This is a genomic window from Pseudomonas sp. C 49-2 (genome assembly GCF_003970195.1).
Classification (GTDB): Bacteria; Pseudomonadota; Gammaproteobacteria; order Pseudomonadales; family Pseudomonadaceae; genus Aquipseudomonas; species Aquipseudomonas canadensis.
Genome location: NZ_RXYG01000004.1, coordinates 288,358 through 401,348, shown reverse-complemented (window position 1 = coordinate 401,348; position 112,991 = coordinate 288,358). Strand labels below are relative to the sequence as shown.

109 protein-coding genes and 1 pseudogene (2 of these 110 only partly in view) are annotated in these 112,991 nt (G+C 59.0%); 53 read left to right on the top strand and 57 right to left on the bottom strand.

The genetic code is table 11. The features are described 5' to 3' along the window. Positions 1-946, top strand: partial view of an MFS transporter gene (locus tag EJ576_RS10730; protein WP_126570321.1) — the 3' portion only. The gene continues 362 nt to the left of window position 1, outside the view; 946 of the gene's 1,308 nt are visible here — the last part of the coding sequence; the start codon falls outside the window, past its left edge; it ends in the stop codon at positions 944-946. Here EJ576_RS10730 and EJ576_RS10725 read toward each other — a convergent pair whose 3' ends face one another. From EJ576_RS10725 to EJ576_RS10700, 6 genes are all read right to left on the bottom strand, one after another. Further along, entirely contained in the window at positions 947-1,558 is a 612-nt protein-coding gene (locus EJ576_RS10725; protein WP_028616241.1) for a LysE family transporter, read from the bottom strand. A 74-nt stretch (positions 1,559-1,632) separates the two neighbouring features. Continuing rightward, the gene (locus tag EJ576_RS10720) at positions 1,633-2,424 is read right to left on the bottom strand and encodes an AraC family transcriptional regulator (protein WP_126570320.1); all 792 of its coding nucleotides are present in this window, start codon (positions 2,422-2,424) and stop codon (positions 1,633-1,635) included. Between the two features lie 50 nt (positions 2,425-2,474). Then, positions 2,475-3,161 (bottom strand): arsenical resistance protein ArsH, encoded by a 687-nt coding sequence (arsH, locus tag EJ576_RS10715; protein WP_123477565.1) that lies wholly within the window; start codon positions 3,159-3,161, stop codon positions 2,475-2,477. 11 nt (positions 3,162-3,172) lie between these two features. Continuing rightward, positions 3,173-3,643 (bottom strand): arsenate reductase ArsC, encoded by a 471-nt coding sequence (locus EJ576_RS10710; protein WP_126570319.1) that lies wholly within the window; start codon positions 3,641-3,643, stop codon positions 3,173-3,175. A gap of 14 nt (positions 3,644-3,657) precedes the next feature. Then, positions 3,658-4,941: an arsenic transporter gene (locus tag EJ576_RS10705; RefSeq protein ID WP_126570318.1), complete on the bottom strand. Its 1,284-nt coding sequence runs from the start codon at positions 4,939-4,941 to the stop codon at positions 3,658-3,660. 19 nt (positions 4,942-4,960) lie between these two features. After that, positions 4,961-5,317 (bottom strand): metalloregulator ArsR/SmtB family transcription factor, encoded by a 357-nt coding sequence (locus tag EJ576_RS10700; protein ID WP_033902961.1) that lies wholly within the window; start codon positions 5,315-5,317, stop codon positions 4,961-4,963. Between the two features lie 177 nt (positions 5,318-5,494). On the opposite strand from EJ576_RS10700, the gene EJ576_RS10695 reads away from it, so the two are divergent. The 4 genes from EJ576_RS10695 (at position 5,495) to EJ576_RS10680 (ending at position 7,311) form a co-directional block, all read left to right on the top strand. Continuing rightward, positions 5,495-5,710, top strand: a complete 216-nt coding sequence (locus EJ576_RS10695) for a hypothetical protein (RefSeq protein ID WP_005788169.1) — start codon at positions 5,495-5,497, stop codon at positions 5,708-5,710. 71 nt (positions 5,711-5,781) lie between these two features. After that, complete coding sequence (locus EJ576_RS10690; protein ID WP_028616235.1) at positions 5,782-6,477, top strand: AzlC family ABC transporter permease; 696 nt, start codon at positions 5,782-5,784, stop codon at positions 6,475-6,477. Further along, positions 6,474-6,785 (top strand): AzlD domain-containing protein, encoded by a 312-nt coding sequence (locus tag EJ576_RS10685; RefSeq protein WP_028616234.1) that lies wholly within the window; start codon positions 6,474-6,476, stop codon positions 6,783-6,785. Before EJ576_RS10690 ends, EJ576_RS10685 begins: the two co-directional genes overlap by 4 nt. 172 nt (positions 6,786-6,957) lie before the next feature. Continuing rightward, positions 6,958-7,311, top strand: coding sequence for a hypothetical protein (locus EJ576_RS10680; protein WP_028616233.1), 354 nt, complete (start codon positions 6,958-6,960; stop codon positions 7,309-7,311). A gap of 146 nt (positions 7,312-7,457) precedes the next feature. On the opposite strand, the gene EJ576_RS10675 is transcribed toward EJ576_RS10680, so the two are convergent. From EJ576_RS10675 to EJ576_RS10640, 8 genes are all read right to left on the bottom strand, one after another. Beyond that, entirely contained in the window at positions 7,458-8,162 is a 705-nt protein-coding gene (locus EJ576_RS10675; protein ID WP_126570317.1) for a YoaK family protein, read from the bottom strand. A 69-nt stretch (positions 8,163-8,231) separates the two neighbouring features. After that, positions 8,232-9,854 carry an ATP-binding cassette domain-containing protein gene (locus EJ576_RS10670; RefSeq protein WP_126570316.1) on the bottom strand — a complete coding sequence of 541 codons (1,623 nt, stop codon included), beginning with the start codon at positions 9,852-9,854 and terminating at the stop codon, positions 8,232-8,234. A gap of 124 nt (positions 9,855-9,978) precedes the next feature. Then, entirely contained in the window at positions 9,979-11,016 is a 1,038-nt protein-coding gene (locus EJ576_RS10665; RefSeq protein ID WP_126570315.1) for a DNA topoisomerase IB, read from the bottom strand. A 78-nt stretch (positions 11,017-11,094) separates the two neighbouring features. After that, positions 11,095-12,174: a molybdenum ABC transporter ATP-binding protein gene (modC, locus tag EJ576_RS10660; protein ID WP_126570314.1), complete on the bottom strand. Its 1,080-nt coding sequence runs from the start codon at positions 12,172-12,174 to the stop codon at positions 11,095-11,097. Positions 12,175-12,179: 5 nt separating this feature from the next. Then, positions 12,180-12,860: a molybdate ABC transporter permease subunit gene (gene modB, locus EJ576_RS10655; protein WP_123477556.1), complete on the bottom strand. Its 681-nt coding sequence runs from the start codon at positions 12,858-12,860 to the stop codon at positions 12,180-12,182. Continuing rightward, positions 12,861-13,619 (bottom strand): molybdate ABC transporter substrate-binding protein, encoded by a 759-nt coding sequence (modA, locus tag EJ576_RS10650; RefSeq protein ID WP_126570313.1) that lies wholly within the window; start codon positions 13,617-13,619, stop codon positions 12,861-12,863. A gap of 113 nt (positions 13,620-13,732) precedes the next feature. After that, entirely contained in the window at positions 13,733-14,794 is a 1,062-nt protein-coding gene (locus tag EJ576_RS10645) for a nitronate monooxygenase family protein (protein WP_126570312.1), read from the bottom strand. Positions 14,795-14,903: 109 nt separating this feature from the next. After that, positions 14,904-15,782, bottom strand: a complete 879-nt coding sequence (locus tag EJ576_RS10640; RefSeq protein WP_178083536.1) for an alpha/beta fold hydrolase — start codon at positions 15,780-15,782, stop codon at positions 14,904-14,906. A gap of 173 nt (positions 15,783-15,955) precedes the next feature. On the opposite strand from EJ576_RS10640, the gene EJ576_RS10635 reads away from it, so the two are divergent. After that, positions 15,956-16,534: an ABATE domain-containing protein gene (locus EJ576_RS10635; protein WP_126570311.1), complete on the top strand. Its 579-nt coding sequence runs from the start codon at positions 15,956-15,958 to the stop codon at positions 16,532-16,534. On the opposite strand, the gene ada is transcribed toward EJ576_RS10635, so the two are convergent. From ada to EJ576_RS10620, 4 genes are all read right to left on the bottom strand, one after another. Continuing rightward, a complete protein-coding gene (gene ada / locus EJ576_RS10630) occupies positions 16,531-17,577 on the bottom strand; it encodes a bifunctional DNA-binding transcriptional regulator/O6-methylguanine-DNA methyltransferase Ada (protein ID WP_122727136.1) in 1,047 nt (348 codons plus the stop codon). The two genes, EJ576_RS10635 and ada, sit on opposite strands and share 4 nt — an antisense overlap. 75 nt (positions 17,578-17,652) lie before the next feature. Continuing rightward, a complete protein-coding gene (gene alkB / locus EJ576_RS10625) occupies positions 17,653-18,318 on the bottom strand; it encodes a DNA oxidative demethylase AlkB (RefSeq protein ID WP_122727133.1) in 666 nt (221 codons plus the stop codon). A gap of 4 nt (positions 18,319-18,322) precedes the next feature. Then, positions 18,323-18,490, bottom strand: a complete 168-nt coding sequence (locus EJ576_RS29770; RefSeq protein WP_016974793.1) for a hypothetical protein — start codon at positions 18,488-18,490, stop codon at positions 18,323-18,325. Positions 18,491-18,515: 25 nt separating this feature from the next. Further along, entirely contained in the window at positions 18,516-18,818 is a 303-nt protein-coding gene (locus EJ576_RS10620; RefSeq protein ID WP_003191319.1) for a DUF1883 domain-containing protein, read from the bottom strand. A 214-nt stretch (positions 18,819-19,032) separates the two neighbouring features. On the opposite strand from EJ576_RS10620, the gene EJ576_RS10615 reads away from it, so the two are divergent. The 4 genes from EJ576_RS10615 to EJ576_RS10600 all read left to right on the top strand — a co-directional run bounded on the left by EJ576_RS10615 (position 19,033) and on the right by EJ576_RS10600 (position 21,428). Next, a complete protein-coding gene (locus EJ576_RS10615; RefSeq protein WP_028616222.1) occupies positions 19,033-19,386 on the top strand; it encodes a hypothetical protein in 354 nt (117 codons plus the stop codon). 176 nt (positions 19,387-19,562) lie between these two features. Next, on the top strand, positions 19,563-20,210 hold the full coding sequence (locus EJ576_RS10610) for a c-type cytochrome (RefSeq protein WP_126570310.1): 648 nt from the start codon (positions 19,563-19,565) through the stop codon (positions 20,208-20,210). 62 nt (positions 20,211-20,272) lie between these two features. Then, positions 20,273-21,121, top strand: coding sequence for a c-type cytochrome (locus EJ576_RS10605; protein ID WP_371923939.1), 849 nt, complete (start codon positions 20,273-20,275; stop codon positions 21,119-21,121). A gap of 76 nt (positions 21,122-21,197) precedes the next feature. Further along, positions 21,198-21,428 carry a hypothetical protein gene (locus tag EJ576_RS10600; protein WP_068933096.1) on the top strand — a complete coding sequence of 77 codons (231 nt, stop codon included), beginning with the start codon at positions 21,198-21,200 and terminating at the stop codon, positions 21,426-21,428. A gap of 9 nt (positions 21,429-21,437) precedes the next feature. Here EJ576_RS10600 and EJ576_RS10595 read toward each other — a convergent pair whose 3' ends face one another. Both EJ576_RS10595 and EJ576_RS10590 read right to left on the bottom strand, forming a co-directional pair. Then, complete coding sequence (locus EJ576_RS10595) at positions 21,438-21,719, bottom strand: hypothetical protein (protein WP_016974790.1); 282 nt, start codon at positions 21,717-21,719, stop codon at positions 21,438-21,440. A gap of 142 nt (positions 21,720-21,861) precedes the next feature. Further along, positions 21,862-22,047: a hypothetical protein gene (locus EJ576_RS10590; protein ID WP_028616218.1), complete on the bottom strand. Its 186-nt coding sequence runs from the start codon at positions 22,045-22,047 to the stop codon at positions 21,862-21,864. 310 nt (positions 22,048-22,357) lie between these two features. On the opposite strand from EJ576_RS10590, the gene galU reads away from it, so the two are divergent. Together galU and gorA are read left to right on the top strand one after the other, a co-directional pair. Continuing rightward, positions 22,358-23,197, top strand: a complete 840-nt coding sequence (gene galU / locus EJ576_RS10585) for a UTP--glucose-1-phosphate uridylyltransferase GalU (protein WP_003173830.1) — start codon at positions 22,358-22,360, stop codon at positions 23,195-23,197. Between the two features lie 105 nt (positions 23,198-23,302). Beyond that, positions 23,303-24,661, top strand: coding sequence for a glutathione-disulfide reductase (gene gorA, locus EJ576_RS10580; protein ID WP_038850939.1), 1,359 nt, complete (start codon positions 23,303-23,305; stop codon positions 24,659-24,661). On the opposite strand, the gene EJ576_RS10575 is transcribed toward gorA, so the two are convergent. Next, positions 24,662-25,669, bottom strand: a complete 1,008-nt coding sequence (locus EJ576_RS10575) for a DNA-binding protein (protein ID WP_126570309.1) — start codon at positions 25,667-25,669, stop codon at positions 24,662-24,664. 170 nt (positions 25,670-25,839) lie between these two features. On the opposite strand from EJ576_RS10575, the gene EJ576_RS10570 reads away from it, so the two are divergent. The 3 genes from EJ576_RS10570 (at position 25,840) to ahpF (ending at position 29,167) form a co-directional block, all read left to right on the top strand. Next, a complete protein-coding gene (locus tag EJ576_RS10570) occupies positions 25,840-26,766 on the top strand; it encodes a site-specific integrase (protein WP_122727121.1) in 927 nt (308 codons plus the stop codon). Between the two features lie 144 nt (positions 26,767-26,910). After that, the gene (gene ahpC / locus EJ576_RS10565; protein WP_003173835.1) at positions 26,911-27,474 is read left to right on the top strand and encodes an alkyl hydroperoxide reductase subunit C; all 564 of its coding nucleotides are present in this window, start codon (positions 26,911-26,913) and stop codon (positions 27,472-27,474) included. A 127-nt stretch (positions 27,475-27,601) separates the two neighbouring features. After that, positions 27,602-29,167 carry an alkyl hydroperoxide reductase subunit F gene (ahpF, locus tag EJ576_RS10560; RefSeq protein ID WP_028616213.1) on the top strand — a complete coding sequence of 522 codons (1,566 nt, stop codon included), beginning with the start codon at positions 27,602-27,604 and terminating at the stop codon, positions 29,165-29,167. Positions 29,168-29,217: 50 nt separating this feature from the next. On the opposite strand, the gene gloA is transcribed toward ahpF, so the two are convergent. Then, complete coding sequence (gloA, locus tag EJ576_RS10555; RefSeq protein ID WP_016974784.1) at positions 29,218-29,739, bottom strand: lactoylglutathione lyase; 522 nt, start codon at positions 29,737-29,739, stop codon at positions 29,218-29,220. 196 nt (positions 29,740-29,935) lie between these two features. Here gloA and EJ576_RS10550 point away from each other — a divergent pair, with 196 nt between their 5' ends. Beyond that, positions 29,936-30,472 carry a DUF4946 domain-containing protein gene (locus EJ576_RS10550; RefSeq protein ID WP_123477843.1) on the top strand — a complete coding sequence of 179 codons (537 nt, stop codon included), beginning with the start codon at positions 29,936-29,938 and terminating at the stop codon, positions 30,470-30,472. Between the two features lie 112 nt (positions 30,473-30,584). On the opposite strand, the gene EJ576_RS10545 is transcribed toward EJ576_RS10550, so the two are convergent. From EJ576_RS10545 to EJ576_RS10535, 3 genes are all read right to left on the bottom strand, one after another. Beyond that, on the bottom strand, positions 30,585-30,950 hold the full coding sequence (locus EJ576_RS10545) for a histone-like nucleoid-structuring protein, MvaT/MvaU family (protein WP_028616210.1): 366 nt from the start codon (positions 30,948-30,950) through the stop codon (positions 30,585-30,587). Positions 30,951-31,148: 198 nt separating this feature from the next. Then, positions 31,149-32,690: an EAL domain-containing protein gene (locus EJ576_RS10540; protein ID WP_126570308.1), complete on the bottom strand. Its 1,542-nt coding sequence runs from the start codon at positions 32,688-32,690 to the stop codon at positions 31,149-31,151. A gap of 99 nt (positions 32,691-32,789) precedes the next feature. Further along, a complete protein-coding gene (locus EJ576_RS10535; protein ID WP_126570307.1) occupies positions 32,790-33,659 on the bottom strand; it encodes a LysR family transcriptional regulator in 870 nt (289 codons plus the stop codon). Positions 33,660-33,736: 77 nt separating this feature from the next. Here EJ576_RS10535 and EJ576_RS10530 point away from each other — a divergent pair, with 77 nt between their 5' ends. Together EJ576_RS10530 and hppD are read left to right on the top strand one after the other, a co-directional pair. After that, complete coding sequence (locus tag EJ576_RS10530; RefSeq protein WP_126570306.1) at positions 33,737-34,660, top strand: DMT family transporter; 924 nt, start codon at positions 33,737-33,739, stop codon at positions 34,658-34,660. A gap of 245 nt (positions 34,661-34,905) precedes the next feature. Then, positions 34,906-35,982: a 4-hydroxyphenylpyruvate dioxygenase gene (gene hppD / locus EJ576_RS10525; protein ID WP_126570305.1), complete on the top strand. Its 1,077-nt coding sequence runs from the start codon at positions 34,906-34,908 to the stop codon at positions 35,980-35,982. A 55-nt stretch (positions 35,983-36,037) separates the two neighbouring features. Here the strand turns inward: hppD and rarD are convergent, their stop codons facing one another. The 3 genes from rarD to EJ576_RS10510 all read right to left on the bottom strand — a co-directional run bounded on the left by rarD (position 36,038) and on the right by EJ576_RS10510 (position 39,062). Beyond that, the gene (gene rarD, locus EJ576_RS10520) at positions 36,038-36,919 is read right to left on the bottom strand and encodes an EamA family transporter RarD (protein ID WP_122684984.1); all 882 of its coding nucleotides are present in this window, start codon (positions 36,917-36,919) and stop codon (positions 36,038-36,040) included. A 150-nt stretch (positions 36,920-37,069) separates the two neighbouring features. Then, positions 37,070-38,080, bottom strand: a complete 1,011-nt coding sequence (locus EJ576_RS10515) for an aldo/keto reductase (protein WP_122727112.1) — start codon at positions 38,078-38,080, stop codon at positions 37,070-37,072. A gap of 79 nt (positions 38,081-38,159) precedes the next feature. Then, the gene (locus tag EJ576_RS10510) at positions 38,160-39,062 is read right to left on the bottom strand and encodes a LysR family transcriptional regulator (RefSeq protein WP_122727110.1); all 903 of its coding nucleotides are present in this window, start codon (positions 39,060-39,062) and stop codon (positions 38,160-38,162) included. A 100-nt stretch (positions 39,063-39,162) separates the two neighbouring features. Between EJ576_RS10510 and EJ576_RS10505 the strand changes: the two genes are divergently transcribed. After that, a complete protein-coding gene (locus EJ576_RS10505; protein ID WP_126570304.1) occupies positions 39,163-39,867 on the top strand; it encodes an SDR family oxidoreductase in 705 nt (234 codons plus the stop codon). Positions 39,868-39,880: 13 nt separating this feature from the next. On the opposite strand, the gene EJ576_RS10500 is transcribed toward EJ576_RS10505, so the two are convergent. Further along, a complete protein-coding gene (locus tag EJ576_RS10500) occupies positions 39,881-41,191 on the bottom strand; it encodes an MFS transporter (protein WP_016974773.1) in 1,311 nt (436 codons plus the stop codon). A gap of 161 nt (positions 41,192-41,352) precedes the next feature. Here EJ576_RS10500 and EJ576_RS10495 point away from each other — a divergent pair, with 161 nt between their 5' ends. The 4 genes from EJ576_RS10495 (at position 41,353) to EJ576_RS10480 (ending at position 45,382) form a co-directional block, all read left to right on the top strand. Then, a complete protein-coding gene (locus EJ576_RS10495) occupies positions 41,353-42,459 on the top strand; it encodes a sugar diacid recognition domain-containing protein (RefSeq protein ID WP_126570303.1) in 1,107 nt (368 codons plus the stop codon). Positions 42,460-42,550: 91 nt separating this feature from the next. Beyond that, positions 42,551-43,690: a glycerate kinase gene (locus tag EJ576_RS10490; RefSeq protein WP_126570302.1), complete on the top strand. Its 1,140-nt coding sequence runs from the start codon at positions 42,551-42,553 to the stop codon at positions 43,688-43,690. A 53-nt stretch (positions 43,691-43,743) separates the two neighbouring features. Next, entirely contained in the window at positions 43,744-44,808 is a 1,065-nt protein-coding gene (locus tag EJ576_RS10485) for a DUF1176 domain-containing protein (protein WP_068933115.1), read from the top strand. A 61-nt stretch (positions 44,809-44,869) separates the two neighbouring features. After that, complete coding sequence (locus EJ576_RS10480) at positions 44,870-45,382, top strand: GNAT family N-acetyltransferase (RefSeq protein WP_038851527.1); 513 nt, start codon at positions 44,870-44,872, stop codon at positions 45,380-45,382. On the opposite strand, the gene EJ576_RS10475 is transcribed toward EJ576_RS10480, so the two are convergent. The 3 genes from EJ576_RS10475 to ccoN all read right to left on the bottom strand — a co-directional run bounded on the left by EJ576_RS10475 (position 45,379) and on the right by ccoN (position 47,797). Further along, complete coding sequence (locus EJ576_RS10475) at positions 45,379-46,068, bottom strand: aspartate/glutamate racemase family protein (RefSeq protein ID WP_126570301.1); 690 nt, start codon at positions 46,066-46,068, stop codon at positions 45,379-45,381. The genes EJ576_RS10480 and EJ576_RS10475 overlap by 4 nt on opposite strands. Before the next feature lie 90 nt (positions 46,069-46,158). Beyond that, complete coding sequence (locus EJ576_RS10470) at positions 46,159-46,386, bottom strand: cbb3-type cytochrome c oxidase subunit 3 (protein ID WP_178083535.1); 228 nt, start codon at positions 46,384-46,386, stop codon at positions 46,159-46,161. Further along, positions 46,370-47,797 (bottom strand): cytochrome-c oxidase, cbb3-type subunit I, encoded by a 1,428-nt coding sequence (gene ccoN, locus EJ576_RS10465; RefSeq protein ID WP_028616195.1) that lies wholly within the window; start codon positions 47,795-47,797, stop codon positions 46,370-46,372. Before ccoN ends, EJ576_RS10470 begins: the two co-directional genes overlap by 17 nt. Positions 47,798-47,963: 166 nt before the next feature. On the opposite strand from ccoN, the gene EJ576_RS10460 reads away from it, so the two are divergent. Both EJ576_RS10460 and EJ576_RS10455 read left to right on the top strand, forming a co-directional pair. Further along, on the top strand, positions 47,964-48,458 hold the full coding sequence (locus tag EJ576_RS10460) for a hypothetical protein (protein WP_028616194.1): 495 nt from the start codon (positions 47,964-47,966) through the stop codon (positions 48,456-48,458). Between the two features lie 89 nt (positions 48,459-48,547). Then, entirely contained in the window at positions 48,548-49,219 is a 672-nt protein-coding gene (locus EJ576_RS10455; RefSeq protein ID WP_028616193.1) for a DUF3313 domain-containing protein, read from the top strand. Positions 49,220-49,268: 49 nt separating this feature from the next. Here EJ576_RS10455 and EJ576_RS10450 read toward each other — a convergent pair whose 3' ends face one another. From EJ576_RS10450 to EJ576_RS10440, 3 genes are all read right to left on the bottom strand, one after another. Continuing rightward, the gene (locus tag EJ576_RS10450; protein ID WP_126570300.1) at positions 49,269-50,669 is read right to left on the bottom strand and encodes a DUF1254 domain-containing protein; all 1,401 of its coding nucleotides are present in this window, start codon (positions 50,667-50,669) and stop codon (positions 49,269-49,271) included. Positions 50,670-50,832: 163 nt separating this feature from the next. Further along, on the bottom strand, positions 50,833-51,186 hold the full coding sequence (locus tag EJ576_RS10445; RefSeq protein WP_122727095.1) for a response regulator: 354 nt from the start codon (positions 51,184-51,186) through the stop codon (positions 50,833-50,835). Positions 51,187-51,333: 147 nt separating this feature from the next. After that, positions 51,334-54,912, bottom strand: a complete 3,579-nt coding sequence (locus EJ576_RS10440; RefSeq protein ID WP_256656595.1) for a hypothetical protein — start codon at positions 54,910-54,912, stop codon at positions 51,334-51,336. A 262-nt stretch (positions 54,913-55,174) separates the two neighbouring features. Here EJ576_RS10440 and EJ576_RS10435 point away from each other — a divergent pair, with 262 nt between their 5' ends. From EJ576_RS10435 to EJ576_RS10415, 5 genes are all read left to right on the top strand, one after another. After that, positions 55,175-58,672: a response regulator gene (locus EJ576_RS10435; protein WP_122727093.1), complete on the top strand. Its 3,498-nt coding sequence runs from the start codon at positions 55,175-55,177 to the stop codon at positions 58,670-58,672. Continuing rightward, positions 58,673-59,503: a protein-glutamate O-methyltransferase CheR gene (locus EJ576_RS10430; protein ID WP_012724198.1), complete on the top strand. Its 831-nt coding sequence runs from the start codon at positions 58,673-58,675 to the stop codon at positions 59,501-59,503. Further along, complete coding sequence (locus EJ576_RS10425) at positions 59,500-60,105, top strand: chemotaxis protein CheB (protein ID WP_126570299.1); 606 nt, start codon at positions 59,500-59,502, stop codon at positions 60,103-60,105. The genes EJ576_RS10430 and EJ576_RS10425 overlap by 4 nt, the downstream gene beginning before the upstream one ends. After that, positions 60,099-61,292, top strand: coding sequence for a hybrid sensor histidine kinase/response regulator (locus EJ576_RS10420; RefSeq protein WP_123477511.1), 1,194 nt, complete (start codon positions 60,099-60,101; stop codon positions 61,290-61,292). Before EJ576_RS10425 ends, EJ576_RS10420 begins: the two co-directional genes overlap by 7 nt. A 78-nt stretch (positions 61,293-61,370) precedes the next feature. Then, positions 61,371-61,748, top strand: a complete 378-nt coding sequence (locus tag EJ576_RS10415) for a response regulator (protein WP_003217591.1) — start codon at positions 61,371-61,373, stop codon at positions 61,746-61,748. A gap of 43 nt (positions 61,749-61,791) precedes the next feature. Here EJ576_RS10415 and EJ576_RS10410 read toward each other — a convergent pair whose 3' ends face one another. From EJ576_RS10410 to EJ576_RS10390, 5 genes are all read right to left on the bottom strand, one after another. Beyond that, on the bottom strand, positions 61,792-65,595 hold the full coding sequence (locus tag EJ576_RS10410; RefSeq protein WP_126570298.1) for a hypothetical protein: 3,804 nt from the start codon (positions 65,593-65,595) through the stop codon (positions 61,792-61,794). Between the two features lie 147 nt (positions 65,596-65,742). Then, positions 65,743-67,413 carry an ATP-binding protein gene (locus tag EJ576_RS10405; protein WP_126570297.1) on the bottom strand — a complete coding sequence of 557 codons (1,671 nt, stop codon included), beginning with the start codon at positions 67,411-67,413 and terminating at the stop codon, positions 65,743-65,745. Then, positions 67,413-68,912 (bottom strand): ATPase domain-containing protein, encoded by a 1,500-nt coding sequence (locus tag EJ576_RS10400; RefSeq protein WP_122727084.1) that lies wholly within the window; start codon positions 68,910-68,912, stop codon positions 67,413-67,415. The genes EJ576_RS10405 and EJ576_RS10400 overlap by 1 nt, the downstream gene beginning before the upstream one ends. Before the next feature lie 144 nt (positions 68,913-69,056). Then, complete coding sequence (locus EJ576_RS10395) at positions 69,057-70,115, bottom strand: tetratricopeptide repeat protein (protein ID WP_028616183.1); 1,059 nt, start codon at positions 70,113-70,115, stop codon at positions 69,057-69,059. 70 nt (positions 70,116-70,185) lie between these two features. After that, positions 70,186-71,079: a bestrophin family protein gene (locus tag EJ576_RS10390; RefSeq protein WP_028616182.1), complete on the bottom strand. Its 894-nt coding sequence runs from the start codon at positions 71,077-71,079 to the stop codon at positions 70,186-70,188. Between the two features lie 201 nt (positions 71,080-71,280). Between EJ576_RS10390 and EJ576_RS10385 the strand changes: the two genes are divergently transcribed. From EJ576_RS10385 to EJ576_RS10370, 4 genes are read left to right on the top strand one after another with little or no spacing between them, the layout of a single operon-like run. Then, positions 71,281-72,048, top strand: a complete 768-nt coding sequence (locus tag EJ576_RS10385) for an SDR family NAD(P)-dependent oxidoreductase (protein WP_122727082.1) — start codon at positions 71,281-71,283, stop codon at positions 72,046-72,048. Positions 72,049-72,060: 12 nt separating this feature from the next. Then, positions 72,061-73,245: an acetyl-CoA C-acyltransferase gene (locus EJ576_RS10380; RefSeq protein WP_122727080.1), complete on the top strand. Its 1,185-nt coding sequence runs from the start codon at positions 72,061-72,063 to the stop codon at positions 73,243-73,245. Between the two features lie 9 nt (positions 73,246-73,254). Beyond that, entirely contained in the window at positions 73,255-74,382 is a 1,128-nt protein-coding gene (locus tag EJ576_RS10375; RefSeq protein WP_122685042.1) for an acyl-CoA dehydrogenase, read from the top strand. A gap of 11 nt (positions 74,383-74,393) precedes the next feature. Next, on the top strand, positions 74,394-75,167 hold the full coding sequence (locus EJ576_RS10370; RefSeq protein ID WP_122727078.1) for an enoyl-CoA hydratase: 774 nt from the start codon (positions 74,394-74,396) through the stop codon (positions 75,165-75,167). Between the two features lie 270 nt (positions 75,168-75,437). Here EJ576_RS10370 and EJ576_RS10365 read toward each other — a convergent pair whose 3' ends face one another. From EJ576_RS10365 to arnC, 11 genes are all read right to left on the bottom strand, one after another. Next, positions 75,438-76,589 carry an acyl-CoA dehydrogenase family protein gene (locus tag EJ576_RS10365; RefSeq protein ID WP_126570296.1) on the bottom strand — a complete coding sequence of 384 codons (1,152 nt, stop codon included), beginning with the start codon at positions 76,587-76,589 and terminating at the stop codon, positions 75,438-75,440. 3 nt (positions 76,590-76,592) lie between these two features. Beyond that, a complete protein-coding gene (locus EJ576_RS10360) occupies positions 76,593-77,696 on the bottom strand; it encodes an enoyl-CoA hydratase/isomerase family protein (protein ID WP_126570295.1) in 1,104 nt (367 codons plus the stop codon). 141 nt (positions 77,697-77,837) lie between these two features. Continuing rightward, the gene (locus EJ576_RS10355; protein ID WP_126570294.1) at positions 77,838-78,548 is read right to left on the bottom strand and encodes an HPP family protein; all 711 of its coding nucleotides are present in this window, start codon (positions 78,546-78,548) and stop codon (positions 77,838-77,840) included. Positions 78,549-78,740: 192 nt separating this feature from the next. Continuing rightward, positions 78,741-80,363, bottom strand: coding sequence for a glycosyltransferase family 39 protein (locus tag EJ576_RS10350; RefSeq protein WP_126570293.1), 1,623 nt, complete (start codon positions 80,361-80,363; stop codon positions 78,741-78,743). A gap of 3 nt (positions 80,364-80,366) precedes the next feature. Further along, a complete protein-coding gene (locus EJ576_RS10345) occupies positions 80,367-81,746 on the bottom strand; it encodes a UDP-glucose/GDP-mannose dehydrogenase family protein (RefSeq protein ID WP_028616173.1) in 1,380 nt (459 codons plus the stop codon). After that, positions 81,743-82,144, bottom strand: coding sequence for a 4-amino-4-deoxy-L-arabinose-phosphoundecaprenol flippase subunit ArnF (gene arnF, locus EJ576_RS10340; RefSeq protein ID WP_068933137.1), 402 nt, complete (start codon positions 82,142-82,144; stop codon positions 81,743-81,745). Before arnF ends, EJ576_RS10345 begins: the two co-directional genes overlap by 4 nt. Continuing rightward, on the bottom strand, positions 82,141-82,488 hold the full coding sequence (gene arnE, locus EJ576_RS10335) for a 4-amino-4-deoxy-L-arabinose-phosphoundecaprenol flippase subunit ArnE (RefSeq protein ID WP_028616171.1): 348 nt from the start codon (positions 82,486-82,488) through the stop codon (positions 82,141-82,143). The genes arnF and arnE overlap by 4 nt, the downstream gene beginning before the upstream one ends. Beyond that, a complete protein-coding gene (gene arnT / locus EJ576_RS10330; RefSeq protein ID WP_126570292.1) occupies positions 82,485-84,140 on the bottom strand; it encodes a lipid IV(A) 4-amino-4-deoxy-L-arabinosyltransferase in 1,656 nt (551 codons plus the stop codon). Before arnT ends, arnE begins: the two co-directional genes overlap by 4 nt. Further along, entirely contained in the window at positions 84,137-85,021 is an 885-nt protein-coding gene (gene arnD, locus EJ576_RS10325; RefSeq protein ID WP_126570291.1) for a 4-deoxy-4-formamido-L-arabinose-phosphoundecaprenol deformylase, read from the bottom strand. The genes arnT and arnD overlap by 4 nt, the downstream gene beginning before the upstream one ends. Further along, complete coding sequence (arnA, locus tag EJ576_RS10320) at positions 85,021-87,012, bottom strand: bifunctional UDP-4-amino-4-deoxy-L-arabinose formyltransferase/UDP-glucuronic acid oxidase ArnA (RefSeq protein ID WP_126570290.1); 1,992 nt, start codon at positions 87,010-87,012, stop codon at positions 85,021-85,023. Before arnA ends, arnD begins: the two co-directional genes overlap by 1 nt. Then, complete coding sequence (arnC, locus tag EJ576_RS10315; protein ID WP_028616167.1) at positions 87,009-88,043, bottom strand: undecaprenyl-phosphate 4-deoxy-4-formamido-L-arabinose transferase; 1,035 nt, start codon at positions 88,041-88,043, stop codon at positions 87,009-87,011. The genes arnA and arnC overlap by 4 nt, the downstream gene beginning before the upstream one ends. A 412-nt stretch (positions 88,044-88,455) precedes the next feature. Between arnC and EJ576_RS10310 the strand changes: the two genes are divergently transcribed. Both EJ576_RS10310 and xerC read left to right on the top strand, forming a co-directional pair. After that, positions 88,456-89,268, top strand: a complete 813-nt coding sequence (locus tag EJ576_RS10310) for a M949_RS01915 family surface polysaccharide biosynthesis protein (RefSeq protein WP_126570289.1) — start codon at positions 88,456-88,458, stop codon at positions 89,266-89,268. Positions 89,269-89,376: 108 nt separating this feature from the next. Then, the gene (gene xerC / locus EJ576_RS10305) at positions 89,377-90,291 is read left to right on the top strand and encodes a tyrosine recombinase XerC (RefSeq protein WP_126570288.1); all 915 of its coding nucleotides are present in this window, start codon (positions 89,377-89,379) and stop codon (positions 90,289-90,291) included. A gap of 8 nt (positions 90,292-90,299) precedes the next feature. Here xerC and EJ576_RS10300 read toward each other — a convergent pair whose 3' ends face one another. Beyond that, positions 90,300-91,157 (bottom strand): SDR family oxidoreductase, encoded by an 858-nt coding sequence (locus EJ576_RS10300; RefSeq protein WP_123477497.1) that lies wholly within the window; start codon positions 91,155-91,157, stop codon positions 90,300-90,302. Positions 91,158-91,341: 184 nt separating this feature from the next. Here EJ576_RS10300 and EJ576_RS10295 point away from each other — a divergent pair, with 184 nt between their 5' ends. The 8 genes from EJ576_RS10295 (at position 91,342) to EJ576_RS10260 (ending at position 98,482) form a co-directional block, all read left to right on the top strand. Beyond that, entirely contained in the window at positions 91,342-92,097 is a 756-nt protein-coding gene (locus EJ576_RS10295) for a GntR family transcriptional regulator (RefSeq protein ID WP_123477496.1), read from the top strand. Further along, a complete protein-coding gene (locus EJ576_RS10290; protein ID WP_126570287.1) occupies positions 92,094-93,824 on the top strand; it encodes a fumarate reductase/succinate dehydrogenase flavoprotein subunit in 1,731 nt (576 codons plus the stop codon). Before EJ576_RS10295 ends, EJ576_RS10290 begins: the two co-directional genes overlap by 4 nt. Positions 93,825-93,857: 33 nt before the next feature. Beyond that, positions 93,858-94,103 (top strand): ferredoxin family protein, encoded by a 246-nt coding sequence (locus EJ576_RS10285; protein ID WP_028616162.1) that lies wholly within the window; start codon positions 93,858-93,860, stop codon positions 94,101-94,103. Positions 94,104-94,221: 118 nt separating this feature from the next. After that, positions 94,222-95,628, top strand: coding sequence for an ABC transporter substrate-binding protein (locus EJ576_RS10280; RefSeq protein ID WP_028616161.1), 1,407 nt, complete (start codon positions 94,222-94,224; stop codon positions 95,626-95,628). 1 nt (position 95,629) lies between these two features. Next, positions 95,630-96,406, top strand: a complete 777-nt coding sequence (locus EJ576_RS10275; protein ID WP_122727052.1) for an ABC transporter permease — start codon at positions 95,630-95,632, stop codon at positions 96,404-96,406. Next, positions 96,406-97,236, top strand: coding sequence for an ABC transporter ATP-binding protein (locus tag EJ576_RS10270; protein ID WP_032864143.1), 831 nt, complete (start codon positions 96,406-96,408; stop codon positions 97,234-97,236). The genes EJ576_RS10275 and EJ576_RS10270 overlap by 1 nt, the downstream gene beginning before the upstream one ends. Next, positions 97,233-98,177 (top strand): HEAT repeat domain-containing protein, encoded by a 945-nt coding sequence (locus EJ576_RS10265; protein WP_126570286.1) that lies wholly within the window; start codon positions 97,233-97,235, stop codon positions 98,175-98,177. The genes EJ576_RS10270 and EJ576_RS10265 overlap by 4 nt, the downstream gene beginning before the upstream one ends. Further along, positions 98,174-98,482, top strand: a complete 309-nt coding sequence (locus tag EJ576_RS10260; RefSeq protein ID WP_126570285.1) for a DUF971 domain-containing protein — start codon at positions 98,174-98,176, stop codon at positions 98,480-98,482. Before EJ576_RS10265 ends, EJ576_RS10260 begins: the two co-directional genes overlap by 4 nt. Here the strand turns inward: EJ576_RS10260 and EJ576_RS10255 are convergent. Next, positions 98,452-99,660 (bottom strand): multidrug effflux MFS transporter, encoded by a 1,209-nt coding sequence (locus EJ576_RS10255; protein WP_122727048.1) that lies wholly within the window; start codon positions 99,658-99,660, stop codon positions 98,452-98,454. The two genes, EJ576_RS10260 and EJ576_RS10255, sit on opposite strands and share 31 nt — an antisense overlap. Before the next feature lie 161 nt (positions 99,661-99,821). Between EJ576_RS10255 and EJ576_RS30205 the strand changes: the two are divergent. Then, positions 99,822-100,577, top strand: a pseudogene (locus tag EJ576_RS30205) (MCP four helix bundle domain-containing protein); the annotation flags it as partial. Beyond that, on the top strand, positions 100,572-101,435 hold the full coding sequence (locus EJ576_RS30200) for a methyl-accepting chemotaxis protein (protein ID WP_370468611.1): 864 nt from the start codon (positions 100,572-100,574) through the stop codon (positions 101,433-101,435). The pseudogene EJ576_RS30205 and the gene EJ576_RS30200, both read left to right, overlap by 6 nt. Before the next feature lie 60 nt (positions 101,436-101,495). Here the strand turns inward: EJ576_RS30200 and EJ576_RS10245 are convergent, their stop codons facing one another. Continuing rightward, complete coding sequence (locus tag EJ576_RS10245) at positions 101,496-101,855, bottom strand: helix-turn-helix domain-containing protein (RefSeq protein WP_126570283.1); 360 nt, start codon at positions 101,853-101,855, stop codon at positions 101,496-101,498. Positions 101,856-101,959: 104 nt separating this feature from the next. Between EJ576_RS10245 and EJ576_RS10240 the strand changes: the two genes are divergently transcribed. From EJ576_RS10240 to EJ576_RS10220, 5 genes are all read left to right on the top strand, one after another. Beyond that, positions 101,960-102,709: an SDR family NAD(P)-dependent oxidoreductase gene (locus EJ576_RS10240; RefSeq protein WP_122727041.1), complete on the top strand. Its 750-nt coding sequence runs from the start codon at positions 101,960-101,962 to the stop codon at positions 102,707-102,709. A 220-nt stretch (positions 102,710-102,929) separates the two neighbouring features. Further along, entirely contained in the window at positions 102,930-104,183 is a 1,254-nt protein-coding gene (locus EJ576_RS10235) for a site-specific integrase (protein ID WP_122742404.1), read from the top strand. An 11-nt stretch (positions 104,184-104,194) separates the two neighbouring features. Further along, positions 104,195-105,715: a tyrosine-type recombinase/integrase gene (locus EJ576_RS10230; protein ID WP_126570282.1), complete on the top strand. Its 1,521-nt coding sequence runs from the start codon at positions 104,195-104,197 to the stop codon at positions 105,713-105,715. Next, positions 105,702-107,816: a hypothetical protein gene (locus EJ576_RS10225; protein ID WP_126570367.1), complete on the top strand. Its 2,115-nt coding sequence runs from the start codon at positions 105,702-105,704 to the stop codon at positions 107,814-107,816. The genes EJ576_RS10230 and EJ576_RS10225 overlap by 14 nt, the downstream gene beginning before the upstream one ends. 8 nt (positions 107,817-107,824) lie before the next feature. Beyond that, positions 107,825-108,220 (top strand): hypothetical protein, encoded by a 396-nt coding sequence (locus EJ576_RS10220; RefSeq protein ID WP_126570281.1) that lies wholly within the window; start codon positions 107,825-107,827, stop codon positions 108,218-108,220. Between the two features lie 110 nt (positions 108,221-108,330). Here the strand turns inward: EJ576_RS10220 and EJ576_RS10215 are convergent, their stop codons facing one another. Next, a complete protein-coding gene (locus EJ576_RS10215) occupies positions 108,331-108,774 on the bottom strand; it encodes a hypothetical protein (RefSeq protein ID WP_126570280.1) in 444 nt (147 codons plus the stop codon). 85 nt (positions 108,775-108,859) lie between these two features. Here EJ576_RS10215 and EJ576_RS10210 point away from each other — a divergent pair, with 85 nt between their 5' ends. Together EJ576_RS10210 and EJ576_RS10205 are read left to right on the top strand one after the other, a co-directional pair. After that, entirely contained in the window at positions 108,860-109,141 is a 282-nt protein-coding gene (locus tag EJ576_RS10210; RefSeq protein ID WP_045185218.1) for a helix-turn-helix domain-containing protein, read from the top strand. A 106-nt stretch (positions 109,142-109,247) separates the two neighbouring features. Further along, entirely contained in the window at positions 109,248-109,448 is a 201-nt protein-coding gene (locus tag EJ576_RS10205) for a hypothetical protein (RefSeq protein ID WP_126570279.1), read from the top strand. A gap of 168 nt (positions 109,449-109,616) precedes the next feature. Here EJ576_RS10205 and EJ576_RS10200 read toward each other — a convergent pair whose 3' ends face one another. Together EJ576_RS10200 and EJ576_RS10195 are read right to left on the bottom strand one after the other, a co-directional pair. Next, complete coding sequence (locus EJ576_RS10200) at positions 109,617-111,752, bottom strand: hypothetical protein (RefSeq protein ID WP_126570278.1); 2,136 nt, start codon at positions 111,750-111,752, stop codon at positions 109,617-109,619. Between the two features lie 419 nt (positions 111,753-112,171). After that, a protein-coding gene (locus tag EJ576_RS10195; protein ID WP_126570277.1) for a hypothetical protein crosses the window boundary here: on the bottom strand, positions 112,172-112,991 show its 3' portion. 629 nt of this gene lie beyond the right edge of the window; 820 of the gene's 1,449 nt are visible here — the last part of the coding sequence; its start codon lies beyond the right edge, outside the window; its stop codon occupies positions 112,172-112,174.

Genomic DNA, 112,991 nt, shown 5'->3' with positions numbered 1-112,991 from the left:
GACCATTCCCGAGATCCTCCCCGATGAAGCGCAGTACACCAAGGCCCTGTCCCTCGCGCGCCTGGCGTACGACATGGAAAGCGTGATCAGCCCGATACTCGCGGCGATGTTGCTGAGCATCATCAGTTTCCACAGCTTGTTTGCCGGGACGTCAGTGGGCTTTTTTATCTCGGCGCTGCTGGTGTCTTCGGTGCTGCTGCCGCAGGCCAGAGTGGCGGTGCGGCGGGGTATCTATGACCGCACCACCCGTGGTCTGCGGATTTTCCTGGCGACCCCGCGTCTGCGCGGTTTGCTCGCGCTCAACCTGGCGGTGGCGGCCGCGAGTGCGATGGTCATCGTCAACAGTGTGGTGCTGGTACAGTCGGGATTTGCCTTGCCGCAACGCTTCACGGCGTTTGCACTGGCGGCGTTCGGGGCCGGTTCGATGATGGCTGCATGGGCGTTGCCGAGGGTGCTGGCACGCCTCAGTGATCGCACCGCGATGATTTCAGGCGCCGGCTTGCTGATCATGGGGCTCAGCGTGGGTGTCTACCTGTCGGATTACCGACAAATGCTGCTGTTGTGGTGGATGCTGGGCCTGGGTTATTCCCTGGTGCAGACCCCTGGCGGGCGCCTGTTGCGTCGCTCCGCTCATGCCGAAGACCGGCCTGCGTTGTTTGCTGCGCAATTCGCGTTGTCGCATATCTGCTGGCTGCTGACTTACCCCTTGGCCGGCTGGCTCAGTGCCAACTTCGGAATGTCGCAGACATTTGCCAGCCTGGCGTTTGTTGCTACCTTGGCACTGATCGCCTGCGCCAGCCTCTGGCGGCCAGAACATGAGCAACCTGCGGTGGTGCATGAACACCCTGATCTGCCCGGGGGGCATCCGCACTTGGCACGCAATAAAGCGGGAATGCACGGGCATGCCTACGTCATCGATGACCTGCACCGCCGCTGGCCAGCTTGATCAAATGCCTTGCGCGGCCAATATCGCCAGATAGATCAGCACCAGCCCACAGGCGGCATAACTGATGCGCTGCCAGGTGGGCGAGGCATTCTGGCGCAACAAGTTGACCAGCCCCGCGAGCAGAAAGCACGACAGCACCGACGCCAGCATGAAGCCGGCAAAGAACATCAGCGTCTGCCCGTGGCTGGGCGTGGTGCCGACGATGCCTGACAGCGCGCTCCCCAACGCGCCCCAGTAAACAATGTTTTTCGGGTTGGCCAGGGAGATCGCCGCCCCGGTGGCCAGTGCGTTTTGCCGAGTGCTGGCGGGTGCATCGTCTGACTCAGGTAGCTTCCAGGCGTCGATCAGGCTGCGAATGCCGAGCCAAGCCAGGTACAACGCACACACCACCGTCAACGGCACGCGCACGGCGTCATGCTGGATCAGCAAAGCGATGCCGGTCAGGCCGATTATCGCCCACACTGCATCGCCCACCAGTGAACCGAACTGCACCAGCAAGGCCGGTGTGAAGCCGTGCAGCAAGCCACGGCGCAAAGTCTCTGCCAACACCGCGCCGGGTGAGAGGCAGAACACGAAACCGAATACCAGTGCGTAGAAAAAGATCGTCAGCATGCCCACATTCCTTCAAGAGATGGCAGGCAGTGTGAGGATGAGCCGAGGTGGTGTCTTGGACCAGATTGCGCTGTTCAGCGTTTAACCGCGCTTTGATAGAGACCCGGGGTGATGCCGTAAGCGGAGCGAAAGTGCCGATTGAGGTGGCTTTGATCGGCAAAGCCCAGGTGATGGGCGACGTCGGAAGCGGCCATGCCGTTGCGCAATAGGCCTTTGGCGCGGCGCGTACGCAACTGCATGGCCCACTCACGGGGCGTCAGCCCGGTTTCTTTCTGGAAGGCGCGCAGCAGGTGGAATTTGGAGAGACCCACCTCAGCGCCAAGGTGGTCCAGCGTCAGGGGTTGATGCAGTTGCTCGGCAAGCAGTTCCTGGGCGCGACTGATCAGAGGCTTGCCGGTGCCGGTGCTGCCTGGCAGACGCACACCGCTGATCTCCACGACTTCCCCCAACAGCAGCACCAACGCCTCTTCATTCAGTTCGCGAACCAGCATGTCGTTACTCAACGCGCACTTGATCGCCGTCGCCAGTCGCAGCGCAAGGTCGGGTTGGAAGCACAGTGATCGATCAAACTCCAGATGCGCCAGCCCAAGGTCCGTCGCCAATTGATCCGCGGTGGCGTACAGGCTCACAAAGTGCCAGGGCACACCGTCTGCCGCGCCGCCACCCTGAATCTGGCCGGGGTTGTACAAGGTGATGGAGCCGGGTCCGGCGTGGAACTCCCGACGGTCGAGCCAGACTTTTTCTTCGCCCAGCAGGTTCACGCCGATCACGCATTCATCATGACTATGGCGGGCAAAGGTCAGGCCGGTGCAGGCGGTGCTGCTGATTTCATAGCGGCCCAGCCAGGCGTGTCGCACGGCGCTCATTGATTCAACTCAGTCAGGAGACAGGCACGAGCATACGCTGGCAAGCGGGCTCAGATCGACCGTTGATTGACGCGGTGCGAGAGTTCGTCGGCGCTTTCCTTGCGCTCCGAATAGCGGTCCACCAGGTCCGGGCGCTCGCGCAGCAGCAGGGTGAACTTCACCAGTTCCTCCATTACATCGACCACGCGGTCGTACAGGGCGGAGGGCTTCATGCGGTCCTGATCGTCGAACTCCATGAACGCCTTGGGCACCGAGGATTGATTGGGGATGGTGAACATGCGCATCCAGCGCCCCAGCACGCGCAACTGGTTAACCGTATTGAAGGACTGCGAGCCGCCGGACACCTGCATCACCGCCAAAGTTTTACCTTGGGTCGGGCGCACGGCGCCAAGGGCCAGCGGCACCCAGTCGAGCTGCGCCTTGAACACCGCTGACATCGAACCGTGGCGCTCGGGTGAGCACCACACCTGGCCTTCGGACCACTGCATCAGTTCCAGCAGCTCTTGGACTTTGGGGTGGTCACGCGGCGCATCGTCGGGCAGTGGCAAACCGCTGGGGTTGAAGATGCGCGTTTGCGCGCCGAAGTGCTGCAACAGGCGTGCGGCTTCTTCTACCAGCAGCCGGCTGAAGGAGCGTTCGCGGGTCGAGCCGTAGAGCAGCAGGATGCGCGGTGGTTGGGCTGAGCCGTCCGATTTTGACGGGAACAGGGACAGGTCCAGGTTGGGCAGGGTGGTCATAGGGCCTCCGATTACAGCTCGGCAATTCGAGCGAGTTCTGCCTTGAGTTCAGTTGGGCTGAGCTCGGCAAACGGCAGGATGAAAAACGCCCGGCAGCGCGTGGCAATGGTCTTCAGCGTGGCGTCGAATGCCGCCTGCACGCGTGCATCGTCACCCTGCACATCCGAAGGGTCTTCCAACCCCCAGTGCGCCTTTACCGCTGGCCCGAAATACACCGGGCAAGCTTCGCCGGCCGCCTTGTCGCACACGGTAATCACCACGTCCGGCGGGCTGCCTTCGAACTCGTCGTTGCCTTTGCTGTACAGGCCTTCGGTGCTGATGCCGGCGGCCTGCAAGGTGCTCAGGCTGCGCGGCAGGACCAGGCCCTTGGGAAAGCTGCCGGAGCTGATCGCCTCGAAACCTTCTGGCGCCAAGTGGTTGAACATCGCTTCGGACAGGATGCTGCGGCAGCTGTTGGCGGTACACATGAACAGGACTTTCATGGAGCGATCTCCTTTTAGAAACTCAGTCGCAAGGCGAGGGCGGCGAGGGTGATCAACAGCACCGGCAAGGTCAGCACAATGCCGACCTTGAAGTAGTAGCCCCAGGTGATGGTGATGCCCTTGCGTGCCAGGATATGCAGCCACAGCAAGGTGGCGAGGCTGCCGATGGGGGTGATTTTCGGGCCCAGGTCACTGCCGATCACGTTGGCGTAGATCATCGCGTCCTTGACCACGCCCACGGCATGGCTGGACTCGATGGACAGCGCGCCGATCAACACCGTCGGCAGGTTGTTCATCGCCGAGGACAGCAACGCCGTCAGCACGCCCGTGCCCATGGCTGCGCCCCACACGCCGTAAGTGGCGAAGGTATCGAGCCAGGTTGCCAGGTAGGTGGTGAGGCCGGCGTTACGCAAGCCGTAGACCACCAGGTACATGCCGAGGGAAAAGATCACGATCTGCCACGGCGCTTCCTTCAGTACTTTGCGCGTGGAAATCTTGTGGCCCTTGGCGGCGATCACCAGCAGGAGCACGGCGCACACGGCGGAAATCGCGCTGATCGGAATGCCCAGCGGTTCCAGGGCAAAGCAGCCTACCAACAGGATGCCCAGCACCCACCAACCGGCACGGAAGGTGGCGCGGTCGTGGATGGCGCTGGCGGGGTCCTCGAGGTCCGCGGGGTCGTAGGTCCGCGGGATGTCGCGGCGGAAGAACCACAGCAGCACCGCCAGCGTCGCCGCGACGCTGACAAAGTTCACCGGCACCATCACGGCGGCGTATTCGTTGAAGCCGATCTTGAAGTAGTCGGCGGAGACGATATTCACCAGGTTCGACACCACCAGCGGCAGGCTCGCCGTATCAGCGATAAAGCCCGCACCCATGACGAACGCCAAGGTGGCCGCTGGAGAAAAGCGCAGCGCCAGCAGCATCGACATCACGATCGGCGTCAGGATCAGTGCCGCGCCATCGTTGGCGAACAGCGCCGAGACCAAGGCGCCGAGCAACACCATATAGGCAAACAAACGTCGGCCGCGTCCACGTCCCCAGCGTGCGACATGCAGCGCAGTCCAGGCAAAGAAGCCGGCTTCGTCCAGTAACAGGCTGATGATGATCAGCGCGACAAAGGTCCCCGTGGCATTCCAGATGATGTGCCACACCACGGGAATGTCAGTCAGGCTGATCACGCCGCAGGCGAGGGCCAGGATCGCGCCCATCGTGGCGCTCCAGCCGACGCCCAAACCTTTGGGCTGCCAGATGACCAGGACGATGGTGAAGATGAAAATGGCAATTGCGACAAGCATGAATAAAGGCTCCGATGGCTCAGCAGCAGGTGCTGGCCCGTTGTGGTCTGTCGCCCATTGCATCCAGACGCTGCGCGTCGCTGTGCAACCATGGCTGGTTGGCTTGCAGGGTGGTGTGCAGCACCTGCGTCACCCACTCGGGCAGCGCAGGATTGATGCGGTAGTAGATCCATTGACCCTGACGACGGTCCTGCAGCAACCCGCAACTGCGCAGTTGCGCCAGGTGCCGGGAGATTTTCGGCTGGCTGTCATCCAAGGCATGGATCAGTTCGCACACGCAAAGTTCGCCTTCACGTAGGATCAGTAATGTCAGGCGTGCGCGGGTGGCATCGGCCAGGCATTTGAAGAGGGTGGGCGGGGAGAGGGAGTCCGACATGGCCAAGGTCTTTGTATATATGGTTATCCGAATATACGTATTTCCATATGTATCAGTCAAACCCTGTTTCAATTGATATGGATCAAATGCCGTGAAATCCACCACAAGTGTTTGAAATTAAAATGAAACACGAATGTCCTAAAGTGCCTGCCCATTGCTGATGAAGGAAGACTCCGCGTGACCCGTGCTACTCGTAACCTGCGCAAGACCCTGGATTCCGTCGCGGAAAATAACGAAACCGCTGCGTTCGACCTGATGCGCGCCGTCGAAAAACTCGGCGATGAAGTGCTGCGCCAGCGCCTGCTCAATACCATTCACCGGCTCAATCAGGATGCCTATGAGTTGCGCGAAGCGCGTGATTCGGTGGAGCAGGTGTCGGTCCGGCTCGCCTGAGCAAGATCGTTCAAGACAAGCCCATTGTTGTGCTGGCATGCTTGTCGACTGTCTGTCGATGAGCCGTTTCCATGCCTACCGCCTTACCGCATTACGCCTTCGCTCGCGGCGCCATTGCCGTTATTCCCTTGTCCCTGGCCTGCGCGCCTTGGGGACTGCTGGCCGGTTCCATGGCCATCGATGCGCAATTCAGTCCGTTGGAAGCCCAGGGATTGTCCGCCATCGTGTTTGCCGGTGCGGCGCAACTGGTCGCCATCGGCATGGTCAAGAGTGGCGCCAGCCTAATTTCCATCGTACTGACCACCTTGCTGCTGACCTCCCAGCATTTGCTCTACGGCATGCACCTGCGTCCGATTTTGTCGCCGCTCAAGACCCGCTGGCGCATGAGCCTGGGCTTTCTGCTCACCGATGAATTTTTCGCACTGGTCAGCCACTACGACCGTGAGACCTTTAACCGCTGGTATGCGCTGGGTGTGGGGCTGACGTTCTATATCGCCTGGAACCTGTTCACTCTGGCCGGCATCGTGCTCGGCAAGAGCATCCCCGGTCTTGACCAACTGGGCCTGGAGTTTTCCATCGCCGCCACCTTTATCGCGCTGATCACGCCGGTGGTGCGTGACGTCCCCACTGTGGTCTGCGTGGCGGTGTCACTGGTGTTTTCGGTGTGGCTGAGTTTCCTGCATTGGGAATCGGCGGTGGTGGTGTCCGGCGTGCTGGGCATGAGCGCGGGTTATGCCTGCAAGCGACTGGGAGTAGGGCAGCAATGATCTACATCATGATCGTGGCGATGGGCCTGGTGGTCTTTTTCAACCGTTACCTGTTTATCGAGCCGCGCCTGCCGGTGCGCCTCAACCGGGGGGCGCGGGAATTTCTCGGGTTTGCAGTGCCGGGCATGCTCACGGCGATTTGCGGGCCGATCATTTTCCTGGCGGATCATCATCTGAACCTGAGCCCGGCCAACCCTTACCTGTTGGCGGGTATCAGCGCGGTGGGGCTGATGTACTGGACGCGCAATGTGCTGGTCACCGTGTTGCTGAGCATGGCGTTGTTCTACCTGTTCCGCTGGTTGCTCTAAAACCCAGGCGAAAAAAAGCCCGCGGGAGGGCGGGCCGAAGGGAGACTTCTAAAAATGAGCGTGGCCAATATAGGCCGCGCCTTCTCCCTTTACAGTGAAACAAAGTTTATGCAGCCGTCAGTCCGGCACGCGGCAATGGTACAGTCGCGTTTTTTTCCGACGGAGCAATGGCATGCACAAGGTGGTAATTGGCGCACTGGTACTGGCGGCCCTGGCCGGTTGCGCGGGTTCGAAGATGAAAGAAGCGCGCGCAGGCACGCCCTACAAGACCCTGGCGTCGGACAAGGCCACCCTGGTCGTTGCCGAATGCGTGCAGTTTGGCTGGCAGGACGAAAGCGTGTTCGGCGTTGATGCCGGCGGCTTCAAGGAACCGATCGAGGCGGGCGGTTACACCGTGTACACCACCGCTGGCGATTACTTTGTTGATGTGCAGAGCGCGGGTGCCGGTTCTTCCATCAAGTACTACGCCGCAGAAGACAACATGCCCGCCAAGCGTCGTTTGGCCGCACTCGCGACCTGCCTGTAATCCATTGCCTTAGACGATTTAGGAAATGCCTGGCACGACAGCCGCCGGGCATTAGCTTATGATTCACCCGCTCGCCCGACATGATGGCTCTTTACCAGTACACGGACGTCGAGGCCTAAACGTCGGGCGAGCATCCCTTCCTTTCTTCAGCGCGGCATGTAGCCCAAGTGCCAGCGACGGGGAATCTTCAGTGACACCACCCCCAGCAACCCCGCCAACACGCCGCTGACCATCAGCGCCTTCAAGCCCATCTGCTGCTCCAACAGTGCGCCAATCACCGCCCCCACGAACATGCCTGCCCACGGAATCAACTGCACGCGCCAGCCACTGCGCCGCTCTCCGAGCAACCAGCGCCCGAGCCCACGACCAAAACGCGAAAGCGCGCCGGTGACATAAGTCAGCCCCACCGGCAAACCGTTGACCTCTTCCACAGCGGCATTAAGCATGCCCATCGCGATGATCGCCGCCAGCAGCGCGGGCAACGTATCCGCGAAAGGCAGCCATGCCGCGCCGCACAACAACGCCGCAATACACAGCAGCAACGGCAAGGCGTGGCGACGGCTCATTCGACTGACCACCACCCCCAAGGCGTTGCCGACCACAAATGTCGCGACCAGCAACAACAGCCGTCCGGTCAGCCCAAGATCCCCTGCGCTGATCGCCACCGCCAGGCGCGTGGTGTTGCCGCTCATGAACGAAACGAAATCGCCGCTCGCCATGAAGCCGATGGCGTCGGTCATGCCCGCCAGTACCGACAGACTGGCCACTAGCATCAGCCCGACCCGGCCACGCCAGCGTTGCCGGTGGGCGAGTGCAGCATTGGCGTAAGGCTTGCGGGGCGAAGGCAGCATAGGACCGGGTTCCTCGGTGAGATTATCCGGCCACTACCGTAGGACGCTTTCAGCGCGCGTGCAATGACCTCAGACAGCTTCCAACGACCAACCTGTGTGGTGCCAATCCAGGAAATGGGTGGGCTTGATCGATTGAATGAACGCCGCGTCATGGGAGACCACCAGCATTGCCCCGTTGAAACCTTGCAGCGCCTGCTCGAAAGCCATCACCGACTCCAGGTCCAAGTGGTTGGTCGGTTCGTCCAGTAACAGCAGTTGCGCCGGCACTTCGCGCCACAACGCAATTGCCACCGCGGCCTTCAAGCGTTCGCCACCGCTGAGTTGCCCGGTGGGTTGGGTGACGCGCAAGGCATCCAGTTGCAGCAAGGCCAGGCGTGTACGCAATTCGGCTTCGGCCAGGGGGGTGTCGAGCAGGTTGAGTTGTTCGACGATGGAGCGCTGATCGTCCAGCAGCGCAAGGTGCTGATCAATGTAGGCGCAGGGCAGATGCACCTTGCATTCACCCGCGACGACCTGCCATTTACCGGCCAGTACCTTCAGCAACGTGGACTTGCCGCAGCCGTTCGGCCCACGTACGGCAACGCGCACTGGACCTGCGAGATGCACATTCAGACAGGTCGACGGCAGCCACGGCAACTGTGCGTCTACCAACGACAACACCTGCCTCCCGTTGGGCACCGCTGATGCGGGCAATGCCAACAGCGTCGGCGTTTCATCTTCGACCCGTTCATAAGCCTGGCGCACCTGGGTATCCAGCTCGTGTTTATGTTGCCAATGCGCGCTGCGCACGGTGCTGACGATTTCCGTGGCGGCGCCTTTCCAGCGCGCCTTGGTGAAACGGTCGACGTTGGCGGTTTCCGCATGCTTGCGTGAGCGCGCGGCGTTGCGTTGCAGGCTGTCGTGGTCCTTTTGCAGGCGCCGCCGTTCGCGGCTGCGCTCCAGGCGTGCATGGTCCAGCGCGGCGATGGCGGCCTGTTGTTCGGCATCACGCAGCAGGCGATAGGCATCGTAGTTGCCGCCATAGACGTTTACGCCCAGGGGCGACAGTTCAATGATGCGCGCCATGACGTTGAGCAATCGCCGATCATGGCTGACCACCACCAGGCCACCACGCCAAGCGCTGAGCACACGAAGCAGCCAGGCGCGGCCTTCGCTGTCGAGGTGGTTGGTGGGTTCATCGAGCACCAGCAGCGGCGGCGCGGCCAGCAGCGCGCCGATGATAGCGACCCTGGCCAACTGGCCGCCGCTGAGTTGGTCGGCCGGGGTATCAGAAGCCAGCTGCGACAGCCCCGCGCCGTCCAAGGCACTGCGCAAGCGTTCGGCCAGGTCCCAGCGGTCGTCGATCAATTCCAGGTCTTCGACCTGTGCGGCGCCTCGGGTCATGCGTTCAAGGGCGGCCAATATCTCTGCGGTGCCGGTGAGATCGGCGACCGTTTCCCCTGGCGCAACCGCGATGCTCTGCGCAACGTAGATCACTCGGCCTGGGCCATTCAGCGAGCCAGAGGAGGGCGCCAGCAACCCAGCGATCAAGCGGGCGAGAATGCTTTTACCTCGACCATTGCGCCCCACAATGCCGGTAGGTGTGTGATCGATGGACAGGGTCAAGTCATCCAGCAGGGTTTCGCCATTGGCGAACTGGAAGCTCAGGTGTTGCAGGGAAACAAGGACGGGCAGCCGGTTGACGTCAGTCATCAGCACCTCCAAAAAAATGTCGGACAGGCCAACAAGCGCGCCAGGCGGCTCGTTGCAGATACATTTTGGAAGGCTTAGTGGTTCACGTCGGCGGTCGTCCTGCGGATCAGAAGGGAGGCAAAGCCTAACCCGTCTTGGCTTGTTTCGGCAAGTCCGCCGCCAATTGCTCAAGAAACATCGCCAAGGCCACTTCTTCGGCCTTGAGCCCTTTGCGCAGGCGCGGCTTGGGCAACTTGGAGAGTTCGCCGAGGCTGAAATGCTCCAGCACGGCAGGGTGGATGTAACACTTGCGGCACACCGCCGGGGTATTACCCAGCTGCTTGGCGACATCCTTGACCATCGACACAACATGCCTTTTGGCATCGGATTCGGGCTGCCACTCCAGTTCCCGCAATACGGCCAACGCCATGGCGGTACCGGCCCAGGTGCGGTAATCCTTGGCGGTGAAGTCGGCGCCGGTGAGTTTGTGCAGGTAATCATTCACGTCTTGGGAGCTGACGGTGTGCCGCTCGCCATCCTCATCCAGGTACTGGAACAGGTTCTGGCCCGGCAATTCCAGGCAGCGTTTGACCACTGTCGCCAGTCGCCGGTCCTTAACGCTGATTTGGTGCTCGACGCCGCTCTTGCCGCGAAACTGGAACTTGATTTCGCTGCCTTTTACATCCACATGACGGGTGCGCAGGGTGGTCAGCCCATAGGACTTGTTGTCGCGGGCATACTGGGTATTACCGACGCGGATCAGCGTAGCGTCCAGCAGCGTCACCACGGTGGCCAGCACCTTTTCGCGGGTAAATCCGGGCTCGGCTATTTGCGCTTCGAGCTGTTTGCGCAATTTCGGCAGTGCACTGCCGAATTCCTGCAGCCGCGAATACTTGTCCGTGTCCCGCACTTCGCGCCAACGCGCGTGATAGCGATACTGTTTGCGCCCGCGTGCATCGCGGCCGGTAGCTTGCAGATGGCCGCGCGGGTCGGCGCAGATCCACACATCGGTGTAGGCCGGCGGGACGGCAAGGGCGTTGAGGCGCTTGATCTCGTCGGCATCCGTGATGCGTTCGCCCTTGGGGTCGAAATACTGGAACTTGCCGCGCAGCGTCTTGCGGCGGATGCCGGGCTGGGTGTCGTCAACGTAATGCAGGTCGCGGGGCAGCGCAGAGTCGGACATGGGGCGGGTTCCTTGGCAACAAATCAGGCCGGTATGTCTGATGGACCGCAGCGGTGTGCGGTCGTGCCAAAAGGTTGCTTACGCCAACACCGCGACGGCCTTGATCTGTGCCCAGAGTCTCTGGCCGGGCTGCAGTTGCAGTTGGTCGCGGGAGAAACGCGTGATGCGCGCCAGCAACGGCGTGCCACCCGCGTCCAGGCGCACCAGCACATGCGCGCTGTTGTCTGCCGAAATCTCTTGCGTGACCGTAACCGGCAGGCGGTTGAGGATGCTGCTGTGTTCCTCCGCTTGCAGGCTGAGGCTCACATCCCGCGCCTGCACCTTGATACGCAACGCTTTGCCCACCGCCAACGGCGCATGGGCTACACGCATGTGCAAGGCGCTGGCGGGCAGTTGCAGGGTGAGCAACTGATAGTGATCGTCATAGGCACTGACCGCGCCGTTGATCACCACGCCGGCATCGTCGCCCAGCGCCAGGGGCAGGTCGAGCCGCGCCAGGGTTTCGCCGATGGGGCCGCTGGCCAGGGCCTTGCCGTCGCTGAGCAAGACGATGTGATCGGCCAGGCGCGCCACTTCATCCTGGGCATGGCTGACATACAGCACCGGGATATCCAGTTCATCGTGCAGGCGTTCGAGGTACGGCAGGATCTCGCTTTTGCGCTGGCTATCGAGGGCGGCCAGGGGTTCGTCCATCAACAACAGACTGGGGCTGGTGAGCAAGGCGCGGGCGATGCCGATGCGCTGGCGCTCACCGCCGGAAAGGTGCTGGGGATGGCGGTCGAGCAGGTGGCCGATGCCCAGCAACTCGGTGGCATGGGCCATATCCACACGGCGCTGCTGACGGGGAATGCGCTTGAGGCCGAACTCCAGGTTGGCCCGCACCGACAGATGAGGGAACAGGCTGGCCTCCTGAAACACGTAGCCCAGGCCGCGTTTATGGGGCGGTACGAACAATCCGTTGCGGCTGTCTTGCCAGACTTCATCATTGATCTGGACAAAGCCGTCTTCGGCGCGCTCCAGCCCGGCGATACAGCGCAGGCAGGTGGTCTTGCCGGAACCGGAATGCCCGTACAGCGCCGTCACACCGCGACCGGGCAAGTGCAGGTCGACCTCCAGGGCAAAACCCGAATACTTGAGTTGCAGACGTACATCAATCATCGACATCAACTCCAGCCCAGCTTGGTTTTACGGCTGGAATACAGCGCCAGCAACACCAGGAACGCGAATACCACCATGGAGCCGGCCAGCCAATGGGCCTGGGCATATTCCATGGCTTCCACATGGTCGTAGATCTGCACGGACACCACCCGGGTCTTGTCCGGGATATTGCCGCCGATCATCAGCACCACGCCGAACTCACCCACGGTGTGCGCAAAACCCAGGATGGAGGCGGTGATAAACCCTGGCCGCGCCAGGGGCAAAATGACGGTGAAGAACGTGTCCCAAGGATTGGCACGCAAGGTTGCGGCCACTTCCAGCGGGCGTGTGCCGATGGCGGAGAAGGCGTTTTGCAACGGCTGCACCACAAACGGCATCGAATAGATCACCGAGCCAATGACCAACCCGGCGAAGCTGAAGGTGAGGGTGCCCAGGCCCAGCCATTGGGTGAACTGGCCGAAGTAGCCATTGGGCCCCATGGTCAACAGCAGGTAAAAACCGATCACCGTCGGTGGCAACACCAATGGCAGAGCGACGATGGCGCCAATGGGGCCGCGCCACCAGGATCGGGTGCGCGACAACCACAGGGCTATCGGAGTGCCGATGATCAACAGGATCACGGTAGTCAGTGACGCCAGTTTGATGGTCAACCAGATGGCGGAAAAATCGGCACTCGATAACGGCATTTACTTGGCCAGCTCGTAACCATAGGACTTGATGACAGCAGCGGCCTTAGGCCCCTTGAGGTAGTCGACCAGCGCCTTGGCAGCGGCGTTGTCCTTGCCCTTGTTGAGGATCACCGCGTCTTGTTTGATCGGGTCATGCATGGCGGCGGGAACGATCCACGCCGAACCGCTGGTGACTTTGCCGTCTTTATAGATCTGCGACAAGGCCACGAAGCCCAGCTCAGCGTTGCCGGTGGACACGAACTGGTAGGCCTGGGTGATGTTCTGGCCTTCGACGATCTTGTCTTTGACCTTCTCGGTCAAACCTTCCTTGGCCAGCACTTGGGTGGCGGCGAGGCCGTAAGGCGCGGCTTTCGGGTTGGCGATCGACAGGTGCTTGAACGCGTTTTTCTTCAGCACCTCGCCTTTGGCGTCGACATAACCTTCCTTGGCCGACCACAGCGCCAGGGTGCCGACGGCGTAGGTGAAGCGCGAGCCTTTGACGGTGTCGCCTTCGGTTTCAAGTTTTTGCGGCGTGGTGTCGTCGGCGCTCAGGAAGACTTCGAACGGCGCACCATTCTTGATCTGGGTGTAGAACTGGCCGGTGGCACCGTAGGCTGCGACCAGTTTGTGGCCGGTGTCTTTTTCGAAGTCGGCGGCAATCGCCTGGATCGGTGCGGTGAAGTTGGCGGCGACGGCCACCTGGACTTCATCGGCATGGGCCGAACCGAAGGCGAGGGCAGCGACCAGGATGGCCAGGCGTGCGGCGTGAATCTTCATGAAGCAGCTCCTTTGAGGGTGTACGGCTTGTTATAGGTAGAAGGCTTAACCGCTATGTATGGGAATATATAGCGGTTGGCCATTGCCGGTACAGTGCAAAGTTGCCACAGGTTCTACGGGTTGAGTTTGGCCAAGGCCTGCTCCGCCAGTTCGCGCGTCAGGTCATAGGTGGTGGTGTCTTTGCCCAGGCGCAGCGCCTGGCCGGACCATAAATTGCTGAAGCCCGCTTCATCCTTGGCCTTGAGCGGGATCAATGCGCCGCCGGAGGTCGGGAATGCCGGGGCGGCTGGGTTGATTGCACCCAACTCCCGCATCACCCGGTTGACGATGCCCCGTGCCGGACGACCGGTAAACAGGTTGGTCAGCGCGGTTTCGCTGGCCTGGGCATGGCGCAATGCGTGGTGGTGCGAAGGCGTGACATTGGCTTCAGGCGTAAACAGGTAAGCCGTGCCGATCTGTACCGCCGAGGCGCCCAGGGCAAAGGCCGCGACAATCCCGCGTGCATCGCCGATCCCGCCGGCGGCAATCACCGGCACGCTGACGGCGTCGACCACCTGCGGCAGCAGGGCGAACAGGCCGATCTGGGTATTGAGGTCATCGCTGAGAAACAAGCCACGATGCCCGCCAGCTTCACTGCCCATGGCGATGATCGCATCGCAGCCGTGCTGCTCCAGCCAGATTGCTTCTTCCACGGTGGTGGCCGAGGACAGGACTTTCGCCCCCGTGGCTTTTACCCGATCCAGCAGGGCTTTTTCCGGCAGGCCGAAGTGAAAACTGACGACTTCGGGGCAGAATTCCTCGATGACTTGGCAAGCCGCTTCATTAAACGGTTCGCGGTTGGACACGGGCGTCGGCGCCTCAAAATCGGCACCCAATTCACGGTAGTAGGGTTCCAGCAAGTCCTTCCAGCGCCGATCACGCGCTGCGTCGGGGGCTGGCGGCTGGTGGCAGAAGAAGTTGACGTTGATCGGGCGTGGGCTGGCCTCACGGATGGCGGCCAGCGCTTCGCGCAGTTGCGCGAGACTCAGTGCGGCCGCCGGCAATGAGCCCAGCGCGCCAGCTCTATTGGCCTCGATGACCATGGCCGTGGTGGTGCCCACGGCCATGGGCGCCTGGATGATCGGCAGTTCGATCCCCAGCAGGTCGATAATGCGGGTGTCTGGCCAGGTGCTCATGGGATGTCTCTCCAGCGTTAGTGAGGCTTTGCCCTGTTTTAACAGGGCCCATGACACCCGGCCACTCTGTTTTATTCACTGGACGAACGGCACGTTTCGTGATGTGCCATTAGTTGATGGCGTTTCCCAGCACCGCGTGAATCCGCTCGGCGATATGGGCCGCATGGGTTTCCAGGGCGAAGTGGCCAGTGTCGAGCAGTTCCACCACGGCGTGCGGGTTGTCGGTTTGATAGGCGTGTGCACCCGGCGGGATGAAGAACGGATCGTTCTGGCCCCAGATCACCAGTGTTGGCACTTGCTTGGCCTTGAAGAAGGCCTGGAACGCCGGGTACAGCGTCAGGTTGTTGCGGTAGTCGAGGAACAGGTCCAGCTGGATCTCGTCGTTGCCGGGTCGCTGCATGAGCAGTACGTCGAGCATGTAGGACTCTGGTGCCACCAACTCGGGTTGATTCACGCCGTGCAGGTACTGGTAGCGCGTGCCTTCCAGGCTGATCACCGCGTTGCGGATCACCTCGCGGTTGGCCTGGCTTGGTTCGGCCCAGTAGGCGCGAATCGGTGCCCAGGCGTCCCCCAGACCTTCCAGGTAGGCGTTACCGTTTTGCGAAACCAGCGCGCTGACCCGTTCCGGGTACGCCACTGCCAGGCGTAGACCTACCGGTGCGCCATAGTCGAAGACGTACAGCGCGTAACGTGTCAATTCCAGCGCATCGACAAAATGTCCGACGGTGATCGCCAGGTTATCGAAGCTGTAGTGGTAGTCGCGCTCGGCAGGCACTTCGGTAAAGCCGAAACCCGGCAAATCCGGCGCGATCACCCGAAAGCGCGTGGCGAGTAAGGGGATCAGATCGCGGTACATATGCGACGAACTGGGGAAACCGTGCAGCAGCAAGATGACCGGCGCCGAGGGGTCGCCGGCTTCGCGGTAGAACATGCGTACGCCGTCGGCATCGACATGGCGGTAGTGAACGACGGAGGTTGGAAGGGTCATGATGAAGTCACCTTTGTAACTTGATTGGATTGATATACGGGTTACCTTCTTCAAAAGCTGCGCTGAAAAAAGTAACCTGTCAAACTATTTATAACGGTTTCAAATTTGTGTCGTGTAACTATCCGCGTGACTAGATAGCGGTTACTATGTCTGCGCCCTGAAGAGGAATGACCATGACTATCCCAGCCTCCCTTGAACCTTATGTACTCGCCGACGACCCGGTGCTGGACATGCTCAACACGCGCGCCAATGTCGACGCCCAACCGCATGACTTCTGGCAGTCCGATGCCGACGTCGAGCGTTGGCTGGTGCGCCTGGGGTGGGTTGAGGAGGGGCAGGTGCCTGTGTTTGAAGCGGGCGCATTGCTCCGGGTGGGCCGTGATCTGCGCGAGGTGATCCGTGTGTTGCTGGAAGCGCGCAAGGAAGGAGCGCAGGGCGATCCCGCCGCACTGAATGGCTTTTTGCGCAAGGCCGTCAGCCATCCGCAGTTGGCTTGGCCGGCGTCGGGTGAGTTACGCGTTGAGCGTCAGCGCAAGCTGCAAACCCCGGAGCAATTTCTCTCGATGATTGCTGAAGCCGCAGCGCGTTTGCTGGTGGACGGGGATTTCAACCTGATCCGCACCTGCGAACATCCCGAATGTGTGTTGTGGTTCTACGATCGCACCAAGGCCCATAAGCGCCGTTGGTGCAGCATGGCGCTGTGTGGCAACCGGCATAAAGTCGCCGAGTTTCGCAAGCGCAAGCTGGGTTAAGCCTTGCGCTCGCGCTCCAGCAACTGCTGCTTACGTTCCACGCCCCAACGATAGCCCGACAGGTCGCCATTGCTGCGCACCACACGGTGGCAGGGAATCGCAACCGCGAGGCTGTTCGCGCCACACGCTTGAGCCACCGCGCGGAACGATTTCGGCGCGCCAATCCGCTCTGCGATCTGCGCGTAACTGGCCGTGCTCCCCGTTGGAATTTCGCGCAAGGCTTGCCACACCCGTTCCTGAAATGCCGTGCCGCGCAGATCCAGGGGCAGGTCCAGGCCGAGCGCAGGTGCTTCGATAAACCCCACGACCTGTGCCACCAACTGCTCGAAGCGCTGGTCGGCGCCTACCAGTTCGGCCTTGGGAAACTGATCCTGCAGATCGCGCACCAATTGGCCGGGATCGTCCCCCAGCAGAATCGCGCAGACGCCACGGGCGCTCTGCGCCACCAGGATCGCCCCCAATGAACACTGCCCGACAGCGAACAAGATCGCCGTGTTAGTGCCGCCAGCTTTGTAGTCGCTGGGTTTCATGCCGAGGAGCTGGTCGGCCGATTCATAAAAGCGGCTATTGGAATTGAAGCCGGCGTCATACAACGCGTCCGTTACCGAGTGCGAGCTTTTGAGCCCATCGCGCACCTTGCGCGAACGGTGCGCGGTGGCATAGCCCTTAGGCGTCAGGCCGGTGACGGTTTTGAACACGCGGTGAAAGTGGAAAGGGCTCAGGTTGGCCTGCGCGGCCAGCGCACTCAGGCTGGGCGGCGTCTCGGCTTGTTCGATATGTCGGCAGGCTTGAGCCACCAATTGCGCGTGGTGCGCAACCAGCAGAGTCTGGTCTCCCGCTGCACGTTTGCTGGCGCGATAACCGGCGGCTTCGGCCTGCACCGGGGTGTCGAAGAACTCGATGTTTTCCGGGCGCGGTAAACGTGAGGCGCTGCTGGGGCGGCAGTACACGCCAGTGGTCTTCACACCGTAGACGAACAGCGCATCAGCCTTGGGGTCGCGGGCGAGGATGGCCGCCCAGCGTGGGTCTTGTTCGGTTGTCATGCTTGGCACTCTTGACGGATTCCGTTCAGATTAATCGCGCCGCGCCTACCTGGCACTCTGAAGCTTGCGGTCAAATCAACCGGCAGTGCGAAACGTGAGGTTGATGCGTTGCGGCCCCATGACCGGATGCACACCGTCCTTGATCGGCATCACTCCGTGGAAGCGCAGGCGATCCACGCCGCCCCAGACCACTACGTCGCCATGGAACAGTGAGACTTTCCGGGTTTTTTCACTGCGTTCGTGTCCACCAAACAGGAAAATCGCCGGCAGGCCAAGCGACACAGATACAACCGGTTCGCTATAGCGGCGTTCGTTTTTGTCCTGGTGCAGGGACATTTTGGCGCCGGGCACATAGCGGTTGATCAGGCAAGCATCAGGGGCAAAGTCGGGAAAACCGGCCTCTGCCGCCGCGTGCACCGCCAATTGACGCAAGACCTCTGGCATCTTCGGCCACGGCTGCTGGCTGCGCGGGTCGAGTGGCGAGTAGCGGTAGCCGGACGTGTCAGTGGTCCAGCCCAGGTCGCCGCAACTGCTCAATGCCGCCGACATGGTAAAGCCGCCGGGTGTGACCATTTGTCGAAACGGTGATTGAGCCAGCACCCGCCGCAGCTCCGGTAGGAGGCGCTCAATCCAGGGCAGGGCGTAGCCCCTTAATACGTAGGACTGTTCGCCAATTTGCTCACGCCCTGCGGGTTGTTGCAGGGCGTCGTCGGCGAACAGGTCAGCGGTGGGGCCGGGCATCGGCTTACAGCGCCTTGCTCACATTGATGTCGGTGATTTCATCACTGGCATCGTGAATTTTCGCCAGGGCTTGCTTGGCTTCTTCCACGCTGTTGGTCTGCAGTTGGGCGAACTCAAAGCGGCGTTCGCCGTTAAGCTTGTACTTGATCACGTATTTGGTAGTGGTGTTCACGGCTATTTCCTGTGAAGTGTGCGGATCAGCTCAGCTTGGAGCTGGTACGACGCACAATGCGGATCTTGTGGGACAACGCGGGTTTGCGGGTGACGCTGATTGCGCGACGCGTGACTACGTCCAGCGTGATGTTCCAGAACCCGGTGCTCGGCGCAGTGATTTTGGCGGGGAACTTGTCGAAGGCGCCGCCGTGATAGGTGTGACGGCCGCCATTCTTGAAGCTGCGAAAATTCGCATCGCTCATCAGGCGGATATTACAAGTCTGAGAGCATTCGATGACGACAATGTCGCCCTCGTTGAGGTGCTCACGCTGGTGGATGAATTTCATGGGTGGAGACTCCAGAAGGGCTTTTTCTGAAAAATCAGAACGATACGTAGGTTAAGATGGAGTTTATCAGCCCCAGCGTGTTTATTATCGGCCCGTCTTCAACGACGTCGACAATTTAAAACAGTTATTTACCGAGTTATCAGGGATAAATCCTACGTGGGCGGGAGAAAATTACCATCTCCGCTGTCGTAGGGTCTTTATCGGAGGTTTTAGTATGAAATGGAGTGTGTTGGTTCTGGCCCTGGCGATTGGTGGGTGTGCTTCGGTTGCAGATATCAAGCAGACCCCTCCGACCTTGGCAGTGATTTCCGGTAAAAAACCGAAGGAATACGCTGCGTGTGTGGTACAGAAGCTGTCGGCGACTCGCCGGCCACCGCAGATCGAACCGCATAAGGACGGCGGCGTGCAGGTGATTGTGCCGCAGAAATTCTCGGCCGACCCTTCGGCGATCTTCGAGATCGATGAGCGCTCCAGTGGCAGTAGCATCAAGCTTTACGAGAGCATGTCCAATGTGCCGATCCGTCCGGGTGACGTGAAGAAGGCCGGCGAGGACTGCATTTCCGGCTGATCTGGCCTGTTCAACCCAGCGACTTTCAATCCGATAAAAAAGCCTGGCCGCGTAAGCGTAAAGCCAGGCTTTTTTTTGCGCTGCGTTTTTGGAGTTGTCGCGACGGGGTCATTCCCCTACCATTTGTAGGCTTATGCCGTAAGAGTCTAAGCATATAACTATAAAATGGAGCCGTGATGATGTCTCTGGAACGAGTACTGATGGGCAGTGCGCTGATGTTGCTATTGGGCAATGCCCACGCGCTGGAGGGGAGGAAGATCTTCGCCGAGGGCGGTTCGCAGCCGGGTGCCATGCCCTGTGTAGCCTGTCATGGTGCCGATGGCGCGGGGATGGCCGCAGCAGGCTTTCCCCGGTTAGCGGGTTTGCCCGCGCCGTATGTGCGTAAACAACTGGAGGATTTCAAAGGTGGCAGCCGTTCAAATCCCGTGATGCAGCCGGTGGCGAACGCCCTCACGGACGCCGAAATCGAGGCGGTCAGCCAGGCGCTGGCGGCAATGCCGGGGCCTGTTCCACAGGCGATCTATCGCGGCGATATGCCGCTCAATGCTGCACAAAAGCTCGCACAACAAGGCGCCTGGGAACGGCAGATTCCGGCCTGTGCCAGTTGCCATGGCCCAGCAGGGACGGGGGTCGGTGACGCATTCCCGCCCCTGGCCGGCCAACCCGCCGCTTACCTGGCAGCGCAATTGACGGCTTGGCAAAATGGCACCCGCCACAATGATCCGAATGACTTGATGGGGCACATCGCTAAGTCCCTCACGGCAGAAGAAGTGCAGGGCGTGGCCCAGTATTTCGCTTCGCTGAAACTGGAGGCCAAGCCATGAGTCCGTTGATATTAGCCTTGGGCCTATTGGCTGTTCCCTCGGCTAACGCCGCCACGATCGCCATGGAAGACCAATCACAGTTGCAACCCGCCAGCCACGCTGCGGCCAGCCAATTCCGGCCGCCTCAAGAAAGCGAACTGCCCGACAATGCTTACGGTAAGCTGGTGAAAGAGGGGTATGCGTTGTTCGTGGATACTCAGCGGCTGGCGCCGAAATATGTCGGTAACGGACTCAACTGCAGCAACTGCCACCTGGACCAGGGCCGCCTCGCCAACTCGGCGCCACTGTGGGCTGCGTACCCGATGTACCCGGCCTATCGGAAGAAAAACGACAAGGTCAATACCTTTGCCGAGCGATTGCAGGGCTGTTTCCAGTTCAGTATGAACGGCGGCACACCCCCGGCCGCAGATAGCTCTGAGATCACCGCGCTTTCGGTGTATGCCTACTGGCTGGCGAGCAAGGCACCGCTGGGTGTCGAGTTGCCTGGTCGTGGCTACCCAGACGTTGCGCAACCGGCCAAGGGTTATAACCTGGCTCAGGGTGCCCAGGTGTACCAGGAGCAGTGCGCGGTCTGCCACGGCGGCGAAGGGCAGGGCCAAAAGGTCGGTGAGCACTATGTGATGCCACCGCTGTGGGGCAAGGATTCCTACAATTGGGGCGCCGGCATGCACCGCATCAATACGGCGGCGTCCTTCATCAAACATAACATGCCGCTGGGCAAGGGCGGCAGCTTGAGCGACCAGCAAGCCTGGGATGTTGCAGCCTATGTCAACAGCCATGAGCGGCCGCAGGATCCGCGATTGGTTGACGGTTCCGTGGAGAAAACCCGGGTCAAGTTCCACGCCAACGATGGCGTCAATCTCTACGGCCAAAACGTAGAAGGCGTGCTGATCGGGCAGGGCATCCGTTAAACTGTTACCCGATCAATGCAAAAATGCCGCGCAAACCCTCGGTTTGTGCGGCATCTGCCTTTTTGGGAAGTCTTTCATGAAGCGTGAACACGTCAGGGCTCGCCAGGCCGAAGGCCAGATATCGGCCACTCACATCATCCAGAACCCGGCCGATCTTGGGGAGTGGATCGTATTCTTCAAGAAAAGCGGCGGCCGCAGTTTTTTCCTGGTGGACGATCAGGATGAAGTCGAGTCGTTCGCGCGCCTGGATGACCTGGTGGAGACCATCCGCAGCCTGGGCATCAAGTTTGCCGACATTCAGTTGTAAGCCTCAAGCTTACTTGCAGACCACCACTACACTGCGACTCTTGTAGTTGCCCACGTCCTGCCCCAGGGTCTTGTCGCTTTCCTTGAGCGACGGCGTGCCTTCGGTACCGACGATGCGATAGCCGGTGCCGGCACACGAGGCATCAGCCTTTTCGTAGCAGCTGGCCCAGGAATTGGCTTCGCCTGAGCAATCGATGGTCAGACCTTGTTCACCGTTTTTCAGGTAGACGTCAGAAGTGGTGGTGCAGCCGGCGAGCGCCAGTACCGCAGTCAGTGCCAGAATCTTGTTCATGTGTGTTCATCATCGAGGGTGTTGGAAGGGCGCTGACACTGTCGTGGGGCGTTTCGGCGAGATTATAGCGAACTGCCATGTACGTACAGACAAACACTAAAAAGCCCCGGTCAAACGGGGCTTTTGCGCAGCGCTTGGACGCTTACTTGCCCTTCGGCCGCTTGCTCGATGCGTGGCCCGCTTCATCCACAAATACTTCAGCTACCGCGATAGCCTGGCTTTCGGTCGGGAATACCCCGGCGACGCTGTCACCGTGGAAGTTGATCAAGTGCCAACCGTCCGCTCGCTGTGTGATCAGGTAGCCGTTCACGCCTTTTGGTTCTGACATCTATCAAGTATCTCGTGGTGTGGTTCAAGGGCCTTATGATAGCGCCAAATGCAGCGATTCAGCGCAAGTTATTCCAGGTCAGTGTTCCGGTTGCAAAAGCGTGCTAAAAAGAGTGCAGCCCTTTGAAACATTGAGGTGCAGCCGTTTTTTGCCGTAGCGGTGGGAGCGCGGTCCATAAGGCCAGCGGAACTTACGCCGAGATTTTTTCTCTATGATGACATCGCAACGCCAGCAGGACCCATTGTAAGGTGACTGCGGCCTGATTAGACTGCGCCGAATTCCGTACGCACAGCCCTTTGTAAGGACTCATATGATCAAGAAATGCTTGTTCCCAGCAGCCGGTTACGGCACTCGCTTCTTGCCAGCGACCAAAGCCATGCCCAAAGAGATGCTGCCGGTGGTGAACAAGCCACTGATTCAGTACGGCGTCGAAGAGGCACTGGATGCCGGCCTGAACGAAATTTCCATCGTCACCGGCCGCGGTAAGCGCGCCCTGGAAGACCACTTCGACATCAGCTATGAGCTGGAAAACCAGATCAAGGGCACCGACAAGGAAAAATACCTGGTCGGCATCCGCAAGCTGCTCGACGAGTGCTCGTTCTCCTACACCCGTCAGACCCAGATGAAAGGCCTCGGCCACGCGATCCTGACCGGTCGCCCACTGATCGGTGACGAACCGTTCGCCGTGGTGCTGGCGGATGACCTGTGCGTGAACCTGGAAGGCGACGGTGTGTTGACCCAGATGGTCAAGCTCTACCAGAAATACCGCTGCACCATCGTTGCGGTGATGGAAGTGAACCCGACCGAAACCAACAAGTACGGCGTTATCGCCGGCGACGACATTGGGGATGGCTTGATCCGCGTGCGTGACATGGTTGAAAAACCGGCACCGGAAGACGCACCTTCCAACCTGGCGATCATCGGTCGCTACATCCTGACCCCGGATATCTTCAAGCTGATCGAAGAAACCGAGCCAGGCAAAGGCGGCGAAATCCAGATCACCGACGCCCTGTTGAAGCAAGCCAAAGACGGTTGCGTGATTGCCTACAAGTTCAAGGGCCAGCGCTTCGACTGCGGCGGCGCTGAAGGCTACATCGAAGCGACCAACTTCTGCTACGAGCACTTCTACAAGACTGGCAAGGCTTACTGATTCAAGCTGTAAGCGTCCCGGTCCAAAAAAGCCACCTTCGGGTGGCTTTTTCGTTTTTCAGCCCCATGTAAGTCGGTATGCTGATGTCCTGCCGAGGAGAGTGAAATGGCCTACGATTTTGACCTGTATGTGATTGGCGCCGGTTCCGGTGGTGTTCGTGCGGCGCGTTTTGCCGCAGGCTTTGGTGCCAAGGTGGCCGTGGCGGAAAGCCGCTACCTGGGTGGCACTTGCGTCAACGTCGGCTGCGTGCCGAAGAAACTGTTGGTGTACGGCGCACACTTTGCCGAAGATTTTGAGCAGGCCAGTGGATTTGGCTGGTCGCTGGGTGAGGCGAATTTTGATTGGGCCACCCTGATCGCCAACAAAGATCGTGAAATCAACCGCCTGAACGGCATTTACCGCAACCTGCTGGTCAATAGCGGCGTGACCCTGCATGAGGGGCACGCTCGCCTGGTGGATGCGCATCAGGTCGAAATCAACGGCGAGCGCTTTACCGCCAAACACATCCTGATCGCAACGGGTGGCTGGCCGCAGATTCCGGAAATTCCGGGCCGTGAACATGCCATTGGTTCCAATGAAGCGTTTTTCCTCAAAGAGTTGCCCAAGCGTGTATTGGTTGTCGGTGGTGGCTACATTGCCGTCGAGTTCGCGGGGATCTTCCATGGCCTGGGTGCACAGACAACCCTGCTGTATCGCGGTGACTTGTTCCTGCGTGGTTTTGACGGTTCGGTGCGTACGCACCTGAAGGAAGAGCTGACCAAGCGTGGCCTGGACCTGCAATTCAATGCAGACATCGAGCGCATCGACAAGCAAGCGGATGGCAGCCTCAAGGCCACGCTGAAAGACGGTCGCGTGTTGGAAGCGGACTGTGTGTTCTACGCCACTGGCCGCCGTCCGATGCTGGACAACCTTGGCCTGGAGAACACAGGCGTGAAACTCGACAAGCGTGGCTTCGTCGAAGTGGACGATCTGTATCAGACCGCTGAGTCGTCGATCCTGGCCATCGGCGACGTAATCGGGCGCGTGCAGCTGACACCGGTTGCGTTGGCTGAAGGCATGGCCGTGGCGCGTCGCTTGTTCAAGCCGGAGCAATATCGTCCGGTGGATTACGCCATGATTCCGACGGCGGTGTTCAGCCTGCCGAACATTGGTACTGTTGGCCTGACCGAAGAGGAAGCGAAAGAGAAGGGTCATAAGGTGCAGATCTTCGAAAGCCGTTTCCGGCCAATGAAGCTGACCCTGACTGAGTGCCAGGAAAAAACCCTGATGAAGCTAGTGGTCGACGCTGATACCGACCAAGTGCTGGGTTGTCACATGGTCGGTCCGGATGCCGGCGAGATCGTCCAGGGCTTGGCGATCGCGCTCAAGGCGGGCGCGACCAAGCAGCATTTCGATGACACCATCGGTGTGCACCCTACGGCGGCGGAAGAGTTCGTCACCATGCGCACGCCTGTGGCAGGCTGATCAGCTCTCGGGTGTTGCCTCTGGCGCCGTCGCAACGGCGGCTGCCAGGCGCAATGCCTCGATACTGGCCTGGGTTTTGATCAGTTCCAATTCCAGGGTTTTGTTGGATTGTTGATGTTCAGTCAACGCTTCCTGGCGTGACTGGCTCTCCAGCACCGCAACGCGCAGACGCTCCTGAAGCAGGGTGCGCTCGCTGTCAATCAGGCTCACCTGTTCGCTCAGCTTGAGCTGCTGGGCCTGGTCTTTGCGGGACTGTTCCTGCAGCGCCGTCAACTCTTTCGATGTCACTCGATGTTCAATCAGCAGTCGCTCATTGTCGCGGTGCAGTTGGGTGATTTCATCCTGGCGCACCATGGCGCTCTGCTGGGCTTGGCGCAACTCGGCTTGGATCTGTTGCAGTTGCCCTTCGTGACGACGCTGTTCCTGTTCACGCTGCTCCTTGATCGCATTACGGTAATGCTCCAAGGCATCCCTTGCGTGCAGGTGCTTTTCTTCCAGCGAGCGAATCTGTTCGTCCTTATCGTTGATCCGTAATTCGTAATCACTGCACGCCTGGCTCAGCCCGGCGTTACGGGTTTGTTCGGTCTGCAGGCTGGTGCTGGCGGTTTGCAGGGCCGCGCTTTCTTCTGCCAGGGCGGCGGCCTGGATATCAAATTGTTGCTTGAGTTGGCCGTGTGCTTCCTCAAGGGCTTCCAGTTGGGCGAGCAGGGCGGCTTTCTGTTGCTCGAACTGCGCCAGGGCCAGGTCGATAGGCTCCTGGGCTTTCTCCTTCAAGCGTTGCGCCAGGCGCGCTACCAGTTCACCAAGCTCGTCGTCGATGGGCGCCTCGGTGATGGTGGCTCGGCTTTCGCTCTCATCCAGCTCCTTCAGATAGCGATGAATCGTGGTTTTCGAGCCGGTATTGCCCATTTCGATGCGTACGGCATCGATGCTGGGGTTTTCGCCGCGGGCGAGGATCGCCAGGCGTGCCGTTTGAACTACTGCTTTGTTAATGCCGCCGCGAGCCATGGGGTCTCCGTCGATTTCGTAATGTGGTATGTATTATGTATATACATACCATATCACAAATAAAAATTCGTTTAAATTCACGATTTAACAGATGGGATATTGGCGTATTATCCCGTGTCATAAGCATTTAATCCGCAAAAGCAACTGCCAGCAGTACGAATAGGCCCTTCATGAGCGATCTGGATCGTTACCTCAACGCCGCCACACGCGATAACACGCGACGTAGTTATCGTGCGGCCATCGAGCATTTCGAAGTGAGCTGGGGAGGGTTCCTGCCCGCGACCAGCGACAGCGTGGCGCGTTATCTGGTGGCGCATGCCGGAGTCTTGGCGGTCAACACGCTCAAGCTGCGGCTGTCGGCACTGGCGCAGTGGCATACGAGCCAGGGTTTTCCCGACCCGACCAAGGCGCCGGTGGTGCGCAAAGTGCTCAAGGGCATTCGTGCCGTGCACCCGGCGCAGGAGAAGCAAGCCGAGCCTTTGCAACTCAAACACCTTGAGCAGGTGGTGGCTTCTCTTGAGAAGGAAGCGAAAGACGCAGCCCACGACGTGTCTCGGCTACTGCGCGCCAAGCGCGACACTGCATTGATCCTGCTGGGTTTCTGGCGCGGCTTTCGCAGCGATGAGCTGTGTCGGCTCGAGATCGAGCATGTGCAAGCGACGCCTGGTGCCGGGATCAGCCTGTATCTGCCGCGCAGCAAAAGCGACCGCGACAACCTCGGCAAGACTTATCACACACCCGCGCTTTTGCGCCTGTGCCCGGTGCAGGCCTACAGCGAGTGGCTCAGCGCCTCGGCATTGGTGCGTGGCCCGGTGTTTCGCGGCATCGATCGCTGGGGCAACCTGGGTGAGGAGGGGTTGCACCCCAACAGTGTGATCCCGCTGCTGCGCCAGGCGCTGGAGCGCGCCGGCATCCCCGCCGAGCAATACACCAGCCACTCACTGCGTCGGGGCTTTGCCACGTGGGCCCATCGCAGCGGTTGGGATTTGAAGTCGTTGATGAGTTACGTCGGCTGGAGCGACATGAAATCCGCCATGCGCTATGTTGAAGCGACGCCCTTTCTTGGCATGACTCTGGCGACGCCACCGCTGCTTTGAGATTTCTTCTATTAATACAGTCACCTGATAGGGAAAACCAATCGTCAGCATCAGGTTTGCCAATGAGCCATCGGCCAAGAGAGTGGGTAGGATTCACTTCATCAACTTACTAAGCCCTTCTACAAACCTGACGGAGAGTCAACGATGCCTATCATCAACAGCCAAGTAAAACCGTTCAAAGCTACCGCCTACAAAAACGGCAACTTCGTAGACGTGACCGACGCTGACCTGAAAGGCAAATGGTCCGTGGTGTTCTTCTACCCAGCCGACTTCACCTTCGTTTGCCCAACTGAACTGGAAGACCTGGCCGACAACTACGCCGAATTCCAGAAGCTGGGCGTCGAGATCTACAGCGTTTCCACCGACACCCACTTTGCCCACGCTGCCTGGCACAACACTTCGCCAGCCATCGGCAAAATCCAGTACACCATGATCGGTGACCCAACCCTGACCATCTCCCGCAACTTCGACGTACTGATCGAAGAAGCAGGCCTGGCAGACCGCGGTACTTTCGTGATCAACCCAGAAGGTCAGATCAAGATCGTTGAGCTGAACGACGGCGGTGTTGGTCGTGACGCTTCCGAGCTGCTGCGCAAGATCAAAGCCGCTCAGTACGTCGCTGCCCATCCAGGCGAAGTGTGCCCAGCCAAGTGGAAAGAAGGCGAAGCCACCTTGGCTCCGTCCCTGGACCTGGTCGGCAAGATCTAAGTCTGTGAAGTCTCAAGGGCGGTATTCCGCACTTAAGTAAGCTGCATCCGCCCTCAAAACGCCCGGGCGAGATTCGCTCGGGCGTTTTTTTGTCTGCAATAAACCGAATTAATAGGAAATCGCCCGTATGTTGGACGCCAATCTTAAAGCTCAGTTGAAGTCATACCTGGAACGGGTCACCCAGCCGATCGAGATCGTCGCCTCCCTCGATGACGGCGCGAAATCCCAGGAAATGCTTGCCCTTTTGCAGGATGTTGTCAGCCTCACCACGCTGATTACCCTGAAAACCGATGGTGATGATGCGCGTAAGCCGTCGTTTTCCATCAACCGCCCGGGTGCCGAGATCAGCCTGCGTTTCGCCGGCATCCCCATGGGCCATGAATTCACTTCGTTGGTGCTGGCCCTGCTGCAAGTCGGTGGCCACCCGTCGAAGGCCAGTGTCGAAGTGATTGAACAGATCCGCGCCCTTAAAGGCGAGTTCAGCTTCGAGACTTACTTCTCGCTGTCCTGCCAGAACTGCCCGGATGTGGTCCAAGCGCTGAACCTGATGGCCGTGCTCAACCCGAACATCCGCCACGTTGCCATCGACGGCGCGCTGTTCCAGGCGGAAGTCGACGAGCGCCAGATCATGGCGGTACCGAGCGTTTACTTGAACGGTGTGAACTTCGGCCAAGGCCGCATGGGCCTGGAGGAAATCCTCGCCAAGCTCGACACCAGTGGCATCGAAAAAGCCGCCGAGAAAATCAGCGCCAAAGACGCCTTTGATGTGCTTGTGGTCGGCGGTGGCCCAGCCGGTTCTGCGGCCGCGATCTACGCTGCACGTAAAGGCATCCGTACCGGCGTTGCTGCTGAGCGCTTTGGCGGCCAAGTGCTGGACACCATGTCCATCGAGAACTTCATCTCGGTACAAGAAACCGAAGGGCCGAAACTGGCCAGCGCGTTGGAAGCCCACGTACGCCAATACGATGTGGACATCATGAACCTCCAGCGCGCCAGCAGCCTGGTGCCCGCGAAAAACGCCGGTGACTTGCACGAAATCCGCTTCGAAAGCGGTGCGACCCTGAAGTCCAAGACTGTGATCCTGGCCACCGGCGCCCGCTGGCGCGAAATGGGTGTGCCGGGTGAGCAGGAATACAAGGCCAAGGGCGTGTGCTTCTGCCCGCACTGCGACGGTCCGCTGTTCAAGGGCAAGCGTGTGGCGGTTATCGGCGGCGGTAACTCCGGCGTTGAGGCGGCCATTGACCTGGCCGGTATCGTCAGCCACGTCACCCTGCTTGAGTTCGACAGCAAATTGCGCGCCGACGCCGTGTTGCAGCGCAAGCTCTACAGTCTGCCGAACGTTGACGTGATCACCAGTGCGTTGACCAGCGAAGTGAAAGGCGATGGCCAGAAAGTCACCGGCCTGGCGTACAAGGATCGCGACAGCGGCGAGTTCAAGACCATCGACCTGGAAGGGATCTTTGTGCAGATCGGCTTGCTGCCCAACACTGACTGGCTCAAAGGCACCGTTGAACTGACGCCGCGCGGCGAGATCATCGTCGATGCGCGGGGGGAGACTTCACTGCCCGGCGTGTTTGCCGCCGGTGATGTGACGACGGTGCCCTACAAGCAGATCGTGATTGCAGTGGGTGAGGGCGCCAAGGCTTCCCTGAGTGCCTTCGATCACCTGATCCGCACTTCCGCCCCGGCGTAAATCCGGAGCCGGAAATGAAAAACCCCATGAGTGATCATGGGGTTTTTTCGTTACAGCGGTGCGGGCTGGATAATCTCGACCCAGTACGCGTCCGGGTCCTTGATGAAGGCCAGGCTCTTCATGCGGCCATCGCTCAGGCGCTTCTGGAAGTCGCAGCCCAGGGCTTCGAAACGTTCGCAGGCAGCGACGATATCCGGCACCGAGATGCAGATATGGCCAAAGCCACGTGGGTCGGTATTGCCATTGTGGTAGGCAAAGTCGGCGTCGTTTTCGGTGCCGTGGTTGTGGGTGAGTTCCAGGATGCCTGGGATCGACTTCATCCACTGGGTGCGCTCGGCGGCGTCGGCCGGGATCTGGGATTTGTCCACCAGGGCCAGGAAGTACAGGCTGAATTCGGCTTCCGGAAAATCACGCTTTTCAACCAGGGAAAAACCCAGGACGCGGGTGTAGAAGTCCAGCGACTTGGTGATGTCCTTGACCCGCAGCATGGTGTGGTTGAACACGAAGTTCGTGGTGGCGGTGTCCGGTTGGGCGGTAACGCCCGGGAAAGTGTTCAGTTCGTGCAGGCTCATGGGCCCTCCAGAAAAAATGGGGCAAACGCAGCTCTGAAATGTGAGCGGTTCCTTGGCTTGCGGCTGGCATCCGTGCAGCCGGACCATGATACGCAAGGCTTGCCCCAGGCGCCAAATGAAAAAGCCCATGCAGGCCTTGCGACACAGGGGCGCCGGGGCTCAAACTTTGGCGCTTGAACCTTGGGTATTTTTCGCAATGATCGCATTTCGTAAACCGCTGTTGAGCGCTGTGTGTTTGCTGGTGGGCAGTTCCTTGGTGCTGGCGGCCGACCCCGAAATTCATTGGCCCAGTGGCTGGCAGGTCGAAGAGGTCGTACCGGATGGCGAAGCGCCTGCCAAACCCCAGGCGGTGTCGCGCCAGCGTGCAATCAAGAATGATGAAAATGGCACGACCCTGATGGTGATGGAGTTGACCGGTACGCCGATTGAAGCGGGGCATAAGGTTAATCTACAAGGCGTACTGCTGGAGATGCGCAAGTCCATTCAGAAAGATTTTGCCCAGGGTGGTTATCAAAGTGTGTGCAGCAAGATGCGCCCTACAACATTGAGCCGCCTAGACGCGCTGGAAACTACTTGTGTGATAACCGAAAACGGGCGCCACGTGCTTTCGCAAACATTGGTGGGCGCGGTTGATGCCGATAAGGCGTATGTTTTTTCATACGCAGGGCAGGCGGATGCGTACGAAGCAAGCAAGGAAGAAGTCAGCTCGGTGCGCGATAGCCTCAAACTCTAAGTGTGTAATGTGCGACGTTTCTGAACATTATGAAACGTTATTTAAGTTCGGTTTCGAACCCTGGAATTAAAAAAGCCCCGCATAAGCGGGGCTCTTTCTTAGTGCAGTGCGATCAGCCGCGAAGCCAGGAGTCTACAGTGGCGGCGCCGTACTGTTCTTTCCACGCCTTGAGGCCACGGTGGTTGCCGCCTTTGGTTTCGATCAGCTCACCGGTGTGCGGGTTCTGGTAAACCTTGACCACACGTGCGCGGCGCTGTTTTGGTGCGTTGACGGCAGCAGCGCTGGACTTGCCCGGGTTTGGATCAAGGATGGAAATGATGTCGCGCAGGCCTTTGCCGTAGGTCTTCATCAGGCCCTGGAGCTTTTCTTCGAATTCGATTTCTTTCTTCAGGCCGGCGTCGTTCTTCAGGGATTCCAGCTGGGCAAGCTGCTCTTGAAGGGCTTTTTCGGCTGCGCGAAATTCGGCGAGTCTGGACAAAATAGGTACTCCAATAGTGTGTTTGGCTGATATCAACTGCAGACAAAGCTATAAGCCAAGCGCTTTAAGGCGACTCTAGAAAGAAGCCGTCCCGCGAATTCTGCACAGGCTGGAAAAATTGTAGTAGTTAATTTGCTACGAGTAAATCATGTCTGTTGGCTAAATAACATTATTTCAGTGCAGGTAGTGCATGGCTATTCAATGGCTTGCCAGAGATTTAATAAATTCATCGCTGGGCAAAGGCTTTCCGAACAGGTAGCCCTGCAAAAAATCCACGCCTTGAGCGGCCAGGTAGTCGGACTGTTCGGGCGTTTCCACACCTTCTGCTACGATGCCTAAATCGAGTTTGCCGGACAGTTCTATGATGCTGTCGAGAATATGCCGTGATAGTGCATCGGCACCGATCATGGCGACAAAACTCTGGTCAATCTTCAAGTAGTCGACATTGAAGTTACGTAAATAGCCCAGGCTGGAGTGGCCGGTTCCAAAGTCGTCAATAGCGATCAATACCCCCAGTTGATGCAGGGCGTCAAACAGGCGGCGAGTGATGTCGGTGGGCACGATCAGCTCGCGCTCGGTCAACTCCAGCACCAAGGTCACTTGGCCCACGGGAAAGGCGGCGAGAAACTCTCGGCAGTCATCCACCAAGGCCAAATCCTGGCAGTGGCGTGCGGTGATATTGACGCCGATATGAAACCCAGGGCTGAAGCGCGCCGCATGGGGCGCCAGTTGCACGGCGGTCTGGCGCAGGAGGGCGCGGGTCATCGGAACTATCAGGCCCGAATGCTCGGCCAGGGGAATAAACAGGTCGGGACGCACCAGGCCTTCCTTTGGATGCTGCCAGCGCATAAGCACTTCACATCCCGCCCACTCGCGAGTATCACCGCGTACCACCGGCTGGAAATACGGAATGAATTCATTGGCGCCCAATGCCCGCTGCAATTCGTGAGTCGGTGCCGAGGAGCGCTTTTGCAGCCAGTGCGCCAAAAGGCCAGCCAATACGCCAAAAAACACGATCAGGCTGAACAATGCCGGGTATCGGGCCTGCATGTAGCGCCAGACTTCACCTGCCGGCATACCCGCGTCGACGCTGTAGTGATAACGTCCGGACGCCAAGTGGTGGTGGGCCACCGCGAACGCCGGCACCGCAGTGTCATGCACCTTGCCATCAGCCCCCAGCCAATTCGGGCCCACTTGCAATATCAGGTGGGCGTATCGGCTGATCAGACGCAGGGCGTTGGTCAAGTGGTAGCCATCAATCGACGCAAAAGCCGCCTTGTCGCCGTCAACCAGCCGGTAGACCAGCAGTGCGGTGTCGGGTGTCACCGGGTTGCCATTCATCAACCATAACCGGCCGTCCACATAGTCATCCGGGTTGACCGGTGACTCGTAGTTGCTGCCGAACAACGAGCTGCAATAGATGTTTTTTTGCCAGGACAGGGTGGTCGCGCGCACAAACGGGCGACGCGTGACTTGTTCTCGCAGGGCCAGCTGCACGTCGTTATCACAGGGCAACCCCGCCAGCGGCAGCAAGGCCTGGGCGGCGAGGGCGGTATTGTCGAGCATCAGGTCGAATTGGCGCACCGCCTCCTGGGCGGTCTGGGCGGTGCTTTGTTGCAAGGTACGTTCGGCCTGCCAGTGAAGGATAACGACCCCGAGCGCAATCGGTAGCAGCGCGCTCAGGGTTGTGATCAGGTAGCGAGTGGCGCGTTTTCGCGGGCCGTTGACAGTCAGGGGCATGGAGTGAACGGCCTGTTGCAGGGATCGGATATCAGTCGATGATAGATGGCTCGGCCGAAATAAGCTCGCGACACCTACCCATTTGGCCAGTACGCGGCACTACAACTCGACGCTTTGGGCAATACGGATAAACGCGAGCGCTGCTGGAGAAGACTGACGCCGGTCCAGTACGGCAAGCCCAACCTGGCGCGGCACACGCGGGGATAAGGCGCGCTGTACATACCGTGTGTCATGTCCAACCGGTAACGACGCTTGCGCTACCACGCTCACGGCATCGCCCCGGCTGACGGTTTCCAGGGTACTCAGCAGTTGCGAGCAGCGATAACGCACAGTCGGGGTCAGACGCGCCTCGCTGAACAGTCGCATCACCAGCTCAGTGGAACCGGCTTTAGTCAGCGCAAAAGGGTCGTTGCACAAATCCTTTAGACTGACGTGTTCACGGGCGGCCAGCTTATGGTCAGCCGGCAGCAGCGCCACCATCTGGTCCTCGAACAGTGGGAACGTGTCGAAGCGCTCTTGTTCCAGCACCACAAAGCCGATATCAATTCGGCGTTCATCGAGCCATTGGATGACTTGCCTGTCCGGCCCTTCATCAACGTGTACCTCGATACCCGGATACTCCAGGCGGAACCGGCTGAGGATCTTTGGCAGCAGGTAGGCCGAGGAGGTGGGGCCGAAGGAGCCGACGCGCAGCGTCCCGCGTTTCATGCCCCGGGCGTCCGCGGCTTCCTGTTGCAAGGTATTCGCCAGGCCCAGCATCGCCCGGGCGCGCGCCAGTAACTGCACGCCGATGTCGCTTAGTTCGACCTGCGCCTGGTGGCGCCTGAACAACGCCACCCCCAGCTCCTGCTCCAGGCCTTTAATCGCGTGGGACACCGCCGATTGGCTGATACCGAGACGGTGGGCGGCGCTGGTAAAGCCTTGCAGCTCGGCTACCAAGGAAAAGATTTCAAGTTGGGTCAGGGTCATGAGCAATCACTCATTTTACGATGACACCGTATTACCAGAAGAATGCACGCATCCTCAAGCCATTGGAGCCGTATCCTGTGCATTCAAGCCCCGATCGCATCACTTATATGAAGTTGGCCGCCGTCACCATGATCTGGGGCGGCACCTTCGTGGCCGGTCGCTACCTGAGCGGGACGCTCGACCCTTTGCTGGCGGCCAGCCTCCGGTTTGCACTGGCCAGCCTGGCATTGTTGGGATTCCTGGGCTTGGCACGCATCCCGTTGGTCCGACCCAACCCGCGGCAGCTACTGCAACTGGCGATGCTGGGTTTCTTCGGCATCTTTTTCTACAACCTGTGTTTCTTCTATGGATTGCAGTTCATCAACGCATCGCGCGCCTCATTGATCGTGGCGCTGAACCCGGCCGTCATCGGCCTGGCGTCCTGGTGGTTGTTCAAGGAGCGCCTGGGTGCCTGCAAAGTCGCGGGGATCGTGCTCTGCCTGGCGGGTGCCGCCATGGTCATCGTCAGTCGCAACCCCCAGGTTTTGAGCGAAGCAACCAACACGTGGCGTGGGGATTTGCTGATCTTCGGCTGTGTAGTGGGGTGGGGCATCTACTCACTGTTTTCCCGTGGTTTAAATCAGAGCCTGGGGCCGCTGCAGACGGTCACCTGGTCGATACTGCTGGGAACGCTGATGCTTACCGTCACCACACTGATCATGGGGCGCTTTACGCTGGAGGCGATGGGTCGCGTGTCTCTCGCGCAAGGACTGAGCTTGATGTACCTCGGCGTGCTGGGTTCTGCGCTGGCCTATATTGGTTATTACGACGGTATCCGACGAATCGGCGCGACACGTTCCGGTGTATTTATCGCGCTCAACCCACTCACCGCCGTGATCTGTGGCGCTCTGTTGCTGGACGAACCGTTGAGCCTGCCCATGCTGGCCGGCGGGGCAGTGATCCTGCTCGGCATCTACCTCTGCAACAAACCCCTTGCACGCGCCAGGGCAATGGGGATTTGATAAGAGTACGGACAAACGTGGTTACGCTGTGTAGAATCGATTTACGCATACAAGAATATGGACTTGCGCTCACGCAAGCCTAAGCCGTCAGAGACTGATGACCCCATGAAGCTACTCGGCTCCCCCCTCATCTTTGGTGACTTCCTCGCCCGCAGCGTGCGAGGCCTTTCCTGTGCGCCACCCTGCAACCTCATCCTTGCTCGCCACTAATACTGTGTCTATTACAAGAATGATGAGGTGCCACCATGGCAGATCTATACGAAAACCCAATGGGCCTGATGGGCTTTGAATTTATCGAATTTGCGTCGCCGACGCCGGGCACCCTGGAGCCGATCTTCGAGATCATGGGCTTCACCAAAGTCGCGACCCACCGTTCGAAGAACGTACACCTGTACCGCCAGGGCGAGATCAACCTGATCCTCAACAACGAACCCAACAGCATTGCCTCCTACTTTGCGGCCGAACACGGCCCCTCGGTGTGCGGTATGGCGTTCCGCGTCAAGGACTCGCAAAAAGCCTACAACCGCGCCCTGGAACTGGGTGCCCAGCCGATCCATATCGAAACCGGCCCGATGGAATTGAACCTGCCGGCGATCAAGGGCATCGGCGGTGCGCCGCTTTACCTGATCGATCGTTTTGGCGAAGGCAGCTCGATCTATGACATCGACTTCGTATACCTCGAAGGCGTGGAGCGCAATCCGGTCGGTGCAGGTCTCAAAGTCATCGACCACCTGACGCACAACGTCTATCGCGGCCGCATGGCCTACTGGGCCAACTTCTACGAAAAACTGTTCAACTTCCGTGAAGCGCGCTATTTCGACATCAAGGGCGAATACACCGGCCTGACGTCCAAGGCCATGAGCGCGCCGGACGGCATGATCCGCATCCCGTTGAACGAAGAATCGTCCAAGGGCGCGGGGCAGATCGAAGAGTTCCTGATGCAGTTCAACGGCGAAGGCATCCAACACGTGGCGTTCCTCACCGAGGACCTGGTCAAGACTTGGGACGCGTTGAAGAAGATCGGCATGCGCTTCATGACCGCGCCGCCGGACACCTACTATGAAATGCTCGAAGGCCGCCTGCCGAACCACGGTGAGCCGGTGGACCAACTGCAGGCACGCGGTATCCTGCTGGACGGCTCTTCGGTGGAAGGCGACAAGCGCCTGCTGCTGCAGATCTTCTCGGAAACCCTGATGGGTCCGGTGTTCTTCGAATTCATCCAGCGTAAGGGCGACGATGGGTTTGGCGAGGGCAACTTCAAGGCGCTGTTCGAGTCCATCGAACGCGACCAGGTGCGCCGTGGTGTGTTGAGCGCCGACTAAACGTAAAAAAGCCCGGCCGAGGGTAACCCCGGCCGGGCTTTTTATCGCCTGCGCATCAGGCTTTGCGTTGGCGGACCAAGTGCTTGAAACCTTCGAACACCAGCACCATCACCGCCAGCCAGATCGGGATGTAGGTGAACCATTCGCCACCTTTGATCCCTTCCCCCAGGATCAATGCCACGCCCAGCAGCAGCACAGGCTCCACATAACTGAGCAAGCCAAACAGACTGAACGCCAGTAAACGGCTGGCGATGATATAGCTCACCAGCGCTGAGGCACTGATCAGGCCCAGCATTGGGATCAGTGCATACAGTTTCGGGTGGGCATCCATGACCGCAAAGCCTTGCTCACCACTCTGCACAAACCACCAGGCCACCGGCAGCATCAGCGCCATATCCAGCCAGAGCCCGCCCAGATGGTCGGTCTTGAGGTATTTGCGCACGATGAAATAAACCGGGTACCCAATGATCACCACCAGCGTTGCCCAGGAGAATCCACCCGCCTGGTACAACTCGTTGAGTACACCGAGGGCGGCAAAAAACACGGCGATCCGTTGCAGATAGGACAGTTGTTCACCCCACACCAGGCGCCCGGTCAGCACCATGGTCAGCGGCAACAGGAAGTAACCCACCGACACATCCAGGCTGCGCCCATTCAGCGGCGCCCACATAAACAGCCATAGCTGCACGCCCAACAAGGCGGAAGACAGCAACACACCCGCAATCAAGCGCGGCTTGGCCGCAAGCAGTTGCGCCAGCTCCCACACCCGTCGCCATTCGCCGCTGACGATCATGAAGATCGTCATGCACGGCACGGTGAGCAACATGCGCCAGCCGAAAATCTCCAGGCCGCTCAAGGGCGTGAGCAATGATGTGAAGTAATACATCACGGCAAACAACACTGAGGCCAAGACCGATAAAACAACACCTTTAGACACACTATCCTCGCGAAAACCGTTGATACAAAAGATGGGGGGATTATGGAGCTTTTGGCGGGAGAGGGTTGCGCTGTTTTGGGGCGTTTTTCAGGAAAATTTCTCGCAGCCTTTCGTAGGAGCGAGCAAGCTCGCTCCTACGAAGTGGAGGGGTTATGCGCGTGGTATGCGACCGGAGACGAAATGCCCGACATCATTGAACCCCGGCGTGGATGAATGCCCCGGCGTCACCAACGAATCGATAAACGCCTCATCTTCGGCGCTGATCTTCACCTCCAGCGCGCCAATATAGGCATCCCACTGCGCTTCGGTACGCGGCCCGACAATCGCCGAACTGACCGCCGAGTTGTTCAGTACCCAGGCAATCGCAAACTCGACGATCCCGACGCCACGACCTTGGGTGTACTGCTGGATCTGCTGGGCGATGCGCAACGATTCCACGCGCCATTCGGTTTCCAGGATGCGTTTGTCCTGGCGCGCCGCGCGGCTGCCGGCTTCGGGGGTAACGTCCGGGGCGTATTTACCACTGAGCACGCCGCGGGCCAGTGGGCTGTAAGGCACCACACCCAGGCCGTAGGCGGCTGCCGCGGTGATCTGCTCCACTTCGGCCTGGCGGTTGACGATGTTGTACAACGGCTGGCTGATCACCGGTTTGTCGACGCCCAGGCGCTCGGCCACGCGAATCACCTCGGCGATGCGCCAACCGCGATAGTTGGACAGGCCCCAGTAGCGGATCTTGCCCTGGCGGATCAGGTCGCCAATCGCCGATACCGTTACTTCCAGCGGCGTGTTGTGGTCTTCACGGTGCAGGTAGTAGATGTCCAGGTAGTCGGTATCGAGGCGTGTCAGGCTGGCCTCCAGCGCGTTGAAAATGCGCTTGCGGCTCAAGCCGCTGCGGTTGGGCAAACCGTCTACCGGCCCGATGCCGACCTTGGACGCCACCACCCAATCCTGGCGATTGCGCACAATGGCTTCGCCGACGATTTCCTCGGAGCGACCGCCGGTATAGACGTCCGCCGTGTCGATGAAATTGATGCCCTGGTCCCAGGCCTTGTCGATGATGCGCAGCGAGTCCTCGGTGTTGGTCTGTTCGCCAAACATCATGGTGCCCAGGGTCAAGGCGCTCACCTTCAACCCGGACTGGCCCAATGTGCGGTAAATCATGGATAACTCCTCAAGGCGGGAAATGTACCCATGCAATACCAGACTCAGCCGCTCTGGGACAAGCCCTGCGCGCGTTTCTTCATGGGCTCAGCAATGTCTGGCAACGCTGCTGTAAAAAGCGATGCAGCACCTTCACGCGTTCCGACACCTGCAGGCGGTGAGGGCACATCAGGTTGAAGGGCGTGGGTTCGCCTTGCCAATCCGGTAGCAAGGGCACCAGTCGACCGGCCTTGATGTCTTGGGCAATGTCCAGATTGGCCTTATAGGCGATTCCGTGACCGGCCAACGCCCAGCGCCGCACGATTTCACCGTCATCGCTGAGGTAATCGCCCGACACCTCGACCTCCTGCAGCACCGTGCCCTGGCGGAAATACCAGGTGTTGTTGGCCCGGCCCTGGCGCATGTAGCGCAGGGTGTTGTGCTGCGCCAGGTCAGCCGGAGCGAGGGGTGTGCCATGGCGCGCCAGGTAAGCCGGGCTGGCACAGGGGATGCGGTGGTGATCGGGCACCACCGGCAGCGCCACCAGGCTGGAATCCCTTGGCACGCCAAACCGCAGGGCGATGTCGACGGTGTCGCGGAACAGGTCGGCATTGCTGTCGTTGAGCAGCAATTGCAGGCGGATATTCGGGTGTTCGAGCTTGAATTCATCCAGCCAGCCCAGCAACACATTGCGCCCGAAATCCGAGGGCGCCGCCAGTTGCAGCAACCCGCTGAGGCTCTGGCCCTGTTGCTTGATCGCCTGTTCGCCCTCGGACAGGGCTTCCAGCGCGACGCGCACGCTCTCGAGGTAGCGCCGACCTTCCTCGGTCAGGCGCATGCTGCGCGTGGAGCGTGCCAGCAGGCGAATGCCCAGGCGGGTTTCCAGGCGCTTGAGGGCAATACTGGCGGCGGCCGGGGTCAGGCCGAGCCCGCGTGCGGCGGCAGACAGGCTGCCGCTGTCGGCGGTGCGCACGAAGACTTCTAGGTCGAGGGTCGAGCTCATTTGTAAAAATCCTTTAAAGATCTTGTCGTTTTACCGGGATTTTTCGCCGATTGCCAAGCTGTGAAGATGAACGCTCATTTTCTCACTCAGGAATTTCCCCATGACTACTCCCCTCAACGGCAAAACCGTCATCGTGATCGGCGGCAGCAGCGGCATCGGTGCCGCCGTAGCCAAGGCCGCCGCTGCGCGGGGTGCGCAGGTGGTGCTGGTTGGGCGGCGCCTGGTGTCCGGCGTTGAAAACGGCCTGCGCAGCGAGCCGGTTGACGTCACTGATTCGGCCTCCCTGCAACGCTTGTTCGAAAGCGTGGGGCGCTTTGACCACTTGGTCTACACGTCGGGGCCAAGCGTGCGCGCCAAAACCCTGATCGAAACCGACCTGGTCGAAGCCCAGGAAAACTTCAACGTAAAACTGTGGGGCTCACTGCGGGCGATTCAGTTGGCGCTGCCATATCTGAACGAGCACGGCAGCATCAGCCTGACCTCCGGGCAACTGGGGCGTAAATCCGTGGCGGGGCAGTTCATCAAGACCGGCATCAACGCCGCGACCGAAGCCCTGGTCAAGCAGTTGGCCAAGGAACTGGCGCCGCGTCGGGTCAATGCGATCAGCCCAGGAGTGATTGACACGCCAGCCTATGCAGGGCTTGCAGAAGATCAGCGCTTGGCAATGTTCGCCAAGGCCGGTAGCGCACTGCCAGTGGGGCGAGTGGGCCATGCGGAGGAGGTTGCGGCGGGATATGTGCTGGCCATGGAAAATGGCTTTATGACCGGCGCCGTCATCGACATCGACGGCGGCGGTCTGCTCTGATGGCTAGAGCGGTTTAAGCCTTCAGGGTTCGCGTCATCCGCAACGCCAACACACTGCCGGCGACGATCACCGCTGCGAGCAGGTACAGCGCCACATCCGTGGACCCGGTGGCATCTTTCACAAAGCCGACGATATAAGGGCTGAGGAAGCCGGCCATCTGGCCCATGGAGTTGATCAACGCCAGGCCGCCTGCCGCCGCGCCGGCACTGAGCATGGCGGTGGGCACCGGCCAGAACATCGGCAGACCGGTGAGGGCACCCATGGTGGCGATGGTCAGGCCGAGGATTGCAATCGCTGGGGTCGTGGCAAAATTCACCGCGATCACCAGGCCCACAGCGCCCATCAACATCGGCACCACCAAGTGCCAGCGACGCTCTTTGCGCAAGTCGGCGGAGCGACCCACCAGCAACATGAATACGGCTGCCAGCAGGTAGGGGATCGCGCTGAGCCAGCCGATCACCAGGTTATCGCTGAACCCCAGGTTCTTGATGATCGACGGCAGCCAGAAGTTGATGGCGTATACGCCGCTCTGGATGCAGAAGTAAATCAGGCCGAACGCCCAGATCGCCGGATTCTTGAACACTTCGGCCAAGGAGTCGGTGGTGGTTTTCGGCTTGTTCGCCAGATCGGTGGCCTGGTCGGCTTCCAGCACCGCGCGTTCGTGGGGCTTGAGCCATTTGGCGTTGGCAAAGCTGTCGCTGAGCAGGAAGTAGGCGAGGGCGCCCAGCACGACAGTCGGGATGCCTTGCAGCAGGAACATCCACTGCCAGCCCGCGAGGCCACCTTGGCCGGCAGCGAAGTGGTTGAGGATCCAGCCGGAGAACGGGCTGCCGAGCAACCCGGAAACCGGGATCGCCGACATGAACAGCGCCATGATCCGCCCACGGCGGAAGGTCGGGAACCACTGCGAGAGGTACAGCACCACGCCGGGGAAGAAGCCCGCTTCGGCGGCACCGGTGAACAGGCGCAAGGTGTAGAAGTGTGTCGGCGTGGTGACGAACAGCAGGCAGGTAGACAGCGTGCCCCAGACGATCATCATCAACGCGATCCAGCGCCGTGGACCGAACTTGGTCAACGCCAGGTTGCTCGGTACGCCGCACAGCACGTAGCCGATGAAGAAGATCCCGGCGCCGAGGCCGTACACGGTTTCGCTGAATTTCAACGCATCGAGCATCTGCAACTTGGCAAAGCCAACGTTTACCCGGTCGAGGTAATTGAACAGATAGCAGATGAAAATGAAGGGGATCAGGCGCAGGGTAATGCGCTTGTAGATGGCGTTTTTATCGTCATCGGTGGCCAGTGGGGTCGTGGCGCTCTGTGACATGGCAGTCTCTCTTTATTATGATTTTTTGCGATGCGAGGGTAACGTTGATCGCCCACTGAGTCTCGGCCACCTGGCAGGCCGCTGTCTTTGTGCTTGCGCACAGCGAACCCGGCTTTGCGCTGTGCCTATGAACAACCCCGCTTTTTAAGGAATTTAACCCCATGTTCGAGCTGGATCATGACCTGGCGCAGGATATCGTCGATCGAACCATGGCGATCCTGCCTCACAACGTCAATGTCATGGACAGCCAGGGCCTGATCCTCGGCAGTGGTGAGCCCGAGCGTATCAACACCCGGCATGAAGGCGCACAACTGGTGCTCGCCAACGGCCGGGTGGTGGAAATCGATGGCCAGACCGCCAAGCACCTCAAGGGGGTACAACCGGGCATCAACCTGCCGCTGCTGCATGACGGGCGCCTGATCGGCGTGCTCGGCATCACTGGCGAACCGGAGGGCCTGCGCACCTACGCCGAACTGGTGCGCATGACCGCCGAAATGCTGGTCAGCCATCGTCACCAGCAGGCCGAGCAACAATGGCGGCGTCAGCGCTGTGATGATCTGCTGGCCTTGCTGCTGGCGGAAACTGGCGATTCGCCGCGCCTGGTGGACGAAGCCCAGCAACTGGGGCTCAAGCCGCAGCTGGCACGCACGCCGTACCTGTTTGAACTGGGCGCGGGGCAATCGGCGGAAGCGTTGAGTGCGTGGCTTGCCTCGCGTTATCCGGACAGCTGGTGTGTCAGCTCGGCGCAATACTCATTGCTGTGGTGCCGGCCGGCATCTGTGCAGGTCGACAACCCGCGCTTGCTGGAAAAACTCGAAAGCCTCGGTTGGAACATCTTGCGCGTTGCCGTGGGTGGGCAAGCGGACGGCCTGACCGGCCTGCGCCGTTGCTATCGGCGTGTCGGCGATCTGCTCGCTTATGGCCGTGATGTGCTGCCGCAGTCGCGCCTGCTGACCCTCAATCGCTATCGCTTGCCCGTTATGCTCTGGCGCCATCGCAATGACGACGCGCTCGACGAACTGCTCAACCCGTTGCGTAAAGTGCTGGCCAAGGACAGCAATGGTCAGTTGCAGGCGACTCTGCGCAGTTGGTGTGAACACGACGGGCAAAGCCAGGCCTGTGCGGACGCCCTTGGTATTCACCGCAACAGCCTGCGTTACCGCATGGAGCGTATTGCCGAACTCAGTGGTGTCGACCCTTTGACCCTGGACGGTATGCTCGCCCTCTACCTCGGCGTACAGCTGCTGCCCCAGGCTTTGTCTGAATGAACAACAAAGCGCCGTCGTACTTGTGCATCTGACCGGCGTCAGCAGCCCTGGCAACTGGCAGCATGGGCATCATAAAAATCGGAGAAAGCCCATGAAAATCATCATCGCCCCCGACTCGTTCAAGGACAGCCTGAGTGCCGAAGGCGTCTCCCAGGCCATTGCCGAAGGGTTGGCCCAGGTTTGGCCGGATGCACAGTTGGTTCAGTGCCCGATGGCGGATGGCGGTGAAGGCACGGTGGATTCGGTGCTGGCTGCCTGCAATGGCGAGTTGCGTCACCACACCGTACGCGGCCCGCTTGGCGCAGCCGTCGACGCACATTGGGGCTGGTTGGCCGACAGCCACACCGCGATCATCGAAATGGCTGAAGCCAGCGGTTTGCAGTTAGTCCCTCCGGGCCAGCGCGACGCATGCAAAACGACCACCTATGGCACCGGCGAACTGATCCGCGCCGCCCTGGATGCCGGCGCCCAGCGCATCATCCTGGCGATTGGCGGCAGTGCCACCAACGATGGCGGCGCGGGTGCGATGCAGGCGCTCGGCGTGCAACTGTTCGATGCCGAACATCAAGCGCTACCCGCCGGTGGCCTGGCCTTGGCCCGTCTGGCGCAGATCAGCCTTGAACATCTGGACCCACGCCTGGCCCAGGTGCGCTTTGAAATCGCCGCCGACGTCAACAACCCGCTGTGCGGCCACCACGGTGCGTCGGCGATATTCGGCCCGCAAAAAGGCGCAAATCCCGAGCAGGTCCACCAACTGGACGCCGCCCTCGGCCACTTCGCCGACCACTGCGCGAAGGTGCTGCCTAAAGATGTACGCGACGAACCGGGCAGCGGCGCTGCGGGTGGGCTGGGATTTGCCGCCAAGGCCTTCCTGGGCGCGCAATTTCGCGCCGGTGTCGAGGTAGTGGCCGAACTGGTCGGCCTGGACGAAGCCGTACGCGGCGCCGACCTGGTCATCACCGGGGAAGGCCGCTTCGATGCCCAGACCCTGCGCGGTAAAACTCCGTTCGGCGTGGCGCGCATCGCCCAACAACACAACGTGTCGGTCATTGTGATTGCCGGCACATTGGGCGATGGCTATGAGCAGATGTACGCCCACGGCGTGGACGCAGCGTTCGCCTTGCCTTCCGGGCCGATGAGCCTGGAACAGGCGTGCGCTGAGGCGCAGCGTTTGTTGCAGGAGCGGGCGGCGGATATTGCGCGGCTGTGGCGCGTGGCAACACGCCGCTGACGTAAAACCCCGGACATGGGACAATCCGCGCCTTTTCGACACGGAGAGTCCCCATGCTGCGCCCCGCACTCCTGGCCCTGTTTCTGACAGGCGCCACCGCCCCAGCCTTTGCTCAACCACCGACCGAGACGGTCCCGCTGCTGCGGGAGATCAAGCAGTGGGTCATCGGTTGCGACAACCTGCGCAATTGCCACGCCCTTAGCGCGCCCAGTGGCGTCGACGAAGAGGATTACAGCTCGTTGACCCTGCACCTCTGGCACCAGGCCGGTCCTCAAGGGTATCTGCGTTTGCGTTTTGATCATCGAGGGGAGGACGTGGATCTGTCCACATTGCTACTGGATGGTAAGCCGCTGGGCCTGGAACTGACGCAGGACTTGCACATCGAGCTGGACGACCAGGGTGGCGACCCTGAGGTGCAGTCCTTCGGGGTGATCGAGGACGCGGCCGCGCGGCGTTGGTTGCAGCGTTTGCGCAATGGCCAGCGACTGCAGTTGCCGGGCGACGAGGCGGCCCATGTGTCGCTCAGCGGCCTGAGTGCTTCGCTGCTGTTGATGGATGCTGTACAGGGACGCTTAGACAACGTGACGGCCCTTTCCCGACCCGGCAAGGGCGCGGCCAGCGAGGTTGCGCCACGCGCGCCCGCGCCGGTGCTGCGTAAGTTTACAGCCGCTGCACCGCTGACCGCAGAGGAGCAGGCGGGCCTGGTGGCTGCTGCATTGCAGGCCGTGAAGCCCGAGGAAGGTGAGCCCGAGGCAACAGTCGGCGCGTTGACGGCGCAACAGGCAATGACGGTAACGCGTTATGACTGCGCGGCCTATAACTGCGAGTTCGACGTCAGCAGCCGTGAGCGCCAAGCGCCGTACAAGGAAACGCCGATGGACCTGCAGCCGCTACCCCTGGAAGACGCCGCGCTGCAAGGCTCTGTCGGGTATGACGAAGCGTCCGGAACCCTGAGTTATTTCTACAAACAACGTGGGATCGGGGATTGCGGTGGTGGTGCATCCTGGGTGTTTGACGGCAAGCGCTTCCAGCTCAGTGAGTTCCACAGGATGCCGCGCTGTACCGGGGTCGGTTACGGTGATTGGCCAGCGTTGTGGACGACGGTGCCAGCACCCTAGCCATCTGGCTCACATCGCCTCTACACTGGTCGGCCACTTGTCTTTCAAAGGATGAAACACAATGCACACACCTGAACCCCACATCGTGATCCAGCGTTTCACCGAGGCCCACCTTGAAGGCGTCGCGGCGCTCTATAACGAACCGGCCGTGTGCCGTCAGGTGCTGCAAATGCCTTTCCAGTCGGTCGAGGCGTGGCGTAACAAGCTGGTACAGGACAACGAGCGGCGCCTGCAATTGGTGGCCGTGCACGGTGGCGAGGTGATCGGCCAGCTTGGCCTGGAACAATACCTGCGGGTACGCCAGGCCCATGTGGGTTCATTTGGTATGGGCGTGGCGACGGCGTGGCAGGGCAAAGGGGTGGGCTCGCGCTTGCTGACCGCCGCGCTGGACGTGGCCGACAACTGGATGAACCTGCGCCGAGTGGAACTGACCGTGTACGCCGACAACGAAGCGGCACAGAGGCTGTACCGCAAGTTCGGTTTTGAGGTCGAAGGCGTGTTGCGTGATTACGCCCTGCGTGACGGCCAGTTTGTCGACACCGTCAGCATGGCGCGCCTGCGCCAGTCGGCTTAGCCCAAGGCAAACGCCACCGCAGCATGCGCATGCAGCTCGGTGGTGTCCAGCAACGGCAGGTCGCTGTGCTCGGGCTTGATCAACAGGCTGATTTCCGTGCAACCGAGGATGATCGCCTGGGCGCCACGTGCGGCCAGGGACTCGATCACGCCTTGGTAGACCTTGCGTGACGTATCGCTGATCACGCCGACACACAATTCGTCATAGATGATCCGGTGCACAGCCTGGCGCTCGTCCGCCTCGGGCACCAGCACGGTCAGGCCCTGGGCCGCCAGGCGCGACTTGAGGAAATCCTGCTCCATGGTAAACGCGGTGCCGAGCAGGCCGACGGTCAGCGTGCCGGCGTCCACGGCCGCCGCACCCGCGGCATCAGCGATGTGCAGGAACGGAATCGACACCGCCGCTTCAATGCGCGGCGCCACCAAATGCATGGTATTGGTACACAGCACCACACACTCAGCGCCACCGGCTTGCAGACGGCGCGCGGCATCTTCGAGGATCAGTGCCGTGTCATCCCAACGGCCGGCGTGCTGGGCCTGTTCCACCGGGCCGAAATCCACGCTGTACATCAACAGTTGCGCCGAGCGCAGCGGACCGAGCTGGTCGCGCACGCGCTGGTTGATGATGCGGTAATACTCGGCGCTGGACTCCCAGCTCATGCCGCCGATTAGGCCGATGGTGCGCATGCGATGCTCCTGACAAGGAAAGTCGCTTCACCTTACCCATCGGCCGGGGATTAGTCATACGCAGTTGGCCGCGAAATGACCGGTGCAGTTCTACATGTCCAGGTTGACCCAACCCGGCTTGGCTTCCTCTGGCGCTACCGCGTTGATTTGCTTGCCGGTCGCCTGCTCCACGCGTCGCGCCACCTCTGGGTCATCGGCAAAGGGCATCAGGCTGGCGTCGTCCAGGCTTTGGTCCGACTGCCCGCGCAGGCAATACTCCACCGCGCCGTACAGGCATACCATCATCACTAGGCCCCACACGTCAGGCGATCCGCGCATCGAGCTGCGCCATTTTCAAGTCCGCGACTCGCACCGTACGCCAGGTGTTGTAGGCCATCAGCACCATCCCCGTGAGAAAGAACACACCCCCGGCAAACCGCACCACAAACCCCGGATGGCTGGCCTGCAAGGCTTCGACAAAGGAATAGGTGAGGGTGCCGTCATCGTTGACCGCCCGCCACATCAGGCCTTGGGTAATGCCGTTGACCCACATCGACGCGATGTACAGCACAGTGCCGATAGTCGCGAGCCAGAAGTGCAGGTTGATCAGCGGCACGCTGTGCATCTGCTCGCGCCCGAACACTTTGGGGATCATGTGGTACAGCGAGCCAAAGGTGATCATCGCCACCCATCCCAGGGCCCCGGCGTGTACGTGGCCGATGGTCCAGTCGGTGTAGTGGGAGAGGGCGTTGACGGTCTTGATCGCCATCATCGGGCCTTCGAACGTCGACATCCCGTAGAACGCCAGGGACAGCACCAGGAACCGCAGGATCGGGTCGGTGCGCAACTTATGCCAGGCGCCGGACAAGGTCATCATGCCGTTGATCATTCCGCCCCAGCTTGGTGCCAGCAGAATAAGCGACATGGCCATGCCCAATGACTGCGCCCAATCCGGCAGGGCGGTGTAGTGCAGGTGGTGTGGGCCAGCCCAAATGTAAAGGGTGATCAACGCCCAGAAGTGCACGATGGACAGGCGATAGGAGTACACCGGGCGTCCGACTTGTTTCGGCACGAAGTAATACATCATCCCCAAAAAGCCGGTAGTGAGGAAAAACCCTACGGCGTTGTGCCCGTACCACCACTGCACCATGGCATCGGTAGCCCCGGAATACACCGGGTACGACTTGAACCAATCCACGGGGATCGCCAGGTGATTGACCACATGCAACATGGCGATCACCAGAATAAATGCGCCGAAAAACCAGTTGCCCACGTAAATATGTTTGGTTTTGCGTCGCACCACGGTGGTGAAAAACACAATGGCATACGCCACCCACACCACGGCCATCCATACCGCGCCGGAGAACTCGATCTCGGCGTATTCCTTGGTGGTGGTGTAGCCCAGTGGCAAGCTGATCAGCATGATCACGATCACCGATTGCCAGCCCCAGAAGGTGAACGCCGCAAGGCCATCGGAAAACAGCCGCACCTGGCAGGTGCGCTGTACCGCGTAATAGCTGGCGGCAAACTGCGCGCTGCCGGCAAAACCGAAGATCACCAGGCTGGTGTGCAAGGGCCGCAAACGGCCAAAGGTGGTCCAGGGCAAGTCCAGGTTCATTTCCGGCCACACCAGTTGCGAGGCGATCCACACGCCCATGGCCATGCCCACCACGCCCCAGACGATGGTGGCGATAACGAATTGGCGGACGACTTTATAGTTATAGGCCTGCCCGATTGTTGCTGTGCTCATGCTCAGTCCTCCCACGGTTCCAAGTGGCGGCACTGTAGGAAGCGTGGGCAAAACAAAACAGGCTCAGAAAACCCTCATTGTTGCGGATCAGTTTTAAGCCGTACGTTGAACGACTGCATCTGCCATGATCAGGCTTCGCAACCTGGCTCACCCAAGGAGATCCGCAATGGACGATGTACAACAACTGGGCGAGATGCTTCGTCATTACGCAGACAGCGAAGCGCATAAAAAACAGCAATTCGATCTGCAGTCGGCTCGTTGGGCGCAAAAGCTCAATGAGTTGTTCGGCCAGATCGAGCAGTGGCTTGAGCCGGTAAAGACGGTCGGGTTGCTGGAGGTGCATCGTGAGGCGTATGTCGCCAGCGGCCCCAGCGTGCCGGTGGAGACATCGACGTTCAAGACCGAGAAACTGACGGTGCAGATCACCGGCAAACCGGTGGAATTCGTGCCAGACGTGATGGGCGTGGGCGGATTGATCTCCGTGTCGGTCATGGGCTTGACCGCTGCGCGGCACGGCAGCGTTTCGCTGGTGCTGCCGGCGGATAAAAACGATTGGCTGTGGAAGAAGACCAATGGCCTGAAAGACCCGGACACCTTTGGTTTCGACGCGAATTTCCTGGCGTCGCAGTTGCAGAGCCTGATTCCACGCGAACGTGCCTGAACCGCTGGCGGTAGGCGCAGGGCTATTTTCCCAGGATTTGCTATACCTACAGCTCACTGTTCCAGCGCCGACCGCCAGGGAGTTCATCGATGAAACTAAGGCTATTGATCAGCACGCTGTGCATTACTTCGCTTGGACTGGCGGGTTGTGCCAGCAAGATTACGCAACCGGATGAATACTCCGGTTTCCTCTCGGACTACAGCCAACTAAAGGAAGCCAAGTCGCCTTCCGGCGCTGAAGTGATGCGCTGGGTCGATCCTCAATTGGATTTAAAGCGCTATAGCGCTGTGTATATCGAGCCCACGCAGTTTTACCCCAAACCCCAGGCAACGGCGAAAATTCCGGACAGCACCCTGCACGGTATCAACAATTACTTCAACCAGGCGCTCAAGCGTGAGCTGGTCAAGTCGCTGCCCCTGGCCGAGGGCCCCGGCCCGGGTGTGATCGTGGTGCGCGCGGCCATCACCGCAGTCAGCAGCAAGACCGAAGGGCTCAAACCCTATGAGTTTGTACCCGTCGCACTGGTCGCTGCCGCCGTCAGTACCGGCACTGGCATCCGTGACCAGGAAACCACCCTGGGCACGGAGGCGCAGTTTCTCGACGGCGCCAGCGGCAAGGTACTCGCTCAGGTGGTGCGCAAAGGTACCGGCAAGCCGCTGGCCAATGATTCGCAAGTGATGAAAGCGGAGGATGTGAAAGGCGTGATCGATGGCTGGGCGTCGGACCTGCACCAGTCGTTCGTCAAGCTCAAAAAGCACTGAGCCCAGCGCTGGCCGGCGTGTTGTGAAAACAACCGCCGGCCAGGCAGCATTACTTGAGCGGCGTCAACGGCGGCAGTTTCCACTGGCCGTTAGCCACCTCCGGCTTGGGCAGGTAAATGCGCAGTACGGCATAGAAGGGCGCAGGCGGTGCGGGCAACCAGTTGCTCTGTTCAGCCTTGGGCGGCTCGTGGTGCTGCAACGCCAGGGTCAGCCCACCGTCAGCATCACGCTTGAGGTTAGGCAGCATCCGCGAATTGATCAGGTAGCGTTTCTTGTGGTTGGGCGCCAATTGCCCGGTCTTGGCCTCGTACATGGTCAGTGACCAGAACGCATCGGCCGGCGGTAGTTGGTCTTTGGCAAAATGGACGGTGTAGCTGTGACGCGCACCGTTGGCCGGCTTGCCTTCGCTGTCGACCGCGTAGGTCAGGTAGGCAACTTCGTCTGGCGAGTTGCCGAACAGGCGCAGGTTGGCCCCGGCGTACCGATACAGGTAATTGTTTTTCAGGCGGTCACGGCTGCCATGCAGTTCACCACTGGTTACTTGATGGGTATCGAGCTTGTCTTTCTTGAACGCTGCAAACTCGGCCTTGGCGTCTGCGATGCCGTCTTCCAGGGCTTTGCGTTGTTCGGCGCTCAGTTGGCCGACCTTGAACGGCTCACCCGGCGCGATGCCGATCTTGGCAAAGCGAGCCAGCACGTCTTTCTCGCTGTCCTGAGGCTTGGCGTAGGCCAGCATAAAGTTCAGGTATCGAAACAGTTGCGGGCTGTCTGTCATGGCTGCCGTGGGCTTGGGCCATTCGATTTTAGCCACCTTGGCCGGCATAGGTTGTTTCACGTAGCCGCTCAGCGGCTGCACCTTATAGCCGTTCTGGATCTGTTTGACTTTGGTCAGGTCTTTTTCGTCAAACAACTGCGTGCGGTAGAGCGCATACACCAGGTTGCTTTCGCTATAGATCACCCGGTCTATGTCCACCGGCTGCTGACCCTTCCAGTCAGGCCCAGCGATCATGTAGTGGCCGCCATTGTTTCCAGTGTTTCGGGTGCCCAGGTAGGCGATGTTCTGGCTATAGAGATCGATCAACTGCACTGAGTAATAGCGATCGTCTTCGATCCGGGGCAACGTCAGTATCAGTGGCTCCCTGCGCAGATCCATCCAGACGAAGGAGTAGGGAGTGTCCGGGTTGGGCTTGAGTTGCGACGTGTCTTTAGGCCCCAGCACCTGGGCGGAGTGACTAATACGGTTAATCGGCGTTTTGAAACCTGTGCCACCTTGATCAACGGCCTGGGTGTAGAGCGTCTTGTACATCTCTACGACCGGATAGCCGTATAGATAGGCTTCCTTGGCGATCGCCCGGGCTTCGCCTGGGGTGGCGGTGAAGTCGGCCCAGACGCCGGTGCTCATGAGTATCGAGAGGCTCGCCAACAGCAGGCGCGTCGGTTTTCCAATCATGTTGTTGCGTCCTTCGTGAGTGCGTTTTGAAGAATAGGGCTGAGTGGCGCGGGGAGGCGTTGAGTTTCCGGTTTTCTTGGCCGAAGGTCACGTTAATCTCTGTACGTTTGACGCAAAAATGCCGCCCATGCAGGCGGCACTCAATAGCGAACGGGCGTTAATGCTATGGCAGCATCGATTTGACTTTTTCGCGTAATTGATCGATCGAGAACGGTTTGGCGATCACCTGCATGCCGGCAGGCACGTCGATATTCTCGGCATAGCCGCTGGCGAACAGGATGGGCAGTGAAGGGCGCAATTCGCGCACTTTGATTGCCAGTTGCTGGCCGTTCATGTCCGGCAGGCCGACGTCGGTCATCATCAGGTCGATCACCTGCGCGGTGTCTCGCACCAGTGCCAACGCCTCTTCAGCATCGGCGGCTTCCAGAACGCTGAATTCCAATTCCTCCAGAACATCGACGATCAGCATGCGCACGATGGCGTCGTCTTCGACTACGAGGATGGTGGGGGTGAGCATAGTGAACATTCCTGAAAATGAAGGCGCTGGGCTTGATGAGGTAAAGGCCACTCACTAGTGAGTGGCAACAATGCCAGCAAGTTCCGAAAGAGTTGCTGGCATTGTGACGGCAGTGAGAAAGAATGTCCCGCCGGTCCGCTCGTTTACCTACAATGGGGTCGAGGCCATCCGGGCAACGTCTGCCTGATTGCGGTAGGCTGCCATATCCGCCGTATCAAAGTCACTTACTTGGTACTCAGGCGTGCTTCGACTCTCTCCATATGCCCTGTGCCGGAAGGGGCTGGTACCTCGGTTCAAGGTGCGCTCCAGTCCCTTTTCCATGGCTTCGGCTGAATCAAATTTTGCGAGCCCGAAATTTGGGTCAAAGTAGAACCAGATGGGCTGGCCATTCCTTTCCGTTACGCCGGCAACCAATGCATGATCCTGCGTGGCAATCCTGAGAGTCCGTGGCGGCGAAGCGCTGGTCAGCTCGGAAGCGATCTGGTCATAGGGGATTTGCCGTGGCCGTTTACCCATGTGGAAAGTTTGGTGACCGCTGACTGAATGGTGAAACGATCTGAGGTCGCCGATGAAGCGCGCAGCGTTGGGATCGCGTGTGTTGGCGGCGGCCTTGAAAATATTACCCAGGAAGACCGTTTCGTCTCCAGACTGCATGGCCAGCGCCAACGTGTTGGCCATGCCCGCACACTCGCCGGGTGACGCCAAGTGGGTCTGACTGAGGTAAAACTCCTGCGGCATGGGAATCACCGTGCCACCGGCCTCTTGGATGTCCCGCTGAAACAGTAGAAACCCGTCCTGGATAAGCTGTACTTTCTGGCGTTCGATTTGTTTGACCAAGGTGCCTACATCCTGGGCGCTCATTCCGGGCAGGGAAACCAGGGCCTGAAGCTCAATAATACTCATGCCCGACGAGTAGCCTGGCACGTCGTCCAGCTTTCCAAGCTCGTAGCCACGGTCGAAGTCGATAGCGTTCTCAGGACGTCGTGCCCTGGCTAATGTGGTCTCGAACTCTGCGGGCACATACAGGCCCAATACGGTAGGTGGCCCTTGGGGCGGTAACGAATCACCCGCCAACTTTTTATAGAGCCAGTCGGTAAAGCTTTGATTGAGCTCTCCCTTTGCCGCTACCTTCGTTGGCGTAAAGCTCTCAAGCGCCGCGCCATAAGGACGCATCTTGTCGACATCGAACGCATACCATTTGCCATTTTTCAGGACGGCGGCGCTGTCGATACTCTGCTCGCCTACTTTCAGGCTGCCCGTTGCAACGACGATGTTGTCTACGCTGGCGGCTTTCAGCAGGTCGTAACTGCCGCTCGCCCCCCTGAGTTTGTTGACCCCCTCAGCGATCTTGCTGACCCCTGCACCGATAAGTTTCCCGCCGCCCCCGAGAAGGCCAATCACACCATCCATGGGGTTGAGTTGCCCGAAAACAGCCGCGCCAATGATTTTGGTTGCCCGTGCCACTTTGGTCGCGGTGGACACCGCGCTACCGGCGATCTTCGTCAGCTTTCCGGCCGTGCCCACACCTGCTGTCAGGAAGCCAAATATGTCCAGTCCGAGATCGAAAATACCCTCGGCAATTTTTCCCTGACTAAAGTTCTTGACTGTCGAAACAAAAGGGATTAAGTCCAGCATGAAATGACCGACGGTATTGGCTGCTTTGCGATGTTTATCGCCCATGGTCTGCCCAAGTGCCTGCTCATGGATAGCGGGGTCATCGAGATTAATATGCTCGACAAAGGCGTCAGCGATAAGTTGAGTGCGCGTCGAAGCGAAGCTGTCCAGCCGCGGGTCGTTGGGCACTGATTGCTCAGTGCTCAGGTTGGTCGCGTTTACAGAGGGCGTGAACGCTTTCTTTTCATACACGATATTTGCCGCTCGCCAGGTACCCGTTGTTGCGTCACTTTCCGGGACCTTGCGGATAGCGCCCCCATTGAAGTCAATTTCATACGCAATAGGCACCCCGTCACGCTCAATCCTTACCAGCAACTTCGGGTCTTTTGGTAGCTGCGTCTTGTCAAAGAAACCCATTCCCAGTTTTTGGGAGTGGGTTTGATAAAAACTGACCTTGCCATATTCAAAGTTTTCGCGATCTTGCAGAGGCAACTGAGAAATCAGGTGCTTGATGGAGGTACTGACCGCAGCCTTCTTTTCTTCGATGGTGTTTTTGAATTGCGATTGAAATGCAGCGAACACTCCAAACCCTGGGTTCTCGTTCAGTTGCGCCACGGGGGTCCGGGGGTCGGTAGAGGTGTACGTTGAGTTAGCGTCAGCGTACATCATGGTGACGTCCAACAGGGAGTGTGGGCCGAACTCAGTGGCCGACCTATGAGGGAGCGCCGTGATCACTTTGTTTTCAAACATTGATTCCTGGCCCGGAAAGCGTTTTTTAAGCTCCGCCAGCGCCATTTCTTTACGGGAGGGGATGTCTTTCTCAAAGGCCTGTGCTGCCTGCGCCATTGACGATTGGCGGGTTTTGAAGGTGGTCACCAGCGTATTTAGTTCATCGGCTGAGTATTGATGGTCGTCTTTTTTTTCCAGCACACCATTGGCCACGCCCCAATCAATCAATGCGCTGCGTTGCGCGTTTGCAGTGACGGCGGGGTTTGCCAGGCTCGCGCCTTCGGCTTCACGCATGACTTGGGCAAAGGTCATGCTGGCCAAGCGTCCAGGCGTTTCGGCTTCTATTGTTGCAGCAGCCACCGCGAGGTTGACCCAGGCCGGGCTGCCGTAAGTCACCCTGTCCGGGATGTCCTTGATCAGAAAAACCGGCGCGCGAGCGGCCAATAACAGGTGTGTGCCAGCATCCGCCATCTCGGGGCCAGCCCTGAGCGGGTCCGATAAATGCGTTTTCAGGCCATTCACTATCTCGGACGCGGGCTTGCCCCAGTGGTTTTCGCTGGCCAGATCGAACCCCCCGAGAGTGTTGCGTTTAGGGACTCTGCTGGAGCCCGGATCGGGGTCATGGTCAAGTTGCAGTACCAGTGCAGCCAGCAGGTAGTCCAGGGTGCTTGTATCAGTGGGGATCCCTCTCATATGGTCCCGAAATGATATTCCCGCCTGTTGCGCCGTTGGAGAACTTACAAGCGTGTTTAGCGTGTTGACCGGATCCCTCAGCGTGTCAGCGGTAAGCCTAGCGTTGTTCCTCAAGTACTCCAACAGTCGTCCGCTATACCCTTTAGTCAGCGCAAGCCGGCGGCCTAGAGTTCGTAACGCTTTCTGCCCGCTTTCGCTTATTGGCACCGGCCAACCAAGTGCGCCGTCCAAACTTCCCAGTGGGTGTTCCTGCGACCGGTTGATCACCGCGTCCGAAAGCCCGCCCAGAGAGAAATGGTCGTGAGGCAAACGCAAGCCAAGGTGGTTGATAAATGATTCAAGCGTAGTGTGCTCACCCAGCGCCGTGAAACCTGGCGAATCTGAATGAAGCGTCATGGGCGTTGTTTTCAGCGCGTGAAGGACCGCCGTTGAGGACGCGTCAGGGCCTAAACGATCAGCCACCTGGGCAAGCTTGTCTCCAAGAATCTTCAAGTTATGGTTATGACCCAACGCCTGGTTGAGATTGAAGGGACGACCGAGTGTGCTGACGGCGAGTGGTTGCTCCGTTTGCTCAGACGCCTTGTCGCTAGACACTGGAGGCGCGGCTGGCGGAAGTTGGGCAGGTTCCGACGTCTGCAAGGAGAGGGGAGTGGGTGATGAAACGTAACGGGATTGCAAAGAGATAGTCATGCGCGTGCACCGTGTAAGAATAAAGGTGTGCGTCTATCACGCGGATCTTCCATTTTCCCAGACGCAAAGGTCAGTGGGAAAGCTACCCAACCAAGTTCCGAATTTGGTGCAGGCGAAGTATTAGGATTTGAGACCGTAAGAAAAAGGATGGACGCGCTGAGAGCCGATACATAAGCGAACGACTGAAATGGCAGAAAAATAGCGTTGAACCGTAACTTTGGGGCAAACTCCCGGTTTTTCCACACTTGGCCAAGGCATGCCCATGACTCCAGCGTCGTCCATCGATGAAAAGAGCTTTCGTAACCTCCTGAGCCGAAACGTCGCGCTGCCCTTGAGTGTGGGCGTGCTCAGCGCGGTGTTCTTCGTAGTACTGATCACCTATCTGTTGTCGGTGATCCAGTGGGTTGAACACACCGATCGGGTGATCAATAACCTCAATGAGTCGTCCAAGCTGACCGTTGACCTGGAAACCGGCATGCGCGGCTTCCTGATCACGGGTGACGAGCATTTCCTCGACCCTTACGAAGTGGCCAAGCCGCGCATCATTGCCGATTTGCGCAACTTGCAGGACCTGGTGGCCGACAACCCACAACAGGTGGATCGCCTCAAACGCTTGGAAGCCCTGCAAATCGAGTGGAACAAATACGCCCAGTCGATGATTGATATGCAGCGTGAGAGCGGTGACTACCGCAGCGCCGTCAAGGCCGGTCGTGGCAAGCGCCTGACGGACGAGATCCGCAAGGAATACGACGACGCGGTGGCGATGGAGCAGCAGTTCCGCATCACCCGGAATGAAGAGGTTACCCGTACCACGGTGATCAGTGTCACCTTGTACTTGGCGTTCGTATTGGGGTTGAGTGCTTTTCTGGCCTACATCGGGCGCAAGAATTTAATTTCACTATCAGAGAGTTACAGCGATAACCTCGCGTCACAACAGAAGATCGCGCGGCGCCTTGAACAACAAGCCTGGCTGCGCAATGGCCAGACCGAACTGGCCGAACAGGTGCTCGGCCAGCTCACCCTGAACATGCTGGGCCGCAATATCCTGCAATTCTTTGCCCAGTACATGGGCTCGGCCGTCGCCGCGCTGTACGTGCGTGAAGAACATGGCGGCCTCAAGCGCGTGGCCACCTATGGTTTCTCCCGCGAGCAGGAGCAGCAGGAACAGTCGATCTACAGCGACGAGGGCATCGTTGGGCAGTCCGCCAACCTGGGTCGCCTGATTCGCCTGGATGACGTTCCGGTGGATTACTTCAAAGTCAGCTCCGGCCTGGGTGAAAGCACTACCCGCAGTGTACTGGTGGTGCCGACCAACAATGACGAACGGGTCAACGGGGTGCTTGAGCTGGGGTTCCTGCGCCCTCTGGAAGAGCGCGACATCGAGCTCCTGGAGCTGATTTCCGGCAATATCGGCACCTCCATCGAAGCCGCCCGCTATCGCCAGCGCTTGCAGGAAGTGCTGGCCGAGACACAGCAGCTCAACGAAGAGCTGCAAGTGCAGCAGGAAGAGCTCAAGACCGCCAACGAAGAGCTGGAAGAACAGTCACGCATCCTCAAGGAATCCCAGGCCCACCTGGAAACCCAGCAGGCGGAGCTGGAGCAGACCAACGAGCAGTTGGCCGAGCAGACCGAAACCCTGGCCGAGCAACGTGACGCCATGGACCGCAAGAACGTTGAACTGAACCAGGCTCAACTTGAGCTTGAAGATCGCGCTGAAGAACTGCAGCGTTCCAGCAAGTACAAGTCCGAATTCCTCGCCAACATGTCCCACGAGCTGCGTACACCGCTGAACAGCTCGCTGATCCTGGCCAAGCTGCTGGCCGAGAACCCCCAGGAAAACCTCAGCGCTGAACAGGTCAAGTTCGCCGAGTCGATTTACTCCGCCGGTAATGACCTGCTCAACCTGATCAACGACATCCTCGACATCTCCAAGGTTGAGGCCGGCAAGCTGGAAATGCGCCCGGAAAACTCCAGCGTGGCACGCTTGGTCGACGGCCTGCGTGGCATGTTCGAGCCGCTGGCGGCCGATCGCAAACTGGGCTTCCAGGTGGAGGTGCAGGAAGGCGCGCCGGGCATGCTGTTCACGGATCGCCAGCGCCTGGAGCAGATCCTCAAGAATCTGCTGTCCAACGCGGTCAAATTCACCGAACAGGGCGAGGTCAGCCTGTCAGTGTCCCGCGCACCGGGGGAGGGCATTGCCTTTGCCGTGCGCGATTCCGGCATTGGCATTGCGCCGGATCAGCAGGAAAGCATCTTCGAAGCCTTCCGTCAGGCGGATGGCACCACCAACCGTCGCTACGGTGGCACCGGCCTGGGCCTGTCGATTTCCCGCGACCTGGCGACCTTGCTGGGAGGCTACATCAGCGTGACCAGCGAGCCGGGCAAGGGCAGCATTTTCACGCTGATCCTGCCGGAACAGTATGTCGAGCGCGAAGAAGACGCTGCCCCCATTGAGCAACCGCGCCAAGTGGTGGTGACGCCTGCGCCGACACCCGTGAAGGTGTCCCCGATGCCAGTGGCCGACGCCAAGCTGATCCCGCGCTTTGCCGACGACCGCGACAAGGCGCCGTTCACCACGCGCTGCATCTTGGTGGTGGAAGACGAGCCCAACTTCGCCCGTATCCTCTTCGACCTGGCCCATGAGCTGGGCTACAACTGCCTGGTGGCCCACGGCGCGGACGAGGGCTACAGCCTGGCCGAGGAATACGTACCCGATGCGATCCTGCTGGACATGCGCCTGCCGGACCATTCCGGGCTGACCGTGCTGCAACGCCTGAAAGAACATGCCAGCACCCGGCATATCCCGGTGCATGTGATTTCCGTGGAAGACCGCGTCGAAGCCGCCATGCACATGGGCGCCATCGGCTATGCGGTCAAGCCAACCACTCGCGAAGAACTCAAGGACGTGTTCGCGCGCCTGGAAGCCAAGCTGACCCAGAAGGTCAAGCGCGTGCTTCTGGTTGAGGACGATGACCTGCAACGCGACAGCATTGCGCGCCTGATCGGCGACGATGACATCGAGATCACCGACGTCGGCTACGCCCAGGCTGCCTTGGACCTGCTGCGCACGAATATCTACGACTGCATGATCATCGACCTCAAGCTGCCAGACATGCTTGGCAACGAGCTGCTCAAGCGCATGGCGACCGAGGACATCTGCTCATTCCCACCCGTGATCGTCTACACCGGGCGCAACCTGACCCGCGATGAAGAGGCTGAGCTGCGCAAGTATTCGCGCTCGATCATCATCAAAGGTGCACGTTCGCCGGAGCGCTTGCTGGATGAAGTGACACTCTTTCTGCACAAAGTCGAATCCCAGCTGTCCCATGACCGCCAGAAGATGCTCAAGACCGCCCGCAGCCGCGACAAGGTCTTTGAGGGGCGTAAAATCCTGCTGGTGGACGACGACGTACGCAACATCTTCGCCCTGACCAGCGCCCTGGAGCACAAAGGCGCCGTGGTGGTGATCGGGCGTAATGGTCGTGAAGCCATCGACAAACTCAATGAAGTCGAGGATATCGACCTGGTACTGATGGACGTGATGATGCCGGAAATGGACGGTTACGAGGCCACCGCCTTGATCCGCCAGGACCCGCGCTGGAAGAAGCTGCCGATCATCGCCGTGACGGCCAAGGCCATGAAGGACGATCAGGAGCGCTGTCTCGCGGCCGGTTCCAATGATTACCTGGCCAAGCCGATTGATCTGGACCGTCTGTTCTCACTGATTCGCGTATGGCTACCGAAGATGGAACGCATTTAAGTGGAGCGAAGTTTCTTGGAAAAAAGCAGCGACATTGAGCTACGCCTGTTGATCGAGGCGATTTACCTCAAGTACAGCTACGACTTCCGCGATTACTCCGGGGCGTCGGTGAAGCGGCGCGTGGCCCATGCCTTGCGCCAGTTCGATTGTGCGACCATTTCCGCCTTGCAGGAGCGTGTGCTGCACGACCCGGCGGCGTTCATGCAGTTGCTGCAGTTCCTGACGATTCCGGTGAGCGAGATGTTCCGTGACCCGTCGCACTTCCTGGCGATCCGCCAGGAAGTGGTGCCGCTGCTCAAGACTTACCCGTCGATCAAGATCTGGATTGCCGGCTGCAGCACGGGCGAGGAGGTGTACTCCATGGCCATCCTGCTGCGTGAGGAGGGTTTGCTGGAGCGTACGATCATCTACGCCACCGACATCAACCCGGCGTCCCTGGACAAGGCCAAGCAGGGCATTTTTTCCCTGGAGAACGTACGCGCCTACACTGCCAACTATCAGCAGGCCGGTGGGCAACGTTCATTTGCCGACTACTACACCGCGGCTTACGATTACGCGATATTCGATAAAACGCTGCGCGAAAATGTCACCTTTGCCGATCACAGCTTGGCGACCGACAGTGTATTCTCAGAAACTCAATTAATTTCATGTCGTAACGTGCTGATTTATTTCAATAAAAAATTGCAGGATCGCGCGTTTGGATTGTTCCATGAGTCGCTGTGCCATCGCGGCTTCCTGGTGCTGGGCAGCAAGGAGACCCTGGATTTCTCCGCCTACGGCAAACAGTTCGAACCCTTGGTCAAACAGGAACGGATCTACCGCAAACTATGAATCAAGCGGCTGCCAGCCCGGCATCGGTCCGGGGCATAGAAGCGATCGTCATCGGCGCCTCCGCCGGTGGCGTGGAGGCGTTGCTGACGATTTTCGCCGAGCTGCCTGCCGATTTCGGCTTGCCGATCATCACAGTGCTGCACTTGCCGGACGAGCGTCGCAGCCAACTGGCTGAAGTGTTCGACCGTCGCGTCGCCATGCCCGTGGTGGAAGCCCGTGATAAGGAAGTGATCAAGCCGGGCACCCTGTATTTTGCCGGCCCTGGCTATCACCTGTCGGTAGAGCATGACCGCAGCCTGTCCTTGAGCCAGGAAGACCGCGTGCACCACTCGCGGCCGGCGATTGATTACCTCTTTGAATCCGCCGCCGATGCCTATGGCACGGGCTTGCTGGCCATTCTGTTGACCGGCGCCAACCATGACGGCGCGCGCGGCTTGGCCCATGTCAAGCAACAAGGTGGAACCACTGTGGTGCAAGAGCCCACAGAAGCACGCGTTGCCGTCATGCCCCGTGCAGCCCTGGCGCTGCATACACCCGACCACATTCTGACGCTGAGCCACATTGGCTCATTGCTGGCTTCCCTGGAATATTCCCCATGTTAAGTACTATCCAGGCCAAACTGCTGATCGTCGACGATCTGCCGGAAAACCTGCTGGCCCTTGAAGCGCTGATCAAGCGCGAGGACCGCCAGGTGTTCAAGGCATTGAGTGCCGACGAGGCCTTGTCCCTGTTGCTGGAGCACGAGTTCGCCATGGCGATTCTCGATGTGCAAATGCCCGGCATGAATGGTTTCGAGCTGGCAGAATTGATGCGCGGTACCGAGAAAACCAAGAACATCCCGATCGTGTTTGTCAGCGCAGCCGGCCGCGAACTCAATTACGCGTTCAAGGGTTACGAGAGCGGCGCCGTGGATTTCCTGCACAAGCCGCTGGATATTCACGCGGTGAAGAGCAAGGTCAACGTGTTCGTCGACCTGTTCCGCCAAAGCAAGGCCATGAAGCAACAGGTCGAGGCCCTGGAGCGCAGCCGTCGCGAGCAGGAACTGCTGCTGACGCGCCTGCAGGCGACCCAGGCCGAGCTGGAACAGGCCGTGCGCATGCGTGACGACTTCATGTCGATCGTCGCCCACGAAGTGCGTACGCCCCTCAACGGCCTGATCCTTGAGACCCAGCTGCGCAAGATGCACCTGGCCCGTGACAATGCCGCCGCGTTCACCCTGGACAAGATGCACGCCATGGTCGACCGCGATGAGCGCCAGATCCAGAGCCTGATCCGCCTGATCGAAGACATGCTCGATGTCTCGCGCATCCGCACCGGCAAGCTTTCAATACGCCCGGCCCACTTCGACCTGACCCAATTGGTGAGCAATCTGGTGGAGAACTTCGCCCCCCAGGTCGCCGCAGCGGATTCGTCCATGACACTGGTTGCCGACGGCCCGGTGGAAGGCAACTGGGATGAGTTCCGTATCGAACAGGTGGTGACCAACCTGCTGACCAACGCCCTGCGCTACGGGGCCAAGAGCCCGGTGGCGGTGCGCGTGTACAGCGAGCATGGCGAGGCGCGGGTAGAGGTGCGCGACCATGGGATCGGCATCAGCGAAGAAAACCAGAAGCGTATTTTCCAACAGTTCGAGCGCGTGTCCGCCAGCCAAGTGGCTGCGGGCCTGGGCCTCGGGCTGTTCATTTCCGAGCAGATCGTTGCAGCCCATGGTGGCACCATCGAGGTCGAGAGCCAGATAGGCGAGGGCGCCTTGTTCCGGGTATGCCTGCCATTGCAGGCCGCGGCATGAATTCAATCGTCACCTCGACGCAACCTCTGCGTGACCCCATGGTCGTACTTGCAGCAACTGACCGGACTAAGGCTTCCCATGAGTGAAGATGCACAAGATGTCGTACTGATCGTCGAGGACGACGAATCCATTATGTTTGTGCTGGGTGAATACCTGGCTGGCCTGGGCTATCGGGTGTTGAAGGCGATCGATGGGGAGCAGGCCTTTGAAATTCTGGCGACCAAGCCGCACCTGGATTTGATGGTGACGGACTACCGTTTGCCGGGCGGGATCTCCGGCGTGCAGATTGCCGAGCCGGCGATCAAGTTGCGACCGGAATTGAAGGTTATTTTCATCAGCGGTTACCCGCAGGAAATCCTCGACTGCAACAGCCCGATCACGCGCAACGCGCCGATCCTGGCCAAGCCGTTTGACCTGGATACGTTGCAAGAGCATATCCAGCGCTTGCTGGCATGAGCAGGGCGGCGTCTGCAACAGGACGCCGCACATTTCGCAGGGTTTAGGCTTTCAACTTCTGCACGTTGGCATTGAGCGTTCCCGCTGTAGTGAAGGTATATTCAGCACCATCAATTGGATGATCGAGATAGTCCTGAAGGCCTTTGTGGTTGCCGTGGCTGATATCATAGACGAAGCCCCCACCGCTTACTTGTTTCAACGGATGGCCGTTTTTTAGCATAGCGCCGTCCAAGGGAACGCCATTGAAGTTATATAGAAATAACTCGCCTTTCTCGGTTTTTTGTAGGTAAACAGTGTGTTTAAAGTTTTTTTCTCCGTGGAGCGACTTAAAGTTAATAAGCCCTGACTCGGAAATTTCTGCGGGATTAAATATTGATTTCGTATTAGCAGGATTTATGCCCATTAATTCAAGGTATGCGGGCGTGTAGTTAGTGCCAGGCACTGTGCTTGCCGACTTTCTAATAGCGTCGAGAACGTTGCTGGAGAGTGCTTGCTCCGCCTCTCCCAATTGCACTGACGCCGTATAACAGACCCCAGATTTTCTACCTGGTTTGGCCATTAGCTTGTCCCAGCTTTTGGTCAGGTCAGCGTGAGAGAGAGGGCGGGAGGCATTGGTAGGCTTGAAGTTTACGAGGGCGGAGCCAAACGCTTCATTTTTAGTTGGATTATAGGCATACCAGTTATCATTTTTAAAAATCGCGGGGCCTTGTACGGTCTCGCTGCCGACCTTAAAAGTACCGACGGATGCGTTATTCAAGTGTTTGCTGGATAACAGTACGCTCCCCACGTCGTCAGCGTTACGTGTGATTGATCTGAAACCGTCGACTACTATATGTGTGCCTTTTTTTGCGAGTCCGACGCCTTTTTTTGCGAGCCCGATGCCTATCTTGCCAAGGTCAATAAGGCCATCGATGGGGTTAAGCGCGCCTACGGCTGCGCGGCCAAGTATTTTCCCAACTCTGATAGCTTTGTCCGCTGCTGAGGCCCCCGTATGTAAAGCCTTTGCGCCCTTTGCAGCCGCGCCAAGACCTATTACAAAACCAAATGCATCGAAAATCAAATCTCCGAAACCATCCTGAATATTACCATTAGAAAAATTTACGATCGCAGACCTTAGCGGAATCAAATCGAAAAAGAACTCTTGAGCCTTTTTGTAAAAAGGTATTTCAGTATCAAAGGTAGTCAACCCTTGCGCCTCATCCCTGTAGCTTTTTATATCAATGTGCTCTTTGAATGCATCGGCTATTAGATGTGTTCTAGAACTGTCAAAACTATATGGAATACTCGTGGGGTGAGGATGCTCAGTGTAAATATAGTCTGCATAGCCCTCAGGTTTTATCTCTACAAGCCTTTTTTCCGGAAATCTTATACCGCCAACCGCCACACCATTCAAATCCAAGCGCTCAATCATGCGGCCTGCTGTCGGATCTATCTCATAGGTTCGGCGCTGTCCATTTCGCACAGTTCTTACTATCAAATTGTTATGCTCGCGAGGAAGGATTTCCGGTGTCAAAGCCGCCTGCGTTTTCTTCCATTTAAGGCTGTCCTCACGCATGATAGTAATGCTGCCAAACTCCAAATCTCGACGGATATTCAAGGGCTGTGTTGCAATCAGGTGCTTTACTTGGGCGGCGGTATTTCTCTCTATTAAATGACTGTATTCTGAAAATTGCTTTGTGAATGGTTCTGCTACATTGGGCAGCTGTTCTAAAGTGGGTAATAGCTCAGTTATATTGACGTTAGTCGAAGATGAAACAAGCGTTCCTTTATACGCGTCTTGCGTAATGAAGTTACCTTGAAGGTCGGTGGCTGCACGTTGCGGGGGCTCTGAATAGAATTCAAATTTACCCTTGAGGTAAAGATCAAGCACCGAATAAGGCCCAGGATAGTCTGGGATATAGGGCTCCAATGTCAGGCACTTTTCTTCAAACTGTTTCTCGGTCATTTCCGGCAGAGCCTTTTTCAGCTCCGCCAATGCGATGTCCTTGGCAGTCGGCATCGGTGTGTTCTGAGCGCCAGAGGCTGTTTTCAACTCACTGATTTGTTCATTGTAAGCATCGCGCACTTTTTTCTTTGATGTCTCATTCATGGGGTAACCCAAACCATTGGCAAGGCCCCAGTACTTGAGCGCACGCTCCTGAGCTTCGTACTCGATAATTTGTTCTTGCGCTGAAATCGGAGCAATTTCAGCGGCGAGCATGACATCGCCATAGCTCATGGATGCCGTCGAGCCGGGCGACTTTGCTTCCAGACGCGCCACCGCAGTAGTAAAGCTGACCCAGCTATGTGAGCCAAGGGTTACTTTTTCTGGGATGTCCTTCACCAAGTACTCAGGCGCCTTGGATGAAAGCAATAAATGCGCGTGAACGCGGGCGTTCTCTGGCGATGTCGCTGCACCGCTGGACAGTAGGTCATCGGCTACACGTGTAAAGATCTGTTGGGCAGATCGGCCGAAAGCATCGCCGTGTTCCAGCTGAGCAACAGGAATGTCGCCCTTGCTACTCATAGGGTATGTCGGATGAAGATTGAAAAAACTCAGCGCTGTCAGTAACCAGTCCTCAGCACTGCATTCGACCTCCAACGCGTCGAATTCAGCTTTGATTGCTTCGCCCAGCGCCTTGCCCTTGGGTGACTGGATCAAGGTATCTATCACGGATCGAGGGTTGCGCAAGTCGGAAGGATCAAACACTCTGCCTTGCATCAAATAGTCCAATACGGACTTGGCGCTGCCAGTGCTGATGTTGCCAATTTCCCCGCGGTTGAGCATAGCTTTCAATTTTTGCTGGTTGATAGTACTGAGCGGTATTGGCCATGCCAGTGCGCCGCCATAATTGCCATAGCGTGTAGGTTGGGGAGCTGGGGACAAGATCGCTGCTTCAAGGTTTCTCAGTTCTGGAAGACTCTTGGGAATGTTCCAGCCCTTTTCTGTGATGTACTCCTTCAAACTAGTCGTGTTGTTTGCGTTTAAAAGCGCTTGCGGATACGTGCTGTCAGGCTCGACCCGGACCCTGGTCGTGTTCAACAGGTCGAGTATCTGATCGCTTGTTTTTGGATCCTTCGTCACCGTCGAGATCAAATCTTTAAGTGAGATCACTACGTTTAGCCGGGTATTATTGTCTGCCAGCGCCGCTTTCTGTTCGCCTAGTTTGTCTTCGCTGCGCGCTTCATCAAGGTACCCGTAGTAGTCACTGGGGCGCTCAACGAACGTGTTGTCACGTATTAACGCTTGCGCGCGCGTCCGAGCCTCATCGTCTGATAAGTTACCCTCTCCGTAGAATCTTCCAATCAGCCACAGCGGTACGCTGCTGCTGTCTTCTGAAAGCGGCGGTTGAAAAGAAAAAGGGGAATTCGATGATGCGACACTGCCAGCTTCCTTGACGAACCTGCCTACATCTGCCCAGCGTGCATTGGAGGGCCCGTATCTCTCTATCCTTCTGTCGGAGGCCGTTCGGCTCTTGAGTTTGAAGGAGATTTCACCTGACTCGGGGCTGATTTTCACAGAGTTCATGTCAGCGTTCTGCTTTACAAGCCAATCTTTAACCCCACGCGACTCCATGGCTCGACCTAACTGAGCCCACCACTGGCCAAACGTCGAATGGTGCGGAACATTCTCGACCATGACCTCGTCATGGCTGCCCTCGAGGCTTTTCAGCAGCGCGTGGCCATACAGTGCAGCCAACGCTTTGTCGCCGGTCTCGCGACTGCTCCCGCTCTCTGGGAGCGGCACTGGCTCAGCGGTGGCTTCACGCCGGTGACGGGTGATCGTTTGAGCCACGGGTGTTTGCAGAGGCGCAGCATTCGCAGGAGTGCGCAGCGCGTAATGTGAACTGCTGATAAGAGTCGTCATTGTGGTCCCTGTTTCTTAATTTCAACGTTAGCTACGGCGTATTCACACATCCGTAGGTAAACATTCGTGTTGAAATAACAAAAAGAGATTCCACATCAAATCAGAGCAATCATGCCTCAATGTTTCAAGGTCGCCCGTGTTTCATCATCACGCCCGTATCATTTCCCGCACCTTCGCCGTCAACAAATCAAAGGTAAATGGCTTGGTGATCAACTGCATACCCGGGTCCAGGAACCCACCCCGCACGGCCGCGTGTTCGGCATAACCCGTAATGAATAGCACCTTGAGGTCAGGGCGGATCTGCCGGCCTATTTCGGCGAGTTGCCGGCCGTTCATGCCAGGCAGGCCGACATCGCTGATCATCAGGTCAATACGCTGATCGGATTCGATGATCGGCACCGCAGTGTTGGCGTCACCGGCCTCGACAAAGCCATAGCCCAACTCTTTGAGCACCGCGCTGACCAACACCCGCACCGCGGGGTCGTCCTCGACGATCAACACCGTTTCTCCCGCGTTGGCGAAAGGCAGCAGCGCCGCGTCAGCCGCCACGTCCGCAACGATTTCCCCGATGAATCGAGGTAGAAACAGGCTGACCGTCGTGCCTTTGCCGACTTCACTGTGGATGGTGACGTGGCCATGGGATTGGCGGGCGAAGCCATAGATCATCGATAGCCCCAGGCCCGTGCCTTGGCCGATCGGTTTGGTGGTGAAGAACGGATCGAATACACGCCCCATCACACTTTCCGGAATACCGCAGCCCGTGTCGCTGACACTCAATTCGACGTAGTCACCGGGTTCCAAGGTGCCATAAGCGGCCGTGAACACGTTGTCGAGGTGGCGGTTGGTGGTTTCCACGGTAAGGCTGCCGCCGTTGGGCATGGCGTCTCGCGCATTGATCACCAGGTTGAGCAGGGCGCTTTCCAATTGATTGGGGTCGGCCTCGGCGGTCCACAGGTGGCCGGTGAGGCGCATGTCCAGGGCGATGCTTTCATTGATGCTGCGTTGCAGCAGCTCACCCATGGACGTGACCAGTTGGTTGATCTCCACAGGTTTGGAATCAAGGGATTGGCGGCGGGAGAACGCCAGCAGCCGGTGGGTGAGGCCGGCGGCACGATTGGCCGAGGTAACGCCGAGGTCGATCAGGCTGTCGAGGTCGTCCAGTTTGCCCCGGGACACGCGCCTTCGCAGCAACTCCAGGCTGCCGATGATGCCGGTCAGCATGTTGTTGAAGTCATGGGCGATGCCGCCGGTCAACTGGCCGACCGCTTCCATCTTCTGCGATTGGCGCAAAGCATCTTCGTTGTGACGCAGTTGGGCAGTGCGTTCTTCGACCTGTTGCTCGAGGGTTTCCAGCGTTCGCTGCAGGCGCAGTTCGCTTTCACTCAGGTCTATCAGGCGGTCCCGTGCTTCGTACTGCCGACGGCGCCCGCGCAGGGCGGTGCTGACCAGGCTGATCAGCGTCACCGGATGGAACGGACGCTCCAGAAACGTCACGTTGCCCAGCAAGCCGCTGAACCGGGATGAACCGTTCTGTTCGCTGCCGCCGTGGTGGGTCATCAGGACAATAGGCAAGTCTGACCAGGCAGGTTGTTGGTGCAAATGCTCCAGCAAGGGCTCGAGGTCAACGCCGCGCAGCGCTTCGGCGGCGATGATCAGTAAACCGCAGCCGTGCTCCAATGCCTCGCACAACGTGCCCAGATCGCTGGCAATGATGCCACTGTAACCGGCCTCATTGAGCATCATCAGCGCAAGCGAGCTGTCACGTCCCAGCGGCGCGAGGATGATCGCGCGCTCGGAGACAGGTGTCACGACCGTCACTAACCCATGTCCTTGAGCAGGGGCGAGCCGGCGCCCATGTAGGTGGGAATGCCGCGCAGGACACCCTGGAAGTTGTTCAACGGCTCGCCGACGGTCATGCCACGGCTGCCGATGCGGTACTCACGAATCGTCGACTCATGGGAGCCGGTACGTTTCTTGATAATCGAGATGGCGCGGCGCACCTCGCCGACTGCCTCGAAGTAACGCAGCAGAATCACCGTATCGGCCAAGTACGTAATATCGACTGGCGCCTGCATGTCTCCGACCAGGCCATGCTGGGCGACGGTCATGAAGGTGGCTGCGCCTCTGCGGTTCAGGTACAGCAACAGCTCGTGCATATGCAGGATCAGTGCGTTCTCTTCCGGCATTGCGGCCTGATAGCCGTTGATGCTGTCGATGACCACGGTCTTGATCCCGCGCTCATCCACACAACGCCGGACGCGGTGGGAGAACTCGCCGGGAGACAGCTCAGCGGCGTCCACTTGCTCGATCAGCAGATTGCCGGTGGCTTGCAAGGCCGCCAGGTCGATGCCCATATTCTTCATGCGCTCGAACAGTAGGCCCAACTCTTCATCGAAGATGAACAGCGCCGCCTTTTCGCCACGGGCCACGGCGGCGGCGGCGAAAATCATCGAGATCAGCGACTTGCCTGTACCGGCCGGGCCGAGGATCAGGCTGCTGGAGCCCGTCTCGATGCCGCCGCCAAGCAGCGAATCGAGCTCGCGGATGCCGCTGGTGAGCGTCTCGCGGTTGTAGCCGCCACGGTGCTCGGCCGCGACCAGGCGCGGGAACACATGCACACCACCTTGCATGATGGTGAAGTCATGGAAGCCGCCACGGTACTTCTGGCCCCGGTACTTCACCACCCGTATCCGGCGACGTTCGGCGCCGTAGCTGGGCGTCAGTTCTTCCAGGCGAATCACCCCGTGGGCCACGCTGTGCACGGTCTTGTCCAAGGATTCGGTGGTCAGGTCATCCAGCAGCAGCACGGTTGCGTCATAACGGACGAAGTAATGTTTGATCGCCAGGATCTGTCGGCGATAACGCAAAGAACTCTGCGCCAGCAGGCGGATTTCGGAGAGGCTGTCGACGACCACGCGGGTCGGCTTGACCCGCTCAACCACCTCGAAGATCTGCCGCGTGGCTTCGCCCAGTTCCAGGTCAGAGGAATACAGCAGGCTTTGCTGATGTTCAGCGTTGAGCAGGCTTTCCGGTGGGGTCAGCTCGAAGATATGGATATTCTCGTCCAAGTCCCAGCCGTGGGACTTGGCACCTTGACGCAGTTCACGTTCGGTCTCGGACAAGGTGATGTACAACGAAGTCTCACCGTTTTTCGCGCCCGCCTGCAGAAAATGCAGGGCGACGGTGGTTTTACCGGTGCCTGGTTCACCTTCCAGCAGGAACAGGTGGCTGCGCGATAGCCCCCCGGAAAGAATGTCATCCAGACCTTCGATGCCGGTGGCGGCCTTTTCACTGAACAGCTCGTTGGATGTAGACAAGGAGTGCCCTCAGGTCACGTTCAAATAGAGGGGCGCGCCGCTCTTGGCGCGCCATATTTACTTGACCGTAGTGACCTTTAGCGGTTCAACGTTTCGTGAAGTTTGTACAACGATAGCTTGGGTTTACAAGTTTTCAGCCTGGACCTACAGACCTTGTTGCAACGCCGGATCATCCGGATTCTGTTGCTCAAGCTGCGCCAGGAGGACCTGGACGTTCTGCAACTGACCGCTTTCCTTCCAGTAATTGATCAGCAACACCCGCGCCTTGCGATTGGCGGGGTGGCGCTGGATGATTTCTTCCAGTTGGCGCTGGGCCGCCTCCAATTCTTCCTGGGCGTGCAGGGTCGTGGCGAGGTCGTAGCGATAGTCCTGATTGTCCGGTTCCAACTCTACGGCCTTGGACAGACCGAGCAGGGCATAGGGCCGCTCGCCGTGGTGCAACAGCCAAATGCCCAACGCGTGCTGCAGGTAGGCCGACTCGGGGTGCGCGGACAACTGACGCGCGAGCAACTGGCGGGACTCATCGGTCTTCCCTTGTTTATCCAGCAGTTCGATCTGCGCGACGACGGCTTGCAGGTTGTCTGGCTGCAGGCGCATCGCCTGTTCCAGGGCATTTTGCGCCTCCGGCAACAGGGCGCTGTGGATGTACAGGCGTGCCAGTTGAATCCAGCCTTCGGCCGTTTCGGGCTGGGCCTTGAGTTTTTTCACGAACTCGTCCAGTACCTGCTGCAACGGACCAAAATAGAGGCCCAAGGTATCTGGCGATAGACCGAGCAGCGCGTTGGCGGCGGCAAACCGTACCTCTTCCTCGGGATCGTCCAGCACCGGGCCGAGCAACAGCGTGCGCTGACCGGTCGGGACCAGTCCGACAATACTGTGAATGGCGGCCTCGCGCACCAGAGGCGACTCGCTGGCCAAGTCTTTGTCTGCCAACTTCAGGGCCTGGGGACTGGGATAGTTAGGCAACTCAGCATGCAACGCAGCGCGGCGCTCGGGGGACAGGTCCGGCCGACCCAGTTGCTGGTACAACACCCGCGCCGCCCCAGGCTCGCCGTTACGCGCCTGTTTCAGGGCCTTGGAGTAACCGTGGGCAATAGCGGGCGCTACAGCCACCGGGGTGGAGCGAGAGAAATACCAGGTGATCAGCACAATCAACAACAGGGCGCACAGGCCGACGAGGGAGTAACGGCGTGACTTTGACATGCAGGCGTCCGAAAGCGTGGGCAGCAAAGCCGTCAGCTTCGGTCAGACCACGGCAGGTGTCAAACCCGCATCAGGTCAGCACGTATTCCACCGGTTCCAAAGGCGGTGGCAGATCGGTTTCACCGAGGGCGGCCAATACTTCGCGCTCCAGAGTGCGCAGGAGGGCATTGCAGGGCAGGTCGTTTTCGTCAAAGCCGAACGGGTCCTCCAGGTCATCACCGATTTCATCGAGGCCGAAAAACGTGTAGCTGACGATGGCAGTGAACACTGGCGTCAACCAACCCAACGGCTCGGCCATGGCGAACGGCAACAGGATGCAGAACAGGTAGATAGTGCGATGCAGCAACAAGGTATAGGGAAAGGGCAGCGGCGTGCTCTTGATCCGCTCGCAGGACGCCTGCACTTGGCTGAGGCTGACCAGGCGCGCCTCCCACTGTGTATAGCGCCATTCGCTGATCACGCCTTGCTCGGCCAATGCGCAAAACCGTGCGCCGACCTGTTGCAGCAGGTTGTCGGGCAGGTTGGGATGATTGGCCTGGAACTGGCTCCACGGCTTTATGGCCTGGGCTTCATCTTCATGGCGCAGCCGTGCGACCAGGCCATGGGCGAAGCCGCACACGCTGCGCAGCAAACCCGCACGCTCGGCCGGATCCCGCAGCACCTGGGTTTCGCGGATCAACGAGCGCACATCGATGATCATCTGCCCCAGTTGCTTGCGGCCCTCCCACCAACGGTCATAGCAGGCGTTGTTGCGAAAGCTCATGAAGATCGACAGTGACAGCCCGAGCAAGGTGAATGGCGTGGCATTGACCTTGGAGAAATACGCCGGGTGCAGGGTTTCCACCAGCACGATCACCGAGGCCAGCAGGGTGACTAACAGGCTGCGCAGGGCGATGCGCTTGGCTATCGAACCCTTGAGGGAAAACAGGATGCCCAGGAGGTTGGGTTTGGGTCGGACTATCATTCAGGGGGCGAGCTTCTGTGTTGGTGCAGCCCATCAGGTTAGAAGCACGCACTGCGCCCGTCCAATCGCTTGGGCTGACTGGCTGATCGGCGGGGTCGATGACTGGCCAAACCAGTCAGGCAGGTTGAGGGCTTTGACCATTGCCGCAGTGACGCTCTGGGGCGACTATTTCGACGATTCGGACCGTTAAAGAGAATAACAATGCAGATTGAAAACAAGATCTTCCTGGTCAGCGGCGGCGCTTCCGGCCTGGGTGCGGCCACCGCTGAAATGCTCGTAGCGGCAGGCGCCAAGGTGATGCTGGTAGACCTCAACGCCGATGCCGTGGCGGCCAAGGCCCAGCAGCTGGGCGAGAATGCCCGTAGCAGCGTGGCGGATATCAGCCAGGAAGCGGCCGCCGAAGCCGCCGTACAGGCCACTGTTGCAGCCTTTGGCGGGTTGCATGGGCTGGTGAACTGCGCCGGCGTAGTGCGTGGCGAGAAAATCCTCGGCAAGAACGGCCCCCATGGCCTGGCCAGCTTCGCCCAAGTGATCAACGTCAACCTGATCGGCAGTTTCAACCTGTTGCGCCTGGCAGCCGCTGCCATTGCCGAAACCGAGGCGAATGCCGACGGCGAACGCGGTGTGATCATCAACACCGCCTCCGTTGCCGCGTTTGACGGTCAGATCGGCCAGGCGGCGTATTCCGCGTCCAAGGGCGCCATCGCCAGCCTCACCCTACCGGCCGCGCGTGAACTGGCGCGTTTTGGCATCCGCGTCATGACCATCGCGCCCGGCATTTTCGAGACGCCAATGATGGCTGGCATGACCCCGGAAGTCCGTGAATCCCTGGCGGCCGGCGTGCCATTCCCGCCACGCCTGGGCAAACCCGCCGAATACGCCGCGCTGGTGCGGCACATCATTGAAAACAGCATGCTCAATGGCGAGGTGATCCGTCTCGACGGTGCCTTGCGCATGGCAGCCAAGTAAGGAGGATTTTCCATGACCGATCCCATCGTTATTGTCAGCGCCGTGCGCACGCCCATGGGTGGCTTCCAGGGTGACCTCAAGGGCCTGACCGCGCCGCAGCTGGGTTCCGCCGCGATTCGTGCGGCCGTCGACAGGGCCGGTATCGCCACCGATGCCGTGGATGAAGTGCTATTCGGCTGCGTCCTGCCCGCAGGCCTCGGCCAGGCACCGGCACGCCAGGCGGCGTTGGGCGCCGGGCTGGACAAGGCCACGCGCTGCACCACCCTCAACAAGATGTGCGGCTCGGGCATGGAAGCCGCGATCCTTGCACATGATTCGCTGCTGGCCGGCAGCGTCGACGTGGTGATTGCCGGTGGCATGGAAAGCATGTCCAACGCGCCGTACCTGCTCGACCGCGCCCGCAATGGCTACCGCATGGGCCACGGCAAGGTACTGGACCACATGTTCCTCGACGGCTTGGAAGATGCCTACGACAAAGGCCGCCTGATGGGCACCTTTGCCGAGGACTGTGCCCTGCACAACGGTTTTACCCGCGAGGCCCAGGATGCGTTTGCCATTGCGTCGCTGACCCGCGCGCAGGAAGCGATCTCCCATGGCAATTTTGCCGCCGAGATCGTTCCGGTGCAGGTCACCGTGGGCAAGGAGCAGAAAACCATCCTGCATGACGAACAGCCGCCCAAGGCCAAGCTGGACAAGATCAGCAGCCTGAAACCGGCGTTCCGTGAAGGCGGCACGGTGACGGCGGCCAACTCCAGCTCGATTTCCGATGGCGCAGCGGCCTTGCTGCTGATGCGTCAGTCCGAGGCGCAGCAACGTGGCCTCAGGCCCTTGGCGGTGATCCGTGGGCATGCGGCATTTGCCGATGAGCCGGGATTGTTCCCGGTGGCGCCGGTGGGCGCTATCCGCAAATTGATGACGAAGACCGGCTGGAACCTGGATGAAGTGGATCTGTTCGAGATCAACGAAGCTTTCGCCGTGGTCAGCCTGGTGACCATGAGCAAGCTGGAAATCCCCCACGCCAAGGTCAATATCCACGGCGGCGCCTGTGCCCTGGGCCATCCGATCGGCGCTTCCGGTGCGCGGATCCTGGTGACGCTGCTTTCGGCCCTGCGCCAGAACGGCCTCAAGCGTGGCGTCGCGGCCATTTGTATCGGCGGTGGTGAAGCCACGGCCATGGCTGTTGAATGCCTGTACTAAGGACTGACCATGCTGCCCAATGACGAACAACTGCAAATCAGCGACGCGGCCCGGCAATTTGCCCAGGAGCGCCTGAAACCCTTTGCCGCCGAATGGGACCGCGAGCATCGCTTTCCCAAGGAAGCCATCGGTGAAATGGCCGAACTGGGCTTCTTCGGCATGCTGGTGCCAGAACAGTGGGGCGGTTGCGACACCGGCTACCTGGCCTACGCCATGGCCCTGGAAGAAATCGCCGCGGGTGATGGCGCCTGCTCCACCATCATGAGCGTGCACAACTCGGTAGGTTGCGTGCCGATCCTCAAGTTCGGCAACGACCAGCAGAAAGAACAATTCCTCAAGCCCCTGGCCAGCGGCGCCATGCTCGGTGCCTTCGCGCTGACCGAGCCCCAGGCCGGCTCCGACGCCAGCAGCCTGAAAACCCGCGCACGCCTGGAAGGGGACCATTACGTGCTCAATGGCTGCAAGCAGTTCATCACCTCTGGGCAAAACGCCGGGGTGGTGATTGTGTTTGCCGTGACCGACCCGACGGCGGGCAAACGCGGGATCAGCGCGTTCATCGTGCCGACCGATTCGCCGGGCTACAGCGTGGCGCGGGTCGAGGACAAACTCGGCCAGCATGCGTCCGACACCTGTCAGATTCTGTTCGAGGAGGTGAAGGTGCCAGTCGCCAACCGTCTTGGGGAAGAGGGCGAAGGCTACAAGATTGCCCTGGCCAACCTTGAGGGCGGCCGTGTGGGTATTGCTTCACAAGCGGTGGGCATGGCCCGTGCCGCCTTTGAAGCCGCCCGCGACTATGCCCGTGAGCGTGAAAGCTTCGGCAAGCCGATCATTGAACATCAGGCCGTGGCCTTCCGCCTGGCGGACATGGCCACGCAAATCGCGGTCGCCCGGCAGATGGTGCATTACGCCGCCGCCCTGCGTGACAGCGGCAAGCCAGCGCTGGTGGAAGCCTCGATGGCGAAGCTGTTCGCCTCGGAAATGGCCGAGAAAGTCTGTTCGGCCGCCTTGCAAACCCTGGGCGGTTACGGTTACCTGAGCGACTTCCCTCTGGAGCGGATCTACCGCGACGTGCGGGTCTGCCAGATTTACGAAGGCACCAGCGATATCCAGCGCATGGTCATCTCACGCAATCTCTAAGGAGCCGATACATGAGTTACGAAACCATTTTGCTCGACGTCCAAGGCCGCGTCGGGCTGATTACCCTCAATCGCCCGCAAGCCTTGAACGCTCTCAACGCGCAATTGGTCAGTGAGTTGAACCAGGCACTGGATGGCCTGGAAGCCAACCCGGAAATCGGTTGCATTGTGCTGACGGGCTCCAAGAAAGCCTTCGCCGCCGGTGCCGACATCAAGGAAATGGCCGAGCTGACCTACCCGCAGATCTACCTTGACGACCTGTTCAGCGACAGCGATCGTGTGGCCAACCGCCGCAAGCCGATCATTGCCGCCGTCAACGGGTTTGCCCTGGGTGGCGGTTGCGAACTGGCCTTGATGTGCGACTTTATCCTGGCAGGCGACGGCGCCAAGTTCGGCCAGCCGGAAATCAACCTCGGCGTACTGCCGGGCATGGGCGGCACCCAGCGCCTGACCCGTGCCGTGGGCAAAGCCAAGGCCATGGAAATGTGCCTGACCGGGCGTTTTATCGACGCGGTAGAAGCCGAGCGCTGCGGGATCGTCGCGCGTATTGTCCCGGCTGATGAGCTGTTGGAAGAGGCGCTGAAAGTCGCCACTCTGATTGCTGGCAAGTCAGTGCCTATCAGCATGATGGTCAAGGAAAGCGTGAACCGTGCGTTTGAAGTGAGCCTGTCGGAAGGCGTGCGCTTTGAGCGCCGGGTGTTCCATGCAGCGTTCGCGACGCAGGATCAGAAGGAAGGCATGGCGGCGTTCGTGGCCAAGCGTGCACCCGAGTTCAAAGATCAATAATGCGATCGTCCAAACACTGAGCATCAAATGTGGGAGCTGGCTTGCCTGCGATAGCATCACCTCGGTCTGACAGATAAACCGGGGTGCCTGTATCGCAGCATAGGTACCTACACAACTTTCAGAAGCTGAAAAAATCCCCTGTAGTGAGCGGGACAAGCCCGCTCACTACAGGATGCTTCTGCGCCGTCAAAAGATGTGTAGATACCTGTGTGCATCGCAGGCAAGCCAGCTCCCACAAAAGCCAGCTTCTACATGGGGTAAGTGTGGCGGCTAGAGTTGGTAATTCTTCAGTTCCCTGGCAATCACCATCCGCTGAATCTCGCTGGTCCCCTCGTAAATCTGCGTGATCCGCGCATCCCGGTAGTAACGCTCCACCGGGTAATCCTCCAGATACCCATACCCGCCATGAATCTGCATTGCTGACGAGCAGACCTTCTCCGCCATTTCCGAGGCAAACAGCTTCGCCTGGGAGGCTTCCGACAGGCACGGTTTGCCGGCACTGCGCAGTCGTGCAGCATGCAAGATCAACAAGCGTGCGGCATTCAGCTGGGTTTGCATGTCGGCCAGCAGATTGGCCACGCTCTGGTGCTCGATGATCGCCTTATTGAATTGCACGCGGTGACGGGCGTAGGCCAACGCCGCCTCAAACGCCGCACGAGCGATGCCCAGCGCCTGGGCGGCAATGCCGATGCGTCCGCCTTCCAGGTTGGAGAGGGCAATCGCCAGGCCTTTTCCGCGCTCACCCAGCAGGTTGGCCTCGGGCACTGTGCATTGGTTGAGGGTGACGGCGCAGGTGTCGGAGGCGCGAATGCCCATTTTGTGTTCGGTGCGGTCCACCACGAATCCCGGTGTTGCGGTGGGCACCAGGAACGCCGAGATGCCTTTTTTGCCCAGTTCCGGGTCGGTCACGGCAAATACGATCGCCAGTTTGGCGCGCTTGCCGTTGCTGACGAATTGCTTGGCGCCAGTGATCACCCACTGACCATCACGCAATTCGGCGCGGGTGCGCAAATTGTGAGCTTCGGAGCCGGCCTGGGGCTCGGTCAGGCAGAAGCAGCCAATGGCCTGGCCGCTGGCGAGGTCCGCCAGCCAAGTCTGCTTCTGTGCCTCTGTGCCGTAGTTGAGGATCGGCCCGCAACCCACTGAATTATGGATACTCATCAACGCGCCTGTGGCGCCGTCACCGGCAGAAATCTCTTCCACAGCGAGGGCGTAGGCGACGTAATCGACATAGGTGCCACCCCATTCTTCAGGCACCACCATGCCCAGCAGACCCAGTTCGCCCATCTTGGCGACCAGGGCGTCGTCGATCCAGCCGGCTTTCTCCCAGGCTTGGGCGTAGGGCGCAATTTCGCCACGGGCAAAGTCGCGTGCCATGTCGCGGATCATTACTTGTTCTTCTGTATATTCAATGTCTTGCATGGCTTAGTTCGCAACCTGCTCGAAGTGTTGAAAGAAGCTTTCTACATGGCTTAGGGACAGCCCATGCAGGGCGGGTGGGTTCCAGCGCGGGGCCTTGTCCTTGTCGATGATCAGCGCGCGCACGCCCTCAATGAGATCGCCACGTTCGAACCATTGGCGGTCCAAGTGCAGCTCCATCGCAAAACACTGCTCCAAAGGCAGCCGGCGGCCGCGACGTAGCATTTCAAGGGTAACGGCCATGGCCAGGGGGGAGCGGGTCTGCATCAGGTTGGCGGTGGTCAGCGCCCATTCGTGGCTGTCAGCCACGGTGACCTGTTGCAGTTGCTCGACAATGCTCGGCACATCCGGCAGCGCGAAGAAGTGGTCGATGGCGGGGCGCAAGGCGGCCAGTGGCGCATCGGGCAGTTGTTGCACGGCCAGCTTGGCGAGCACGCCTTGCAGATCCTTGAGCGGCGAGTCGTGCCATTGCAGGCGATCAAGCTTCTGGTCCAGGTCGGCCAGCTTGTTGCTTTCAAGGTACCAATCCGCCAGCCCGCAGTAGAGCGCGTCGGCTGCGCGGATCTGCACCCCGGTGACGCCCAGGTAAATCCCCAGCTCACCCGGAATACGCGGCAGGAAGTAGCTGCCGCCCACGTCTGGGAAATAGCCGATGGCCACTTCCGGCATCGCCAGGCGGCTGCGCTCGGTGACCACGCGCAAGTCGGCGCCTTGCACCAGGCCCATGCCACCGCCCAAGACAAACCCATCCATGAGTGCCAGTACCGGTTTGCGGTAATGGTGGATGGCCAGGTCCAGTGCGTACTCCTCGACGAAGAAGTCCTGGTGCAGGCTGTCGCCGTTCTTGAAGCTGTCATACAGCGAACGGATATCACCACCGGCACAAAAGGCTTTTTCACCCGCGCCGCGCAGGACCACCGCGTACACCTGCGGGTCGTCCGCCCACGCCTGCAACTGCAACGCCAGGCTGCGCACCATGTTCAGGGTAATGGCGTTCAAGCCGGCGGGGCGATTAAGGGTGAGGTGGCCGATATGGTTACGGACCTCGGCGAGGACTTCGTCCTGAAGTGTTTCTGCGTGGCTTGCCTCGGATGAAACCTGAGCAGTCATCGATAACTCCCTGCTTTTATTGTTCTTTATCAAGATGTTCGCGGACGAACCATCTCGCGATCGTACCAGTGCAAATTTGCCCAGTACAACCATGAATCATGCAGGTCGTTTTTGCATTTATGCAGGGAGTGGACGATGGCTTCAAGGCACCCGGCTGGCCAGTACTTCACCGATGCTGCGGCGGCGCGCGTGGGTTTCTGCGGCGTGGATCAATTGTTCCAGCTCCGTAGGCTCCACGTCGTAGAATTGCTCCATTTCAGCCAGCGCGAGCTTCAAGTCGGCGGCAGTGATCGCAGGGTCTCGTCCGGCCTGCGGACGATTGAGAATAGCCGGCGGGAATTCGGCAGCGCCTTTGGGATAACGCGTGCGCGTCGCGTTGTTGTAAGCCAGTGCGCAGGCCAGCAAGGCGCTGGCGCCGAGCAACACGGCGCCCAATTCATACCAACCCAGAGCGGCGGAGGCAGGGTCGGCCAAAACCAGCGTCATGGCCAATCCACCGGCCGGGGGGTGCAGGCAACGCAGCCAGCACATCAGCACCACCGTCATGCCCGCTGCCAGGCAGGCGCCGCCCAGGGAGGGACCCAAGACACGAGCTACCAGCAGCGCAACCACACCCGCACACAGATAGCTGCCGATGATCGACCAAGGTTGCGCCAATGCACCGGACGACACGGCGAACAACAGCACCGCCGAAGCGCCGAGGGGGCCGAGCAGGTGCAACGCCACCTCCATGCCAAATACTTGGGAACACAACCAGACACTGAGCAGGGTGCCCAAGGCCATGCCGATGGCGGCGCGGCTCCATTCAGTGGGGCGGGTATTAATAGCAGCGGGGAACCAGCGAGCGAGCATTGAAAGGGGATCCATAAACAGCGGGCAAAAAAAAGGCTTGTCTGGTTGCCCGGAAAAGCCCTTTGAAAGTTCCAACATTTGGGGGAAGGAACTCATGCAGTGTGCCGACCTAGGAAGGATGGCGCCAATGCATATTGATGCAGGTTGAGTGCAAAAATAATGAATTGAATGCCGGTACTGCCGGTGCAGTGGTCAAGGTTGCGGCGCTTTGGCCAAGTGCAGCAGTACGTAAGGGTTGCGGTCAAACTCACCGACCAGGGTCGGGGTAAGGGTGCGAAAGCGCGGGGCCTGCAAGCCTTCGTAATCCGCTTGACTCATCACCAACCAGGCTGGCCCCTGGATTGGCTTCAGCTCGGCTTCCAGCTGCGTAAACAACGGCACTTGGTCGCAGTCGAGGTTGACCATGTATTTGATCGCCTTGGCGTCTTTGCCCAGGCCGTGCAACACCACGGGTGCCTTTTGCTGCATGACGTGCTCATGCACTTGCAAGGTAAAGGTACGGGTGTCATAGACACTGCGTTCCAGCGGTTCGACCACCAGGATATAAGTGGCCCATACCGCCAGTACGGCTGCAAAAGCCGGTCCGACCGTGCGCAATTGAGTTTTGAGCAGCGCCAGCAACGCCACTAGCTGCAGCCCGCCAAGCACACCGAACACCCAGCCCAAATGGCTCAATTGTTCCGGGTAGCGCGGCCGCGCGAAGAGCAGCCCGGCTATCAACAGCGTCGGCAACAAGGTCCAGATACCGAGCATCAACCCACGCAAACTGGCAAACAGCCGCCCATGTGCCACCTGGAATGGATACGCGGCAATTATCGCCGCCATGGGCAGCATTGGCAGTACATACCGCGCTTTTTTTGCCTGGGGAATCGACAAGCCCAGCATCACCAGCAGACCTGCGGCGGCGCAGTACCACACCAACTGCAATGCCGGTCCCGGCGCCCGGCGCCCACTGATCACCATCGCCAACAGCACCAGCACAGCCATCGGATACGCCAGGGCATAGTTGCCCAGGGAGCTAGTGAAGTAATACAGCACGCCGCTGGAGCCTTCGCTGCCATCCATGCGCCCGAGGAACTGCATGCGGATCACGTCCTGCATGAAACGCTCGCCGCCGCTCAGTTTAGCCATCAGCAATAACAAGCCGACGCACGCCACCAGCAATGCCAACGCAATCAAACCAAAGCTGAACAGTTGCCGCCATTGGCGGTTGATCAGGTAATAGCTGCACAGCACGCCAGTGGGAATGACCAGCCCGATCGGCCCACGTACCGCAAAGCCGAGAATCAGCAGCAGGTACAACCAATGCAGGCGTTTACCTGCACCGAAGTGGTCGTGTGCATACCCCAGGTAGAACACCGCCAGGGCGATCGCCGCCAACATCTGGTCGAGAGAGACCGCACGGGTTTCGCTGATAAAACTGCTGCTTAGCAACAGCATTGCGATGCTCAATAGACCCCAGCGCTGGGAGTAGGGCGCCGTCAGGCGATACACCAGGGTGACGATCGACGCCGAAGCAACGGCCGTAGGCAGCCAGGCAGTAAAGCGGGTGACCTCGCCAAACGGCAACGACACCAGCCACGTCATCAACGTCGACGTGGCCAAGTAATCCGCATAAGGCTGGCCGTAGGTGGTCGGGAAGAAACCAGGCCCATGGCGCAACATTTCCTGGGCAAACAGCACGAAGCGGGAGTCGAAGCCGATGATTGCCTGGTGCCAACTGCCGGCTATGAATAGCAACAACGCCAGCAATCCCAAACCGAGGGATTGGCGGCGGACCGTTGGATTTAACAGGGACGGTTGAGCTTTGTTCACGTATCAGGCTTCCACAACCTGCGGCAACCATTGTTGCTGCGGAATCGGCAACTGGCAGGAGTCGCCACGGCCGATGGGGTAGTACTGGAAGCCTTTGCGCGCCAGGCGCTCGCCGTCGTAGAGGTTGCGGCCGTCGAAGATCACCGGGGTTTTCAGGCGTTGGTGGATCAAGTCGAAGTCCGGCGCCTTGAACTGCTGCCATTCGGTGCAGACAATCAGCGCATCGGCGCCGCCGAGGGTGGATTCCGGGGTGCCCATCAGCATCAACCGTGGATCATCGCCGTAGATGCGTTGGGTTTCCTGCATGGCTTCGGGGTCGAACGCACGCACGTTGGCGCCGGCGGCCCACAAGGCTTCCATCAGCACACGGCTGGGCGCATCACGCATGTCATCGGTGTTCGGCTTGAACGCCAGGCCCCACAGGGCAAAGGTTTTGCCGCGCAGGTTGCCCTTGAAGAACGCATTGATGCGTTCGAACAGCTTGCTCTTCTGGCGCTGATTGATGGCCTCCACCGCTTCCAACAGGTCGCTGGAGCAGTTGGCCTGCTTGGCGCTGTGGATCAGGGCACGCATGTCCTTGGGGAAGCACGAACCGCCATAACCGCAGCCGGGGTAGATGAAGTGGTAACCGATGCGTGAGTCGGCGCCGATACCAAGGCGTACGGCTTCGATGTCCGCGCCCAGGTGCTCGGCCAACTCGGCGATCTGGTTGATGAAGCTGATCTTGGTCGCCAACATGCAGTTGGCGGCGTATTTGGTCAGCTCGGCGCTGCGCAGGTCCATGAAGATGATGCGGTCATGGTTGCGGTTGAACGGGGCGTACAGGTCGCGCATGACCTCGCGTACTTCTTCACGCTCGCAGCCGATGATGATGCGGTCGGGGCGGCGGCAGTCGGCCACGGCTGAACCTTCCTTGAGGAATTCCGGGTTGGAGACGATATCGAACTCCAGATGCCGGCCAGCCAGGTGAAGGGCTTTTTCGATATGCGCGCGCAGGGTATCGCCAGTGCCGACGGGCACAGTGGATTTTTCCACCAGGATCACCGGCTCCTTGCGATGACGAGCGACCGCATCGCCCACCGATAGCACGTACTTCAGGTCAGCCGAGCCGTCTTCATCCGAAGGCGTGCCCACGGCGATAAACAGCACTTCGCCGTGTTCGACCGCGAGTTTCTCGTCATGGGTAAAGTGCAGTCGCCCGCTTTCCAGGTTTTCCTTGACCATCGCTGCCAGCCCCGGCTCGAAGATCGTCACATGGCCTTTCTGCAAAGACTCGACCTTGTTTTTGTCAACGTCCATGCAGATGACATCGTGACCGACTTCGGCCAATACGGTGGCCTGCACCAGACCGACGTAACCACTACCAAATACACTGATTTTCATGGGGCATTCCTGGGACTTGTAGCGCTAGCACGACGAGAGTTGATAACCAGCACACCGAGGATGACAAGCGCCACCCCCAGGGTTTTTGAAACGGAAAAATGTTCGTTGAACACCGGCAGGCTGGCCGCCAGCAGGTACACCAAGGCGTAGCTGATGCTCAACAGCGAGTAGGCGCGGCCCAGCGGCAGGTGCTTGAGCGCGCCCAACCAGCAGAGCATCGACAGCGCGTAGGCCAGGATCGCCAGGCTTACCACGCCGAGAGCGCCAAGATTGATCTGTGCACTGAGCCAATCGCTGGGCAGCGGCAAGCGCGTCATGCTCCAGCGCATGCCCAGTTGGGCGGCACTGACCAGGCCGACACTGCCCAGGGCCAAGGCAAACCCTTGAACCCGGCTCATACGTGGCGCCCCAACAACACGACACCACCGATTACCAGCGCCACGCCCAGCCAATGACGGCTGTCGATGGGCTCATGAAAGACAAACCGCGCCACCAGCGTGACCAGCACGAAGTTCAGGCTGAGCATGGGGTAGGCAATGCCCACTTCCAGGCGCTGCAACACCAGCAGCCACACCAGCAGGCCGAGGCCCAGGCACATCAGCGCCGACCACAACCACGGCGAACGCAATTTCAGCGCCCAGCCTTCGGGCAGGTCGCGCCAACTTTCCACGGCGAATTTCTGCGAAACCTGGCCCATGCAGGTCAGCAAGCAGGCAGCCAATAGCAGCAGCAGGGTGATCAAGGCGTCACCTGCGGGAAGATCAAAATCACGATATTGCCTTGCTCATAGCGCTGGCCGTCGCTGGGCAACAAAGCGATTTCGGCTCGCTCATCGTCACCTTTGACGCGCATCACCACACCGACCGTGCCTTTTTTACGCGCATCGCTCATCCACTGCTGAACCTGAGGCATATCCACCTTGTGATGCCCGGCATCCGGGTAGGCGAGGCCGTATTTGACTTCACCGACGGTGTTGTAGAGCGTCACGTCCGGCCGCGCCAGGCGCCACGACAAGGCCGATGCGGCGCCGAGGTCATTGCTCAACAGTGCAGTGGCCGGTTGCAGTTCCTGCAGGTGATCGATGATGAATTGGTCGGGGGTCTTGTTGTAGACCACTGAGTGCGGCAGCCCGGCTGGCAACAGGGCGACCATCAGCCAGCTGCCAAGCACTGGCATCGCCCACAAGCGAAGCGGCTGTGCGGCCTGCAGCAGGTTGACCAGTATCCAGCCGAACAGGAATGTGAACACCAGTACCAGGCTGAGTGTTTCCTGACCGTGTTCATACACCGGCTTTTTCAGTTGGAACCAGCTCAGCGCCAGCAGCATCACCACGCCGATGATCAGGTTCAGCCAGCCGTTGATACGCAATGCGCGGTAACGACCCTGGGCCAGCTTGTCGGCCAGGGTGCTGCCCATCAGCAACGCCAACGGCAGCAGGCACGGCATGATATAGGAGGGCAACTTGCCCTTGGCCAGGCTGAAGAACGCCAGGGGCATCAGCAACCACAGCAATACAAAGCCGGTTTGTGCGCTGCGTTTGTCCTGCCAGGCCTGTTTGAGCGTGGACGGCAACAACGCCACCCACGGCAGGCAGAACGCAACCAGCAACGGCAGGTAATACCAGAACGGCTCGGCGTGCTGGGCATCGTCGCCGGCAAAGCGCTGGATATGTTCGTGCCAGAAGAAGAAGTTCCAGTAGTCGGGCTCTTGCAGGTGCACGGCCAGCGCCCACGGCAGGCTGATGACAATCGCCACCACCACCGCCACCAGGCCGTAACCCAGTAATTCACGGAATCGCTTTTGCCAGATCGCATAGGGCAGGGCGATCAACACGGGGAGTAACCAGGCGAGGAAACCCTTGGTCATGAAGCCCATGCCACAGGCAAACCCCAGCAGCGCCCAAGCACCGAGCCGCCCATTACGGGTGGTGCTGTCGAAGCAAAACCACAAGGCCACGCCGGTCAGATTCACCCAGAAGGTGAACTGCGGATCGAGGTTGGCATAACCGCCCAGGGCCGCCACGCTGACAAAACTCATGTACAGCACGGTGCTGATCAGGCTCTTCTGCGGGTCATTCCACAACCGACGCGACACCAGGTACACCAACAGGATGCTCAATCCGGTGCTCAACGCCGACGCAAAGCGCACGCCGAACAGGTTCTGCCCGAAGATCGCCTGGCCCAGCGCGATCATCCAATAGCCCGCCGCCGGTTTCTCGAAATAGCGGATGCCCATGAAGTGCGGCGACGCCCATTTGCCGGTCAGCAGCATTTCCTGGCTGATTTGCGCATAACGGGTTTCATCCGGAATCCACAGGCCATGGGTAGCCAGCGGCAGCAGGTAAAACACGCCAAATGCCAACAGGAGCAGGGGCAGGGCCCAACGGCGGATCATACCTGTTGCACTCCGAGCCAACCCTCACGGCCGGGCAAGACGCCGCGCACCAGTTGTTGCTGGGGCAGGGTAGTCAGGTCCGTCGGCAACAAGTCACCCAGCGGTTTGAAGTCGATGCCGCGCTGCCCTGCCTGGGCGAGCAACTGGCGGAAATCATTGGCCATCAGAATCCCTTCTACTTCTGCGTGGATCGTATAGACGTTGAGCTTCGACGCGGCAAAGCGGTCGAGGATGAACGTATTGAAGTCTTTGGCAGCCACCACCGGCCCGACGACTTCGTCGAAGGTCGGCAGGTCCACCGGAATTTGTGGGGTGCCCGCGCTGCCATCGGCCAAGGTTGGACGAAACAGGCTGGTGCCCCGGCAATCACTGTTGTAACGGAAATTGAAGCCTTGCTTGGCTTGCACCACGCGCTCGTCGGCACGCCAACCGGCGGCGGCGGAACAGTCGATGCGCTCGCCGAGAATGTCGTTCAAGGTGTCGACGCCACGGCGGATCTGTTCGACCAGCTGTGCTTCGCTCCAACGCCCGGTGTTGGCCTGCCAGCCGTGGTGGTCCCACGCGTGCAGGCCCACCTCATGCCCGGCGGCCTTGGCCTGGCGCATCAAATGCCCCAGGTCACGGCCGATCGGCTTGCCCGGCCAGGCGGTGCCGGCCAGCAAGATGTCCAGGCCATACAGCCCGACGGCGTTGGAACGCAGCATCTTCCACAGGAACTGCGGGCGGATGAGGCGCCATAAGTGGCGCCCCATGTTGTCCGGCCCGACACTGAAGAAGAACGTCGCTTTAACCGAGGCTTCATCCAGGGATTCGAGCAACCGTGGCACACCTTCACGGGTGCCGCGGTAGGTGTCGACGTCGATTCGCAAGCCAGCCTGCATTACTTTTTGTCCGCTATTTCGAGCATGGCTTCACGCAGGAAGAAATCCAGCGTGTTGCCGATGGTTTCGCTCATTTCAACGGTCGGCTCCCAGTTCAGCAGGCGCTTGGCGTTTTCGATGCTTGGCTTGCGGTGGGCCACATCCTGGTAACCGGTGCCGTAGAACGCCTTGCTTTCTACATCACGGAAACCAGCGAACGGCGGGAAGTTGCCACGCAGCGGGTGCGCTTCGAACTGACGCAGCAGCTCTTCGCCCAACTGACGGATGCTGGCTTCGTTTTCCGGGTTGCCAATGTTGATGATCTGGCCGTTGCACGCGTCGTTGTCGTTATCAATGATGCGCGCCAGGGCCTCGATACCGTCGGCGATGTCGGTGAAGCAACGCTTCTGCTCGCCACCGTCGAACAGGCGGATCGGCGTGCCTTCCACCAGGTTCAGGATCAGTTGGGTGATGGCGCGGGAACTGCCGATACGTGCCGAGTCCAGGCGGTCGAGGCGCGGGCCCATCCAGTTGAACGGACGGAACAGGGTGAAGTTCAGGCCCTTGGCGCCATAGGCCCAGATCACGCGGTCCAGCAGTTGCTTGGAAACCGAGTAGATCCAGCGCTGCTTGTTGACCGGGCCGACCACCAGGTTGGAGGTGTCTTCGTCGAAGTACTGGTCCTGGCACATGCCATAGACTTCGGAGGTCGACGGGAAGATCACGCGCTTGTTGTACTTGACGCAGTAGCGCACCAGCTTGAGGTTTTCTTCGAAGTCCAGCTCGAACACGCGCAGCGGGTTGCGGGTGTATTCGATCGGCGTGGCGATGGCCACCAGCGGCAAGACCACGTCGCATTTCTTGATGTGGTACTCGATCCACTCGGTGTGGATGCTGATGTCGCCTTCCACGTAATGGAAGTTCGGGTGACTGCGCAGGCGCTCGATGGCATCGGAGCCGATGTCCAGGCCATAGACTTCGTAGCGGTCGTCACGCAGCAGGCGCTCGGACAGGTGGTTACCGATAAAACCGTTCACACCCAGGATCAGCACGCGTGTACGGCGTGGCGTGCGGCCGGACTCGGCGCCGCGCAGCACGGAACCGTCGACCAGGCCCAATTCGTTGGCCAGGGAAGGACCGGCCAGATACAGACCGTTGTCGTTGCGCTGGCCGAACTTGACCACCAGGGAGTCTTCACCGCAGGCAATGCGCAGCGGGTTGACGCTGATCACACGGCCCGGCGCCAGGCCTTCGTTGCCCTTGACCACTTCGGCTTGCCACACGATCAGCTTGTGCTCGCCCACGGCGCAGAAGGCACCCGGGTACGGCTGGGTGACGGCGCGGACCAGGTTGAACAGTTCTTCAGCCGGTTTTTTCCATTCCAGCTTGCCATCGGCAGCGGTGCGGCGACCGAAGTAAGTGGCCTGGCTTTCGTCCTGGGCGGTTTCAGCCAGCTTGCCTTGGGCCAGTTGCGGCAGGGCGTCGCGCAGCAGGTTGCTGGCGGCGTCGCGCAGTTTGGCGTGCAGGGTCAGGCCGGTGTCGTTGCGCTCGATGATGACTTTCTGCTGGGCCAGGATCGCGCCGGCATCGGCACGCTTGACCATGCGGTGCAGGGTCACGCCGGTTTCGGTTTCGCCGTTGACCAGTACCCAGTTGGCCGGGGCGCGGCCACGGTATTTCGGCAGCAGCGAGCCATGCAGGTTGAACGCGCCTTTGCGCGCAGTGGCCAACAGGGGCTCGCTCAGCAGGTTGCGGTAGTAGAACGAGAAAATGTAGTCAGGGTTCAGCTTGGCGATGCGCTCGATCCACAGCGGGTGGTTGGCGTCTTCCGGCGCGTGCACGGGGATGCCGTTACGTGCGCACAGTTGGGCAACGGAACCATAGAAATTGTTTTCCTTCGGGTCGTCGGCATGGGTGAACACAGCAGCAATTTCGTAACCGGTGTTGAGCAGCGCTTCAATGCCTGCACAACCAATGTCGTGGTACGCGAATACAACAGCTTTTGAACTCATGATTGGACCTGATCAGCAGAAGAAGTAGAGGTATGGGAAGACACCAGGCCGTCGACGACGACCACGGGAGCCGGTGCTGCCGGTTGGTTGCGCAGCACTTTTTCGATAAAGAAGCGTGGGCGGGCACGCACGTCGCTGTACATGCGGCCCAGGTATTCACCCAACAGGCCCATGCCGATGAACTGGCCACCGGTGAACACGAACAGCACCGCGAACAGCACGAACAAGCCGTCGCCGGCCCAGTCGGCACCAAAGGCCAGGCGCATGACGATCAACGCCAGGGCAAACAGAATGCCCAACGCCGCCAGGCTAAAGCCGACGATGGAGAGCAGGCGCAGCGGGGTGGTGGTCATGCAGGTCAGCAAGTCGAACATCAGGCTGATCAGACGCATGGCGCTGTATTTGGATTCGCCGTGTTCACGCTCGGCGTGGTGCACCAGGATCTCGGTGGTGTGGCGGGCAAAGCCGTTGGCCAGGATCGGGATAAAGGTGCTGCGCTCGCGGCAGGCCAGCATCGCATCGACGATGGTGCGGCGGTAGGCGCGCAGCATGCAGCCATAATCGGTCATGGCCACGCCGGTGGAGCGCTGCACGGCCAGGTTGATCAAGCGCGAAGGCCAGCGGCGGAAGGCCGAGTCCTGGCGATTGTTGCGCACAGTGGCTACCACGTCGTAGCCGAGGGCGGCTTGTTCGACCAGGCGCGGGATTTCTTCGGGCGGGTTCTGCAGGTCGGCGTCAAGGGTGATCACCACTTCGCCCCGGCACTGCTCGAAACCGGCCATGATCGCCGCATGCTGGCCATAGTTGCGGTTGAGGATCACCGCGACCACGTTGCTGCCGTCTTCAGCGGCGGCGTCTTCCAGCAGTTGGGCCGAATTGTCGCGACTACCGTCATCCACCAGGATGATTTCGTATTCGTAGGCCAGTTGCTTGCAGGCTGCCGTGGTGCGGCGCAGCAATTCAGGCAGGCTCTCTTGTTCGTTGTAGACCGGGATAACGATCGACACGCAATGAATAGGGTAGGGTTTCAAAGATTCATGACCTCGGGGTTAGAGCAACTTGGCGCGTGGCAACAGCAGCAATCATTGGGCGAAAGTCCAGGCCGCAGGTTAATAAACGGCGCTAAAGATGAAGCGTAATCAAGAGGTTAGACGATATAGCGCGGTTTGCTATGAAGTGCTGTCTTTAAGATTAAGCGTAAAAATGTGGAACAGATATGAAAGGCAGATGAAAAACTCGTTTATTTGACAGGTAGACAGCTAGGGTTCAGCTAAGCAACTAACGGCGCGTCGGCTTAAGTTAGTAAGCGAAATAGGAACTGTTTGTAGGGCAATTGGTTCAACTTGAGCGCCGACGTTCCACCCTCGAATTTTAGTGAAGAATCTTCTCTGCAAGGCGCCCCAAGTGCCGGTAAAGTAAGCCGTCTCTTGCCAGGGTGATCGGATGAATAGCGTGCAGCTTTTACGTGGCCAGTTGCGGCCAGTGTTGATGGGTTTGTTGTTGAGCGTGGCGTGTATCACCACCGTACAAGCCGACGACGGGGTCGCGCTCACGAGCATCGACCAGGTGCCGGATGGGGTGGAGGTGCGTGGCAAGCAGATCGCTGCCTATATTTGGGACGACAAGCAAGGCAAGAACCTGCTGGTGCTCGCCGAGCAGGTCAGCGAGCGTGACGACGACGGCACTCAGTCGGCTTTTGTGTACGCGGCCCAGTATTTGATCGATGGCAACCGCCCCAAACGCGTGTGGATGCTCTACGACGATGTACAGCACTGCGAATTCGACGCCTCGTTGCGCTTCGACCGCGCTGCGACCAAGGTCACCGACCTGACCGGCGACGGCATCACCCAGGCCACCGTGGGCTATTCGCGTACCTGCACCAGTGATGTCAGCCCCAATGAATTCAAGCTGATCATGCATGTCGGCAAGTCGCAGAAGTACCGTTTGCGCGGTGTCGACCGGGTCGGTGCGGCCTGGTGGGACGAGGAGGCCGGCGCCTTGCGCGGCATGCCGTTGCCCAAGGATTGCAGCGTGGCCGGGCAGCAGGCGCTGGTGAGCCAGTACAAGGAGCAGGGCACCGAGCTGCCGTTGCCCGGTTGCTACGGCGACGAGAAGGACTTTGCCAAGGCCCCCGAGGCCTACCTGGCGTTCATGCGCCAGCACTGGTTCGCGCTGATGCAGAAGCAAGACAGCGACTGGAGCCAGGCCCAGGTCCAGCCGCAGGACTCTACCGAAGATGACGACACGTCCCCGTGATTTTGTGCCAAGGCCGGTCCTGGGTTAGACTCGGCCTTCGCCAATTCACTAAATACCTCGATTAAACAAAGGCTTGCTCGGGGTATTTAAGCCAAAGGCTGACGTATCTTGATTGAGTCTATCCGCAACCCGCTGACCCTTTACCTCACTCGTCTGGCGCCCTCCAGCCAATTGACCATGCGCTACGTGCTGCAAGATGCGGCCGACCGGCTGGGCTTCGAGGACATCAACCTTGAAGACATCGACTGGCACCTGCTGCAACCCGAACACGTGATCGCCCTGGTTGCCGCCTTGCGTGAGGATGGCTATGCGCCGAACACCTCATCGCTGTACGTCAATGCGGTGCGTGGCGTGATGAACGAAGCTTGGCGGATGAACTTGATCAGCCAGGAACACCTGTTGCGCATGCGCACCGTCAAGGCTGCGCCGGGCACACGCCTGAGCCAGGGTCGCAACTTGCGGCGCAGTTTGATCCGCGAAATGATGGAAGTCTGCGCCGCCGACCCACGCCCGCAGGGCCTGCGCGATGCGGCGGTGATTGGGATTCTCTATGGTTCCGGCATGCGCAAGTCGGAGTCGGTCAACCTCGACCTGGCCCAGATCAATTTCGAAGAACGTAGCTTGCGGGTGATCGGCAAGGGCAACAAGGAGTTGATCAAGTACGCGCCGGATTGGGCGTTCGCCAAGTTGCAGGCGTGGCTGGCGTTTCGCCGCGAACAGCTCAAGGAGGGCGAGCAGGACGACAGTTTCCTGTTCAACCGTATCCGCCGTGGCAGCCATATCACCCGCGAACGCATCACCAAGCATGCGATCTACTACATCGCCCGCCAGCGTGGCGAACAGGTAGGGGTAAAGATCATGCCCCATGATTTCCGCCGCTCGTTCATTACGCGGGTGATCGAGGAGCATGACCTGTCGATTGCGCAGAAACTGGCACACCACACCAATATCCAGACCACCGCCAGCTATGACGTGCGTGACGACAATGAGCGGCGGCGGGCGGTGGATCGGTTTGATCTGTAGGAGCAGGTTCAGAGGATCGGTTTGCCGCCAGTCACCGCATAACGGGAACCCGAGATGTAACTGGCTTCATCAGAGGCCAGCAGCACATAGATCGGTGCAACTTCCACAGGCTGGCCCGGGCGGCCCAGCGGGGTTTCGCTGCCGAAGCTCTTCACGTCGTCATCCGTCATGGTCGCCACAATCAGCGGTGTCCAGATCGGGCCCGGCGCAACGCTGTTTACGCGAATGCCCTTGCTGCCAAGCAACTGCGCCAAGCCACCGGTGAAATTGGCAATTGCACCCTTGGTGGCGGCGTAGGGCATCAATGTCGGCTTGGGCATATCCGAGTTGACGGACGATGTATTGATGATCGAACTGCCCGCTTTCATATGCGGTACAGCGGCCTTGCAGATACGAAACATCGCCGTGATGTTGATATCGAAGGTCTTCACCCACTCTTCGTCTGAGATTTCTTCCAGCGTTTCATGGCTCATCTGGAACGCTGCATTGTTGACCAACACATCGATACGGCCGAATTGCTCGACCGTCTTGTCGACCAGCGCGTGGCACACATTTTTCTGCGCGATATCACCGGGCAGCAATAGGCACTGGCGCCCGGCTTCCTCCACCCAGCGGGCGGTTTCCTTGGCGTCCTCATGTTCATCCAGATACGCGATGGCCACGTCCGCGCCTTCACGGGCAAAGGCGATAGCCACCGCGCGCCCGATGCCGCTGTCGGCCCCGGTGATCAGCGCGATCTTGTTGGCGAGCCGGCCGGAGCCCTTGTAGCTTTTCTCGCCGCAGTCGGGGTACGGGTCCATTTTTTTCTGCGCACCTGGGACAGCTTGGGCTTGAGGGGTGAAGGGCGGGCGAGGATAGTCAGTCATATCAATCTCCATAGCAGTGCAAAGGGGCTATGGGGTTAGTAGTTACATGCCGGGCGATAGTTGTAACGGATGCCGCCGAAGCCCGACGAGTGGTTGGCTTTAAGCTTATGCATAAACGGTATTTCCACCGCCGCCGTTAGACTTCTTAAGATCACGTCATAACTCGTTATGACAAGTGACCTTGATGAACGATTCCAGCCTCTCTCCACTGTCCAGCATTCCCCTGCATGCCCAACTGCGCGACCTGTTGCGCAGTCGCATTCTCGACGGCGAATACGCGCCAAACACCCAAATGCCCTCAGAAAGCGAGTTGGGCACGCGCTTCAACGTCAGCCGCATCACCGTGCGCCAGGCATTGGGCGATCTGCAGAAAGAGGGCTTGATCTACAAGATTCATGGCAAAGGCACGTTTGTGTCCAAGCCCAAGGCCTACCAGAACGTCAGCACTTTGCAGGGGTTGGCCGAGTCGATGACCGAGCGCGGTTATGAAGTGATCAACCGCTTGCGCAGTTTTCGTTTCGTGCCGGCCGACAAGCAGGTGGCCGAGCGCCTGGGCGTGGAGGAGGGCACCGTGGTTGCGCAGATCAAGCGGGTGCGCCTGATCAACCGAGAGCCGGTGTCGCTGGAAATCACCTACCTGCCGCAACCCCTCGGCGAGCGCCTGGAAAAGGCTGACCTGGTCACCCGCGACATCTTCCTGATCCTGGAAAACGACTGCGGCCTGCAACTGGGGCATGCGGATGTGGCCATCGACGCCGTGCTGGCCGACAGCGACCTGACCCAGGCGCTGAATGTAGAGCCAGGCTCGCCGATCATGCATATCGAGCGCCTGACCCACACCGCCGACGGCCAGCCCGTTGACTTTGAACACCTGTATTACCGTGGCGACGCCTTCCAGTATCGCCTGCGCATCGACCGTGAACGAGGAAGCCGCCCGTGAGCCGCACAACCCTGGAGCTGGAATACGACATCGTGGTGATCGGCGGCGGTACGGCCGGGCCGATGGCGGCGATCAAGGCCAAAGAAGCCAACCCGGCGCTGCGTGTGTTGCTGGTGGACAAGGCCAACGTCAAGCGCAGCGGTGCGATCAGCATGGGCATGGACGGACTGAACAACGCGATCATCCCCGGCCACTCGACGCCGGAGCAGTACACCAAGGAAATCACCATCGCCAATGACGGCATCGTCAATCAGGCGGCGGTGTACGCCTACGCTACCCACAGTTTCGAGACCATCGAGCAACTGGACCGCTGGGGCGTCAAGTTCGAAAAGGACGAGACCGGCGACTACGCGGTGAAAAAGGTCCATCACATGGGCGCCTATGTGCTGCCGATGCCCGAGGGGCATGACATCAAGAAGGTGCTGTATCGCCAGCTCAAGCGTGCGCGGGTGACCATCACTAACCGCTTGGTGTGCACACGTTTGCTGACCGACAGCGAAGGGGCAGTCAACGGTGTGATGGGCTTCGATTGCCGCACGGCCGACTTCCAGGTGATCAAGGCCAAGGCTGTGATCCTGTGCTGCGGCGCGGCGGGCCGGCTGGGCCTGCCGTCGTCGGGTTACCTGATGGGCACCTATGAAAACCCCACCAATGCCGGCGACGGCTACGCGATGGCCTATCACGCGGGCGCCGAACTGGCGAATCTGGAGTGCTTCCAGATCAACCCGTTGATCAAGGATTACAACGGTCCGGCCTGCGCCTATGTTACCGGTCCGCTCGGTGGCTACACCGCGAACAACAAGGGCGAGCGCTTTATCGAGTGCGACTACTGGAGCGGCCAGATGATGTGGGAGTTCCACCAGGAGCTCGAAAGCGGCAATGGCCCGGTGTTCCTCAAGCTCGACCACCTGGCCGAGGAAACCATCCAGAACATCGAGACCATCCTGCACAGCAATGAACGGCCGAGCCGTGGCCAGTTTCATGCCAATCGCGGCACCGATTACCGCAGCGACATGGTGGAAATGCACATCTCCGAAATCGGTTTTTGCAGCGGGCATTCGGCCTCCGGCGTGTGGGTGAACGAGCGCGCGGAGACGTCGGTGAAGGGCCTGTATTCGGCCGGGGACATGGCGGCGGTGCCGCATAACTATATGTTGGGCGCCTTTACCTACGGCTGGTTCGCTGGCACCAACGCCGCCCAGTATGTGGTGGAAAAAGACTTCAGCGCGGTGAATGCCGAGCAGGTCGCCGCCGAACAGGCCCGTGTCTACGCGCCGCTGGACCGTGAAACCGGCCTGCCCCCGGCCCAGGTGGAATACAAGCTGCGCCGCTTCGTCAACGATTACCTGCAACCGCCCAAGGTCACCCGCAAGATGGAAATCGGCCTGCAGCGCTTCAGCGATATCGAGCGCGACCTCGACCAGATGAAAGCCCATAACTCCCACGAACTGATGCGCGCCATGGAAACCAGCGTGATCCGTGACTGTGCCGAAATGGCCGCCCGCGCCTCGTTGTACCGCGCCGAAAGTCGCTGGGGCCTGTACCACCACCGCGTCGATCACCCGCTGCGCAATGACGCCGACTGGTTCTGCCATTGCCACCTGAAAAAGGGCGATGACGGGCAGATGGTCAGCTTCAAGAAACCCGTGGAACCCTACGTAATTCCGCTGGATGCCGAAGAAATGCAAGCCTACGACCGCCTGCGTGTCGGTGCTGATGCTGCCTGACCGCTCACTACAAAATGCCCAGGACACCGTGAAATGGCCTACCAACCCCAGGAAATATTCTTTCGCTCCAACGCGCCGGTGACGATCGACGAAGATAAGTGCATCGCCGAAAAAGGCTGCACGGTGTGTGTCGACGTGTGCCCGATGGACTTGTTGGCGATCAATCCCGCGACGCAGAAAGCGTACATGGCGTTCGACGAATGCTGGTACTGCATGCCCTGCGAAAAGGATTGCCCCACAGGCGCAGTCAAGGTCGAGATCCCGTACCTGCTGCGCTGAGCGTATCAATCCAAAGCCATCCGCCATCACCGGACGCCACTGCCATACCCCTCGTTTCCCACCGTGCCTGATCACGGCGGAGACGATCCTATAACCATGATTCGAGGGGAAACACCCAATGTTCTTGCGCGCAACCTTCACCAGCCTGGTGCTGGCTTCCATCAGCCTGTCGGTACAGGCTGAAACCATCCGGGTGGCCATCGGCACCCAGGACACCACTATCAACTGCGCCGCCGGCGGCTTGCTGATCCGGGAGTTGGGCCTGTTGGACAAGTACTTGCCCCACGATGGCAAGTACAAGGACGCCACCTACGATATCCAGTGGAAGAACTTCACCAGTGGCGCACCGCTGACCAATGAAATGGTGGCCGGCAAGCTGGACTTTGGCGCCATGGCGGACTTCCCCGGCGCGTTCAACGGCGTGGCGTTCGAGGGCGCGGGCAAGCACAGCCTGTTTATCAGTGTGCTGTCGGGCAATATCAAGGGCAGTGGCAATGGCATCGTGGTGCCTATCGAGTCCAGCGCGCAGTCCTTGGCGGACTTGAAAGGCAAGACCATTTCCGTGCCGTTCGCCTCCACCGCCCACGGCATGTTGCTGCGTGCGGTCGCTGCGCAAGGCTGGGACCCGCTCAAGGACGTGAACATCATCGCCCAGGCGCCTGAAGTGGCCGGATCGGCGTTGCAGGCCAATAAGATCGACGCGCATGCCGACTTCGTGCCGTTTGCCGAGCTGTTTCCCAACCGTGGGTTCGCCCGTAAGATCTACGACGGTTCGCAGTCCAACACGCCCACCTTCCACGGCGCCCTGGTGGATGAAAGCTACGCCCGCCAGTACCCTGAAGTGGTGGTTGCTTACCTGCGAGCCAGTATCGAAGCCAATCAGCTGCTGACGGCAGAGCCTGAGAAATACAGCGAGCTGATCGAAAAAGTTACCGGCGTCGAGGCTGAGGTCAACTACCTGTTCCATGGCCCGCTGGGCGTGCAAACCCGTGACCTGAGCTGGAAGCCGGAATACCGCCAGGCCGTCGGCACCGCCATCGACACCCTCAAGCTGCTGAAAAAAGCCGACCGTGGCCTGGACCTCAATACCTTTATCGACGACCAATACCTGCGCGCTGCCTTCAAGGCGTCCGGCCTGGACTATCAGGCACAGTTGGGCAACTACGCCCAGAGCCCGCTCAAAGCCAACGACGCGTTGACCGGCAAGCCGATCACCGACTGGAAACACGTGGCGCAGATCTGGGTGAAAGGCGAGCCCAAGGTGCGTGACTACGCGTCGGCTGAATCAGCCTTCAGTGCGTTGGCCCGTTTGAAGAAGGACGGCAAGGACGTGCGTGCGGTCTACGCCCAGGCCGAAGACAGCGGCATCAAGCTGCTCGCCAACCAGGCCTGGTTCGCCAGTGATCGCCAGGGCAAATTAAGTGCGTTCCTGCTCAAGGGTCAGGCCCAGCAATTCGCGGATGCCCAGGGCGGCCAGGTGTTCGATTTCACCAGCGCCGGCGCCCAGGCCGTGGCCGGTCGCTGATATGTCGACCTATCGCTGGCTGCCGCGCGCGGCCTCATTGCTGGTGTGCCTGCTGTTCTGGCAACTCGCTGCCAGCCATCACTGGAACCTGTGGCTGGTGACCTTTGCCAACGTGCCCACGCCGGGCGCCGTGGTCGAGGCGGCGCTGGGCCTGGTGGATTCGGGCAAGCTGGCCCAGCACCTGAGTGCCAGCCTGACCCGGGTGTTCGAAGGCTACCTGGCGGCGATGCTGGTGGGCGTTGGCCTGGGCATCGCCATCGGCCGCTCGAAATGGGCTGAAGATGCGCTGCTACCGCCCCTGGAAGTGATCCGCCCGATTCCGGCGGTGGCCTGGATACCTTTGGCAATCCTGATGTTTCCGTCGTCAGAGCTCTCCATGGTGTTCATCACCTTTACCGGCGCGCTGTTTCCGATCCTGCTCAACACCGTGCATGGCGTCGAAGGCGTCGACCCCCGGCTGATCGCTTCGGCGCGCAGCCTGGGGGCAGGGCGCGGCGCGATCCTGCTGGAGGTGATTGTGCCGGGCGCCGCGCCGAGCATCATCACCGGCCTGTCCATCGGCATGGGCACGTCGTGGTTCTGCCTGGTGACGGCGGAGATGATTTCCGGGCAGTTCGGCATCGGCTATTACACCTGGGAGTCGTACACCATCCAGAACTATGCCGACATTGTGGTCGGCATGTTGTTGATCGGCGTGCTGGGTATGGGCAGCAGTTGGCTGGTCAAGCGCCTGGGCACGGTATTCACCCCTTGGCATCGCCCGCGAGGTAAAGCCTGATGGAAGGACGTATAGCAATCAGCGGATTGTCCATTGTGCTCGGCGAGCGTGATCAGGCATTCGAGGCGGTCAAGGCGTTGGACTGCGACATCGAGCCGGGGCAATTTGTGTGCATCCTGGGGCCGTCGGGCTGTGGCAAGTCGACCTTGCTCGGCGCGTTGGCCGGGCATCTGGTGCCTAATCAGGGCAGCTTGCAGATGGATGGGCAGGCGGTGGTCGGTCCGTCCCAGCAGCGCGGCATGGTGTTTCAGCAGCACACGTTATTCCCGTGGCGCACCGTGCGTGAGAACGTCGCGTTCGGCTTGAAAATGCGCGGCGTGAGCAAGGCTGAACGGCTGGCGGCGGCGGATGAGATCTTGGCGTTGGTCGGGCTGGAAGGCTTCGCCGAGCGTTGGCCGAACCAGCTTTCCGGCGGCATGCAGCAGCGTGTGGAAATCGCCCGTGTGCTGGTCAATCGACCACGCCTGTTGCTGATGGATGAGCCGTTTGGCGCACTGGATGCGCTGACCCGCATGAAGATGCAGGCCTTGTTGCTGGATATCTGGACGCGCATCCGCACCACTGTGGTGTTTGTCACCCACGATATCGATGAGGCGCTGTTCCTGGCCGATCGCATCCTGGTGATGAGCCCACGGCCGGGTCGCATCATCGAGGATTTTCAGCTGGACTTTCCGCGCCCGCGCCACACCGAACTGATGACCACCCCCGAATTCACTCTCCTCAAGCGTCATTGCCTGGCACTGCTGCATCATGAAGATGGCCGCCAGTTGCCACGGCTGAACCCGCTCGGGTTGCCCACCGATCATTCAACACCGCGATTTGCCATATGACCTATAACCTGGAAATAGAAGCCCTGCGCCCACGTCTGCAAGCCTCGGACGCCGGCATGCGCCGCATTGCCCTGATCGATCTGGCTGATCTTGAAGACCCTGACGGTTTGGAATGGCTGGTGGACAGCCTGCGCAACGACCCCAGCGTAGAAGTGCGCGCCCAGGCCGCGACCTTGCTCGAAGCCTGGGAAGACGGCGAAGTGGTACAGGCATTGTGTGAAGCCCTCACAGATACCGAGTACTCCGTGCGAGACGCCGCGGCGCAAAGCCTGAGCGTATTGAAGACCACCGAGGCGGGCAGGGTGCTACTGCCCTGGACCGGGCACACCGATGTCAGCGTGCGCACCGCCATCTTCCGTGCTCTGCGCGAATTGCGCCTGGAAGCTGCTGCGCCGGCGGCCTTGCTGGCGTTGGTGGATGCTGATGCGGGTGTCCGCCGTGAAGCGGTGGGGGTGCTGGGTTGGCTCAAACATCTACCCGCGCTTGAGGCGTTGGCCGCCTTGGCCAGCAGTGATCCCGACACCGAAGTCCGCCGCGCGGCTACCGGCGCACTCGGCTTGGCGAGTGATGACCTGGTCTTACCGGCGTTGCACCAAGCGTTGCTGGACCCGGCGTGGCAAGTGCGCGAGGAAGCCGCGACCACCTTGGGCAAAGTCGGTAGCCGCAATGCCGGGAATGCGCTGGTCGGCGCGCTGGCCGATGAGTATTGGCAGGTTCGTCTGCGTGCGACTCGCAGCCTGGGCCGGTTACGGTATTTACCCGCACTGGACGCCTTGGTCCAGACCCTGGGCCATAGCATCAGCAACCTGCGCAAGGAAGCCGCTCTGGCACTGGGTGAACTGGGTGATCGTCAAGCACTGACGGCCTTGCGCGATGCCGCCGACGATGGCGACCCGGAAGTGCGCAAGGCCGTGCGGATTGCCTTGGCGCAGCTGCAATGACCGCCGCGCCGCACGCCATTGGTAAAGGCCGCGACGGTCGACTGCGCCTGGAGTGGAGGGAAGGCGCGCAGTGGATTAACCACGCACGCCTGCGCCGCGAATGCCCGTGCTCCCAATGCCAGGCGTTGCGGTTGCGGGGCAGCCAGCCGTTGGTGTCGGAAGCGGTGAGGGTGGTGCAGATCCATCCTCAGGGTTATGGCGTACAACTGGTGTTCAGCGATGGTCACCAGCGCGGGATTTATCCCTGGGCGTATCTGGCCGGGATGGGCAGCGATCAGGAGGACGGCGGGGCGCTCGCCAAGTGAGCCGGCAGGCGGCGCAAGGTCCACAACGTGGTAAGCATTGCGGCGATGGCGCACAACGCAATGCCAATCAGCATCGGCGCTGGCGTGTGATCCGCGAACACACCGATCACCGTCATGGACACGGCTGCCGTGATCATCTGGATCGCACCGAGCAAGGCCGACGCAGAACCGGCCACCGCGCCGTGGTCCTCCAGAGACAGCACGCCGGCAGCCGGCAACAACAAGCCGAGGAAACCAAAGCCGATAAACAGCAACGTCATCATCAAGGCCAGGCTGTCGATCCATAACGTGGTGGCAGCGAGTACAGCCATAACCGCCGCCACGGCCACCACCGACCAACGAATCAGCGGCGCCAGGCCAAAGCGTGCGCTGAGGCGTGCAGTGAGTTGGCTCATGGCGAAGAACGACGCAGCATTCACGGCAAACCCCAGGCTGAACTGCGTGGGCGTCAGGCCGTAATGTTCGATGTACACGAACGGCGCGCTGCCGATAAACACAAAGAACGTCGCCAAACCGAATCCGCACACCACCGACAAACCGATAAATACCGGGTCACGCAGCAACGCACCGTAGCTGCTGAAGGCGTTGCCCAGGGTCTTGCCCAAGCGCCGTTCGGCCGGGTGAGTTTCCGGCAGTTGTACGATGGTCATCACCAGGCACGCCACTGCGAGCACCGCCAGCACGGCAAACACTTCGCGCCAACTCCACAGCGAAATCACCAGGCTACCGGCGAGCGGCGCGAGAATCGGAGAGACACTCATCACCAGCATCAGCAACGCCATGAGTTTCGCGGCTTCATGCCCGGTGTACAGGTCACGCACGATGGCCCGTGGAATCACCATGCCCGCGCACGCACCGAACGCCTGCAGGGCCCGAAAGGCGATCAGTGATTCGATGGTAGGCGCCAATGCGCAACCGACACTGGCCACGGCAAAAATCACCAGGCCGGCATAAATCGGCGGCTTGCGCCCGAACACATCACTGATCGGGCCGTAGAACAACTGGCACACGCCGACGATGACAAAAAACACCGTGAGGCTCATCTGCACCAACGCCGGCGAGGCGTGCAGGCTCGCGCCCAGGGTCGGCAAGGCCGGCAGATAAATGTCGATGGCGAAGGGGCCGACGGCGGTGATCAAGCCCAGCAGCAGGGCCAGGCGGGCGATACTTCGAGACATGGGCAATTCCGGGCGGAGCAAACAAAGGTCGGCCAGCTTAAGGGATCTGCGCAGATCCGCAAACTTAGGCTTCAATAAGCAGTATGGATGGCCGATAACATGAGCAGCGGGGCTTCTACGGTTGGGTTCTCAACCGGCTGACCAGGCACGGGGATACCAGCATGACGATCAAACTGCGCTTGATGCTGTTGATAGCGACCGGATTGCTCACTGCCTTGATCATGAGCCTGGCCGGCTACCTGGGAAACACCCGGATGGGCACTGCCGTGCAGGACAACGAAGTGAGCATGACGGTGCTGCGCAACCACATGGAAGCCGACATGATGCACGACGCCCTGCGCGCCGATGTGTTATCGGCGATGTTGGTGGGCCTGGGTAAAAGCACCAGCAGCAAGGCCGACGTCGATAGTTCTCTAAAGGAGCACGCCGAACACTTTCGGCAAGTGTTGGCAGATAACCTCAAGCTGCCGCTGGACGATTCGCTCAAGGCAAGCCTGGAAAAAATCAAACCCAGCCTGGATAACTACATCGCCACCGGCGAACGCATCGTCGCCCTGGCATTGGATAATCCTGAAGCCGCGCGCGGCGAACTGGGTACATTCAATGCCGCGTTCAGCCAGTTGGAAGATCAAATGGCGAGCCTGAGCGAGTTGATCGAAACCAATACCCAGCAGACCAGCGTCGGTACGCGACAGGCCATCAGCAACGCCAACTTCACGCTGGGCGCGGTGTTGATCGCCAGTCTTTTACTGCTGCTGGCCCAGGGGCGCTGGGTGATCCTCAGCATCATGGGGCCCCTACAGGCGGCCAGCCGCATTGCCGACAGCATCGCGCGTGGCAACTTGAGTGAACCTATCGTCGAGCCCCGGCGCAAGGATGAAGCCAGCGCCTTGATCCGCAGCCTCGCCACCATGCAAAAGGACCTGCGCGGCATGATCGAAGTGGTGCGCAGCAACGCCCATGGCGTCAATGGCATGAGCGAGCAACTGAGCCGCGGCTGCCATGAAGTGGCCGGCAGCAGCCAGCAACAGAGCGCCGCCGCCAGCACCATGGCCGCTGCTGCAAGTGAGATGACCGCGAGCATCGAGGAAATCACCCGGCACGCCGGACGCGCACTGGACATGGCCAACCAGGCGGAAACCTTGGCCAAGGACGGCGGCCGGGTGATTCATCAGGTGGTCAGTGACATGGACGGCATCGCTCGTTCCGCACAGCAATCCGCCCAAGTGATTCGCACGCTGGACAAGGAGTCCGAGGCCATTTTCAGCATTATCCAAGTGATCAAGGGGATCGCTGACCAGACCAACTTGCTGGCCCTGAATGCCGCGATTGAGGCCGCCCGTGCCGGCGAGCAGGGGCGCGGATTCGCTGTGGTTGCTGATGAAGTGCGCAACCTTGCCGGACGCACCAGCGCATCGACCCAGGAAATTGCCGCCATGGTCGGGCGTATCCAGCAGAACACCCGGGAAGCGGTGACCAGCATGGAGGAGGGCGTTGCTCAGGTGGACAAAGGCATGGCGGTAACCGCCGAAGTGGAGCGGGCAATTCGCGAGATTCTCCAAGCGACGTTGAACACCACGGAAATGGTCAACGATATCTCCCGGACGATCGGCGAGCAGAGCCTGGCCAGCAATGAAATTGCGCACCAAGTGGAGATGATTGCGGGGATGTCGCAGAGCAATAGCCGAGTGATCGAGCAGACAGCGTCGACCACCGATGAACTGTCCAACCTGGCAGGAAAGCTGTCGCAGTCGGTTGATCGATTTCAGATGTAACTAATTGATTTAACTCAACTAAATAGTCATTTAGTTGAGTTGGCTCACAGGGCAGGGGACTCAAGACTGGGAGAGGGTGGCCACACGCCGCTCGGCGATACGCTCAACGGTTTGCATATGCTCTGTGCCCCATTGGCACAGCGCGCCCAACGCAGTTGCCAAGGATCGCCCGAACGGTGTCAGCGAGTACTCGACCTTGGGCGGTATTTCCTGGAAATCCACCCGGAAAATGATCTCGTCACGCTCCAATTCCTTGAGTTGCTGGATTAGCACCTTATCGGTCACGCCGCCAATCGCGCGCCTTAATTCCCCATATCGATGAACATTTTGCGCCAAGTTGAACAGCACCAGCGGCTTCCATTTACCGCCAATCACCGCCAGGGCGGCCTCGAGCCCGCAATTGAATGAGTGGTTGGCCATGATCCAGAGGACTCCGCATAGGGTACTTACTTAAAGGTGCATACTATTCAAAAGAATAGCGCAGATCTACAGTTGGGCCTCAACCTCATTCATCGGAGTTCACCATGAGCAGGCTCAACGGAAAAATCGCAGTCATTACCGGCGGCAACAGCGGCATCGGCCTGGCAACTGCCATTCGCTTTGCGGCGGAAGGCGCACAAGTCGTCATTGTAGGACGTCGACAAGAGGAACTGGACAAGGCGCTGCAACTGATAGGTCCTGAAGCCATCGCCATACAAGGCGACATTTCAAAACTGGACGACCTTGATCGCGTGTTCACCCAAGTCAAAGCAGCCAAAGGCCGGGTCGACGTGCTGTTCGCCAACGCGGGCCTGGGGGATTTTCAACCGATCGGCTCGATCACCGAGGAATCGTTTGACCGTACCTTCGGCATCAACGTCAAAGGCACGCTGTTCACCGTACAAAAAGCCTTGCCACTGATGAGCGCCGGCAGCTCGGTGATCCTCACGGGTTCGACCACAGGCACCATGGGCACACCAGCATTCAGCGTGTACAGCGCTACGAAAGCGGCGCTGCGTAACTTTGCCAGGAGCTGGGCGCTGGATCTGAAAGGTACGGGCATTCGTGTCAACGTACTCTCACCAGGGCCGATCTCGACACCGGGTCTGGACCTGGCGCTTTCAGGTACTGGACAGAAAGACGCAATCATCGACGACATGACCGCGCAGGTTCCATTGAGCCGTATTGGCAAGCCCGAGGAAGTTGCAGCGGCAGCGTTGTTCCTGGCATCGGATGAAAGCAGCTTCATGACCGGCAGTGAGATGTTTGTCGATGGTGGCTTTGCTCAGGTTTGAGTGAGATAGGGGTTTTGCCTGTTGAAATGTGATGGGCACTGCCCCTGATTGCGCATTACGATATTACGCATAATGTATATTATGTTAAACGACAGGTCATGTCATAGATGTTCATGAGCTGTCTAAGCCACTGATTCGACAAATCCGTTTCTGACGTCCACTCTTTCAACGGGCCATGTCCTTCGTGTTCATGGCGAGTCATTCAATGTGGTGGCTGCTGATGAAGCTGATTCAGTGCCGTTTCTCTTCAGGTCAGCGTGTTCCGCTGCTCGTGCACGCTGGTAACGCGGAGCCGTTGCCCATACTCGTTCCGTTCATCTACGTCCAACTCAGACTCAGGCACCGGGCTTACAATACGGCGGCGGCACATCTGCGCGCGATCCAGGCTTTCTATATCTATGCTAAAAGCCGTGACCTCAATATTGATGACGCCATCTTGGCCTGCCAATTCGAGTCGATTCTGGCGTTACTGGACGGCTACGCCATCTGGCTCCAAAGCGGCCGTCAAGCCGACAACCTGGTCGCCCGAATCGGCAAAGCTGAAACGGCACCTTTTCCGTATATCGATCCGCGTACTCGTGACCAGTACCTGCGTTTGCTGAAGCTATACCTGTCCTGGTGTGTCACCCGATACATCCCGCGCGCTCGTCAAAATTCAACCACCCTGGCTAACATCGAGGTTGTATTTGCAGATGTCGCCGACGTCATTGAGCGGCGCTTTGAGAGCCATATCATCAACGTTCGGCAGGACCGCGCTCGTTACCGCAGCCTGACGGATACGCAACTCCAGATCATTCGCACATTGATTCGCCCCGGCGCTACGGAGAATCCGTTCCCGGAAAGGCTGCAGCTGCGCAATTGGCTAATGATTGAATTACTACTGGAGACCGGTATGCGCCGAGGGGAGCTTCTCAAGCTCTACACCACCGATGTCAATGAGGGTTCTCAGCATGCCTATGTCAGCATCAATGACCGCGAGCATGATCCCGGCGACCCGCGCGCTGAAGAGCCTGCGCTGAAAACACACGGACGGACAGTAGGTATCTCCGCGCAGTTGTATGAGGTCTACGAGCGTTATATCCAGGGCGAGCGACGCCCCCTGCGTAATGGCAAACCAATGAAATTGCTGTACCGCTATTTGTTCATCTCTGACCGAGGTCGCCCGCTGTCGATCCGCGCGTTGTCTAACGTCCTTGATCGGCTGTTTCTGACCATTGAACTGGCTCATCCGGGGTTGTTGCCTACACTTTCCGCGCATGACTTTCGCCACACCTTTGCCGATCGGTTTTTGGCTTACCTTGTCGAGAAGCGTGGGTATGACCTCGAGCGGGCCACGGACGAACTCCGGCGAGTCTGCGGTTGGTCCGACACTTCGACGATGCCACGCCGTTATGCAAGTCGTTATCTAGCCGAGTCGGCTAACCTCCACAACGCCCAGCGTGCTTCGGCAGCCTGGAGCCGACTTGACAGTTAAGGAGGTTCGCCGTGACCAAATCAGCCGATCAAGAACACGCTTCACCCTCCTCCTCTTTTCCGACCTACGCGTTCGAGGGCCCGGCTCAGGTTGCGATTCGAACTCGCACCACTGACCAGCCACGATACGTCGATACCCGGCTGCCGGTGTGGACGTGGTACGACGGTGGACTCGCGATGAAAATCGATTGGGCTGCACTCCAATTGAATTCGGAGCTAATAGAAATAGGCAAAGGTTTTATGGCCTATGCACTTGAGAAATATGCTCCTCGAACCGCGGCAATGTTCGCAGATACCCTACGCTTTTTATCTAGTACAAATCTCGCGACCGGACTTCCTTGGGACACCCATCAACTGGTCACTGCTCTCGAGGAACTCAAAAAAAAGAGGGCAGTACTTATAGGATTTCGAAGGCTTTACCGATGGGCAATGGATAGAGGAATCAATGGCTTCGATCCAATCACCTACTTAAAAATCAAGGATGTGAAATCAGATCGAGTTGACCCGTATGCGCGAATTTTTCTCTCGCAGTCTGGTTTAGACCTCGATGAGGAAGTTCGATTGCTCAAACGCATTGAACGAGAGGTTTCACCTATCTCTTGGGAGGAGGCCCAGTTCAATATAGTACTTCATTTAGGTTTCGAACTCGCACCACGCTCGATTCAATTCCACTCGCTTGACATCGCGGATTTTGAGTTCATTGAAAGCGCTGATCATGAGAGGTACTACACCCTGTGGCTACCCATGGCCAAAAAGGTCGGCCAGCGCAGGCCTGAGCGACGGCCCCGCAAAGTCACCTCCCGACTGGGTGAAAAAATCTCACGTCACATCTCGGAAATTCAACGCCAATTTGGCAGCGACTGCGGACCATTGTTTGTCAGTCCTAATGGAAAACGTCTGTCAGTTAACGAAATCGGCATAGGCCTTAAACATGAACTGCGTGAAGCAGGGATAGACAAGCCTAACCAGGTAACTATCTTGTTGCGTCATCACCTCGGGCAAGGTTTGGCTGACCAGGGAACACCGGCAGACATGATTGCCGAACTGCTTGGCCACAACAGCACAGTAGCGGCGCGCGCTTACGTCACGGCAACTCCCAACATTGCCCGGATCAAAGAAAAAGCACTCGGCAAGAGTCCCGCCTATCAACGCATTATGCGCAGTCTCTTGACCGGGGAAGTCGTGCAACGCCGCGATACTGTTGCCGAAAGAGCGATCCGTGGCGTGATCGACACACAGTACATTGGGGACATCGGTGCATGCGCCCTCCCGGTTCATACGCACTGCCCCTACAATCCCGTCTACGCCTGCTACACCTGCAAGAAGTTTCACCCCTTTGCTGACGGCCGCCATGAGCAGGTAAAAGAGGCGCTGCAACGAGAAGCGCAACGGTTCATAGACATGGCGGAACAAGCCGGAGATCTCATTCACAACCGGCCCCTCGCCCAGCATCAGACAACCATCCTGGCGGTAAGCGCTACGATCGAGCGCTGCCGGAAACACACGGAGGATGCCGCAGATGACGCAGTCTAGGGCAACGCAGAGTCTCGAGGGCTTCATCAAACAGGAACAAGTGGTTTTTCGGTCATTACCGATTACAACCCCTTGGGAGCTAACGCTATGGTCGGTCGAGCATTGGCTGCCGCAGCGCTTAAAGCAACAGACCATAACCTTTGAAACTCACCGACAGTCGCTTGAAAAGAATGGCTATTCTGTTCCTCCTAAAGCTGCCCTCCCCTTAGATTTCCAGGATTTTTGCAAGGCATTAATCGTATATCTTCAACGCACCCGAAGCCTGAAGTTTTCGATGGTCGCGGCCTACAATATTGCCGTACGCCGGCTTTACAATCCGTTGTTTGAACGACGCGTATCCGACCCTACACAGTTGACGCGGGGTGATTTTGACCGCGTCGTAGAATTTCTCCGCGTGAGTGGCTACAAGAACCTTTACGACGCGATCTCTCATCTTCAGGTAATAGCGGATACGATCGATAAACTGCAATTAACCGAGACCGCCATCCACTTCGTACATGATGCAAAACCAGAGAAACGCCGCCACGAGTACATCTCATTGCACGATCCTGATCGTGCGGTAAAACAGCGTAAATCTGATGATAGATTGCCTTCTCGTGAGGCGATGGAAGCATACGCCCTATGTTCGAACAACCCGCTCAGTGACGGCGAAGAAATTTTGCTGCGCGTGATCGATTTATTGATTGCGACTGGACAGCGAGGTAACGAAGTAGCAGTCATCCCCTATGATTGTTGGGTCGAGAGGCCGATCAAAGGGAGCACAGGAGAGGTCGTTGTAGATGCCAATGGTAAGCCTCTGGTCGAATGCGGAATTAGGTACTTTGCGGAAAAGCAATTTCAATCCCGTGTTCATTGGTTGGCTGAAAGCGACGTTCCTTTAGCCAGGCGAGCGGTAGAGAGATTGAAGACGCTAACCGAAGAGCAGCGAGAGATTGCCGCTTGGCAAGAACTCCACCCAGGACGTATTTGGAGCTACCCTCCTCAGTCGGTGATCTCCGATGCAATGGTCTTGGATTGTCTAGGTTTTAGCGAAACAAGGAGTGCAAACAGAAATCTATACCTTTTCCTCACACGCAACGGCGTCCATCCGTTTGACAATGAGCCCGATGAGAAACGAGGAAGGTCGTTAAAGCGACGCTACGTCGCGGGGGAGATTGAAAGACTGATCGTCCCGAAGCTCCGTGGGCACGCGGTACTAACAGAAAATGTCGGGGGAGAGGCTCGTATCGTGCTTAGAACCAGCGAAACGCTTGCCATCGCTTTCGACGGGCAATTTCGTTTCGGTGGACGTGAGGCAAATGTGTTTCGTGCGGTCCCGCGTCGGGTCAGCATCGTGGATATCAATCACGCGTTAGGTGATGATGAAAAATATGCGTCCATTTTTTCGCGTCGTTTACTAACCGAATCCGATGGCACTCCGATTAGGCTAACAAGCCACCAACCCCGACACTGGCGAAACACTATTTATCATCTGACCGGCATGAGTGATGTTCAGCAAGCATTGGCCTTAGGGCGAAAACGCCTCGACCAGAATGTCTACTACCAACACACAAGCATTGAGGAAAACACTGCTGCGCATCACGAGTTCTTGGCGTTCAATAGCCATCACGAGCGCATCGATTTTCTGCATACAGGCATAAGAGATAAACGCATTCAGGGCGCGTTAACCGACAGTTACCATGCGTTGCTGTCAGATAAAGGCACGACAACTGCGGAAGCATTCCTCACCGTACACGCCACGGCGCTACACGTAACACCCTTCGGAGGTTGCATTCACGATTTCTCCCAAGCGCCCTGCCCTAAGCATCTTCAGTGCTGGAATGGCTGCTCGCATCTCCATCTGATGGGCACTCCGTCGGAGCGGGCCAACCTTGAGAAACAAGCCGAGAATTTGACGACGGCAATCACCATCATGCGCGATGCCGGCGCCGGAGAGGCAGGCAGCGACGTATGGCTGGCGGACCAGGAAGACAAGCTCAACAATTTAAATTCCGTCCTCGCACGCGATACCAGTGTAGGTGTGCAACGCGTGTTTCCCAACGGGCATCCAATGACGGTTGCGGACTCGGACAAACGGCACAGTTCAGTTTCGGATGATTAGAGGCAACCATGGCGCAACGACAAATCTTGAGGGGCGGCACCTTGGACGAGGCTATCGACGCCCTCCTCGCTCAAATGATTAGCTTAGGACTGGAGCTCGCGCCTATTTCACGCCCCGAAGTGCAGCGTCGATTGGGCCTGACGAGCCGCGCTACCCTAGTAGGTGATCGTGGGAGGCGAATTGAGTCCGCCCGTATTGCACAACTCAAAGAGAGTGGGAGAGATCCAGACGGTGCCCGCCGCCGAAGAAGCCTCGAAGAACGAATTGCTCATCTGCAGGCAGAGAATGCTGACTTGATAAAGCAGCGAGACCAGCTCTATGAAGCACTGTCGGCAATTGCGCAAAACTGTCTGCTGAAAGGATTGGATGTCGAAAACATACTGACTCCATTGCGAGGGCGGTAAGTGGCAGAAAGGCTGCCAACGCCGCTGACTGAAGCCGCGGACAGGCAAGATTTCCTAACCGCTAGCGCATCAAAGATGCCGTTAATCGTTCAAGCATGTTGGGCTCACGCTCACCGAGTTGCCTGTGTGGCAGAAAAAATGATGCGAGGACTTTGCAAATCGGATCTGCAGGACCCCAAGGCTTCAGTGTAGATATGCCCTCCCTCCAAGCTATACACATAGGCCGCCTCCTCACTGATGTCATCCACCGCCTCGCGCACCTCTAACACCCTCTCCATCTTCCACCCATCACTTCGGTTCAGATAAGCCGGTGAAACCAACTGGACATCGAGCAGCCAGATGTCTGCTCCTTGTTCATTAAGTAACTGCTCAAGCGCTGAAATGCTGGGAAGCATAACCATGCTAGTCAACACTTCACTGCCGTGTTGACGACCTACTCTGAGGTAAAACCAGGGACAATGGGTGGTCTGCTCAACGTACTGCCAGTACTGGGTAGAGTCATCACCCAGGTATGCGCCGAGGAAAATCTCTGCTGGTTTGTGAGTGATGAACATAGCGCCATCCCAAAAGTGAACACTATAGATTGTAGCCCTATAGAGCTCGCGAAGGCTTCATCGTTCCTTTTGCGAGGTCGGCAATATGGAACTGAAACAGGCTTTTGGCACGGCCCTGAAAAAGCTGAGATCGGAGAGGAAGCTTTCCCAGGAAGATTTCTCCGACGTCAGTAGTCGTACCTATCTCAGCACCCTAGAGCGCGGTCTGAAGAGCCCTACGATCGAGAAGGTAGACGAGCTAGCATCTGTAATGGACGTTCATCCGCTGACCATCCTCGTAGGCTGTTATCTGCTTCAGGACAATCCGATCACCCTCGACGAACTGTTTTCCCGAATTCGAACGGAACTGCCAAGCGAGATGCAATGAACATCTTATGGATCACGTTTCATAAGCAAAGGGGATCAACGGAAGGCTGTGGGTTGTAAGGCTTGTGCTAGTATCCAATTTGATCCGAAGATCGAGATCAGCAGCGATGAAACACCCAGTTCAGCCGGAAAGTAGCCTCTCTGAAATTTTGGAAGGTAAACAGAAACGTCGTGATGCGTTAATGCTTGCTATTAGCCTTGCGTCGCCGTCTGAGTTAGAAGCACCTGCTCAGCGTTTGAAAGAGGTGATGAAAAAACCTGCTGGATCGCGCCGTCAACGCATTCCCCCACCAGAGTTCGCGCGATAGGCGAAAGTGCGATTTCTGCCCTCTTTGAACAACAGCGCTACCGTATCGATCGTCGGTGTCCGTCCCGTAGAGTGGATTGCCAACGTTGATGACCATATCTACCGCAGTTGGTGCCAATAGCCCGCGTGCCAACTGACGGGCTCACGCTCCCTCTTGGTCGGCGCGGGTTCATGTCCGTTTAGTGTGACGGCTGACCAGTAGGCCATCGTCCCGCAAGCGTGCGAACGGGAGCAGCCAGTTCATGATTGTTTCTTGATCATAAGTACTACCACAGGAGTCGGATTCATCGAGCAATTCGAGCATCGCGCGAAATGCATAATCGACGACATGGCAGTTAGAAACAACACGCCCAGAATCGATATGATGATGAATCATTCCAATGAGCTGAGCATGATCGTCCGGTCGACCGTCTAAGCTTAAGGACGAAGCCACATATCCTGGAAAGCCACGCTTTCGAACCGCGACGATGGCGATGGCCCTGTATAGGTTTTCCACATCTTGCTGGCAAATCTCGAGCCCTGCAGCCCCGATCGAAGCAGATGTAAAGAAATACTGTAAGGCTTCTACCCCACGCAGAATATCAGTGTTCCAACGACCATGATCTAGAAGTGATGGCTCCCGAGCATCCCGTGCGACGAAGATATTATCTAGGTGCCTCGAGAACTCCTCTGCTTGTTTGGAATGCAGAAATCGCTTCCACCACGAGCCAAATTCACGCCTAAATACCCGCCGCTTTATCTCGGGAAGCAATGTTTCATTCAACCAGCGCAAAGCGAATTCACAAGGCCACCATCCTTTCGACGAAGGGGATCTGTACGTGAGATCATCTGGCGCCCATAGCAGCTTAACCCTGTTACCGGACGTTGCCCCCTCCTCTTTTAAAGCGCTAATTAAACAGTGATAGCCTGCGTCGAATTCTGCGGTAGCAGCCTGATGGCACGGCTTAAGAAACTCCGCATGGCCGTCGAATATGTGCCAAGGTGTAGAGCCATTCGTATAATCGTGCTCCTCGGTGAACCGTCCGATCTCTCTCCAAACATCTTCACGTATGGAAGCAATGACAACTCTATGCGACCCACCCCAGTCAAAAAATGGAAAATCTACAGCTGACCAATTACTTTCGATGGCCTTTAGCGCATCGCGCATAACCATGGTTAACAGATCAGATACATCGGCTAATTCTTGGACGATCTCTTCTTGGAGAGTCAGCCGGCAATTAGGTAGGTCAATCAGGTACTGGTTGGGCTCGCCTGGCATCTTTCCAACGATGAATGTGCGAGCTTTGCTCGACAGGAGCGCCCCTGCTGCAAAGAGAAAGCACTTCAGGAGCCAATCGTGGCTCACCGTAATCGTAACTCCCTTTAAATCTTCCTGGTGGAAGTCAAAAGCGGCGGATGCTTTGGAAGATATTTGGTCGGGAAGGAACACACTAACTGAGAACCATGGCCCACTATAAAACCAATGCCGGCCGCTATGACTGACTTTCCGGAACGCGTCTATGGAAAAAGACAGCGCCTCTGTCATTTGATGGCCTGAGGCTAATGTCGATCCAGCCGGTAAGTTACTGCCACCCGAAATGCTGTCGAGTAGCCTGCCCGATTTTTCAATGAACTCTCTGGCCTTCTGTGCGACTCGCTCCCTGGGATCGAAGACTGCTTTTGAGACTGCATCGAGAAACCCGCTACGCTCCATCCACAAATTGCCGAATGTCTCGACGTGCGCCCCTGGAAAAAACTTTGATAGCAGATCCGGATAAGACTGGGTTTTCTGTGTCAGATGGTGAGCCGTCCAAAGTTCACCTTCAATTCCAGACCGCTTTAAGCGTTTTTTTTCGATGTCCCAACGTCTTGCCAGAGGCTCGCCCAGGTCCTCTTGTGCCAAAATAAGCGTAAATGAGCGAGCATCTTTCTTCCACCGACCTTGAAGAAATCGCTCAATTGCCTCGGTTAGTCGTGTGGAATCGAATTTCTTCCAAGCCTTGCACTCGTAGACATTAAGCTTGTCGGTAAAGCGTTCATCATAAGCAAAAAGATCAATACCGCCCTGCTCGGCTCCATTTTTACCGAGCCTTTGACAGCCATGCAGCGATTGCTCCTTGGTCAGCAGCGACCAACAGAACTGTTCGAAAGAAGCCGCTGGCATCCTGGCGAAGTCGAGCAGAAACTCGCCTCGATGAAACACACGTTCGACTGGTTTGACCTTTGCCTCGGGGTGAAGGTGATCTGGCCACTCTTGCGGCAGTTCCTCATGGTCTTGAGAACTACCCGGCAATTTGTACGAGTGACCCTGACTTAAAAAATCCAAAATACTTTCCCGAATGCCTTTGTCCGCCAAACTCTTGGTTAGTATCTAAATATGATGGAACAAAACGCTTCCATTGATCAACGGGCGTACGTTAGATCATCACAAAACTAATAATCGACATGTAGCCGACGCGAATTCAAGTGAAAGCACTATAACTACTGTCACTTGATCTAGTGGTTGAGTACGATGGAGTGAAAGCGCATTCGGCCGTCGTACTGATCCACGCCGGTCACCTGCAGCGAGACTTCCATCGGTGGCTATCAAAACGGATGTCATAAACAAAAATCGATGAACACTCGCGGGCTGTCTCATTTTGAGGCGTCTCGTTCAGCGACAGTCCACCCGCGATGCTGGGAAACGCTATGCTCAGGCCTTCGTTGCATTCAAGCAGTGTTGCTTCGCCAGGCTGGAAAAATCGCTCAACGCTGAGTCGTATCCAGGTGACATGGGATTGTCCCCACCTGTACAGATTCCTCCCATTCCTCGTAATCCGATGTCCGCCCCCATGTGGTTAGTTTCCATGCGTAATGAGGTTGACCAGCATAGTCTGAGTCGAGGCGTTCAGCGGCTTCCCGGGTGAGGTAGGTACAACAGCCGGTGGGGCTGGGCCAATTTCTTTTGTGGGACGCCTGCCAATGCCAATACCAAAAGGCAAATTTGCCCACCACATCGCCTCGTGACCTCAATTGCGCCCCACCCTCCCCTGGCGCTAGTTCAATCTGGGGTAGTGATTCGGACGAGAACGGAACATAGGGGATACGGCCGACAAAGTCCGTCTGCAAGTACCCAACCAATGGACCAATCAGCGGTAGTAACGCCGGAACGAAGCCTAGATTCTTTGCTGCCCCCGCCGATAGCTCCGGGGAAACGAACGCCCGGAGCCCATCACGGGCCAGCGTGATGTCACCGAGCATCCCTGTATAAACCCGAAGCACACGCTGTGCTCTGACAGGCTCCGTCCCAAACACGGCAAAGGCTTCCAGCTCTACATGACGCAGGGCCGTATCGATGACAGTCATTGATAAATGCATCACGCGGCTGTCGGTGGATTTTTCTACCCGCTCCACGCACTCGCGAACTAACGACTCGGGCAGTTCAGCGGCGGAATAGATAGTACGGTGCACTCTACTCACCCATGGTGGGGCCTTTCCAGGTAGCAGTTTCAGAAACAGGGGCTCAGCGGGGAATGCTACCTGCGCATAATCTGCAGCAAGCTCGGGGGGCATAGACCAGTGCTCC

What these genes read in the sequence shown, in the direction of transcription:
- EJ576_RS10725 (WP_028616241.1), bottom strand. Translation starts at nt 1,558, where the DNA reads ATGCTGACGATCTTTTTCTACGCACTGGTATTCGGTTTCGTGTTCTGC.
- EJ576_RS10720 (WP_126570320.1), bottom strand. Translation starts at nt 2,424, where the DNA reads ATGAGCGCCGTGCGACACGCCTGGCTGGGCCGCTATGAAATCAGCAGC.
- arsH (WP_123477565.1), bottom strand. Translation starts at nt 3,161, where the DNA reads ATGACCACCCTGCCCAACCTGGACCTGTCCCTGTTCCCGTCAAAATCG.
- EJ576_RS10710 (WP_126570319.1), bottom strand. Translation starts at nt 3,643, where the DNA reads ATGAAAGTCCTGTTCATGTGTACCGCCAACAGCTGCCGCAGCATCCTG.
- EJ576_RS10705 (WP_126570318.1), bottom strand. Translation starts at nt 4,941, where the DNA reads ATGCTTGTCGCAATTGCCATTTTCATCTTCACCATCGTCCTGGTCATC.
- EJ576_RS10700 (WP_033902961.1), bottom strand. Translation starts at nt 5,317, where the DNA reads ATGTCGGACTCCCTCTCCCCGCCCACCCTCTTCAAATGCCTGGCCGAT.
- EJ576_RS10690 (WP_028616235.1), top strand. Translation starts at nt 5,782, where the DNA reads ATGCCTACCGCCTTACCGCATTACGCCTTCGCTCGCGGCGCCATTGCC.
- EJ576_RS10685 (WP_028616234.1), top strand. Translation starts at nt 6,474, where the DNA reads ATGATCTACATCATGATCGTGGCGATGGGCCTGGTGGTCTTTTTCAAC.
- EJ576_RS10680 (WP_028616233.1), top strand. Translation starts at nt 6,958, where the DNA reads ATGCACAAGGTGGTAATTGGCGCACTGGTACTGGCGGCCCTGGCCGGT.
- EJ576_RS10675 (WP_126570317.1), bottom strand. Translation starts at nt 8,162, where the DNA reads ATGCTGCCTTCGCCCCGCAAGCCTTACGCCAATGCTGCACTCGCCCAC.
- EJ576_RS10670 (WP_126570316.1), bottom strand. Translation starts at nt 9,854, where the DNA reads ATGACTGACGTCAACCGGCTGCCCGTCCTTGTTTCCCTGCAACACCTG.
- EJ576_RS10665 (WP_126570315.1), bottom strand. Translation starts at nt 11,016, where the DNA reads ATGTCCGACTCTGCGCTGCCCCGCGACCTGCATTACGTTGACGACACC.
- modC (WP_126570314.1), bottom strand. Translation starts at nt 12,174, where the DNA reads ATGATTGATGTACGTCTGCAACTCAAGTATTCGGGTTTTGCCCTGGAG.
- modB (WP_123477556.1), bottom strand. Translation starts at nt 12,860, where the DNA reads ATGCCGTTATCGAGTGCCGATTTTTCCGCCATCTGGTTGACCATCAAA.
- modA (WP_126570313.1), bottom strand. Translation starts at nt 13,619, where the DNA reads ATGAAGATTCACGCCGCACGCCTGGCCATCCTGGTCGCTGCCCTCGCC.
- EJ576_RS10645 (WP_126570312.1), bottom strand. Translation starts at nt 14,794, where the DNA reads ATGAGCACCTGGCCAGACACCCGCATTATCGACCTGCTGGGGATCGAA.
- EJ576_RS10640 (WP_178083536.1), bottom strand. Translation starts at nt 15,782, where the DNA reads ATGACCCTTCCAACCTCCGTCGTTCACTACCGCCATGTCGATGCCGAC.
- EJ576_RS10635 (WP_126570311.1), top strand. Translation starts at nt 15,956, where the DNA reads ATGACTATCCCAGCCTCCCTTGAACCTTATGTACTCGCCGACGACCCG.
- ada (WP_122727136.1), bottom strand. Translation starts at nt 17,577, where the DNA reads ATGACAACCGAACAAGACCCACGCTGGGCGGCCATCCTCGCCCGCGAC.
- alkB (WP_122727133.1), bottom strand. Translation starts at nt 18,318, where the DNA reads ATGCCCGGCCCCACCGCTGACCTGTTCGCCGACGACGCCCTGCAACAA.
- EJ576_RS10620 (WP_003191319.1), bottom strand. Translation starts at nt 18,818, where the DNA reads ATGAAATTCATCCACCAGCGTGAGCACCTCAACGAGGGCGACATTGTC.
- EJ576_RS10615 (WP_028616222.1), top strand. Translation starts at nt 19,033, where the DNA reads ATGAAATGGAGTGTGTTGGTTCTGGCCCTGGCGATTGGTGGGTGTGCT.
- EJ576_RS10610 (WP_126570310.1), top strand. Translation starts at nt 19,563, where the DNA reads ATGATGTCTCTGGAACGAGTACTGATGGGCAGTGCGCTGATGTTGCTA.
- EJ576_RS10605 (WP_371923939.1), top strand. Translation starts at nt 20,273, where the DNA reads ATGGAAGACCAATCACAGTTGCAACCCGCCAGCCACGCTGCGGCCAGC.
- EJ576_RS10600 (WP_068933096.1), top strand. Translation starts at nt 21,198, where the DNA reads ATGAAGCGTGAACACGTCAGGGCTCGCCAGGCCGAAGGCCAGATATCG.
- EJ576_RS10595 (WP_016974790.1), bottom strand. Translation starts at nt 21,719, where the DNA reads ATGAACAAGATTCTGGCACTGACTGCGGTACTGGCGCTCGCCGGCTGC.
- EJ576_RS10590 (WP_028616218.1), bottom strand. Translation starts at nt 22,047, where the DNA reads ATGTCAGAACCAAAAGGCGTGAACGGCTACCTGATCACACAGCGAGCG.
- galU (WP_003173830.1), top strand. Translation starts at nt 22,358, where the DNA reads ATGATCAAGAAATGCTTGTTCCCAGCAGCCGGTTACGGCACTCGCTTC.
- gorA (WP_038850939.1), top strand. Translation starts at nt 23,303, where the DNA reads ATGGCCTACGATTTTGACCTGTATGTGATTGGCGCCGGTTCCGGTGGT.
- EJ576_RS10575 (WP_126570309.1), bottom strand. Translation starts at nt 25,669, where the DNA reads ATGGCTCGCGGCGGCATTAACAAAGCAGTAGTTCAAACGGCACGCCTG.
- EJ576_RS10570 (WP_122727121.1), top strand. Translation starts at nt 25,840, where the DNA reads ATGAGCGATCTGGATCGTTACCTCAACGCCGCCACACGCGATAACACG.
- ahpC (WP_003173835.1), top strand. Translation starts at nt 26,911, where the DNA reads ATGCCTATCATCAACAGCCAAGTAAAACCGTTCAAAGCTACCGCCTAC.
- ahpF (WP_028616213.1), top strand. Translation starts at nt 27,602, where the DNA reads ATGTTGGACGCCAATCTTAAAGCTCAGTTGAAGTCATACCTGGAACGG.
- gloA (WP_016974784.1), bottom strand. Translation starts at nt 29,739, where the DNA reads ATGAGCCTGCACGAACTGAACACTTTCCCGGGCGTTACCGCCCAACCG.
- EJ576_RS10550 (WP_123477843.1), top strand. Translation starts at nt 29,936, where the DNA reads ATGATCGCATTTCGTAAACCGCTGTTGAGCGCTGTGTGTTTGCTGGTG.
- EJ576_RS10540 (WP_126570308.1), bottom strand. Translation starts at nt 32,690, where the DNA reads ATGCCCCTGACTGTCAACGGCCCGCGAAAACGCGCCACTCGCTACCTG.
- EJ576_RS10535 (WP_126570307.1), bottom strand. Translation starts at nt 33,659, where the DNA reads ATGACCCTGACCCAACTTGAAATCTTTTCCTTGGTAGCCGAGCTGCAA.
- hppD (WP_126570305.1), top strand. Translation starts at nt 34,906, where the DNA reads ATGGCAGATCTATACGAAAACCCAATGGGCCTGATGGGCTTTGAATTT.
- EJ576_RS10515 (WP_122727112.1), bottom strand. Translation starts at nt 38,080, where the DNA reads ATGATTTACCGCACATTGGGCCAGTCCGGGTTGAAGGTGAGCGCCTTG.
- EJ576_RS10510 (WP_122727110.1), bottom strand. Translation starts at nt 39,062, where the DNA reads ATGAGCTCGACCCTCGACCTAGAAGTCTTCGTGCGCACCGCCGACAGC.
- EJ576_RS10505 (WP_126570304.1), top strand. Translation starts at nt 39,163, where the DNA reads ATGACTACTCCCCTCAACGGCAAAACCGTCATCGTGATCGGCGGCAGC.
- EJ576_RS10500 (WP_016974773.1), bottom strand. Translation starts at nt 41,191, where the DNA reads ATGTCACAGAGCGCCACGACCCCACTGGCCACCGATGACGATAAAAAC.
- EJ576_RS10495 (WP_126570303.1), top strand. Translation starts at nt 41,353, where the DNA reads ATGTTCGAGCTGGATCATGACCTGGCGCAGGATATCGTCGATCGAACC.
- EJ576_RS10490 (WP_126570302.1), top strand. Translation starts at nt 42,551, where the DNA reads ATGAAAATCATCATCGCCCCCGACTCGTTCAAGGACAGCCTGAGTGCC.
- EJ576_RS10485 (WP_068933115.1), top strand. Translation starts at nt 43,744, where the DNA reads ATGCTGCGCCCCGCACTCCTGGCCCTGTTTCTGACAGGCGCCACCGCC.
- EJ576_RS10480 (WP_038851527.1), top strand. Translation starts at nt 44,870, where the DNA reads ATGCACACACCTGAACCCCACATCGTGATCCAGCGTTTCACCGAGGCC.
- EJ576_RS10475 (WP_126570301.1), bottom strand. Translation starts at nt 46,068, where the DNA reads ATGCGCACCATCGGCCTAATCGGCGGCATGAGCTGGGAGTCCAGCGCC.
- EJ576_RS10470 (WP_178083535.1), bottom strand. Translation starts at nt 46,386, where the DNA reads ATGCGCGGATCGCCTGACGTGTGGGGCCTAGTGATGATGGTATGCCTG.
- ccoN (WP_028616195.1), bottom strand. Translation starts at nt 47,797, where the DNA reads ATGAGCACAGCAACAATCGGGCAGGCCTATAACTATAAAGTCGTCCGC.
- EJ576_RS10460 (WP_028616194.1), top strand. Translation starts at nt 47,964, where the DNA reads ATGGACGATGTACAACAACTGGGCGAGATGCTTCGTCATTACGCAGAC.
- EJ576_RS10455 (WP_028616193.1), top strand. Translation starts at nt 48,548, where the DNA reads ATGAAACTAAGGCTATTGATCAGCACGCTGTGCATTACTTCGCTTGGA.
- EJ576_RS10450 (WP_126570300.1), bottom strand. Translation starts at nt 50,669, where the DNA reads ATGATTGGAAAACCGACGCGCCTGCTGTTGGCGAGCCTCTCGATACTC.
- EJ576_RS10445 (WP_122727095.1), bottom strand. Translation starts at nt 51,186, where the DNA reads ATGCTCACCCCCACCATCCTCGTAGTCGAAGACGACGCCATCGTGCGC.
- EJ576_RS10440 (WP_256656595.1), bottom strand. Translation starts at nt 54,912, where the DNA reads ATGACTATCTCTTTGCAATCCCGTTACGTTTCATCACCCACTCCCCTC.
- EJ576_RS10435 (WP_122727093.1), top strand. Translation starts at nt 55,175, where the DNA reads ATGACTCCAGCGTCGTCCATCGATGAAAAGAGCTTTCGTAACCTCCTG.
- EJ576_RS10425 (WP_126570299.1), top strand. Translation starts at nt 59,500, where the DNA reads ATGAATCAAGCGGCTGCCAGCCCGGCATCGGTCCGGGGCATAGAAGCG.
- EJ576_RS10420 (WP_123477511.1), top strand. Translation starts at nt 60,099, where the DNA reads ATGTTAAGTACTATCCAGGCCAAACTGCTGATCGTCGACGATCTGCCG.
- EJ576_RS10415 (WP_003217591.1), top strand. Translation starts at nt 61,371, where the DNA reads ATGAGTGAAGATGCACAAGATGTCGTACTGATCGTCGAGGACGACGAA.
- EJ576_RS10410 (WP_126570298.1), bottom strand. Translation starts at nt 65,595, where the DNA reads ATGACGACTCTTATCAGCAGTTCACATTACGCGCTGCGCACTCCTGCG.
- EJ576_RS10395 (WP_028616183.1), bottom strand. Translation starts at nt 70,115, where the DNA reads ATGTCAAAGTCACGCCGTTACTCCCTCGTCGGCCTGTGCGCCCTGTTG.
- EJ576_RS10390 (WP_028616182.1), bottom strand. Translation starts at nt 71,079, where the DNA reads ATGATAGTCCGACCCAAACCCAACCTCCTGGGCATCCTGTTTTCCCTC.
- EJ576_RS10385 (WP_122727082.1), top strand. Translation starts at nt 71,281, where the DNA reads ATGCAGATTGAAAACAAGATCTTCCTGGTCAGCGGCGGCGCTTCCGGC.
- EJ576_RS10380 (WP_122727080.1), top strand. Translation starts at nt 72,061, where the DNA reads ATGACCGATCCCATCGTTATTGTCAGCGCCGTGCGCACGCCCATGGGT.
- EJ576_RS10375 (WP_122685042.1), top strand. Translation starts at nt 73,255, where the DNA reads ATGCTGCCCAATGACGAACAACTGCAAATCAGCGACGCGGCCCGGCAA.
- EJ576_RS10370 (WP_122727078.1), top strand. Translation starts at nt 74,394, where the DNA reads ATGAGTTACGAAACCATTTTGCTCGACGTCCAAGGCCGCGTCGGGCTG.
- EJ576_RS10365 (WP_126570296.1), bottom strand. Translation starts at nt 76,589, where the DNA reads ATGCAAGACATTGAATATACAGAAGAACAAGTAATGATCCGCGACATG.
- EJ576_RS10360 (WP_126570295.1), bottom strand. Translation starts at nt 77,696, where the DNA reads ATGACTGCTCAGGTTTCATCCGAGGCAAGCCACGCAGAAACACTTCAG.
- EJ576_RS10355 (WP_126570294.1), bottom strand. Translation starts at nt 78,548, where the DNA reads ATGCTCGCTCGCTGGTTCCCCGCTGCTATTAATACCCGCCCCACTGAA.
- EJ576_RS10345 (WP_028616173.1), bottom strand. Translation starts at nt 81,746, where the DNA reads ATGAAAATCAGTGTATTTGGTAGTGGTTACGTCGGTCTGGTGCAGGCC.
- arnF (WP_068933137.1), bottom strand. Translation starts at nt 82,144, where the DNA reads ATGAGCCGGGTTCAAGGGTTTGCCTTGGCCCTGGGCAGTGTCGGCCTG.
- arnT (WP_126570292.1), bottom strand. Translation starts at nt 84,140, where the DNA reads ATGATCCGCCGTTGGGCCCTGCCCCTGCTCCTGTTGGCATTTGGCGTG.
- arnD (WP_126570291.1), bottom strand. Translation starts at nt 85,021, where the DNA reads ATGCAGGCTGGCTTGCGAATCGACGTCGACACCTACCGCGGCACCCGT.
- arnA (WP_126570290.1), bottom strand. Translation starts at nt 87,012, where the DNA reads ATGAGTTCAAAAGCTGTTGTATTCGCGTACCACGACATTGGTTGTGCA.
- EJ576_RS10310 (WP_126570289.1), top strand. Translation starts at nt 88,456, where the DNA reads ATGAATAGCGTGCAGCTTTTACGTGGCCAGTTGCGGCCAGTGTTGATG.
- EJ576_RS10300 (WP_123477497.1), bottom strand. Translation starts at nt 91,157, where the DNA reads ATGACTGACTATCCTCGCCCGCCCTTCACCCCTCAAGCCCAAGCTGTC.
- EJ576_RS10295 (WP_123477496.1), top strand. Translation starts at nt 91,342, where the DNA reads ATGAACGATTCCAGCCTCTCTCCACTGTCCAGCATTCCCCTGCATGCC.
- EJ576_RS10285 (WP_028616162.1), top strand. Translation starts at nt 93,858, where the DNA reads ATGGCCTACCAACCCCAGGAAATATTCTTTCGCTCCAACGCGCCGGTG.
- EJ576_RS10280 (WP_028616161.1), top strand. Translation starts at nt 94,222, where the DNA reads ATGTTCTTGCGCGCAACCTTCACCAGCCTGGTGCTGGCTTCCATCAGC.
- EJ576_RS10275 (WP_122727052.1), top strand. Translation starts at nt 95,630, where the DNA reads ATGTCGACCTATCGCTGGCTGCCGCGCGCGGCCTCATTGCTGGTGTGC.
- EJ576_RS10270 (WP_032864143.1), top strand. Translation starts at nt 96,406, where the DNA reads ATGGAAGGACGTATAGCAATCAGCGGATTGTCCATTGTGCTCGGCGAG.
- EJ576_RS10265 (WP_126570286.1), top strand. Translation starts at nt 97,233, where the DNA reads ATGACCTATAACCTGGAAATAGAAGCCCTGCGCCCACGTCTGCAAGCC.
- EJ576_RS10260 (WP_126570285.1), top strand. Translation starts at nt 98,174, where the DNA reads ATGACCGCCGCGCCGCACGCCATTGGTAAAGGCCGCGACGGTCGACTG.
- EJ576_RS10255 (WP_122727048.1), bottom strand. Translation starts at nt 99,660, where the DNA reads ATGTCTCGAAGTATCGCCCGCCTGGCCCTGCTGCTGGGCTTGATCACC.
- EJ576_RS30200 (WP_370468611.1), top strand. Translation starts at nt 100,572, where the DNA reads ATGCAAAAGGACCTGCGCGGCATGATCGAAGTGGTGCGCAGCAACGCC.
- EJ576_RS10245 (WP_126570283.1), bottom strand. Translation starts at nt 101,855, where the DNA reads ATGGCCAACCACTCATTCAATTGCGGGCTCGAGGCCGCCCTGGCGGTG.
- EJ576_RS10240 (WP_122727041.1), top strand. Translation starts at nt 101,960, where the DNA reads ATGAGCAGGCTCAACGGAAAAATCGCAGTCATTACCGGCGGCAACAGC.
- EJ576_RS10235 (WP_122742404.1), top strand. Translation starts at nt 102,930, where the DNA reads ATGAAGCTGATTCAGTGCCGTTTCTCTTCAGGTCAGCGTGTTCCGCTG.
- EJ576_RS10225 (WP_126570367.1), top strand. Translation starts at nt 105,702, where the DNA reads ATGACGCAGTCTAGGGCAACGCAGAGTCTCGAGGGCTTCATCAAACAG.
- EJ576_RS10220 (WP_126570281.1), top strand. Translation starts at nt 107,825, where the DNA reads ATGGCGCAACGACAAATCTTGAGGGGCGGCACCTTGGACGAGGCTATC.
- EJ576_RS10215 (WP_126570280.1), bottom strand. Translation starts at nt 108,774, where the DNA reads ATGTTCATCACTCACAAACCAGCAGAGATTTTCCTCGGCGCATACCTG.
- EJ576_RS10210 (WP_045185218.1), top strand. Translation starts at nt 108,860, where the DNA reads ATGGAACTGAAACAGGCTTTTGGCACGGCCCTGAAAAAGCTGAGATCG.
- EJ576_RS10205 (WP_126570279.1), top strand. Translation starts at nt 109,248, where the DNA reads ATGAAACACCCAGTTCAGCCGGAAAGTAGCCTCTCTGAAATTTTGGAA.